Genomic DNA, 113,816 nt, shown 5'->3' with positions numbered 1-113,816 from the left:
GCCCGGAGTATCGCGCGGTGAGACGACCTCGACGGAACCTGGCTCGGTTCCATAGCCAGCCAGGTCGTTGCGCCGAAATTACAGCCGGTTACGCATCGGCAACAATGTATGGACACACTGAGCTGGGCCTGAGAGGGACCAGTCCAGCCTCGATGGTCGAGGCTGACTGTTTGAACCTGATGAGGGGAAGTATGAGCGAGAACCGCACCAACGGCCTGCGTCGCGGTGCCCGCGTCGCAGGCGTCGGCGCCGCCGCGGCAGTTGCCATGGGCCTGCTATCGACCGGTGCCGCCAATGCCGATACCTTCGTGCCGTTGCCGGACGGCCAGAAGGTGGGACCTGGCGTGACGATCACCAGGACGGGGGAGCGTGCTCTGGTCTCGCCATCCCTGGCGGCCAATGGCGCTGGCCGCGTTGTCTGGGTATCGGGCAACGCCATTGCCGACGTCTCCGTCACACCGGAGGGCTCCATCGGCCCGAACAATGGTGCAGCCGGAGGCCCCGGCACCAACAACTCCTCGACGCACGGCGCGTCTCAGTTGAGCACCGGCTACATCGTCGGCTGCCAGGTCAGCATCGCTGATGACGCGATCTCCGCCGGCGTGTCCGGTGGCGTCAACCTCAGCGGCGCCAGCGCCGGTGGGTCGATCGGGCTGAACCTCGGCCCGGGTGAAGTCAAGTTCGTTCAGATCGACTACAAGGACATCCTGAAGCCTGGTGTCTACTCCGTCGAGTACCAGGACGCCGAGATCCAGCTCCAGGGCTGTGCGGGCTACGCGCAGGCGCGTTCCTACACGGTCGTCGAGATCATCGGTGATGACTACTCGAAGACCACGCTCTACGGGATGCCGTTCAGCATCGGCTGACATCTGTCGAATCCAACGAACCACCTTCCCGCTGAAGCGGACTCACTCAACCCTCGAGGGGTAACAACCATGTTCAACCGTAAGAACTTGGCACGGATGGCCGGTGTCGGCGCCGCTGCCACCGTGGCCATGGGCCTGTTCTCGACCGGTGCGGCGAACGCCGACACCTTCGTTCCGCTGCCGGGCGGCGAGCTCACCAAGACGCTGTCCGACGGCACCGTGGTGACGATTCGTCTGGTCGGCGAGTCGGCCAACATCAATCCATCCATGGGCTCGACCCCGCTGCATCGCAACGCATGGGTGTCGGGCAGCGCTCAGGTCGAGCTGTCCGGCACCGCCGGCGGAAAGATCTTCCCCGGTTACACCGTCGGCTGCCAGGTCAACATCGCGGGCGGCGGCGCCACCGGTGGGGTCGACGGCAGCGTGGACTGGAGCGACGGCCAAAACGTCACCGGCGGCGTCGGCGCCAACTCCGGCGGCAATCTGACGCTGGGTCCTGGTCAGGCCAAGTCCTTCTATGTCCTCGACCAAGAGGCGGCCGACGACTTCGGTAACGAGGTGCACAAGACCCGTAACGCCTTCAAGGGCACCAGCGGCTCGGTGACCTGGTCCGACGAGACCATCGGTCTGTCCGGCTGTGGCGGTTACGCACAGGCGCGGGCGTTCGTCAGCGTCAGCGTCGAGACCGACAACGTCGTCACCTGGGTGACGCTGTGGGGTCAGCCTTTCAGTCTCGGCTGAGTGATCGCGGGTGAAAAGCCCGCCGGCACCAACGAAATGGGCTCGTCGCATCTGCGGCGGGCCCATTTCGTTGTGAAACCGATTACTGTGAAACATCACTCGCGATCCTAGCCGGATCGCATGCGGATCGCTGGCGGTTCGACGTGGCTTGCCTGAAATTCCTGAAAAGTCTGGTTGGTGCCGAATAATAGTGTACGGGCCGCGCTCGCTCGACCTGCGATGTCGGCGGACCGCCTGGTGGACAGCACATTCCATCGGGCACCGTCGGCCTCGAGCGACCTGCCCACCCCAACACCGCAGGGTGGACAGACGCAACCTGACAAGGAAAGTATGACCAAGTACCGCCGCACCAACAGACTGTCCCGAGCTGTCCGCATCGCTGGTGCCGCCACCGTGACAACCGTTGCCACTGGTTTGTTTTCGACCGGTGCCGCGAATGCCGATGTGTTCGTGCCGTTGCCGGACGGCCAGAAGTACGGCCCTGGCGTCACTCTCACCCATGTGGGTGAACGCGCCGTGATCTCCCCTTCCCTGGCTGCGAACGGTGCCGGCCGTGTCGTGTGGGTGACGGGGAATGCCATTGCCGACGTATCCGTCACGCCCGAAGGGACAATCGGGCCCACCAATGGCCCGGGAAACGCACCGGGCACCAATAATTCGTCGACCCATGGGGTTTCGCAGATCAGCACCGGCTATGTCGTCGGCTGCCAGGTCAGCATCGCTGATGACGCGATCTCCGCGGGCGTGTCCGGTGGCGTCAATGTCAGCGGCGCGAGTCTCGGCGGTTCGATCGGGTTGCAGTTGGGTCCCGGCGAGGTCCGGTTCGTCAGCCTTGATTACAAGGACATCCTGAAGCCCGGCGTGTACGCCGTCGAGTATCAGGATGCCGAGATTCAAGTCCAAGGCTGCGCCGGCTACGCCCAGGCGCGTTCCTACACGGTTGTCGAGATCATCGGCGATGACTACTCGAAGACCACCCTGTATGGGATGCCGTTCAGCATCGGCTGAGCCGACCGGATTCGTCAAAACTATTCTCGCCGAGGCGAACTCGATTCTGGAGGGGTAACAACATCATGATCGACCACAAGAAGTCGGTGCGCGTGGCCGGGCTGTGCGCATCTGCTGCCATAGCGTTAGGTCTGCTGTCGACCGGTGCGGCGAACGCCGACACCTTCGTTCCGCTGCCGGGCGGCGAGCTCACCAAGACGCTGTCGGACGGCACCGTGGTGACGATTCGTCTGGTCGGCGAGTCGGCGACCATCAATCCGTCCATGGGCTCGACCCCGCTGCATCGCAACGCGTGGGTGTCGGGCAGCGCTCAGGTCGAGCTGTCCGGCGCCGCGGGCGGCTTCCTCTTTCCCGGCTACACCGTCGGCTGCCAGGTCAACATCGCGGGCGGCGGCGCCACCGGCGGTGCCGACGCCGGTGTGAACTGGAGTGACGGACAGAACATGCGGCCCTCGGTCGGGGCGAACTCCGGCGGCAATCTGTCGCTGGGTCCTGGTCAGGCCAAGTCCTTCTATGTCCTCGACCTCGAGCAGGCCGACGACTTCGGCAACTCGGCACACCGGACGAATATCAGGTTCAAAGGCACGCACGGCTCGGTCACCTGGGCGGATGAAACCATTGGTCTGTCCGGCTGTGGCGGCTACGCGCAGGCGCGGGCGTTTGTCAGCGTCGAGGTCGAGACCGAGAACGTCAGCACCTGGGTGACGTTGTGGGGAGCGCCGTTCAGCCTCGGTTGAGCGTGGGTAACCATTCGAACAAACGCGAAGGGGCTCGTCGTGACGGGCCCTTCCCTCTGTGGCGCGGTCGATTTCAAAATTCGTGCCGTCCGCCTTCGCTGGCCCGAGCCTCGGCGAGAAGATCGCGGATCTGGATCAGTATGTCCGAATCGGTCAGGGCGGAGTCGTCGGGCCGGACCTGCTTCTTCATATGTGTCGCAGGCACCACGAGCACGAAGTACAGCACTATGGCGATGATGATGAAGTTGATTAGGGCTGTGATGATCGGGCCGACCTGAACGAACGTTGCTGGCTTGTCGGCAATCAGGCGGAAACCGAGACCGACCTCGTCGCTGCCGCCGAAGACGGCGAGAATCGGATTGACGACACCACTGCTGAACGCGGTGATGATCGCGACGAACGCCGTACCGATGATCACGGCAACCGCCAGGTCGACGACATTGCCGCGGAACAGAAACTCCTTGAAACCCTTGAGCATTGCCGATGTCTCCTCTTCGTGTGGAGCTGACCAGTCGTGCTCGGCGGTCCCCACCTGCCGGTATGCCAGATGGTAGTAGACGGCAATGGCAAATTACTGGCGAACTGGTTCGGCCGGTATGTCGGTCAATGGAAGACGACGGTGAGTGCAGTGCGCAGCGAGGCCACCGCCACAGCGGTGGCGCGTTCGGCGTCCATGGCGACCAGCACTATGCGTTCGGCGTCACCACGTCCGTCGCCGGGGCCGGCGACCAGGATGACGGCGGCGTCGGTGGCAAGGGTTCGGGCCGGTCGGGTGCCTGGTCCGGCTGTTTCCTCGGCGCCGACCACGTCGACGCGGTCGCCTGCGCGCAGAATCTCGGCGACCGCGGTGTCGGCCAACCGGATCGGAACGATCCTGGCGTCACGCGTGCCGGAGGCCGCGGCGGCGAGCCGTGGCCCGACGACGCGCAGGTCGGTGAAAACCTCGCCCTCGCGCATGGCGCCGGTCAGGGTCGCTCCCACCAGCGCGGCCGGGTCGGCGACCACTCCGGCGGGTAGGGTGCCCGCTTCGCGCGGCGCCGAACGTAAGTCGCCCGCCGCGAGCAGGTGTCCCGGCGCCAGATCTCGATCTGCGAGCACGATCGTCGTGCGCTCGGCGCCAGGGTCGCCGCGGAAGAAGAGAAAGGCTGCGAGCACTGCGAAGGCGGCGGCGAGTAGCCGTCGACCGAGCACGGCGTCGGCCCAGGGTGGGCGTTGCCACACCGAGTCCCAGCCGCCCCGGCCGAGAGTGGCGAGTGTGCGAGTCATGGCCGGATCCTATGGCCGCGGACGCACGGACCCGGTGGGGAGAACCGCGGACTGTGAATATCCCGAACGGGTTGTGGAAAACCGTCGAATCAGCTGGCTACAGCGGTGCTGGCCGCCGTAGCGGCACCGCTCGACGCGCCGGATTCGGTGGCCGGAGCCGAAGAACTGTTCGAACCGCTGTCGGACTTGGCGGGCTCGCTCGCGGTGGAAGCGCCACCACGGCTGTCGGTGCGGTAGAAACCGCTGCCCTTGAAAACGATGCCAACCGAGTTGAACAGCTTGCGCAGCTTCCCAGAGCACTCCGAGCAGACGCTCAGGGCCTCGTCGGAAAAGGACTGAACAATATCGAAGCGGTTGTCACACTCGGTGCACGCGTACGAATAAGTTGGCACAGGATCCTCCGCGGGTTCGTCAATCTGGCACTCTACAGCCGACAGTGCCAACACCGCCAATCGGTATTTCATTCCGCGATGCTATTGCCGCCCAGCTGTCGCAAGCCGCCGTGCGGCGTCAATGCCCAGCCCATGCGCAGATCATGAGGTTCCTCGGGGAGCCGGTCGACCAACTCGTCGTCCCGGACCACCGCGACCAGGCGAGCATCCGCGCGTGCGGCCGACAGCGTGCGGTCGTAGTAGCCTGCGCCACGTCCGAGCCGGACGCCGCGCCGGTCGACGGCTAGCGCCGGGACCAGGATCAACTCGGCCCGGCCGACGGTCGTAGGGGGCAGTACCGCGCCCGTAGGCTCCAGCAAGCCGAAGCGGGCTCGACGCAAACTATCCGTGCCGGTGTATTCGCCCCAACTGAGCGGACCCGGTGGTCCGGTGACCGGCAGAAGCACCCGCGCGCCACCCGCCAGCAATGCGTCCAGCATCGCCGTGGAGCCGGGCTCGGCGTCAACCGGTACATACGCGCAGACCCATGCACGTGCGCCGAGACAACCAGCCGCCGCGGCGAGTGCGATCGCCTCGTTCGCGCGATCGGCGGCGCTCACCACGGCCCGCCGGGCGAGTAATTCGGCGCGCCACGCATGTTTGGCACGCTCGCCGGGCATCTCCACGGTGATCACCATAGGCTCACCCCGGTACCGGTCGGCGCGACGCCGGTCCGGCGGCGTGATGGATGGATAGGGTATGCGTATGACAGCAAAGGCCGGACAGCCTGGTGACGCCGTGCCGGTGTCGTGCTTCCGCACAGCCGTGGTGCCCGCGGCCGGGCTCGGAACACGATTCCTCCCCGCGACCAAGACGGTGCCCAAGGAACTTCTTCCGGTGGTGGACACCCCCGGTATCGAACTTGTCGCCAGCGAAGCCGCCAGCTCCGGCGCCGAGCGGCTGGTGATCGTCACCTCGCCGGGCAAGGACGGTGTGGTCGCGCACTTCGTCGAGGACCTGGTGTTGGAGAGCACGCTCGCCGAGCGCGGCAAATTCCATCTGCTGGAGAAAGTGCGCAAGGCGCCCGGGCTGCTCGACGTCACCTCCGTGGTGCAGGAAGAGCCACTCGGGCTCGGCCACGCGGTCGCGCAGGCGGAAAAAGCCCTCGACGACGACGAGGACGCCATCGCGGTGTTGCTGCCGGACGACCTCGTGCTGCCGTGCGGTGTCCTCGACGTGATGAGCCGGGTGCGCCGTAAGCGCGGTGGAACGGTGCTGTGCGCCATCGACGTACCGAAGGACGAGGTCAGCGCCTACGGTGTCTTCGACGTGGCGCCGGTGCCGGACGCGGTGAACCCGAATGTGCTGCGGGTCAAAGGAATGGTGGAGAAGCCCGCCCTTGCCGACGCGCCGTCGACCTTCGCCGCCGCGGGCCGATACCTCTTGGATCGCGCCATCTTCGACGCGCTGCGCCGGATTGATCCGGGCGCCGGCGGCGAACTGCAACTCACCGACGCCGTCGCACTGCTCATCTCCGAAGGTCATCCGGTTCATGTGGTGGTGCACCGTGGGTCGCGCCACGATTTGGGCAACCCGGGCGGTTATCTTCGTGCTGCGGTCGATTTCGCGCTGGAGCGAGCCGAATACGGCCCCGCCTTGCGCGAGTGGCTGGAGCACCGACTCGGTCCGGACTGGGATCCGCAGCTGACGACCTACGACTGACGAGCCTGTTGGGTTTCGCCGAGAGTGGACCGTCGGGTACGAATGAGGGTTCACCGCGGTGTGCGCGAACGCGGGTGCGCCGCGTCGGGATCACGCGAACACGGTGCGGCGGAGTCGGATGGAGTGCGGAGAGGATCAGGAAGGGCTGGATGCGCTCGGTTGAGGATCAGCAGATCAAGGTGACCGCGGCGGCGGTCGCGCCGCGCCCGGTCCGGGTCGCGATCTCCGAGGCCCACGGCCTGCTGTGCGCCGAGGATGTGGTCACCGAGCGGCCGCTGCCCGGCTTCGATCAGGCCGCGATCGACGGTTACGCGGTGCGCAGTGTCGACGTCGCCTCCGCGGGCGCCGACATCCGCAACGAGGACGGTGATCTCGTCGACCTGACCCTCCCGGTAGTCGGCGAGGTGGAGGCCGGATCGCGGCAGCCGATTCGGTTGCAGCCGCGACAGACCGTCCGGGTGGACACCGGTGCTCCGATGCCGACGCTGGCCGACGCGGTGCTCCCGCTGGATTTCACCGACGGTGGGCGGGCCAGGATCAAGGTGTATGAGTCGGTGCGCTCCGGCGATTACGTGCGGCGCATCGGTGACGATGTGCAGCCGGGCGATGTCGCGGTACGCGCCGGCACCATCATCGGCGCGGCCCAGGTGGGACTGCTTGCCGCCGTCGGGCAAGACAAGGTGCTGGTGCATCCGCGCCCGCGGTTGTCGGTGCTTTCGGTGGGCGGTGAGTTGATCGATATCGATCGCACGCCCGGCCCCGGACAGGTGTACGACGTGAACTCCTACGCGCTGGCCGCGGCCGCGCGGGACGCGGGTGCGGATGTGAACCGTGTCGGCATCGTGAGTTCCGATCCGCGGCGCCTCCGCGATGTGGTCGAGGGGCAGTTGGTGCGGTCCGAAGTCGTCGTCATCGCGGGCGCGGTCGGCGGCTGGGCCTCCGAGCAGGTTCGCGAGGCGCTCGAAGGGCTCGGTGAACTCGAAATCGCCCGGGTGGCCATGCATCCTGGATCGGTGCAGGGCTTCGGCCGACTCGGCCGCGACGAGGTGCCGACCTTCCTGCTGCCGTCCAACCCGGTCGGTGCGCTGGTGGTGTTCGAGGTGATGGTGCGACCACTGATCCGAATCGCGTTGGGACGCAGGCAACCCATGCGTCGGATCGTGCGCGCCAGGACGATCACTCCGATAAGTTCCATGATCGGGCGCAAAGGGTATCTGCGCGCACAACTCTTACGCGATGAGGCGACCGGCGAATACCTCGTGCAGCCGCTCGGTGGTGCGAACTCGTCCTCACATCTGTTGGCGACGCTCGCCGAGGCGAACAGCCTGATCGTGATCGATCCGGACGATGCCGAGATCCGCACTGGTGACGAGGTTCAGGTCGCCTTTCTCGCGCAGCGTGGCTGAGGCGTGGAATCCATGAATGTGTTCCGAGCCACGCAGCATCCGGGATGGCCTGCGCGACTCGGTCCGGTCCGGGTCGACGCGGGGCGGGTGACGTTGCGTCCGGTGCGACTGCGTGACGCGGCGGCGTGGAGCCGGATCCGCTTGCGCGACCGGGCGCATCTCGAGCCGTGGGAGCCGACCGGACGCGGGGCGTGGGAGGCGCGCAATCACGCGTCCAACTGGCCCGCGCTGTGGTCGAGTCTGAAGGCGGAGGCGCGCCGCGGTGCGATGATCCCCTTGGTGATCGAGGTGGACGGCGCCTTCACTGGGCAACTGACCGTTGGCAACATCGTGCGGGGTGCGCTGCGCTCGGCCTGGATCGGCTACTGGGTGGCCAAGGACCTCAGCGGACAGGGTGTCGCTACCGCAGCGCTCGCGCTCGGCCTCGATCATTGTTTCGGGCCGGTCGGTCTGCATCGGGTCGAAGCGACCGTGCGGCCGGAGAATCTGGCCAGCCAGGCGGTGCTGCGCAATGTCGGGTTCCGGGAGGAAGGGCTGCTTCGACGCTACCTCGACGTCGACGGCGCGTGGCGGGATCACCTGCTGGTCGGCCTGACCGTCGAGGAACTCACGGGGACAGTTCTGGATCGGCTGGTTCGAGAGGGGCGCGCCACCCTGCTGTGAACCCGACGCGCCCGGTGCGACCGACGCGCGGTGGAATTGGTGGAAATGTGACGGGTGTGGCGGATGTGCACGGCGCGCCTGCCGGACCTGACCGCTACCCGGAATTAGCCTACGGACGTCGGTGGTGCGTCTTGCAACACCGGCAGGGAGCCTGCGAGGCGACCGGTGTCCACGCCGCAGTGTCGGACGGAGGCCGGCGGACGCGGGGCGTGTTACGCACCGCTCGCGGGCCGAGCCGGATGAATCCAGGCGGGGACGGAGGTGCTGACCGAGATGCCGAATTCGATCCTGTGGATCGGACTGGTCGTGCTCTGGGTCTTCGTCCTGTTCCCGATCCTCGCCGACCGCCATCCGAGAATACGCAGGACCACCGACGCCGCGCTGGCGACCAGAGTCCTGCACCGCGGCGGCGGAAAACGACGACTCAGAAAAGGCCCGGCTGCCGGGCATGAAACCGATCCGAACTGGCGGCCCCGCCGCGTACCGAGAAAGTATTCCCACAGCGATGATGCGGAGGACCGGATGACAACACCGGCCGACGAGTCCGTCACCGAGGCTGACGAGGAAGACGTGACCGTGGCCGCCGAGGCCGCGAGATCCGGCATCGCTGACGCCGAATCGGACAACGTAGAGCTGACCGAGGTCGACCTCGATACCGGTGAATCGGATGACGACGAGCTGGCCGACCGCGCCTTCCGCGCCGGTGAATCCGACGATCGGGACTTCCTCGGTGCTGAATCGGACGACGAGGGGGCCGACCTCGGCCGCGATATCCCCACACCGGACGACGGCGAGTCGGCGGACCATTACGGCGAGTCGGAGGACTACGAAGCTGCGGAAGTGGCTGCGTGGAACGACCCGGCGGCCGATGATGGCGGTGTGGGCGAAAGCCATTTCGAACCGGCCGCGGCCAGGATACCTCCCGTGTGGAGCGCCGCACCCGCCCGCCTAGACGATTTCGAGTACGACGAGTACGACGAACACGACGAAAATCTCTGGTACGAACCAGAGTTCGTGCCATCTCGGCGTGGTCGCGGCGGCTTCGACCCCGAGGCCGACGCGATCGCCCGCGCGGCCCGCTACGGTTTTCGGCAGCGGGCAGTGCTCGGCCTAGTGCTCGCCGCCCTGCTGGGCGGTGCGCTCGCGGTCGTGTTCAACGCACTGTTGTGGTGGGCATGTGGGCTGGCCACGGTCGTGCTGGTGGGCTATCTGGCCTATCTGCGCAAGCAGGTGCGAATGGAGGAGGAGATCCGTCGCAGGCGCGCCGCCCGTCTCACTCGCGGCCAACAGCACGGCGAAGCGGGCAACCGTCAGCGCCGGGCCGGCGTCCCGGAACCGCACAGCAGTATGGACCGCGATACCGCCCGCGCCCTCCGTCGCCGCTCAGTACTCGTGGAGCCCGATGACGAAGACCCCATGTTCGACCACCTCGATCCCTTCGATCCGGCCACCGCCCGCGCTCTGCGCACCCGCACCGGGCGCGACATCCGCCGTGCCGCAGGCGCCTGAGGGTTACTATCCGGGCAGGTCAGATTACCGATTCGGAGACGCGGCAGGTGGCCTGATACAGTGTCACAGCGCGGTTCCCCGGAGCCGCACGGGGCTATAGCGCAGTTGGTAGCGCGTCTCGTTCGCATCGAGAAGGTCAGGGGTTCGATTCCCCTTAGCTCCACCAGATGTCCCTCACTTGTACCCGAGTGCCTATGCGGTAGCGGGTAGAAGTGAGGGACATTTTCTGTTTCCGGAGTCCTGCTCGAGAGCCTGTGGCCCCTTAAGCTGAGGCCTCCAGTAGCGCGTAGGCACCGACTCCGAGGTGGGACCCGAGGAAGCCCTCGTTCGCCCGATCGCGCTCGATTGGATGCGCCGGTGTGGACGGCGTCCTTTGCTTCGCCTGCCCGTCAGACTTTCCCGGCCGTGCGCTCGAGCCGCTCTGTGACTGTCTGTAGAAGCTGATCGGAAAACTGCGGGTCTGCCACCGCTCGCGACATCAGCAACGCGCCGACCAGCGCGCTCAGTGTGAGCATGGCGTCGGCCCGCGCCTCATCGGGGGCCCTGTCGTCCGCTGTCTCGCTGAGGAGCGCCAGATAACTCTGTACCTGATCTTGATACGCCTCCTTGATCTCGGCTCCAGCGCGGCCTGCCGCGGCGCCGAGTGTGACCAAGGCGCATCCGGTTCCCGGAGCGTCCCGGTGGCGAGTGCTGAGGTACGAGTCGATCAGTCCCAGGTGGGGCTTCTCGGCGTTCCGCCGAGCAGCCTCCGTCATCTTGGTTTCCCCGTCGAGCAGAGCTAGCGTCACTGCCTGATTTATCAGGTCGTCGCGGGAATCGAAGTGCTTGTAGAACCCGCCGTGCGTCAGGCCTGCCTCTTTCATCAGGTCCGCGACACCCGGCCGGGCCATTCCTTCCTCGCGAATACGGCGGGCGGCGATCCGTAGGACCCGCTCACGCGACTCCGCCTTGGCTGCCTGGGAATGCCCCATGTCATGACCTCCCCGAATCCGAAAGGACGGACTGAACAAAATCTGGATTACGGTCATCATATATATCGGTACTCTCCCAGGCAATGGTCCGGGCGGTCATGCCCCGGCTCATGCTCGGGGGGCGGCCGGCAAGTGCATCGAGCCCCTTGCCTCGATCCGACCGAAGTCCGGACGTGCAGCAAGAATGGGCAGAGTGTCTTCTCGGGCTTTGCACGGACCGCCCGGCGCGGAGGAAGGATGGCAAGGCGCGGTCACTGGGCGCGTTCCCAGGTCAAAACGCCATTGCGGCGCGCACCCCAGATCATGGCGGGCTCGGGCAGGATCAGCCGGAGTCTTTCCCCGTCCCAGTTGGCAACCCGGGTCTGCGTGCCGCCCGCCCAGTTGGGAAAGAGGCTGAGTTTCACGTGGTGGACCACGCGGTCGGCTTCGAGGACCTCATAGCTTCCTCCGTAAGCCATGTAGCCGACGGCCGCCGCGGACAGCTCCTCGGGGAGTCCTTCCTCGAGCCTTCCCGCCCGAAAGTTGGGCCGTTCGGGATGCATGATCTGGGCCGACATATGGCCGTCGGCGGTGTACATGATGAGCCCCCGCGGTCGCGACCCGAAGGGTGTGACGACCTCCCCGCTCTCGATATCGGTGGCCTTGTACGAAACCAGGCGCCACGCGCCGACCAGGATATTGCGGAGTTCATCGCGGGTCATGTCTTCCTCATTGCTATCTGGCGCCGGTGCGGCGCCGGTTGGCGATTGCTCTGATGTGCGCTCCGGGGGTCGGGTCGGCTACGGCCAGCCGTCATCCGTAATCGGAGTGTCTGTCTACCGCGCCGGTGTGGGAATCGGCCGCCACGGGCGCCTCGTAGCGTGTCCTCACGTCGGCATCGGCAGGGCGGCCGTCACGCCACTCGAACTCGTGCCTCGCGGTTCCGCATGTCTGGCGTCCGAATATGTGGATGATGATCATCATATACAGCCATTGGCCGATTCTCCTTGACGGCTCAGGATGATGTATGTCATCTTGAATCTGGATTAGGTACATCATCTTGATCAGGTCAGAGTGAGGACTGTCATGACCGACACCTACGACCCCACCCGCACCGCGGTGCTGCTGGTCGACCCCTACAACGACTTCCTGTCCGAGGGAGGCAAGCTCTGGCCCCTGGTCGAGCCCGTGGCGACCGAGGTCTCCCTGCTGGACAACCTGCGCGCCGTGGTCGACGCCGGCCGGCTGGCGCACCTGCGGATCTTCTTCGTGCCCCACCGCCGCTGGCGGGAAGGCGACTACGACGACTGGGATCACCCCAACCCCACCCAGCTGCTCATCCAGCAGCGTCACACCTTCGCCATGGGCAGCGTGGGCGGGGAATTCCACCCCGACTTTCAGCCCGCCGACGGCGAAGTGATCGTCCAGGAGCACTGGGCCCAAAGCGGCTTCGCGAACACCGACTTGGACTTCCAGCTCAAGCAGCATGGCATCACCCACGTCATCGTGATCGGTCTGCTCGCCAACACCTGCATCGAGTCCACCGCCCGCTACGCCATGGAACTCGGCTACCGCGTCACCCTCGTCTGCGACGCCACCGCAGCCTTCCAGCCCGAGATGATGCACGCTGCCCATGAGCTCAACGGCCCCACCTACGCCCACACCATCGCCACGACCGCAGAACTGCTGCAGGCGCTGAAGAACGGAGAGAACTGAGATGGCACTGACCGGAGCCATGCCGATCGGCTCGTCCGCCGTGTCGGCATCCGATTCCACGATGAAAGCGCTCAACCCCGCGACGGGCCGCCAGATCGAGCCGGACTTCGCACTCGGCGGATCGGCCGAGGTCGACCGCGCCGCACGCCTGGCCGACGAGGCCTTCGACGCTTACAACGGCACAAGCCCCCAGGAGCGCGCTGCGTTCCTGGAGCTGATCGCGGACCGGCTGGACAGGATCAACCGGGAGCTGGCCGAGCGGGCGGCTTTGGAGACCGGCCTGCCTGTCGCGCAGCTCGAGGCCGAGGCAACCAAGGCCGCCGTCCAGTTCCGGCAGTTCGCCGAGGTGGTCCGCCAGGGCCGCTTCCGTCACGTGACTATCGATCCCGCGCAGCCGGAGCGGAAGCCGCGGCCGCGCATGGACCACCGCATGCAGAAGATCGCCATCGGCCCGGTCGTTATCTTCGGCGCCAGCAACTTTCCGATCTCCTACTCCGTCGCCGGCGGCGACACCGCCGCCGCGCTCGCGGCGGGCAGCCCGGTCATCGTCAAGGCCCACAACGCCCACCCGGGCGCGTCCGAGCTTCAGGGGCGCGCCATCCAGAGCGCGGTCGCCGACAGCGGGCTGCCTGAGGGCGTGTTCTCCCTGATCCGCGGAGCCGGCAACGAGATAGGCGAGGCCCTGGTCGACCACCCGCTGATCAAGGCGGTTACCTTCACCGGCTCCGAGGCCGGCGGCATGGCCCTGTACCGTCGGGCCCAGCTGCGCCCCGACCCGATTCCCGTCTTCGCCGAGATGACCAGCGTCAACCCGACCTTCGTCCTGCCCGCGGCGTTGGCGGCCCGTGGAGGCGAGATCGGCGACGGGTTTGCCGAACGCATGCTCGTCAACGTCGGCCAGGCTTGTCTGAAACCGGCCATCCTGCTCGCCGTCGACGGCCCCGGCTACACCCAGATGCGCGCCGCGGCCGTCGCACGGGTGCGCGCGATGGCCGCGCGCACGATGCTGACACCGGGCATCCACGACGCCTATGACCGCAATGCGCAGCGGCTGCGCAACTCCGGTGCTACCACCCTCGCGGCGGGGCCGGAGCCCCAGGGCGCTTGGGAGGGCCGCGCGCAGTTGCTCGAGGTCGAGGGGGACCGATTCCTCGCCGACTCCACGCTGGCCGAGGAGGTCTTCGGACCGTCCGCGCTCCTGGTCCGACTGACCGACTTGGACCAACTCCTCGCGGTGGCCCGGAGCTTCCGCGGTCAACTCTCGGCGGCCATGCATATCGACGACCCCGACTACGGCCACGCCGCCCGGCTGCTGCCCATCCTGGAGCGGCGCACCGGCCGCATCGTGGTGAACGCCTTCGCGCATCCGCAGGAAGTCGGCCACGCCACCATCCACGGCGGGCCGTTCCCCGCCACCACCGACAGCCGCTTCACCTCGGTCGGCATGACCGCGATCGACCGCTTCCTGCGCCCCGTCACCTACCAGAACTTCCCCGATGCGCTCCTTCCCGACGCGCTGGCGACGGCCAACCTCCCGCAACCGCCGCGGCAGGTCGACGAACACCGCACCCGCGGCTGACCACACGGCCGGGTATTACTCCACAGGAAGCCGCCACCACAGGTGATGGTGGTGGCGGCTTCACCTTTTGGGCCGGCGCCGCGGAACACGCACAGTCCGCTCAGCGCCCCGGATGGGCGCCGAAACTCGATAGCCGAACTGCCGCCCCGAAACGCGCACTGCGTGACACGGGGCGTCACGCTGGCAACTCAGCGGGTCTCGAACGGCCCGGCGTGCAGCAGTGCGGCCGCATCGGCCGCTCGCTTCGTGACGTCGGCGGCTGCGCGAGAGGCTCGTCCGGTCAGCCGCCAGGAGAGCATTCGCACGGCGGTGGCGGGGTCTGGGGGAAAGACGCCGAGTTGACCCAGCATGGTGATGTCGTCGCGTACCGCCTCGTGCCTGATCACCTTGCCGTCGCGGAGGTCGAGGACGTGGATCTGTTCGAAGTCGATCTCGCGTCCGGTGGGAGGTACGGCCTGGTCGAGGACGCCGTCGCGGAAGCGGACGAAGGGGCCGGTGTGGCGGCCCTGCATGCGCAGCCGCAGCCAGATCTGCTCCTCGTTGCGAGCGCTGCCGAGGACGGGAAAGCGCAGGTCACTGAAGGCGGACCGCATCCATGCGCCCGAGGCGAGGACTCCCGCGGGTCCGGGTATCGCGCAGGCAGGGGGCGAGACGACAGCATCGCGGTTGTGGAAGTCCGCGGCCACGACATCAGCGGCCAGCGCCGAATCTCCGGTCTCGAGGATCCGAAAGAGCCCGTGGGCCAGTTCTATGGTGTCCATCCCCATGAGGTCGATCCTTTCGCCAGTCCGCTATCCGGAACTGTGTGCTGGTGGGTCCACCGGGCAGGGTCGCGCCGAGCATCTCATCCTGTGCGGCGGAATTGACACTATATGGCGTCTAATGAATAGAGTTGATATGCGTTCATTTCGGATAGGGTTGCACCATGTCCGCGAAGCGCACATACGTCTCCCCGTTGCGCGAGCAAGCCGCGGCGCAGACGCGCTCACTGATCCTGCTGCGGGCGACCGAGTTGTTCGCCGACTGCGGTTACGGGCGAGTGACCGTCGCGGACATCGCCTCCGCGGCCGGCGTCGCGTCGCAGACCGTTTTCGCAAGTGTCGGGAGCAAGGGCGACATCCTGGATCGGATTGTCGAGCAGGGTGTGGTGGCCTCCGGCTACGAACAGGCCATGCAGCGTGTGCTCGCCTTGCGGACACCGGAGTCGGTCCTCGAGGCACTGGCCCACGGCACGCGCCTCGGCAACCAGAGCCAGTTCACGGTGTACGAGGCGATTCGCAAGGCGCTACCCGTTCACGAGAACGGTGCGGCGCTGTGGGAGCGCGCCACCGCGGCCTACCGTGACGCGCTGCATGCCACCGCCCGCCATCTACATGGATTGAATCCCCCGCCGCTTTATCCGGTGACGGAATCGGCGGATCTGCTGTGGTTCTGGTTCGGTCCGACGGGCTGGCGCACTTTGGTAGTGGAGAGCGGTTGGTCGTGGGATCGGGCCGAGACTGTCGTCTACCGTACGGCCGTCGCCGGTCTTTACTGAGTCGACGGCTCCTACCGGATACGGACTCGTGCGCCCTGCGCCGGGTAAGTTCAGCCGACCCACCAACCGGAACAGGAGTAGCAGTGCCGATCGAGCACGAAGCCAAGATCCTCGGTATCGACCCGGACACCATCGAACAGCACATCGTGGACAAAGGCGGCCGGAAACTCGGCGAGCGCTTCATGCGCCGCTACGTCTACGACATCACGCCGGGCGATGCATCGAAGTGGATCAGGCTGCGCGACAACGGAAACGGAACAACACTCGCCGTCAAGCAGATCACCAGCGACGCCATCGACGGCACCCATGAAGTCGAGGTGGGTGTCGACGACTTCGCCGCCACCAACGCTCTGCTCGAGATGATGGGCTTCACCGCGAAGTCCTACCAGGAAACCAAACGGATCAGTTGCGTACTCGACGGTGCCCAGCTCGAGATCGACACCTGGCCGCACATTCCGCCATACCTGGAGATCGAAGCCGCGACCAAGGATGAAGTCATCCGGATCGCCGAACTGCTCGGCTACACCGAGGCCGACCTCACCGGCGAGAACACGATCAAGATCTACGCCAGGCACGGAATCGACCTCGACACCGTCCGCGAACTGCGTTTCTGAGCGGGCTCTCCGACACTGTTGCCGCCGGAGCCGGCCGCGGGAAGGCGCGCCAGATCGCGCGGCCGGAAGCTTACTGGCGCGAGGAGCGAGACGGAGCAACGATCGATGGTGTAAGAGCATCGCTACCAGCGAATACGAAGGGAGAATCGCATGACCGGCATAGAGAGTGCGACCGGCTCTTCGATCGAGCAGCACGATGTCGTCTGGCACAAGCCTCCATACGGGCAGAAGGACTTCTGGCTCAGTGACAGCGTGATCGGCGCCGACGACTACACCTCCGCATTCAACGCCCAGCTGTGCAAGATCGGCCCAGGCGGCGGATCTCCCCCGCATAAGCACACCTACAACCACGCGTTCTACGTCGCCGCCGGCGTCGGCACGGTGCGGATCGAGCGGAATACGTTCGACATGAAACCGGGCACCGTGATCAAGGTTCCCGAGGGCACGCAGCACAGTGTCACCAACACCGGCACCGAGGACCTCGTCTTCATCACGATCTACGACCCGCCGAATGTCGACGGCACGCCATAGCGCTTCGGCCGAAATGGCCTGGACCGGGGATCGGACGTTTGCGGGTGCCGCGCGGTGATCTCAGGGAATGAGCAACGGCGGGGACGCAGGAAAGGTGACCGGTAGATCGGCCAGCGTCCGATGCAGCGGCCCCGGGCGCCAGGTGAGTTCCTCGGCGGGAATCGCGAGTCGCACTTCGGGCACCGCATCAAGCAGTTGATCAATGGCGTCCTGGACGATCAGGTACGCGGTCGACTTTGCCGGGCAGGCATGTGGTCCGGCGCCCCATGCCAGGTGCGCGCGGTTGCCGGCATGGTTGCCGGCGCCCATCTCGGGGTCGCTGTTGCAGCCGGCCAGGCTGATCACCACGGGTTGGTGGGCGGGCAACCAAATTCCGTCGATCAGGATGGGCTGTCGAGGATAGGTGACGCTGGCGTTGGGCAGCGGCGGATCTTCGAACAGGACCTCGTCCAAGGCATCCCGGGTCGACAGGGCGCCCCCGCGCACTTTGGCGCCGAACCGTTCGTCGGTCAGGATCAGCCGCAGGGTATTGATGATCAGGCTTTGCAGCGGTCCCATTCCGACTCCGTAGAGTGCTATGACCTGATGGATCATCTCGAGTTCGTCGAGCCCGGCGCGGTGGTTCAGCAGGCGGGTGGTCACATCGTCACCGGGTTCGGCGCGCTTGAACTGGACCAGTTCGAGCACCGCCGCACCGAATAGCCGGTTGCCTTCCTCGGCATCGACGCCGTCGAAGATCGCAGTGGTCGCCACCGCTGCCTTCTGGCTGATCTCCGGTGGACAGCCGAGCATGGCGTTGACGACCTCGAACGCGAGCGGAAACGCGTATTGGCCGACCAGATCGGCCGAACCGTCCGAGCAGAACGAGTTGATCAGCGGTATGGCGATCCGCTCCAGGGTGCTGTGCAGTGCGTGCAGGTCGACACGGTCGAGGGCGGCCGATACCGCGCATGTTCGAGGCCGGTCGTACGCGGTGCGTTCGGCCGCCATTGCAGGACCGGCAGCACCGGGCAGTCAGGGGAAATGTCCTTCTCCCAGAGCCGAGGATCGGCCGGAAAATGGTCTGGGTCGTTGAGGATGTTCAGAGCGGGGCGATACCCGACCACCAGCGTGGCGGGGACGCCTGGGGCCAGTTCCACCGGTGCCAGAGAGCCGTAGCGGTCGCGCATGTCGCGAAAGGCACGGTGTGGATCTGCGGCGAACTCCGGCGAGTACAGAGCCACGCGCTGTTCATCGACGTCTATGGGGGACGAGTGATGCTGGGACCGGATCCGGTGGCGTGGTCAATAATCTACCTCCATGCGCGGGTGCCGATTATCGGCGCGGGCGATCGAGAGGCCGGGCCGGCTGGTGCTCGGCCGGATACCGCTATGGTGCGGGCATCGAGATCATAAGACATCGGCCGCCCCGGTGTCCGGCTCCTGCCCGCCGCTGTCGGCACTCCGCACAACTTCCGTGCGCACTTGTGATAGACCATTGCGCCAACGCTTTTCGAGTTCGAGAGGACTGGTGGTGCATTCGCGGCCGATGTGTCTAGTTGCGTATCACCCACGTTTCCACTGGTGCACGGCAGCTGGTGTGTCGAGGCGCATAGTGTCCGATAATGTTTCGATGCAATGAGAAGGCTCGTGCCGAATTCGGCACGAGCCTTCTGTCGTTATCGTCGTCCGGATCTCGAACCGCGATATCAGTGGGGCGGCGGAGAACTCAGGGAATCCGGATTTCGACCGTCGGCACCGGCAAGTGCAGTCGGTCGGTGGTCACGCTGACCTGCACTCGCCCCGGGCCGGTCGGCAGGTCGGCGAACACCGTCGGGGGAGCCTGGTTCGACGATGAACTATCGGTGACCGGCACGGTGACTGTTCCGGTCGCGCCGGTGTCGAGGTTGCGCCAGTTGGCGAGAGCCTTGAAGGTGCAGGGCTGGCCGAATGTCGGGGTGTACTTGACGAAGCTGATTCCGAAACGCGTGGTGCCAGGGGCGCCGGTCGGTGCCGAGATCCCCGCCTGCCCTTGGCCGTAGCATGCGTCGCCAAGGGTGTGGACGACACCGATGCTCACGAATGCGGGCTGATCCGCCGCCGCTGGGGCCACGGACGCCGCGAACGCACCGGCGCACAGTGCCGCAACGAGCGCACCACGCTTTGCCACCTGTTGACCTGTCACTATCGATCACGCTCCTTCGGGTCGAATCGAATCGAGCAATCTCGATCGGTCATTCTGCTCCTCGCATAGCCGCTTCCGGTGCGGAATTCCGATCGAAATTACAGATCGTGCCCGCTTTTTCGGGCTTGTCCGCAATTCGTCGGTGGTCAACCGGCTCGACGCGCGCGAAAACCTGGCATTGCGCGCGTGGCGCGAGAGCGTTGCCGACGCGCTCCCGGTGGGTAACCGCGCGGGGCGACCATGGGTTCACGTCCGAAGACGTGCCGCGGGCGCGCACTGGCGGTGCTGCGGAGTCGGCTGTCGGCCTGTCGAACCCTGCTCCCCGGTAATGGATTTCGTCTATGCTGGAGAGGTTCTTCGCTGCACCTGTGCTGACGCCACTCAGCTTGTCGAGGCCGGAGGAATCACACTGTGGGGTAAGGTGATCGCCGAATTGGTCCAAAGACTCCGTCGGGTAACAAGGGGTATGGCCGAAGTTCACGAGCGTCCACTGCGGGAACTCGGTCATGGACTTTGCCGGGTTTCCGGGATAGGACAAACCGACGAAGAGATCGCGCAGCAGGTCCGGGGGATCGATTCGCGCGCCACTGACCGCAGTCTGACCAATGGTCTCGACTACCACCAGCTCAATTTCGCTATCGAGGGCCCGTTGCGCTACGAGCGTGGCGATCAGGCGTTGGCGCAGATACTCCGGCGCCAAGGGTTTGACGGCCCGCCTCGCCTCGTAGACGCCGAGGGCATGCGTGCGGCTATCGATCGGGGTTGGATAGAAATGTCCCGAGGCGTCAGAAGGCTGCAGGATGTGGCGGAATTCAAAACCGGCAACAATTTCTTTCCCGGGCGGGGTGGTGACGGCAGCGGTATGTATGTCCATGGCCGCGAACCTGGTTCGAGCAAGCCTGATTCAAATCGGCTTCGGGAGATGGCCGAGCATTGGGCAGGCGACTCAGGTAGCGCCGACCCGGGCGGTGTGCTCCGTATGGCGATGCACCCCGACGCGCTGCGGACCGATTTACGCTCCCTGACCGCACAACGAGACGAGGAACTGGAATCGATCCGCGCCGAGTGGGAACAACAGCCCGAAAACTCCGCGAAAAGAGCCGAACTGGAAGATCGTATGAATGTGCTGTCGGACGTGGGACGATATGCTGCCATCCGCGGCTACGATGCGTACCGGATCAACGATATGTATGTCTGGGTGGTTCTGAATCGCACCGCATTAATAGTCGAGCGGTGAAGAACGGCCTTCAGTGTGCGCAGTGCGACTACCCAACAGGCTCCAGTGTGGATTGACTTCTGTATCGCACCGCCCAGAACCACCGCATGACGATCAATGAACTTCACCATCACTCGATCTCGACGGCGTGATGGACGCAGGGCAGCATCGCGCCCGATCAGTCCTCCTCCCACCATGGCTGCGTGTCCGCCACGGCGACGAACTCGAAGAAGTCCATGTTGCTGATCTCCAGGTTGCACGCCATCGATCCGACCATGCGGCAGGGAAGGACGGCGGGCTGTCCCGGGGTGTCGTACAGGTCGACAACGGTCAGCGGGCGGTCGGGTTCGGCAAAGGTCCTGGCATCGGCGAGCACGACCATGGTGGTGAGCTCATCAATGTCTTCCTCGCGCGCCGAGACCAGCGCTGGGACCTGACCTGACCGGAGGCCGTCGAAGTCCCGGTCGTCGACGACCAACGCTGTCAGCGGATAGTGGTCCACGTCGATCTCGTCCGGGTCCAGGTCCGCGCCGACTCGGCCATCGTCGTCGGTCCCGCCCAACTCGTCGAGCAGGGCGCCCCAGCCCTCCTCGTCGTCGAAGAAGGTACGGACCAGCAGTACGCCGGCGCTGGAGGGCAGGGTCGGGAATTCCCGGCGCGGCGTCGCCGTCGGCGCGGGAAAGGCCGGCTGACCGCCGTCTCCTTGGTACATGCCGCACACGTCCATGTCGCTTACCAGGTGGTCGAATGTGAGTGCGCCGCTCAGCAGGTCGGCCAGGATCTCGCCGAGCCGGTCCGGCGCGACACGGACGCCGCGCCCGGGTACCGCCGCCAGGTCCACCAGCAACGGCCCGTCCCCGCCGTATCCCACCGAAACGTCGGCCAAGACGACGACCGACGGCGCCTGTCCGCCGTCCGCGACAAGCGCCGGGACGTTTCCGCCATACAGGGAGTCCCACCCGTCGTCCTCGATCGGTCGTAGCCGCACCCCGCTGTCCCCGATGACGAGTACATCGCCTTCCCGGCGGCCACCGATCTCGTCCTGTAGTCCGCCCCACAGTGCCGTGCCGTCCTCGTAGCAGGCACAGACCAACAGCACTTCACCGGGCTCCGGCTGGGGAAGCTTGGGAAACGACATGACTCTCCTTCGAAAGACTCTGCGGTGCCTGGTCGTCATGTGTCCTGGCCGTGGCGACGCCTCCGGCAGGACATCCCGAGCAGACGAATGGGGCAGCGGCTCATGGTGGCAGATCGGCGTCATCGAGCCGTAACCGGGCTCAGGTGTCGGATCATGGACGCGGCTGGTCGCGCCGGCGAGTTCCGTGGTCGATCAGAATCCGCTCTATCCGGGTCTCAGGCTCTTTCCTTCAGGACCCTGGAGATCAGCATCCGCTGCTCTTCGGTCAGCCGAGGATCCGCCGCGTAGAACGTCTCGCCGTCCACGGTGATCTCGTAGCTGAACCCGTCGGGAATCCCGGGGGGCAGTGTGCTGTGCCCGCTGGCCACGGCTCGCTCGGCCAGAGTGTGCCACTCGCTCGCGTCGGGCCGCGTTGAGGTATCCACCTCGCCGTGCCGCTCGATGCCCGCGAATCCGCCCATGCGACGCACTTGAATACGCATGCATCCGTGTCTAGTACGGAACTAGGACGTTCGCACCCCAACCTGTTCCCAGGCCTTCAGCACGGCCTTCAGCTCCTCGCCCTCGTTGAAGCGGGCCTTGGCCGCCGCGACCGTGAGCTTCGCGAAGTCCACGAACAAGGCATCCTTCTTCAGCTCGCCGCCGGTCAGGACGTCGTACCAGACTTGCCCCGCCTTCTCCCAGGCGTGGCCGCCGAGGGTCGTGGCGGCCAAATAGAAGGCATGATTGGGGATGCCGGAGTTGATGTGGACGCCGCCGTTGTCACGGCCGGTGTGCACGTAGTCATCCATGGTCGCCGGCTGCGGGTCCCTGCCGAGAACATCGTCGTCATAGGCTGTGCCCGGCGCCTTCATGGAGCGCAGCGCCTTCCCGGTGACGCGCGGGGAGAGCAGTCCCGCGCCGATCAGCCAGTCGGCGTCGGCAGCGGTCTGGCCCAGCGTGTACTGCTTGACGAGCGAGCCGAAGACGTCCGACAGCGACTCGTTGAGGGCGCCGGGCTGGCCGAAATAGCTGAGGTCGGCCGTGTGCTGCGTGACACCGTGGGTGAGTTCGTGGGCGATGACCTCGATCGGGACGGTGAAGTCGAGGAAGATCTCGCCGTCACCATCGCCGAACACCATCTGCTCGCCATTCCAGAAGGCGTTGTTGTAGTCCTGGTCGTAATGGACGGTCGCATCGAGCGGCCAGTTGTCGCCGTCGATGGAGGAGCGCGCGTGCACCTTCAGATAGAACTCGAAGGTGGCGCCGAGGCCTGCGTAGGCGCGGTTGACGGTGGCGTCCCCGCTCGGGTCGCCGCCCTCGGCACGGACCTTCTCGCCTGGCAGCTCCGTGCCGTGGCGGGCGTCGTAGATGGTGCGCTGGGGCTGGTCGGTCGGCGCTCCGGCAGGCGGGAGGGCGGATAGGGGACCGATGACCGTGGTCAGGCGGCGATGGGTGCGCTCGTAGGCGTCGCGCTCGAGGGTCCTGCGCGCGGCCGCGGCGAGTGCGGGGTCCTCTTGCTGCGTCAGCTTGTCGAGGATGTGCGGAGGCACGATGGTGCAGAAGACGGGCTCGAAACCCCCGTCGGACTTGGTCATACCCGCAACCATCGCACACCGATACGGCGTGCCGCATTCGAAAGAGTGTCGGCCAGTGAGCGTTTCGTGATCATGCTCGGTGTCGCGTCATGGTCGGGCGAATGAGATCGAGTTGGGCGGCGATGATTTCGTCTGCGGAAACCACCGCGAAGGCGACGTTCACATCACTTCGTGAACACCGCCCGGCAATTCCGACCCTGAACCCGGTTAGCCGAGATCGGGCACGACCGATTTCGGTTCAGGTCGAGCGGGTCGGAGGGTGCTCGCAGTCCGGTGTGATCGGCGGCGTGTGGACGACGTACCCGCACCGGATGCACGCGTGGAGGCGGTGAATGCCTCCGGCCTGCACGCACGCCAGCGAACCCGCCAGCATGCGCTTCGGACCGAACTGTCGTCCGCACTGCGGGCAAGCTCTGGGCCACGGCTCCGCCCATCGGCCGTCACGTAGGCGGTAGAGGTGGCCGGGTTCGACTATTCGGCCGTCGCTGAGCCGATAGACCAGACGCGAATCATCGAACACATATTCGATGATTCCATGCGTCAGCGTGTTCGCAACCGCGACACATTCGGGGTGTCCGTCGCGCTGGCCATCCTGATCCGAAGCCACGGCGCGACATCCACACCGTGCATCGGGTGCACAGTGGATGTATGTGTGATGGTTGTGGCAGTCCTGGCGAGGTCGCCGCGTCCCGCCCGCGCGCTGTGCAGGGCACGGCGGTAGACCCCATTTCCCTGGAGCCGGTCGATGAGGTCGTCATCACGACGCTGGTGGACAACAGCTACGACGCGCTGATGGACGACGTCGGCCCGGCCCGGCGCGCGCGCAACGCCACGATCCCCAAGGTGGACGCCCCGCAGTTCGTAGACGGCCAGACGCATACCGGTCTGCTCGCCGAGCACGGCTTCTCCGCGCTCGTCACCACCCGCCGCGGCGGCATCTCGCACACCGTGTTGTTCGACACCGGCGTGTCCCCGACCGGCATGGCCACCAACTTCCACCGGCTCGGGCTAGACGCGGGCGACATCGAGGTGGTGGTGCTCAGTCACGGCCACTTCGATCACGCGGGCGGGCTGACCGGGCTGGTCGAACTGCGGGGACGCAGCGGCCTGCCGCTCGCGGTGCATCCGTTGGTGTGGAGCAGGCGGCGCTTCGCCGTTCCCGACCAGCCGGCGTGGGAACTGCCGACGCTGAGCCGTTCGACGCTGGAGGCCGAGGGACTCGAGGTGATCGAGCGCAGGCAGCCCTCGCTGCTGCTCGACGGCTCGTTGCTCATCACCGGCGAGGTCGACCGCACCACCGACTTCGAGCGCGGGCTGCCCCACCACGAGGCTTGGCGCGCCGGGCAGTGGGAGCCCGACCCAACGATTCTCGACGAGCAGGCACTGGTGGTCCACGTCCGCGGCAAGGGGCTCGTCGTGCTCACCGGGTGCGGGCATGCCGGTGCGGTGAATATCGCCCGGTACGCGCTGCGGCTGACCGGGGTGGATCGACTCCATGGGCTGCTCGGCGGTTTCCATCTCACCGGAGCGGCTTTCGAGCCGATCATCGAACCCACCGTCGCCGCGTTCATCGACATGGCGCCCGACGTGTTGGTGCCCGCGCACTGCACGGGGTGGAAGGCTCAGCACCGGCTCGCGGCGGCACTGCCCGATGCGTTCGTCCCGAACGCGGTCGGCACGTCGTTCGTGATGGCCGGCGTCTGACCCGGGCTTTCATCGGCCTCGGCCTCGGCCTCGGGCTCGGGCGGGGTCGAAATGTGCTCCGTGGCATCGGCCGCCGCAGCAGGCTACGTAAGCTTCGGCCAACCGGTACGCGGACCAGGGGCGTCTCGGCTGTCGGAGTCATCTACTACCCCGGACATTTCGTATCCGAACAGGCCGAGCGGGTGGACACTGGCATTTTCCGCAGGATTCGCGCACGGCGACCATGCGTGCTGAAGCCCGCCCGCGTACCGTCGGAACCATGAGCGGTGGCACCGTGCCAATGGCAGCGGTGGCGGGCTCGGACCGGTGGGCGCGAGCGTTCGCACTGCTGTACGACCCGCTGCTGTGGGCGGGCGAGCGGGCGGGTATGGGAGCTCGTCGGCGGGATCTGCTCGGCCACGCGACGGGTCGGACTGTGGAACTCGGCAGCGGTACCGGTCTCAACCTGGGGTACTACCCCGACGACGTCGACGAGCTGATCTTGACCGAACCGGAGGCCGCGATGCGTACGCGGTTGGTGCGGAGGCTGCGTCGTAGTCGACGTTCGGCGCGTGTGCTCGACGCCTCGGCAGAACGCCTGCCGTTCGCGGATGACACCGTGGATACGGTCGTCTCAACGCTCGTATTGTGCACTGTCGACGACCCTGATCCGGTACTGCGGGAGATCGAGCGTGTGTTGCGTCCCGGTGGCCGGCTGCTGTTTCTCGAGCATGTGCGTTCCCGGTCACCGCGACTTGCCTATTGGCAAGACCGCCTCGCCGTCCCGTGGCGCCGGTTCGCGGAGGGCTGCCATTGCAACCGTGCCACCCTCGAGCTGATTCGAGCGTGCGGGCTGGAGCTCGACGACGTTCAGGAAGCGTCGTGGCGGGGACTGCCCCCGATCGTCCGACCGCTGATCATGGGTGCGGCCACCAAAAGTAGGGTCTGACCAGATCGGTGCCGCACTCGGCGGGTAGCGAAGAACCTGTTCGTCGCTGCGGTAGCCGTCACGACTCGGCACCGGCTCGCGAAGTCGACGCACGGGGGCGAGCTATCGCGGTCCGTCGATCAGTTGAACGTCGCCGTGGAGCGCGAAATGTGCTGTGTCTATTTCAATGCCCACACCTTGGTGTCGAATGCGTCCGCTCGCGATCTCGTCCCGCAGGGCCACGCAGCAAACCCTGGCGACGACAACGGTCGTGGTTCGCCGCCGGCCCAGTTGTTCGATCTCGCCTCCTCGGTCCTACTTTGAGCACAGCGATCCAGAGCGAGTTGCTCGAAGCGGGAGGTACGGAGCTTGGTGGCCAGACGATCTCTCGGCCGGCAGTTCGGCTGGCTGTGGACGTCCTATGCAGTCAGCGCCTACGGCTCCGGGCTGGGGTTCGGTGCGTTACCGCTGATCGCCGTGCTGGTGTTGCACGCCAGCGCTGTTCAGGTGTCCGCGCTGTCCGCGGTGGGGCCGGCAGTGGGCGCGCTGATCGCGTTGCCGCTCGGGCCTTGGGTGGAGTTTCGCCACAAGCGACCGGTGATGATCACGATGGACTTGGCGCGGTTCGCGGTCATGATGACGATCCCGATCGCCTACGCCCTCGGCCGGCTGAGTTTCGTCCAGTTGATGGTCGTCTCGGCCGTGACCGCCGCGGCCAAAATCGCCTTCACCGCAGCCGGCGGCGCGTACCTCAAAACCCTTGTCCAGCCGGAAGACCTGCTCGTGGCGAACGCTCGATTCGAGTCGACGACGTGGAGTTCGATCGCCGTCGGGCCACCCCTGGGCGGGGCGGCGATCGGCCTGTTCGGACCGGTCACGACCGTTGTGGCCGATGCGCTGAGTTATGTGTTCTCCGCGCTGGCGGTCGCGACGATTCGAGGCCGCGAACAACCTCCGCGGCGAACCGGCCGGCGCCGAGTCCGGGTCGGCGAGTTGCTCGACGGCTGGCGGCACCTGCTGGCTCATCCCGGCCTCCGGGCGCTCTACCTCAACCATCTGCTCGTCAGCGGACTGATCATGGCCACCGAGCCGCTGTTGGCCGTGCTTCTGCTGCGCCGGCTCGGATTCCCACCCTGGCAGTACGGCCTCGCCTTCGCCGCTCCCTGCGTCGGCGGACTCATCGGCTCACGCCTGGCCAGCCGTGTCGTGGCACGGTACGGGCAACACCGGGTCCTCCGCACCGTCGGCACGCTGCGCGCGGTCTGGCTGATCGGCCTCGCCTTCGTCCAGCCCGGTGTTGTCGGCCTCGCGACGGTGATCGCTGTCGAGTTCGCGATCATCATCAGCATGAGCTTGTACAACCCGGTACTCGCCACCTATCGACTCGAGCGAATACCCGACGACCGCGTCGTCCGCACGCTGTCGGCATGGTCGATCAGCAGCAACGCCGCCATCGCCATTCTCAGTGCGCTCGGCGGATTGCTCGCCGACGTCACCAGTCCCCGCACGGCTATCACGCTCGCGGGATTGCTGATATTCGCCAGCCCGCTGCTGCTTCCCCGCCGCCCGGATTCTCCACCCACACCCGATCTTGCGGTGGCGACAGGTCCACAGGCTGCGGGCGACGCACCGGAAGCCGAGCAGGGACACCGCCTGCTTGCCGAGGTAGGTCACGAGGCGACGGCAAGGCCCGGCCCCGAGCCATCCGTCGGTCCCGGAAGCGGTGGAAGACACGGCGATTGATCACCGCCGACGTGCCCTCGAGCTGGCGTTTGCGCGCGACAGCACCGTGTCAGGGGCCATGTCAGGACGATGACGGTCTGGTGTCAGGACGGCAGGCGATTGTTTCTTCCGTGATCAGGTTCCGCTCGGCGAGCACAGCGCACGCCGAGCAAGACACCACGAATTCGAAGGAGCACACCATCATGTCCAACACCATCGCCAGCACCGACCAGGAGAAGACCACCCTGCGCACCGCCGCCTACGGAACCGTCGCGCTGCTGGCCGCTGCCGGCGCACCGCACAAAGGCATCACTCACGGCTCCATCGCCCTGACCTCGGCCACCGGCCTGGTCGGACACGTTCTCGCCGCGAAGTCCAGGGACATCGAGTTGCCGGGCAAGACCGTCGCCGCACTCGCCGACCAGGTACTGCCCGCCCTGACCGCCGCGGTGCGCCTGCTCGAACAGCAGGACCCGGCCGAAGCCGACAACTTCCGCAGCACCATCGCCGTCGCCGTCGACGCCGCCACCCAACCCGGCAAGGGGCAGCCCAACCCCGTCGTGGCCGCGATGGCCCGAAAGATCACCACCGCCCTCGGCTGACGATGCGGCCGACCGGCTCAGCCGACGGACCGGCCACCGTGGTCTCCGCACCTCTCGAGGGCGGACTCTTCCGGTCGTGCCGCGCAGCGAACACGACCTCGGCCACGCCGAGTTCAACGAACTCGGCGTGGCTCGTCCACCGGTGCGTGGTGTCATACCGGCAGCCGGGGTGGCCGATAAGACTATGGCGAGCGTTGAGCAGTCGTATATCCGCGCGGCGCCTGCTGTCGAGGCGCCGCGGAACGGTCGGCCACCACGCCGACTCGGCACAGGCGATAGGGTCGAGGTTCGCAGCGCCGCGAAGGGATGACGGGTATGAGTCTTCTTGTGCCACAGACGATCGACGAGTTTTCCGACACTGTCCGCCAGGCGCGGGTCAGGATGGCCTGGCGTGCGCAGCGGGCGGGTGCGCGGCTGGCGGAGTATTACCCCGAGTCGGCACGGCCGCTGGCGGAGCCCCCGCCGGGCAGCGGGTTGAAACCGGTGCCGGGTGACTTCGGCTTTCCCGGAGTCGGATACACCCTGCATGCGTTGGCGGACCCGATTGCCTTCGCGCGCAAACGATTCGACCGATGGGGGCCGATCCAGTGGTTCGGCATGCTAGGTCGTCGCGTAGTCGGGATCAGCAGCCCGGAGGCGCTCGAGGCGGTCATGATCGACCGGAACAAGGCATTGTCGGCTCAGCGCGGCTGGGAATTCCTGATCGGCCCGTTCTTCCGCGGCGGGCTGCTGCTGCGCGATTTCGACGAGCATCTGTTCCATCGGCGGATCATGCAGCAGGCGTTCACCAGACCACGGCTGATCGGCTACCAGGAGATGACGACACCGCGGATCACTCGCGCGATCGCGGACTGGCGTCCGGGCAACGACTTCCGTGTCTACAGCGCGATCAAGAAGCTGCTGCTCCAGCAGGCCATCGAGGTTTTCGCAGGCGCCGAACTCGGCCGCGAGGCGGTTCGGTTGCAGCGTGCTTTCGAGGACGCGGTGCGCGGTGGAGCGGCGATGATTCGAACGAATATGCCGGGTGGGGTGTGGGCGCGCGGGTTGCGCGGGCGGCAGGTTCTCGAGGAGTATTTCCGTCGCGAGCTGCCGACCAAGCGCGCGGGCCACGGCGCCGACCTGTTCAGCGTGCTGTGCCGGGCGACCACCGAGGAAGGGCACGCCTTCACCGACGCGGAGGTGGTCGAGCACATGATCTTCGTGATGATGGCTGCCCACGACACCAGCACGATCGCATCGTCCATGCTGGTCTATGAACTGGCGAGAAACCCGGAATGGCAGCAGCGATTGCGCGCCGAATCCGTGGCGCTGGGTAAGCCGTCACTCGACTACGCCGATCTCGACCGTCTTCCCGCCCTGGATCTCGCGTTCAAAGAGGCGCTGCGGGTCTATTCGCCGGTGGCCCAGCAAGTTCGCGAAGCCAGCACAGACACCGACATTCTCGGCTATTACGTGCCGAAGGGAACGTTGGTGCTGTGCAGCACGTACGCCATCATGCGCACCGACGAGTACTGGCATGATGCCGACGTCTTCGACCCCGATCGATTCGCCGACGACCGCCGCGAGGACAAATCACACCGCTTCGCCTGGGCTCCCTTCGGCGGCGGCGCACACAAGTGCATCGGTCTGTACTTCGGCGCGATGACCGTGAAGGCCGTGGTGCACCAGATGCTCTTGCACTATCACTGGAGTGTTCCCGACGACTATGCGGTGCCCTTGGTCGCCGGAACCGGCCCGATGCCCGCCGATGGGCTGCCGATTCGGTTGGAACGGCTCGCCCGATGAAGATCGTCGCGGACCGCACTGTGTGCGAGGGGCACGGCATGTGTGAGGCTCTGGCGCCCGACATGTTCCGGATCGGTGACGACGGAATCGTCGCACCGCGACCCGCTACGGTAGCCGCGTCCGATCGCGAACTGCTCGAACTCGTTGTCGACAGCTGCCCGGTTCAGGCGTTGCGGCTGACCTGAGAACACACGGTGGGCTGCGACGGGTCGGCCTGGCTCGGCGTCGGCGGCGGCCACCGCCGACCAGCGGGAGTAGGCCGTTTCACCTCCGCTCGTGTGGGTAACGCGTGATGAGCTGTCCATCGAGCCGAGAGGAGAGGTGAGTCTGTATGGCCACCTGCGACACCTGCGGAAACGAGTACGACAAGACGTTCACCATTACCCGGAACGGGCAATCCGCCGTCTTCGACAGCTTCGAATGCGCGATCACCGCACTCGCCCCGGTGTGCACGCACTGCTCGTGTCGGATCGTCGGCCACGGCGTCGAGGCGCGCGGGGACTTCTTCTGCTGCGCGCACTGCGCCCACGAGGCAGGTTTCCCGGCCCTGGTCGACCACGTCTGAGCCGCCGAACCGAAACACCGGTCCGAAACGATCTCACCCGTGCGGCGGGGACGCGTCGATTCCGGCGGTCGCGGCCGCGTCGCTGAGTACCGCCTCGAGCATGGCCGGTGTGAGCCGTCCGGTGAAGGTGTTCTGTTGGCTCACGTGATAGCAACCGAACAGGTGCAGCGGTCGCCGGTCGATCTCGACCGGGGCCAGCTCCACCTGTGTTCCGTGGCCGAACTTCGGTCGTGGCCGCGGCACGATCCAGCCGGCGTCCGCCAACACCGGGAGCAATGCCTGCCAGCCGAACGCGCCGAGCACGACCACCGAGCGCAATGTCGGTCGCAGCAACGACAATTCGGTGTCCAACCAATGCCGGCAGCGGTCCCGCTCGCCGGAGGTCGGTTTGTTGTCCGGTGGTGCGCAGTGCACCGGCGCGGTGATCCGCACGCCGGTCAGCCGCATGCCGTCGTCGATGCTGGTGGCGGTCGGCTGATTGGCCAGACCGACGGCGTGCAGCGCAGCGAAGAGCACGTCCCCGCTGCGGTCTCCGGTGAACATGCGCCCGGTCCGGTTGCCGCCGTGCGCGGCAGGGGCCAGTCCGACGATGAGCATTCTTGCGTCCGCCGGGCCGAATCCGGGAACTGGTCGGCCCCAATAGGTTTGGTCGCGGAAGGCAGCGCGTTTCTCCCTGGCGACGAGCTCGCGCCAGGCCACGAGCCGCGGACAGGCGAAGCAGTCGGCGACCGCGGCGTCGAGTTCGGTGATCGAACGGCACATGTCAACTGCCGGCAACGACGAGATGGTCAAGGGCCGCGTCCAGGCGCGCGGTGGTGGCCGGCCTGTTGTCACCATGCTTCATCTGGACTCCGTTCGGTGGTAGCAGTTCTTCCTGTGCTCAGCGAGCCGGACGATGTGTGCTCACTATGCATTACCCGAGCGCACCCTGATCGGGCCGCAGGCCATCGCATCGTGCTCGTCCATACCCGGCAACCTCGGACATCTGTCCAGTTCAGCGGGGTGTCGCGGTCCGAAATGTGCCGGATAGGTGATCGGTACCGCTTGGTCCGGGTTGATAGCATGGCCTTCCTGACCGACCGGCTGTGGGTTACGCCCTCCGGATCACCTCGAAAGAGTCCTCGCATGCAGTTTGAAATCGTCGAGCGAGACGAGATGTGGGTTGCCGGATTGCCGGTGCGCAGCCCGAAGCGTGCGCTCGGAGAACTGCGTGACCATGATCTGGAGGCCGCCTGGGCGGCCGTCCTGCATCAGGAACTCGGCGGGCCGCTTGCCAGCGCCTATACCGACTACACCGGGGAACTCGGTACCTACAACACGCAGATTGTCGGCTATCAGTGCGCGGCGTTCGACGACGTCACTCGCGGTCACCTGGTCGCCCGGTTGCCGCGGGGCACCTATGCCCGGTTCTCCTCGGTCGGTAACTTCCCACAGGTGATGACCGACCTGTGGACCCAGATCGCCTATGCCGAGGAGCACAACCAGATAAAGCGGACCTATACCGGCGATTTCGAGTGTTATCCGCATGCCTACAAGATCGATCTCTACTTGGCGGTCGACGCGCGATGAGCTATGCGATCGTGGTGCGCGCCGAGGGGATCTACGGCGGGCTGGTTGTCCCGCGGGTGCGCCCGAGTTTCAAGGTCAGCAACAGCGACCTGATCGAGTTCTTGAAGGACCGTCTGCATGATCGGGCGGGTGCGGATCGTCCGATGTACACGGTGTACGTCCCGGATCCGGCCGGAAACTACAACGCGGTGGTCTGTTTCGAATATCCGGAGGCCGACGCCGTTCCGGTAGGCGATATCCTGGTGCGAGTGCCGAAAGGCATCTACGCGCGTTTCGTGCCCAATGGCGACTATCACGATCCGGTAGAGGATGTGTGGGCACAGGTAGACGACGCGACGGCATCTGCCGAGATCACCCGAGCGTACCGAGAAGAGATCGAGATCTGGCGGGGGCCGGAGTCTGTCGAACTCTTCATCGCCATCCTCGTCTAGTTTGCTGTCCGATAACTGACTTCGAACCAACCGGTCTCTACATTCCGCTCTGAATCGGACATAGCCCGTTTGACCTGCGGAAAGAACGCTAGAAACGATAAGTTTTCGGAATATTAGCCGGACGGCTGGTCAATTCCTGTCGGATGACGGATACTGCCCTGGGCAACTTCATCGCGGCTCATGGGCCGTGGGGGTGCTACATGAGGCTGGACTATCACGCATGGGCGCGTGGCGATGGAGTAGGAACACCATGACTGTGGAAGTGGTTGCAGTCGTGCCGGCGGACTTCCTCGGGCGGGGAGTGCTGCGGTATTACGACACGCAATCCGAGTGCGCGTTCTTTGTCTCCGAACCGGACTCGCAGCCGGTGCTCTGGCGCCGGTATCTTGATGGGGCGCTGGATGTTTACCGGTGTTTCGGGGTGGAGCACGCACTCGAATACGACGCGGTCGTCGATGGTCGATCGACTTCGCTGTTCTTCGCCGCGGTCGACTCCGGTGGCGACGTGGTCGCGGGCGTCCGGATGCAAGGTCCCTACACCGCGGCAGGGCAGGCGCACGCGCTGCTCGAGTGGGCGGGACATGCCGGCGAGAGCGATCTGCGCCGAATGATTGCCGATCGGATACCAGCGGGGGTGGTCGAGGCCAAGGGCGCGTGGGTCTCCCGCGCCGCACCCGCGCGCGCCGAATTGAGTGCCGCCATCTCGCGCGCCGTGCTGCACGGCGCGCGTTTGCTCGGTGCGCGTTACGGTTTCGCCACGGCGGCCTCGTTCACCACGGGCAGGCATCAGGAATGCGGCGCAGTGCTCGCCGAACGGATTCCCGCGGTGCCCTATCCGGATGACCGCTACCGGACCGTTCCGCTGTGGTGGGACAACCGGACCTATTCGGCGTTTGCCGAGGAATCGCAGCGGTCGTTGGTCGTCGCCGAGCAGGAGGTGCTGGCCGTGGCCGGCGCCGGTCTCCCGAAAGCGCGGCATCGGGTCGCAACGGGAGTCACGGGTGGGTGTGGGCATGGGCGGTGACCGCAGCAGGGGGACGCACCATCGGCCGCTGATCATCGACCAGTCCGATCCGGAAGACGCGCGGACATTGGCCGCACTGCGCGACGATCCGGGTATCGAATTCACCGACCTTCGCGAGTTGCTGCGTATCGAGTACGGAAAAATGGTTGCCGCGCCGGATATTTCGGAGGGGCCCGAATCCGACCGGTGGATCTACTATCCCTGGCGTGCCGCGGTGGTCGGGTTACCGGGGCCGCGAATATTCCGAGCGATTCGTCTGGACCGAAACAGAAACAAGCTCACCAGATCCGAGCAGGATCGCCTGGCGGGTCTCGCCATCGGAATCGTCGGGCAAAGTGCGGGGCACGCCATTGCCCACCTGCTGGCGCTCGAAGGCATTTGCGGCAGGTTGCGCTTGGCCGACCTGGACGAAATCGAATTGTCCAATCTCAATCGAGTTCCCGGCACGTTGTTCGATATCGGCGTCAATAAAGCGGTCGTGACCGCGCGCCGGATTGCCGAGCTGGATCCTTATCTGCCGGTGGAGATCTTCGGCGCCGGAGTCGACGAGAATTCGGTGGACGATTTTCTGGACGGTCTCGCGATCGTCGTCGAGGAATGTGATTCGCTCGATATGAAGCTTGTCATCCGCATGGCGGCGGCCAGGCACGGCATTCCTTTGCTGATGGAGACCAGTGACCGTGGTTTGCTGGATGTCGAACGCTTCGATCTCGAGCCGCAGCGGCCCGCGTTCCACGGTTTGCTGGGTGATATCAGCGCGGCCGATCTGCGCGGGCTGACCGCACGGGAGAAGGCGCCGTTCGTGGTGAAATTGCTCGGCGCGTCCGGGCTGTCCGCCCGGCTCGGCGCGAGCCTGGTCGAAGTAGGTGAGACCGTGACGAGCTGGCCGCAGCTGGCCGGCGACGTCGCACTCGGCGCCGCGAGTGCCGCAGCCGCCGTCCGGCGCATCGGGCTCGGGGTGAAGCTGGAATCCGGCCGGGTCCGGGTGGATCTGGAATCTCATCTGGACGAGGTGGCCGACCCGCCGCCGACCGGTGACCTGGTGTGGGCGGAGGCTGCGACGGCGTCCACCGCCGGACCGATCGACCATGTACTCGCGTGCGCGCAGCGGGCGCCATCCGGGGGCAATATGCAGCCCTGGTCGTTGCATCCCGGCCCGAGTGGCCTCCGCATCGAGTTGGCGACGGAGTACAGCGCGGCAATGGATATCGGCTATCGCGGCAGCGCCGTCGCGCTCGGCGCCGCCGTGTACAACGCGCGGGTCGCGGCGGCCGCACACGGCATGCTCGGTCCGTACGAGTTCATCGAGGGTGCCCCGGGGTCGGGCGAGCTGGTTGCGAGTATTCGGTGGGGCGACGGCCGGAACGCGGATCTCGCCGCGAACTATCCCGCGGTGCTGCACCGCGCGACAAACCGGCGGGTCGGTACCGGCGCGCGGCTGGCCGACGGTGTCCTCGGCTCGCTTGCCGCGCTCGCCGAATCAGCCGGTGCACGGCTGCGCACGGTGGTCGATCGGCCGGACATTGAAGAAGCTGCGCGTTTGCTGGGCGACTCCGATCGAATCAGGTATCTGACGCCGCGTTTGTACGAGGAAATGCTGGCCGAAGTCCGTTGGCCCGACGACGACCCAGATACCGGCATCGACGCCCGCAGCCTCGAACTCGCCGCTGACGAGTGGGCGGCGTTCGAGATCACTACACGCGCGGACGTCATGGCGCAGTTGCGATCCTGGTCCGCCGGTGCGGCCCTTGGGAAATACACCTATGACCGTGTGCTGTCCAGTTCTGCCATTGTGGCGGTGACTTTCGAGGGCACGAAACCGGGGTTGACCGAGTTTGCTGAGGCCGGTGCGGCGGTTGGCCAGGTATGGGTGCAGGCTGAACGGCTCGGATTGTGCGTGCAACCGATTTCGCCCGTATACCTGTATTCCCGACGCCCTGGCGAACTTACCGCGATTTCCCCCGACTTCGCGGATACACTAGCGTCACTTCAGGGCCGTTTCCTGAACCTGCTGGACGTGCCTGAGCATGAGACCATGGCGTTGGTGCTTCGCCTGAGTTACGCCCCCGCCGCCACGGTTCGCAGCAGACGGCGTCCGGGGCTCGGTGTGGACACCAGTAGCTAGCGCGATCGGAGACAATGTGCCACGGCGGACACTCGACTCATTGGTGACTCAGGTCGCCTCGGAGCTGATGGGTGTGGACGCCACGACGATGGTGGCCGCGACCGAACGCGTGCTCGCTCAGTTGGTCGAGTACTTCGACGTGGATTTCAGCTATGTGCGACACACCGACCGCGAACGTCGGGCAACCGTACTGATCGCGGAGTGGCCGCACCGGCAGCAGATACCCGACCCGGATCCGCTCGGTGTCATCTACTTCGACAACGCCGACCCGGTGTTCCGCGCGCTGGAACACTCGACCGAGCCTTTGGTCGCCCGCCCGACTCCGGAGTTCGCCGAGTATCAGGAAACGGTCCGCCGGGCCTCCGGTATCGCCGCGGTGACCTCGGCGGCCGTACCGCTGCTGTCCAGAGGTGAGCCGACCGGTGCGCTCGGATTCGTGAAGGCCGGCGATCGGGAATGGAGCACCCGCGAACTCAACGTGCTCAAGGCCATCGCTACGCTCTTCGCGCAGTTGCAGGCGCGGGTGGTCGCGGAGGAACGGCTCCGATATATCGCGCTGCACGACGATCTGACCGGTCTGGCCAATCGGCGCGCGCTGCTCGAACATATGGAAGATCGATTACGCACCGGCAGTCCCGGCCCAGTGGCGGCTTTCTTCCTCGACCTGGATCGCTTGAAAGCACTCAACGATTTCCTCGGTCACACCGCGGGGGATAATTTCATTCGCACGTTGTCGACGCGACTGCGGGAGAATCTCGACCCGAACGACATGATCGCTCGACTGGGTGGTGACGAATTCGTCATCGTTCCCGCGAAACCCATGGACGCGGTGGCGGCCGAGTACGAGGCCAACCGCATCCAGCAGTTGATCGCCAGGCGTGTCACCGTCGGCGGGGAGTCCGTCAGTCGTGGTGCGAGCGTGGGAGTGGCGCTGGGAATTCCGGGGCAGACCACGGTCGCCGATGTGCTCCGCCGCGCCGATCACGCGCTACTGTCGGCGAAGTCCGGCGGTGGCAACGGCGTCGCGGTATTCACCGACACGATGCGCGCCCAGTTCGAACTGCAAGACGACGTGGAACTCAACCTACGCGGCGCGGTCTCCGACGGCTCGCTGCTGCTGCACTATCAACCCGAGGTGGACTTGCGCACGGGGCGCATCGTGGCGCTGGAGGCGCTGGTCCGCTGGCTGCATCCGACCAGGGGACTGCTGCCCCCTGGTGCTTTCGTCACCGTCGCCGAGGCCACCAATCTAGCCGGTGAGCTGGGGCGCTGGGTAATTCGGTCCGCGTGTGCGCAGTTCGCCGAATGGCGTCGCCGCGGCATGGCGGGCAATGTGGTGATGCGAATCAACGTGTCGCCGGTGCAATTGGTCAGCCTCGATTTCGTCGAGCGCATCGAGGACATCCTGCGACTGTTCGGAATCGACGGAAGTTCGGTGTGCCTGGAGATCACCGAACACGTCGTGGTGCAGGATCTGGCCCGGACGCAGGTCACGCTGCGTGGCCTGAAACGGATGGGTGTCCAGATCGCCATCGACGACTTCGGTACCGGATACAGCTCGCTGTCGCACCTCAAGGCGCTGCCGGTGGACGCGGTGAAGATCGATCGGGGCTTCGTGCAACGCCTCGGTGCGAGCACCGACGATCTGGCTATCGTAAAATCCATTATCGGCCTTGCCGGCTCGTTCGGCCTCGGCGTGGTCGCCGAAGGCGTCGAGACGGCAGTCGCGGCGCGCACCCTGGTCGGTCTCGGCTGCTATCGGGCGCAAGGGTTTCTGATCGCGCGGCCGATGCCCGCCGAGCAGGTCGAATCTCATCTGGCCGCAGGCAAGATTCCGCTCGACCTCGATCTGCCGCGGGCCGGTCGCGGCCTGCCGACGCACTGAACCGCGGGTCGCCGGTCCCGGCGATCCGGGGCGGCGCCGCCTGATCCGCCGGTTCTTTCACGGTTGTTCACGCATCGTTGGGCGCAGTGGTCCCGGCGGCAACCCGATCCACTGCACGATCGGCGAGGCGCGCATCGTTCAGCTCGCGAACTTCTACGGTCCGCGCTCGGGTGGGTTGCGCACCGCGTTGAATCACCTCGGCGAGGGCTATGTCGCCGTGGGACACCAGTTTTGAGCAAAGGCAGTGTCCTCGAGGTGCTGCGAGAGGCGGGTGGCGATGCGTAACTAGGGCTGAGCGACGACCAGATTGATGAGGCGCAGCTGGCCTGATACCAATGCCGCTCAGTTGAGTGCGGTGACCTGGCCGTCAAGTTGCGTGGTGGCCGGTTTGTGACGCGAATCTGGAAACACGTTACCGCACAGAGCGAAACCCGCAGATCGATGAACTGCGGCTTCGCTGTACAGTGAGCCCAACGCGGACTAACACTCCACAACCCGAACCCTTTGACAGTCGAAGGGCAAGCGATTCGGATCATGCCGGTGGCTACCCGGCGGGTGTGAGCGGTCGTACGCCAAGCGGCACGCCCGCGCTCCGTCGCCGGGCTACCGCAACATGTCGCGAACGACCCCGACTGCCGTTGCGCCACACACGAAATGAGATGGGCCGGACAGCACTCCATCCTCGCTGTCCGGCCCATCTTCCCTCGGCTCGCCCACCGGTCCGGTCGCTGTTCCATCAGACGCAGGTACTCGCGGGTCAACTCGGCCAACTTGCGACCCAGCGCGTCGTAGAAGTGCACGGGCCGCGCCGCGCTGCTGGCCACGTCCTGGCCGTATTTGCCTGCGAGTGTGGCCAGACACTCCCCGCAGGCGGCATTGCAGGTCGCAGGTGTGGTGGACGCGCGAGGACGCGGATCGCGTCATCGATGTCGAGTTCACCGGGATCGCTGTCACAGGCGGCGTCCGCGACGGGTTTGTCTTCGACCAGCATCGGGATCGGGCGGTTGGTGATCCTGACCGGTGGCTTATCTATATCGCGCGGTATGTGTTCAGCACGTCTTTCACCGCATCGGTGACGGGCAGCTCCTCCGTGATGCCCGTCCACGTGTAAGCGTCGTGTTCGGTCAATTTCACTGGCTCCGGCACGCTCACCGCCACAGTGAAATTGAATTGACGGCTCCTCTTTCCGCTGCCACCCCTGTAATCGAAGCTGCCGAGGAATTCGCCGAGGTCAGTTACGTTCAGGCCGGTTTCCTCTGCGACTTCGCGAATAAGGGCTGCATCCAGGGTCTCGCCAGTTTCAACCTTTCCGCTGGGCAGCTCGAATATCCCACCCATGAAGTCATCCTTGGGCCGCTGGAGCAAAAGCACCGTGCCCTTGTGTTCCACTACAGCACCCACAACGAGTTGCTGTATTCCGTCTATTTCGGCTTCAGCGGTGAGACGGGCAATCAACGCGGAATCGACCATTGTTCTGATTCATCCTTCACAGGTCACGGTATCGGTCGGAGACTTTGCGGAACGCTTCGATGTAGCTGTCTACCAACGGCATATCCTCCTCACGGTGCCAGACGGGCAGTTTCAGCGTGGTGGCATGTACGGCCTCGGCTTGCGGGAACTCGCCGGGGCCGTAGGCCAGCGCATCTGTATAGGCCGGTAGCAGCGGTTCGGGTTGCTGGAACAGGGGCAGCAGGTTCAGCGGGCACATGGAGCCGGGCCGGTCTACTTCGCGGCACCCTTCGGCGTGCAGCGCATCGTAGAAGCGCTGTATGGGAAGCCCGCCCAGCTCGTCGGCCCGGTATCGCAGCGTCAGCCCGTACCAGGACGGGCGCACCCCGGCCGGTACGTAGGGCACGGTGATGCCCGCTAGGTCGCTGAGCTGATCACGCAGGTACCGCGCGACTCTGTCCCGGCCGTCTAGGTAGCCGTCGAGGTTCGCGAGCTGGTCACGGGCGAGACTCGCCGCCAAGGGGTGAATGCGGTGCTTGAGCCCGGTACCGGTGACGGCGTAGCGGTAGAGCGGATGCTCTCGCGGGATCTCGTTACGGCACCGCTTGTTGTACTGGCCATGCAGGAGCACCCGGTAATAGACCTCCGTGTCGTCGGTGAGGATAAAACCACCCTCCCCGGCCGATAGCGGTTTGGGACCGTTCATGCTGAAAGCGGCAGCGCGGCCAAAGGTTCCGGCGCGCTGGCCGTTTATGCTCGCGCCGTGGGCGTGGGAACCATCCTCCAACAGGATCAGGCCGTGATCATCCGCGACCGCTTGCAACCCCGGCATGTCGGCGGGCAGACCCCACATGTGGGTAACGATGAGCGCCTTGGTATTTGGAGAGATGCGCCGTATTACTTCGTCGGGGTCGAGGTTGCCGGTCGTGTCGCAGTCGGCCAGCACAGGCACCACTCCCAGGTGGAGCAGCGGCGTCACAGTGGCGAAGAACGTGTATGCCGGGGCTATCACCTCATCACCGGGGCCGATGCCGCACGCCGCGTACATCGAATAGAGAGCAGCCGTGCCGGAGCTGGTGAGCACGGCATGTGCCATACCGTGGTACTCGCGTAGTTCGTTCTCCAATTCTTCGACCACGCCAGAACGGTCATAAATCGATACTGCGCATTCGAGCTGGGCCAGCACAGCGCTTCTTGCGCTGTCTCCCAGTGGTGGCCAGGTGAAATGTGGGCCGTCATGCCGAACGGTTGGTGTTCCTCCGAGCAAGGCCAGAGGGTTGGTCACGGCGTCCCCTTCGGATTTACGTAGGTGTGTGTATTGGCCGACTCATAGCAAGCCGCGATGAAACTCATGTGCGCGAGGTTTTCTACTGGGCCGCTGAGGTTCGGGCGTAGTCCTTCGATGACCCGGCAGAAATAATCAATCTGGCAGGTTGCCGCCGAGGGCCATGACTGTTCACGCGATAGCGATTCGATGACTTCGCCGCCGTTGGTGAGGCGGCGTAGCCGTCCACGCTCTAAATGCACCACGCCTTTACTGCCGACAAGCCTGATTTGCTCACTTTTCGGACCGATGAACCGCGACAGCAGCAGCGACCCGTACAGGCCGGAGTTGTAGCCGAAATGAACGAGTGCGGTGTCTTCGGCGTCGTAGATGCGGTCTGGTCTGGCCCGTACCGACATGTCCGCCAACACGCGATCGGGTAGGCCGAAGTACCACAGGACCATGTCAATGAGGTGGTAGCCCATGTCGATGACGCAACCGCCTCCAGCCATCGCCGATTTACCGCGCCACCCCTCAGAGGGATCATCGACAAACAGCGTGTATTGCCCCTCCACTATGAACGGTGTTCCGATCTGGTCGGCCAACTGCATAAAGCTCGTATAAATCGGATTGAAACGACGCTGCAACGTGACCATGAGCTGAATATCGGCACTCCGGCACTGTTGCGCGAGGTCATGCGCTTCGGAAATAGTGGTGGCGAACGGCTTCTCTTTCAGCACATGAACACGATGCTCAGCCGCAGCGCTGATAACGGCACGCCCGATGTGGTGTGGCACGGTAACAATAACCAAATCGAGTTGCTCTTTGCGGAACATCTCATGAAAATCGGTATAGCCACCCACATTCAGTCGGTACTGATGCTCACGCACCAACTCCGGGTCGTCATCACACACCGCCGCTAATTCAGCACCCTCGGACTCTTTGAGCCCCGGTATGTGATCGTCGAGTGCCTGCCGACCGAGGCCGACCACGCCCGCCCGTAACTTTCCCTGACGCCGTCCACTGAGCCTGAGGGGGTGGATGTGGGCTCGAGGTTCGGCAACATCCGGATTGGCCGGTAGGTTGACCGTCGTCGTGTCCTGGCTAGAGATAGTCATGATGCACCTTTCTCGCGGTGTTGACTTGTTGCTGTAGCCCGTCAAGCGTTCGTTGCATCACGGGCACATCAGAAAAGGCAATGATCGGAGGATCGGGTTCGGGATAGGAATAGCGGCCAACAGTTCGGTGCGGCATACGGTCGGCGGAGTGGTGAAGTTTGGCCCAGATGACTTTCCCGCCGCCGGGTGCCCGATACCAGCCCCATTCATCGCTGAGCCTTTGCACAGCGGCCAAATTGTCATCCAGAAACTCACCGTCTGGCGGAAGCGGGGCACCACTTTTGCTGTCCCACACCTCGATAAGCAAACCGGGCCGGATGAGCCTCAGCCGGATACCGATCAGCGGCGGCGAGTCTTTCATCACCTCGATAAAGCGCGGCGGCAGGCTGGGGACCCCGGTAAGTTCCACCGCTCGAGTGACCAGGTGCGATGTAATGCTTTCAGCGGTATCGGCCATATGCGAGAACCCCCACGCGATGGCCGCGCGGCGCGCGAAAAGCACCGACAGATTCTCCGCCCTGCCCAGGGACTTGCCGCTGCTCCCCAGCGCCACGAGGGTTAGTTCTTCGGGTGCGGCGGCCGGATGGGCATCGGGCGGTCTCAGATAGCTGGGATACAAGCGGACGACACTCACGGCATCCCCCCAATTGTGTTGCGTCCGATGATGATCGAAGGCGCAAACCGGTCAAGGTGGCGCAGGGAGAAACCCAGCCAGGCGCGCACCGTGCACGTGATCCGCATCGGCCACGGCCACCACCAGCCGCGCACTTCACGCCACACCATGCACCGGCCGCGCTTGTCGAGCTGGTGACAGTCCAGAAGCGGCGGCAGCTCCCCGGCAATACCAAGCAACCACCGCTCCCACTCCAATCGCTCTGCCGTCTCGGATTCGGGGAAGCTCATCGCACGGCCCAAACCGTGATCAGCACGCCCCCCACAGGGCTCACTGTCCGAGGACTGACCGTGCTGCGCCGCGCTGTATCTTGACTGGTCATAGCTCGTTGCCTCCATTGCTACGCACTAGGTTTCGGCCGTACCCTGCAGCCAACCGTTGGCAGCGACCACGGACCAGAGCGCACACTGAGCACTAATGAGGCGCGAAAGAGGCAATGCCCCGCTGAGCGCGGGTGTAGGGGTGGAAGGTGAAGGGCATGGCGACTGTTGGGCGCGGGGTGCGTCGCGGTTTCGCGCAGCGCCGTAAGGCTCTGGGGTTTACTCAGGAGTCGTTGGCCGCGCGTGTAAACGTGGAGCGGTCAACCGTGGTGCGCTGGGAGGCCGGTAAGAGTGAGCCTCTGGCGTGGCTGTGGCCCAAACTCGCTGTCGCGTTGAAAGTCACCCCTGAACAACTCACCGACCTCCTTGCTCCTGACGCAATGCTGTCCGACGCTCCCGCCGCGGTGCCCCTGCGACCTGCCGACAAAGCAATCCCGGATGACTCGAGCAGCGGCTCGAATGACGGCAATATGTTTCATCTGCGGCGAGTGCTTATGGGATGCATTCCAGATACGTCGCCAGGAGCACAGCTGGAACTGACCGCTGCGGTAACTCGCGCATGGGATTTGTTCTTTTCGGCTCGATTCGGCGAAATGGAACGGGCGCTCCCTGCCGCTTTAGCAAGCGCCTATAGCGCAGCTGAGGCGGAGACAGGTGAGCCACGGCGTCAAATCAATATTTCGGTCGCTCAACTACTGCACGCCTCATCAAATCTTCTGGGCTACGTGGCGCAGGAAGACTTAGCTGCCCTAGCGCTCGTCCGCGCAGATGCACTGGCAGCGGAGAGCGGAGACGAACTGACACGCGCTGCTATTAAAGGGTCGCAGTCATGGTTGTTGGCGAAAAACGGCATGTACGACGATGCAGCCGCGTACGCCGACCAAGCAGCTACCGATATTGAACCGCGTTTGTCCACAGCCACCCCGCGCCATATCGCAATCTGGGGAGAACTTCTATGCTATGCAGCATTCGCAGCCTCTCGAACCGGGGACTACCGTGAGGCACGAAGATATCTACGCTTATGCGAATCGGCCGGGACGCAGCTAGAAGACGAGTATGCCAGTAGACCCGAGGCGTCCAATGTGTTCGGTCACACCTCGGCCGCTAGTTTCGGTGTTATCAACGAGACTGGGGCGAATCGGCCGCGTGAAGCTTTAAAACTTGCTGCTGTTGTCGGTGGGGGTGGTGCCGGAATTCCGCCCACGCTGCGCAGCCGCAGGCTCATCAACGTTGCACAAGCCCAGATCCACAATCGAGATGATGTGGGAGCCGTGGATACGCTTCGTCATGCGTGCTCGATGGCACCGGAATTCGTTGGTCACATACCCCTGGCCCACACGCTGACCAACGAGCTACTGACCCGTCGAGGTAGGCAACGGCTGGATGGGCTTGTCAGCGTTGCCGAACGCCTCGGCGTATCCGTCCAACCCGTAGGAATCCGACCTTGATCGTCAACCCTGCCGCGTTTACCATCTTGTGCTTCGGTGACTCCAACACCTTCGGCCAACCATCCGAAGGGCGCGGCCGATGGCCGGCCGACGTGCGCTGGACCGGGCAGCTACAGCAACTTCTGGGTACCGGATACGCCATTATCGAGGAAGGTCTCGGCGGTCGTACCACCGACTTGGACGACCCCGATCGTGATGACCGCAATGGCCGTACCTACTTTCAACCATGCCTGCGCAGCCACTCGCCCTTGGACATGGTGGTCATCATGCTGGGGAACAACGATCTCAAAACCAAGTTCGGTCGAGAAACAGACGCCGTCGCAACCGCGCTCGAGGGCTATATCGACAACATCGAGCATACTGCTTGGACCCGAACCGGTGGAGTGCCTGCGGTATTGCTGGTCAGTCCGATCCATCTCGATGCCGACCAGCCTGCGTTTGCCGAGCAAAGTTCCGAGTACGACGCCGACTCCGTGCGCAAATCACGCGAACTCGGCGCGGCGATACGCCGCGTCGCTGACAAGCGCAAGGTTTTGTTCGTGGACGCGGCTACCGTCGCGTGTCCGGGAATTGACGGCACACACCTGAGCCGTGACTCACACGAACCTCTTTCAAAGATGATCGCCAAAAAAATCGGGTCGAACAAAGAGCCTGGTGCGGAACCAGCCCGTCTCTGAGAATCGTTCCTGGCAATCTCCACGATCTGGTGATAAACCTAATTTCCGGGTGGTGCTGATCTGATCGTGCCGGGTCCACAGCGCGCCGAGGAGATGCCCCCCACCGGGGTTGTGCGGATAACGCTGCCCGCCTTGGTGATTCCCCGCACCGGCGGCTACCGAGCAGCCGACCCGCGGCAGGTGGCCGATGTGCTGGCCGGGCCGCGGCCCGACGTACTGGAGGTGTCCGATCGGCTGACGCTGCGCGGGTTCGGCCGCTGCACGGCGGCGCGACGTGGCCGGCGTCATGATCTCGCATGAACGACTCGACCGGCTGCTCGGCCAGGTCCTGACTGGTCCGGTGGCGCGCCACTGTGCCGACGCGGCCAACCGGCGCACGGCCGCCGACTACGACGTCGTCGTCTGTACCACCGAGTTCGCCCGTCAGGAGTTCTCGCGTATCGGCGCGCCGAATGTCAGTTGGTGCCGCTCGGCGTGGACCTGGACCTGTTCAGCCCACGTCGATGGGACCGCGGGCTGCGCGCGGAGTTCGGGGTGCCCGGGCGCCCGCTGCTGGTGCACTGCGGCAGGTTGTCGGCGGAGAAACGGGTGGACCGCAGCATCGAGGCAGTGGGCGCGCTGCGTAAAGCGGGTGTCGAGGCCCGGCTGGTGGTTCGGGGGACGGGCCGCGGCGTGCAACGCTCCACCGGCTGGCGTCGGCGCTGCCCGGCGGGTTGCCTGCTGTGCATTTCACCGGGTTCATCGCCGAACGCGCGATGGTGGCGAATCTGCTTGCGACCGCGGATGTCTCGCTGGCGCCCGGTCCACACGAGACATTCGGGCTCGCCGCGTTGGAGGCGCTCGCGGCGGGTACACCGGTCGTGGCGAGCCGATCTTCTGCACTGGCCGACATCGTGACCTCGGACTGCGGCGCGGTTGCCGCCGATCATCCCTCGGCGTTCGCGCAGGCCGTCACCGGCGTGCTGGCCATGCCGCACGCCGGGCGGCGCACGGCGGCGCGCAGCCGCGCCGAACAATTCATCTGGCCCAGGGCGGTGGCCGGCATGCTCGCGGTACTCGGCCGCTAACGGTTGTGGTGGCCGAGTAGGCCGCTCGAGTACCCTGCGGGGAACCGATTCGGTGATTCGAGATGGGATGCGCAGTGCTTGGTATTGGTCGCAGGCGAGCAGGCCGTAGGACGGTACGCGGCGCGAAAGTTCTGGTGACGGGCGCGGCCAGCGGGATCGGCAGGGCCACGGCGCGGGCCGCCGCGGCGGCGGGCGCCGAACTGGTGCTCACCGACATCGACGCCACTGGCTTGGACGAGACGGTGGCCGGCATCCGCGCGGCCGGCGGCGTCGTCATCGCGGCAGACGCGCTGGATATCACCGATTACGACGCGGTCACGGCCTTCGCCGAGCGAGTACACGCCGAACACGGAAGCCTCGATGTGATCATGAACGTCGCGGGCATCTCGGCCTGGGGGACGGTGGAGAATCTGGAGCATCGGCACTGGCGGCAGATGGTCGAGGTCAACCTGATGGGCCCGATCCACGTGATCGAGAACTTCGTGCCGTCGATGGTGCGCGCGGGCAAGGGCGGTGCGTTGGTGAACGTGTCGTCAGCGGCAGGGTTGCTCGCGTTGCCCTGGCACGCGGCCTACAGCGCGAGCAAATACGGCATTCGCGGTGTGTCGGAGGTGTTGCGCTTCGATCTGGCGCAGCATGGCATCACGGTGCATCTGGTGGTACCCGGTGCGGTGAACACGCCGCTGGTGCACAGTGTCGAACTGGCCGGGGTGAACAAGGACAACCCGAAGATCGAGCGGCTCACCGCGGCCTTCGCTTCCCACGCGGTGCCGCCGGAACGAGTGGCGACGGCGATCCTGCGTGGCATCGAGCACAACCGCTTTCTGGTCTACACCTCGTTCGATATCCGGTTCGGGTACTGGTGGGCGCGCAAATTCGCGTTCCCCTACGAGTTCGCCATGCGCCGCACCAGCGCTCGGTTCAGCAGGTTGCTGGCTTCGTCGGGCAGTTGAGGTGGACGTCGAGCACGCGGGCGCCCGGCCCCTGCGCGCCGAGCCGGTCGTGCTCGTTGACCAGGCGGCAGCTTCCTAGCGACAGACAACCGCAGCCGATGCAACCGGTGAGGTTGTCGCGTAGGCGGATCAGCTGGTTGATCCGGTCGTCGAGGTCCGCCCGCCAGGTGGTGGACAGCGTCTCCCAGTCCCGCCGCGTGGGGTTGCGGCCCTCCGGCAGCTGATCGAGGGCGGCGCGGATCTCGCTGAGCGGTATGCCGACTCGCTGGGAAATGCGGATGAAGGCCACGCGGCGCAGGGTCTCACGGGTGTATCTACGCTGGTTCCCGCTGGTGCGTCTGCTCGTGATGAGCCCTTCGCGTTCGTAGAAGTGCAACGCGGAAACCGCGACTCCACTACGCTCGGAGAGCTGCCCGGGGGTCAGCTCCTTCGCGCGCCAATCCGCTGTCGACATGCATTCTCCTCCATTCACCTCAACCATACTTCAGGTTTTGATGGGTGGGGCGCAAATCGGACAGCGCGGGCCGATCGGCATGTGAAGACGGGATTGCCGTGCTCTTCGGCGCGCGGCGAACTACGGTCTGATCATGGAGCAGATGCTGTGCCCGCGCGGCATGGAGAGGATCCGGACGTGATGGCGCCCGACCCCGAGCGGAACGGCCGACGTTTGGCGGTGACCTCCGAAGTCGGCACGCTGCGTACGGTGCTGCTGCACCGGCCTGGCGACGAACTGCGCAGGCTGACCCCGCGCAACAACGACCAGCTGTTGTTCGACGGCATCCCGTGGGTGGAGCGCGCACAGCAGGAACACGACATGTTCGCGAGCGTCCTGCGTGAGCGCGGTACCGAGGTGCTGTTGCTGTCCGACCTGCTCGCCGAGACGCTCGCGGTCAGCGGCGCCGCCCGCGTTCAGGGCATCTCGGCCGCGGTCGACGCGCGCAGGCTCGGACATGCTCTCGCCGGCGAACTGGCCGCCTTCCTGCGCGGCGTGCCGGCCAGGGAGCTTGCCGACATTCTGATGGCGGGGATGACCTTCGATGAGTTGCCGTTCGGTCCCGACGCGACCTCGCTGGTCCGCCGCATGCACCACGGCGCGGACTTCGTCATCGATCCGTTGCCCAATCTGCTGTTCACCCGGGACTCCTCGTTCTGGGTCGGCCCGCGCGTCGCGATCACTTCGCTCGCGTTGCCCGCCCGCAGCCGAGAGACCTCGCTCACCGATCTCATCTACGCTTTCCACCCCCGTTTTCTCGGGGTGCGCCGCGCCTACGAATCGCACACCGCACCGATCGAAGGCGGCGACGTGTTGCTGCTTTCCGAGGGGGTCGTCGCGGTGGGTGTCGGCGAACGCACCTCGCCCGCGGGCGCGGAAGCATTGGCGCGCAGCCTGTTCGACGACGATATAGCGCACACGGTGCTCGTGGTTCCGATCGCCCAGAACCGCGCGACCATGCATCTGGACACCGTGTGCACCATGGTCGACGCCGATGCCGTGGTGATGTATCCGGCGGTTCGAGACTCATTGTGCGCGTTCACGATTCGCAAAGACGACGAATACACCGGTCGCAGTGGCAACGGCCGGGTCGGCATCCGCGGTCCCGAGCCGTTCCTGCCGGCGGCGGCCGAGGCGATGGGCATCGGCAAGCTGCGGGTGATCGACACCGGCCTGGACGGTGTCACCGCCGAACGCGAGCAATGGGACGACGGCAACAACACCCTCGCGCTCGCGCCCGGTGTCGTGGTCGCCTACGAGCGTAATGAGATGACCAACGCCAGACTGGAGGACGCGGGCATCGAGGTGCTGCGCATCCCCGGCTCCGAACTGGGTTCCGGCCGCGGCGGACCCCGCTGCCTGTCGTGCCCACTGTCCCGAAATGACGCGTGAGTGGGCCATGTTCAGCATCAGCGTTTTGCATGATTCGTCCGTACCACCGTATGAGCAGTTGCGCGTGGGCGTGATCGCCCAGGTGCGCGCCGGCACGTTGACGGCCGGGACCAAGATCCCGACCGTTCGCGCGCTCGCGGCCCAGCTGGGGCTGGCCCCGAACACGGTGGCGCGCGCCTATCGCGAATTGGAGGCCGACGGGGTGCTGGAGACCAGAGGCAGGCAGGGCTCTTTCATAGCGTCATCGGGCGACCCGACTCTGGATGTCGCGGGACGGGCCGCCAGCGCCTATGTCGCCACCGTCCGGCGGCTCGGTCTGGACGACGAGGCCGCGCTGCGCTACATCAGGGCAGCGTTGGAGGGCTGACACACCGGTCGGGTCGGCCCGACCAGCGTGGGCACTCAGCGCCAGCTGGGCAGCCAGAGGTGGTCATGCCAATTGCCCGGGGTGATCGGTAGGGCGGTGAGAATCGGCCAGAGCCAGACGAAGTTGGCGATCACCAGGCCGAGGTAGAGACAGACCGCGAGAAGGCCGAGGCTGCGCCGTTCGCTCGGCGGCGCGGACAGATAGGTTCCGGCGGGGCTGCGCGGTATCGGGCTCGGGCGCGCCGGGCCGAGGACATCGCCCAGCACCAGCGCCACGCCCATCATCAGGAATGGGGCCATCGGGACGGCGTAGAAGAAGTACATCTGTCGATCCAGGGTGGCAAACCAGGGCAGCAGCGCGGCGCCGTAGCCGACCAGCACCGCGCCGTAGCGCCAGTCCCGCCGGACCACGCCGCGCCACAGCATCCAGGCAAGGGCCGGCAACGCGATCCACCAGATGGCGGGCGTACCGATCAGCATCACGGCCTTCACACATTGGGTCTGACCACAGCCGGTGACGCCGCTGTCGGCGTAGTAGTACAGCATCGGTCGCAGGCCCATCGGCCAGGTCCACGGTTTGGACTCCCAGGGATGGTGGTTGCCCGCCGAGTTGGTCAACTCGGTGTGGAATTCCAGCGATCTGGCGTTGAAGTACCAGAGCGAACGCAGGGCGTCCGGAAAGATGTGCGACCAGAACCCGCCGGTGCCGATCGGATCCGTCGAACTGGCGGGATTGCCTGCCATATACCGGTACACGCTCGTCTCGCCGGCGAACCAGGCCCAGTAGCTGGCCAGGTAGAGCCCGAGCGGCACGAGCACCAGCGAGTACAGCGCGGGCCCGACATCGCGAACGGCGACGCCGAGCCAGGGACGGCGCACCTTGTACGCTCGCCGCGCCGAGAGGTCGTAGTAGACACTCAGCAGACCGAAGGCCGCGATGAAATAGATGCCAGACCACTTGGTTCCGCAAGCCAGGCCGAGCAGCGCGCCCGCGCCGAAGCGCCACCAGCGCACGCCGAGGCGCGGCCCCCAATCGGTCAGGTCGATCCGGCCTTCTGTGCTCACTCGCGCGATTCGGGTGCGGACCTCGTCACGGTCGACGATGAGGCAGCCGAAGGCCGCGGTCACGAACAACGCCATGAAGATGTCGAGCATCCCGATGCGCGATGAGACGAAGGTGAGTCCGTCCGCGATCAGCAGAATGCCCGCGATGGCGCCGATCAAAGTGGATCGAGCCATGCGGCGGGTGATTCGGATCACCAGCAGCACCAGCACTGTGCCCGCGAGCGCGGCGGTGAACCGCCAGCCCCAGCCGTTGTAGCCGAAAAGCCATTCGCCGATGGCGATCAGCTGTTTGCCGACCGGGGGATGCACGACCAAGCCGTAGCCGGGATTGTCCTCGACCCCACCGCCGGTGAGCATCTGCCAACCCTGCGGGGCGTAATGCTTCTCGTCGAACACCGGGGTGCCCGCATCGGTCGGATAGTCGAGCATCGTGAACCGGGTGACCGCCGCGATCGCGGTGAGGAACGCGGTGACCAACCAGCCTCGGAGCCGATCGACGGGTCCGAAGTCGGGCGACGGCCGCAGCGGCCCCGGGCTCGACCAGGAGGGCACGGCCCCCAACGATGCGGTCGCGCGCTGGTCGGTCACCTGGGTCACGCCCCGATCGTATGCTGTGCCCGCTTCCCGGTCGCGCATCGGTGAGCCGAATAGCGCCCGAATCCTTTACCATGCGGGACCCAGCCGGCCAGTCACAATCTCGCATCGAAGATTTCGCCGCGGCGGACCGGCCGAGGAGTGGGACATCGGCCGCCACGTGCTCAGCAGGGTCTTCGTGGTGTGCCACCGGCCGGGCGGGCCCGATGCAGGTGGATAGGGTGGTCCTGGTCGGAGTAGGGCGTGGACGGGAGTGTGGTGGCGGACGAGGCGACGGCGGGCAGGCTAATGCTGGCGGCGACACCGATGGGCGATGTCGGTGATGCGTCGCAACGATTGCGCGAGGCGCTGTCGTGTGTCGATATCGTCGCCGCCGAAGATACTCGGCGCACGAAATCGCTGGCCAAGGCGCTCGGTGTGGAGATCACCGGGCGGGTGGTGAGTTTCTACGACCATGTCGAGACCGCACGGATCCCGATGTTGCTCGGCGAGATCGAGGACGGGCGCACCGTGCTGTTGGTGACCGACGCGGGCATGCCGTCGGTCAGCGATCCCGGTTTTCGCATGGTCGCGGCGTGCGTCGCCCGTGATCTGCCCGTGACCTGTCTGCCCGGTCCTTCGGCCGTGACCACGGCCCTGGCGCTGTCGGCCTTGCCGGTGGAACGGTTCTGCTTCGACGGGTTCGCGCCGCGCAAAGCCGGTCAGCGTCGGGAATGGTTGCGTACTCTGGCCACCGAGCCGCGTGCCTGCGTCTTCTTCGAGGCGCCGCACCGTCTCGCCGAGTGCTTGGCCGACGCGGTCGAGGTCCTCGGTCCCGACCGCCGTGCGGCGGTCTGTCGTGAGCTCACCAAGACCTACGAGCAGGTTGTTCGGGGCACTCTCGCCGAACTCGCCGACTGGGCGGTCGAGGGTGCGCGTGGTGAGATCACCGTGGTCCTGGCGGGCGCCCACCCGACCACCGCAGACCCCGCTGATCTGGTCGACGAGGTCGAATCCCGCATCGCCGACGGAGTCCGACTCAAAGACGCGTGCGCTGAGGTCGCCTCCGTGCACGCCGTTTCGCGCCGCGAACTCTATGACGCGGTCCTGGTGGCTCGTCGTCACCAGGAGGCCTGACTCGCGGCACGTGAATCGGGGTTCGTCGTGCGCTGCACCGATACCTCGGACGCCGAGCATCCCTGTGTGCGGCGCTGGACGTCGCGGGGAGGGGTGCGGAGTGTCGGGTGCCGGAGTCGTATCGGCATGATCGTCGGTATGAGTTCTCTGGAGAGCAAGGCGAAAGCGTTTCTCGGGTTGCATCGCCCGGGCGATCCCGGCGTCTTTCCGACGGTGTGGGATGCGTGGTCCGCGAAAGTCGCTGTGGCGGACGGATTTTCGGCATTGACGGTGGGCAGTTATCCGGTCGCCGATTCGATCGGGCGTGCGGACGGAGAAGGAATGACCTTCGCCGAGTTGTCGACTCGGGTGCGGCAGATCACCGCGGCGGTGGATGTCCCGGTGTCCGTCGACATCGAGTCGGGGTACGGGCTCGAGCCCGCGCAACTGATCGAGGGTCTGCTCGAGGCCGGTGCGATCGGGCTGAACATCGAGGACACCGTGCACAGTGAGGGCGGACGGCTGCGGACGGCACAGGAGCATGCCGACCTCGTACACGGGCTGCGCCGGTTCGCCGATGCCGCGGGGGTGCACGTCGTGGTCAATGCCCGTACCGACCTGTTTCTGCGCAACGACGGAGACGAGGCCGACCGCGTCGATCGCGCGATCGCGCGTCTGCGGCTGGCCGCCGAGGCGGGCGCCGACGTGTTGTTCCCGGTCGGTCGGCACGCCGAGGCGGACATGCGCCGTCTGACCGGTGAGCTGCCGCTGCCGATCAGCGCCACCGTCCTTCCGGACCAGGCCGACAAGGCGGCCCTCGCGGCCCAAGGCGTCGCCCGCGTCAGCTTCGGACCATTCCTGCAGGCCGCGCTGACCGCCGAGATCGACCGACTGCTCGAGCGCTGGAAGTAGACGCGTCGGGGCACACCGTTCGGTGTCGGCCCGAACTTGGCAGGGTGTGACCTGCCACGGATCGCACGCGACTGTCAGGATCGAGTCGGCAGGCCGAGTACGGTCACGACCAACTGGACGAACAACGGCGCCAGCTCTGGCACCCGCGCGGGCCCGTCGGACACGATGACCCGACGTGTGCGCTCGCCGATCGCGTCCGGAATCAGTGCGATCAACTCGTCCGAGATCTCCGGCAGAGTCGGATCGGCCGCGCGCGCCTGGTCGTAGAAGATCCGATACAACTGGGCGAATCGGTCGGCGGCCAAATCGCGGTAGTCGACGGCGGTCTGGTTCACCGTCAACGAATCCACCAGCACCAGCCGCGAGAAATCCGGCTCGGTGGCGACGGTCTGGCAAAACGTGACGACAATGGATTCGATCTTGGCGTACGCGTCGGCATCCGGTGGAAGCTGCCCGAGTTCGTCGGCGATTCTGGTCGCCACGATGTCGACCCCGGTATGCACCGCCTCGACGAAGCATTCCTCTTTGTTGGCGAAGTGGTCGTAGAAGGTGGTCCGTGAAACCCTCGCTTTGGCAACGAGGTCGGTCAGCGTCGTGGCGGGATAACCTTTGCGGTCGACGCATTCGACCATCGCTTCGACCAGCCTGCCGCGCTGCGAGGTGAGCACGGCTTCGCGCGCCGCGCGGTGCCGCTCGGCGAAGCTGGTCCGCTGGACGGATGCCGCGGCATTCTCCTCGCGCATGTGTGCCTCTCTGTGCCGGAACCGATACCGAACGGGACGTCGTCGTACCGATCGCATGCGGTCTGGGGCGCCGTCCGGCCCCCACACCGTTCTTTCATTATCCGACAACGCATTCCACGGTCTACGGAGTGGTCGAATCGGTCCGCGCGCGGCGCGGGGAGAGTACCGTCGGACCTGCTCGAGTACTGACCGGTACAGCCGACGTCGAGGGAGAGTGCAGTGAAGAAACTGCTGCGGCACGCCGCGAAAGCGTTGGGCGCGTTGTTGGTCGGCGCGTTCGGCTTCGATAGCGGTCAGCGCCCGGCCCTGGACGTCATGGTGACCTTCCCGGCACCGCTCACCGCACGACCGTTGTCGCGCACCACCATGATCCGGCAGTGCGTGCCCGCGCGGCACACGATGGTCCGGCGCAGGCACAGCACCGGACCATCGTGAGTCAGTCTTTCGGCTCGAGGTACTTGGGGTACACCGGTTCAGGCGCGGGCAGGGCAACGCCGGGCACGATCGGCGTCGCGATGTCGGCGAAGTTCAGGTTCTGCTGACCCAACTGATCGAGAATCCGGCTCGCCGAACCCGGCATCACCGGCTGCACCAGGATCGCGACGATCCGCAGCACCTCCAGGGTCACATACAGCACGGTGGCCTCGCGGGCGAGATCCTCCGGCGTACCGGACTTCGCCAGCGCCCACGGCGCCTGTGCGGAGAAGTACTTGTTCGTCTCGCCGAGCGTCAGCCAGATCGCTTCGAGGGCGAGGTGCATCTGCTGGGCGTCGAAGTCGGCGCGGCACCGCTCCAGCAGGCCGTTGGCGAGATCGAGTAGGGTGCGGTCCTCGTCGGTGAACTCGCCGGGCGTGGGTACTACGGCGCCACAGTCGCGCGCGACCAGTTTGGTGCTGCGCTGCACCAGATTGCCGAATTCATTGGCCAGATCGCTGTTGATCCGGCCGACGATGGCGTCGTGGCTGTAGCTGCCGTCCTGGCCGTAGGAGATCTCGCGCAGCAGGAAGAACCGCACCGCGTCCAGGCCATAGTTCTCGACCAACTCCAGTGGATCGACGACATTGCCGACCGACTTGGACATCTTCTCGCCCTTGTTGTACAGGAACCCGTGCACGAAAACGCGTTTGGGCAGTTCGATGCCGGCCGACATCAGGAACGCTGGCCAGTACACGGTGTGGAACCGGGTGATGTCCTTGCCGATGATGTGCACATCGGCGGGCCAGAACTTCCGGAACGCCGCGGATTCGGCGTTCGGGTAGCCGACGCCGGTGATGTAGTTGGTCAGCGCGTCCACCCACACATACATGACGTGGTCGGGATGGCCGGGTACCGGCACGCCCCAGTCGAAGGTGGTGCGCGAGATGGACAGATCTTTCAGGCCGGCCTTGACGTAACTGACGATCTCGTTGCGCCGCGTTGCCGGTGCGATGAATTCGGGATGCTCGTCGTAGAGCGCGAGTAGCTTGTCCTGGTAGGCCGAGAGTCGGAAGAAGTAATTCGACTCCTCGGTCCAGGTGACCGGCGTCTTGGAGTCGGTGGAGATGCGGGTGCCGTCCGCGAGCACCGTGGTTTCCTCGTCGGTGTAGAACGCTTCGTCGCGCACCGAGTACCAGCCGGAGTAGTTGCCGAGGTAGATGTCGCCGTTGGCGAGCATCCGCTCCCAAATCGCGACGCTGGCCGCCCGGTGGTCCTCGTCGGTGGTGCGGATGAACCGGTCGAAGGAGATGTCGAGCGTCTTGTCCAGCGCTTCGAACACGTCGGAGTTGCGCGCCGCGAGTTCTTCCACCGGGATGCCTTCGGCGACCGCGGCCTGCTGCATTTTCTGGCCGTGCTCGTCGGTGCCGGTGAGGAAGAAGACGTCGTAGCCGTCGAGTCGCTTGAACCGGGCGATGGCGTCGGCCGAGATGTACTCGTACGCGTGTCCGATGTGCGGCGCACCGTTCGGGTATGCGATGGCGGTGGTGACGTAGAAGGCGGGGCGGTCGGCTGGGCTCATGGTGTGTCTACTGTAATGCGCGTGGTTTTCTTCGCTCGCGTGAATATCCCCGGTATCGATCCGCGGGTCCCCGCGCCCGGACCCGGATTTGGGTCCGTGGTTCTCGGCGGCGGTCACCGATGAGCGCGCGCCGCCCCGCGCCGGAGTTGCCCGCGCCGCTCGCGCCGATCGTGGACGCGCACACCCACCTGGACGCCTGTGGCGCCACCGACGCGGCCTCCACCGCCGCGATCGTGGACCGGGCCGCCTCCGTCGGCGTCGGTCAGGTGGTGACGGTTGCCGACGATCTGGCCGCCGCGCAGTGGGCGGTGCGAGCCGCGCACTGGGACGATCGCGTGTTCGCGGCCGTCGCGCTCCATCCGACCAGGGCGAACGCGCTCGACGGCGCCGCGAAGGCCGAGCTGGAACGGCTGGCCGCCGACCCGCGCGTGGTCGCGATCGGCGAGACCGGTCTCGACTACTACTGGCCGGGCAAGCTGGACGGCTGCGCCGATGTCGAAACTCAGATCGAAGGCTTCCGCTGGCATATCGACCTGGCCAAGCGCAGTCGCAAACCGCTGATGATCCACAACCGCGATGCCGACCACGACCTGCTGACGGTGCTGCTGGACGAGGGTCCGCCGGACACCGTGATCTTTCACTGCTTTTCCTCGGATTCGAATATGGCGCTGTCCTGCGTCGCCGAAGGCTACATTCTCAGTTTTTCGGGGACGGTCAGTTTCAAGAACGCGCACGAACTGCGCGAAGCGGCCCGACTTGTGCCGGACGATCAGATCCTGGTCGAGACGGACGCGCCATATCTGACGCCACATCCGTTTCGCGGCGCGCCGAACGAGCCGTACTGCCTGCCTTATACGGTGCGCGCGTTGGCGGAATTGCGGGAACAGGATCCCGGCGAATTGGCGGAGATAACCACCGCCAACGCACGCCGGGTCTACCGCATCTGACGCGGTTCGGTTCCGGTCCGGCTCGTTCACGCGCGGTGCGGAGATAGGCCGCAGGGGCCGAATTGGATGGTGTGTTGTATATCACATTTCAGCGACGATTTGTGATTTACCTGCAGTGTCTATATCTCACCGTGATATTGAAAAGGTGCTGCTCCACAGCTTGTGGTTGTCGGTATGCGGGCGCTTCGTTATCGTGCTGTGACCATGTCTCCATTCGCCCGTATCAACCAGTCGCGGTCCCCGCTGCTGTATTTGGCAGTCGGCGCGCTGCTGCTGACGTTGATCATCGGCGCCGGACTCGCGATCGTGAATCGCAAGACGGTCACCGTTGTCGTGGACGGCGAGAAGGTTCTGCGGAGCACGATGTCGCGCGATGTGCGCGGCGCTTTGAAAACCGCGGGCCTGGTGGTGACCGACCGGGACAAGGTGGCGCCCGCGCTGGCCGCGCGGATCGGCGATGGCGCGACCATCACGCTCAACCGCGCTCGCCAGGTCGATCTGTCGGTCGACGGAATGACCCAGAAGGTGTGGACCACCGGTCTGACCGCGGGCGAAGCGCTCGACCAGCTGAAGATCCCCGGCGAGGTGTATGTCTCGCCCGCGCGCAATGAACGGCTGCCATTGGCAGGCGCGGCATTGCGTATCGCGACCCCACGCTCGGTGTCGCTGCTCGACGGCATCGGCAGCTTGGTGGATGTACGCCTGGCCGCCCCCACCGTGGGTGAATTCCTGAGTGTCGCGGGCGTCCCGTTGCTCGAGCAGGATTCCGTCGAGCCCGCAGCATCCACCCCGTTGACCGACGGACTGCGAATCACGGTGACGCGCAAACGGACCGAAAATCGCACCGAGACCATGCCGCTGGATCCGCCGGAGAACGTCATCGAGGATCCGACCATGAACATGAGCCGCTCGGTGGTGGAAACCCCCGGCGCGCCCGGCGTCCAGGACGTCACGTTCGCGGTCCTCATGGTCAATGGCAGGGAAGTGGAGCGCAAGCCGGTCGGTTCGACAGTGAAGGTGACCGCGCAGCCGAAAACCGTGCGCAAGGGCGCCAAGCCGGGCACCGAGGTGCCGGAGGTGCACGATGGCGCGATCTGGGACGCGTTGGCCCGCTGCGAGTCGACCGGTAACTGGTCGATCAACAATGGCAACGGCTACTTCGGCGGCGTGCAATTCGACCAGAGCACCTGGGAGCGGCAGGGCGGCTTGAAATACGCACCGCGCGCCGACCTGGCCACCAGAGAAGAGCAGATCGCGATCGCCGAGGTCACCCGCACCAGGCAGGGCTGGGGCGCGTGGCCCGCGTGCACGAGCCGGCTCGGCATGAGTTGAGCGGGCGGTTGGTAGATTCTCGAGGTGTCCGAACCTGAAATCGCCGCTCGTGGCAGCGCCGCATTGCTCGGTCCCGCCGAGGTCCGGATGTTGGCCGAGCGGCTCGGGGTGCGGCCGACCAAGCAACTCGGGCAGAACTTCGTGCACGATGCGAACACGGTGCGACGGATCGTCGCGGCCGCGGGGGTTGGGCGCGCGGACGTGGTTCTGGAGGTCGGGCCGGGGCTCGGCTCGCTGACTCTCGCGCTGCTGGACGTGGTGGATTCGGTGGTCGCGGTCGAAATCGATCCCGTGCTCGCCCGGCATCTGCCGGTGACCGTCGCGGATCGGGCGCCGCAGCTGGCCGCGGGGTTGTCGGTCGTCGAAGCCGATGCGCTGCGGGTCGCCGCCGGGGACCTGCCCGCGGCGCCGACCGCCCTCGTGGCCAATCTGCCTTACAACGTGGCGGTGCCGGTGCTGCTGCACCTGCTCGCCGAATTGCCGAGCATCGCGGTGGCGTTGGTGATGGTGCAGGCCGAGGTGGCCGATCGGCTCGCCGCTGAACCAGGCAACCGCACCTACGGCGTGCCGAGCGTCAAGGCGGGTTTCTTCGGCACAGTCCGGCGCGCGGGCGCGGTCGGCACCCAAGTGTTCTGGCCGGTCCCACGGGTCGACTCGGGTCTGGTCCGGATCGACCGATACGTCGAGCCGCCCTGGCCGATGGGCGCCGACCATCGCCGAAAAGTCTTCGCGGTCGTCGACGCCGCCTTCGCGCAACGCCGCAAGACCCTGCGCGCGGCACTCGCCGCATGGGCGGGCTCGCCCGCCGAGGCCGAACGCCGCCTGCTGGCGGCCGGCATTTCGCCCACCGCCCGCGGTGAGACTCTCGACACTGCGGCCTTCGTCCGCCTCGCCGCCCAGGCGTAGCGCGCGCCTGGGTTCGATGTCGCGCACGCAGGTGTGGCGCGTGGGGTGTGCGGAGCTACGCGTGGGTGCGAAACCTGGAGATCAGTCGGCGAGTTGGTAGCCGGCTTCGTCCACCGCGGCGCTGATGGTGGTGGTGGGAATCGGGGTGCTGCTGTCGACTCGGACCGCGCCGCTGGCGAGGTCGACGTCGACGCTGGTGACGCCCTCGATCTTGCTGATTTCAGCGGTGACGGAGTTGACGCAGTGCCCACAGGTCATTCCTGTGACGGTGTAGGTGGTGGTGGGCATGCCCGACTCCTTCGCTCGACGACAATCATACGATCGGGGGGTATACCCGACACGGCGAACATACCCCCCGAGGGTATTTGGGCGCAAGCGGTGATCTTCGATGCGTCGTCGTGCGGTCGGGATGGCGATCTGCCTCGGCGCCGCATCGTCTGCTCGGAAACTCCGTCGGGCGAGACGGCGGCCTTGCTTCGTGTGGGCTTCGGGCAGACTTCGTCCGGTCGCGCCATTAGGCTTGTGCATCGTGCTGTCAGTAGTGCCGAGCCCCGTTGCCGTGCGCGCGCCGTCGAAGGTGAACCTCCATCTCGGAGTCGGCGACTTGCGTGCCGATGGCTATCACGACCTGACCACGGTGTTCCAGGCCCTGTCCCTCAGTGACGATCTGCGGATCGCCCCGGCCGCCGCGCTGGCTGTACGGGTTACCGGTGAAGGCGCGGCTGATGTGCCGACCGACCGGACGAACCTGGTGTGGAAGGCCGCGGTCCGGCTCGCGCATATCGGCGGCCGGGCGCCGCTGGTGGAAATCGCCATTGCCAAAGGCATTCCGGTGGCGGGTGGCATGGCAGGCGGCAGCGCGGATGCCGCCGCCGCGCTGATCGGCCTGAACGAACTGTGGGACCTCGGTCTGTCCAGGGACGAACTCGTCACGGTGGCGGCCGAACTCGGCAGCGACGTGCCGTTCGCACTGCACGGCGGCACCGCGCTGGGCACCGGGCGCGGCGAACGACTTCTTCCCGTCCTGTCGCGCAGTACATTCCATTGGGTGCTCGCCTTCGCCAAGGGCGGGTTGTCGACGCCTGCGGTGTTCGCCGAGCTCGATCGCCTGCGTGAACTCGGCGAACCGCCCCGAATCGGCGAACCGCAGCAGTTGATGCAGGCACTCGCCTCGGGCGATCCGACCCAACTCGCCCCACTGCTCGGCAACGATCTGCAGGCGGCGGCGCTGTCACTGAAACCGGAACTGCGTCGCACCTTGCGCGCGGGCCTGGCGGCGGGCGCGTTGGCCGGGCTGGTCTCCGGCTCCGGGCCCACCTGCGCGTTCCTCTGTGCGAGCGAGGAATCCGCGGTGTCGGTGGCGGCCGAACTCGCGGGCGCCGGCGTGTGCCGCAGCGTCCGGACGGCCAGCGGCCCGGTGCCCGGGGCGCGCATTCTCGGCGACGGACCGCCGGTGAAACACTGACCGTTCGACTCCGGCCGCGGATGCGGATCCGGCGAGGGGTGGTGTCGGGCTACGCCGCGCGAACGGACTCCTGGTATCCCGGCAGGGGTAACTCAGGCGATGACGTCGGCCAGTCGATCGACCTGGTCTGATTCGCGTCCGTAGCAGTAGAACATCACCTCGTCGGCACCGAGATCCTCGAATTCCGCGACAGTTGTGCGGATTTCCGCGGGTGTGGTGAGCAGCCCGGCGAGGATGCCCTCGGTGTAGTCGCTGAAGCCGTAGTAGGCGCGCATGGCGGCGCGGGCGTCGGTGATCACGTCCGGTGGGCCGAGCGCGACGTTGACCTGGGCGACGATGCGTGGCGCACCCGGCCTGCCGTGGTCGGTCCAGGAGCGGCGCACGGTATCGAACAGCGCACTCGCCCAGGACGGCGGCGCAGCGCTGAGAAACCCGCCGCCCCAGCGGCCGACACGGTCGAGTGCGATGGGCTGGAACCCGCCGAACAAGATCTCCGGCCCTTCGGGGCGCAGCGGCGGGGGACCGATCGGCCCGCACTCGGCGCTGTAGGGCTCGCCGGCCCACAGGCGATACATGAGTGCGAGCTGATCGTCGAGGCGGCGACCGCGGGTATGCAGGTCGATGCCCGCGGCGACATGGTCGTCCACGCGTCCACCGATGCCTAGCCCGAGCACCAGGCGTCCGCCCGACATGCGGTCTAGCGTCGCCACTTGTTTCGCGAGCAACACCGGATCGCGCAGTGGTGCGAGAAGTACCTCGGTCTGCACGGTGACGCGCTTGGTCGCGCCGGCGATCATGGCCAGCGCGACCAGCGGTTCCGGGTTGTCGTAGGCCAACCGGTCGAGCAGGCCGAGTGTGCGGAATGGACTCGAGTCGGCGCGCTCGGCCCAGTCGAGCAGCGCTGCGGGATCGGAAATGGGCAGGCCGAGGCCGGTATGCATGGAACCTCCAGGAGAGCGCGACGAGCGGGGACGGTGCCGCCCACCGACACCTCGGCGCGACGAGGTGGGCCTCCCGCGTTGCGGCGTAATTCTGGGGAGTGCCGGATCGGATTGCTTGGAACGAACGGTGTTCGTCGAATTCAACGTAAACGAACACTGTTCGTCATGCAACCGCGCTGGCGTGTTCGCACTGCTCGCCGGTCGAGTGGCCGTTCGGGGACGGTGGGTACGCTGACCCGGGGGCAGCATCGGCCTGCCGCGGCAAGACACGGAAGGATCCATGTCCAACCTGATCAATCTCGAACAGGTCCATAAGAGCTTCGGGATCACACCCCTACTGGACAACGTGTCGCTCGGCATACACGCCGGTGAACGGATCGGCGTCGTCGGCCTCAACGGTGGCGGCAAGACCACCCTGCTCGAGGTGTTGACCGGTATCGAGCAGCCCGACCTCGGCCGGGTCAGCAGGGTCGGCGGCCTGCGCATGGCGGTGGTGACCCAGCGCGGCGTGCTCCCAGCGGGTGCGACGGTCGGCTCCGTCGTGCTCGCCGGTCTGGCGGACGACGCGCTGACCGACGCGCTCGCCGAGCACGAATGGGCAGCGGACGCTCGCATCCGCTCGGTCATGGCGGGCATCGGCATCGCCGATCTCGGCATGGATACCTTGGTCGACAATCTCTCCGGTGGGGAGCGCCGCCGGGTCGCGCTCGCCGCCGCCCTGGTCCGGGAACTCGACCTGCTCGTATTGGACGAGCCGACCAACCACCTCGACGTGGAAGGCGTGCAGTGGCTGGCCGCGCATCTGCTCAACCGCCGCAGCGCGCTCGTCGTGGTGACCCACGACCGCTGGTTCCTCGACACCGTCGCCACCAATACCTGGGAAGTGGTCGGCGGCAAGGTCGAAAGCTATGAGGGCGGATACGGCGATTGGATCTTCGCGCGCGCCGAACGCGCCCGCCAATCGGACGCCACCGAGGCGCGGCGGCGCAACTTGGCCCGCAAGGAGCTGGCCTGGTTACGGCGGGGCCCGCAGGCGCGCACGTCCAAGCCGCGCTACCGGGTCGAGGCCGCCGAAGCGCTGATCGCCGACGTCCCGCCGCCGCGCGACAGCGTCTCGCTGGCCGCTTTCGCTCGAAAGCGGCTCGGCCGCGTGGTGGTCGAACTGGAGGACGCGACCCTCGCCACGCCGGACGGCCGAGAGCTGGTGCGCGACCTGACCTGGCGACTTGCGCCGGGAGAGCGAGTCGGCCTGGTCGGCGTCAACGGGTCCGGCAAGACCACACTGCTGCGCGCGCTGGCCGGTGACGAGAGCGGGAACGGCCCTGTGCTCGCCGCAGGGAAGCGGATCCAGGGCCAGACCGTGCAGATCGGTTGGCTGCGTCAGGAGCTCGACGACCTGCCGACGAATCTGCGGGTGCTGGAGGCGGTGCAGCAGGTGGCGGAGCGAATCATGCTCGGCGACAAGGAGATTTCCGCTGGCCAGCTGGCCGAGCGACTCGGCTTCACCCCAGCCCGCCAGCGGACTCCCGTCGGCGATCTGTCCGGCGGTGAACGCAGACGCTTGCAGCTGACTCGAATCCTGATGTCGGAGCCGAACGTGCTTCTGCTCGACGAGCCGACCAACGACTTGGACATCGATACCCTCCAGCAGTTGGAGGATCTGCTCGACAATTGGGCAGGCACCCTGGTCGTGATCAGCCATGACCGCTACCTCGTCGAGCGCATCTGCGACTCGACCTGGGCGTTGTTCGGCGACGGTAAACTCACCAACCTGCCCGGTGGCATCGAGGAATATCTGAACAAGCGCGCGTCGATCAGCGCGGGCCGGGTCCGCGCGACCGCGACAGAGGAGAAGCCAGCCGCTGCGGCGGCCACCGATTCCGCCGCCTACCGCGCGGCGCGCAAGGAACTGACCCGGCTCGAACGCGCCATCGACAAACTGTCCGATCGTGAACAGCGACTGCATGCCGCGCTCGCCGACGCCGTCACCGACCCGGACAAGTTGGTGACGCTGGGCGCGGAACTGAAGCAGGTACGCGCGGAGAAGGACACGGCCGAGGAGCGTTGGCTGGAGCTGGCCGACGGCGTGTAGTTGGTTCGCCGCCTAGTGCCCGGAGGCGCGTCCGTCCTGCACGATCGCTGGCAGACAGGTCCGCACGAAATCCCGGCCGAAGTCGGTGAGCAACACGCTGCGATAGATCACCTTCGTGCCGAACCCGGAGCGCTTCAGCGTTTCCCGCACCGACGACTGGGCCTCCAGCAGTTGGTAGCGGTTCGGGTTGCCGATCGGCTCGCGCGCGTGCTCGACCAGGCCGAGCCTGCGCAGATTGATCAGATACTGCTGGATTCGGTTGGGGAAGCGCAGGCCCGCGTGCTCGCCGATCATCGTGAGCATCGAGCCGATGCGTTCGGCGCTGAGCGCGCGCGGGCGACCGATGCGGATGTCGATGGACGGTTGCGGTCCGTCCAAATGTAGGAAGCGCAGCAGGCGTGCTTCGTCCGGGGTCAGCTCGGCGAGTATGCCCGCGAAGGCCGGGTGATTGTCGTCCTCGTCGTGCGCGTTCGCCGACAAGCGCAGCAGCGCGGCGCCCTGCTCACGCAGCGTCGGCACGTCATTTCCGGCGGGCGTGTCCGCGGTGGTGGGGAGCCCGAGCGCCTTGCGCATCGCGTCGCGCACCTCGGACTCGGCCTCTGCCAGAACTTCTCGCGGCGGCGCGCCCTCGATGCTGCGTCGTACGACGGTCGATGTGACGCCGACCGCGGTACCGACACTCCACGCGGTCACCCCGGTGACTGCCGTCCAGGCGACGCGTGCGACACCGGTCGCCGCACGCACCGTGGCCATGGGAACCGGTATCCGAGTGGGTGATTCGTCGATGCGGACGACATCCGAGGCGGACCGACGCGCGATCTCCTTGGCGGGTCGGCTACTGTCCTTCGGCGTGTCGGAGTACTCGACGGCCTCGATGTCGTTGTCGTCCGAACCCGTTACAGCCATGTCGTCGCCACTCCTGTTCCGAAGATCAGGATATGAGCGTATCCGGCGAACAGCCCCAACACGCCGCCATGCACGAAAAGCAACCACTCGTCCTGCTTGATGGCCGCGCGCAGCATGTCGACGAAGTCCGGCGGCGACAACGCCGCCATCTGTTTGGCGATGTACTGGTTGATCTGCCGGCCCTGACGGACATTGAATTCCGGATCGGCGAAGGCGATCGGCGCGATCGTCATGGCTTCGGTGGTGAGTGTCGATTGCAGCGAGTCGTACTCACGGCTGCCGAGCATGAACTTGACCGCGGGCCGCGCGGGCCCGAGTGCTCGGTCGGCCGCGGGGCGCAGGGTGTCCTCGAGCATCTGCATGGTGCGATCCGAGCGCGGGCCGTTGAGCAACTCGTCGCCGATATTCGCCACGGTGATCACCTGGCTGGACACCAATTCGGCATAACCGTCGGTGATTTCGGACTTCCGTTTGATCAGCAGGCCCTGCCGCCACGGGCACCACCACTTCGGATACGCGGGTGCGAAGATCATGTTGATCCCGATCCAGTTGACCATCCAGCCGATGATCACGCCGCCGATCGGCAGCACGACAAGGGTGGACCATCCGGTCAGGTGCAGAAGCGCGACCAACACCGCGCCCATCGGCGCGCCGAAGTAGAAACCGAAGTTCTGCATGAATCGCAGTTCCTTGGCGCCGAGTACTTGGAACAGGGTGTTGAGCAGGTGTGGCCGGGCCTGGAAGTAGCGGATCACCATCTGCTTCACATCGAGCAGCTGATCGATATTCGCGCCCAATTCCTCGGTGAGCTCGCGCAGGATCTCCGGCAGTTGCTGGCGGACCCTGGCGTGCACCATGTCGCGCACCTGGGCCGGAAGGTTGTACCAGAGCTGAGGATGCTCACGCCGGAGGATTTCCTCGACGATGTCTTTGATCTGCGCGTCGGCGATGCCGGCCAGATGTTCGGCGAGTTTGTCCGGCTCCAGCTCGCGGTAGAAGTCGGCGACGCTACCGAGTTTGGCCAGACCCTTGTCGACCGCGATACTGGCCATCTTGTCGGCGCGCGACGGAACGATGCCCTGCCATCCGAATCTGCCGTCGTGTCGCAGCAGCGGCAGAACTTGAATTCGCTTGGGGAGGAATGGATACAGCGCGCGCAGACCGGGGACGTGAATGCCGTAGAACGCGACCGGCTTGAACAGCATGAGCACGCCGGTCCAGTTGGTGATGTAGCCGATGATCCCCGTGAAAAGCGGAATCGTCACAAGCTCGAGGAGGATTGTGGGGTGGATTCCGAAAACGCTCTCTAACACGACACCCTCCTGCCGATACACCGGTGACCGCCGCCTCACCGGCAACCAAAACTAGCACCCGGTCCGCAAAGGATCGCCATTGTTCGTCGACCCCCTGCTTACACCGCGAGTACACAGGCCGGTGGTGGGGGTTCGAGATGTCGATCACGGTGATTGTCGAACTGTCCGAGTCGGACGGCGGCAATGACCATCGCCGCAGCGGGAAGTAATCTGTGGGTCGGATTCGTTCACCCGGCGATATCGGAGAAAACGTGGCAGACGACAGGACCGGACAGGACGTGGCCCGACCCGGTTTCCACGCCGTTGAGCACCGTTCGGATGCCGAACAACGGCAGATCAGCAATGAGGCACGGCTGATTCGCGGCGTGTTCCGTGCGGCAGGACTCGCCGCGGGCACGGTCGTTCGCGGTGGGCAGTGGGCTGTCGGCACCACCGTCGATGTCACCAAGGAGATCACCCAGGCGGCGCTGGACGGCGAGTCCTCGGCCGAAATCGCCGAACGAACCGGAAACGCGTTGCGCTCGATGGCCCGCAGCGCGCTCGGCGTCACCGAGGGGTCGGTGCGTGAGATCGTCAGCTACGTCCCGACGTCCAATGGCTCCGCTTCGCAGGAGGCGCTGACTGTCGGCTCCTATTTCCGCTCGGCCAGTATCGAGGAACTGCGCCGTCGCGGTGACGCACTTTTGGCCAGGTCGGCCGACGTCTACTTCACCGAGGAGGTGCACCCGGCCTATGACCGCATTCTCGACGAGCTCGCCCCCGACGAGGCACGCATGCTGCGCTTCATGGCGCTCAACGGTCCGCAACCGTCGGTCGACGTGCGCACCAACCGTCCGCTCGGTATCGGCTCGGAGCTGGTGCAAGGTGATCTGAGCTCCGTGCCTGAGCAGGCGGGGGTGCGCTACCCGGATCGCGCGCGCGCCTATCTGGTCAATCTCAACCGCCTCGGATTGACGCTGACCTCCGACGATCCGGTGGTATTGAGTCGGTACATGGTGCTCGAGGTGCAGCCGGTGGTCGAAGCAGCACTGAAAAAGGCAGGTCGGGCGCCGAAAATCGTGCGCAAGAGTCTCCGGCTCACGGAGTTCGGCGAGGATTTCTGCCGGACCTGTTTCACTATCGGAAGTTGATCTTCGGCAGCAGACCGGTCGAACAGTGATAGCAATCTGATACAAATCTCCCAATTCCTGAAGTGGCGTGGCTTCGGATGGGATTGTGGAGGTATGGATCAGGCAACTGGCGGGCAGGAGCGCGGCGACCCGGCAGCAGGGATCGACCGGCAAGTGGGTAGAGACCGGGGCGTAACCACCGGTGAGCAGGAGCGCGGAGACCGAGATGTTCGTGTCGGTCCGCCGCAACGTGGCGAGCAGGAAGTTCGCATCGGTCCGCCGCAGCGCGGTGACCAGGGCCTTCGCCCTGGACCGCAACAGCGTGGTGATCAGGGGGTTCGTCCCGGATCGCAACAGCGTGGTGATCAGGGGGTTCGTCCCGGATCGCAACAGCGTGGTGATCAGGGGGTTCGCCCTGGACCGCAACAGCGTGGTGACCAGGGAGTTCGTCCGGCTCCGCAACAGCGCGGCGAGCGTGCTGGTGCACGGCTGCGTTTCGACGCCGGGCCGATCGACTACGGGCAGGTGCGCGATGATCCGAGGCCGACGCGTGATCGCGGACGCGACGAACGGGGTATGGACGACCTGGCGGCGATCAGTCGACTGAAGTTCCGCTACCTGCGTAGTCTCGACACCAAATCATGGGATGAGTTTGCGGACACCATGATCCCGGAGGCTACCGCCACCTACAGCGAATATCTGCAGTTCGAATCGCGCGACGCGTTTCTCGCCTTCATGCGCAACACCCTCGGTCCACATGTGATCACCGAACACCGCTGCGACCATCCCGAGATAGATATCGAGGGCGACTCGGCCACCGGCACCTGGTACCTCGCCGACACCGTCCTGATTCCCGCCCACAACATGCTGCTGCGCGGCGCGGCCTTCTACTCCGACCGCTACATCCGCTGCGACGACGGCCACTGGCGGATTTCGCATACCGGATACGAGCGCACCTACGAGGTGGTGCTCTCGCTCAGCGACCTGCCCAGTCTGCGGCTCACCTCCAGCCGATGGGGACTGATCGCCAAGGAGGACGGCATCGCTTCGGTCGAACGCAACCCGGGCGCCGCCCCGCCCCGAGAGAACTCGGGCACGAGCCCGAATAACCCCGAGGCCGAATAACTCAGTCGGCCGTAGCGACCAGCGGTTCCAACGTCAACGTCGGATGTTCCTTCTCGATGTACTGCAACCGCCATTTGTCGCTGAACAACGCCAGCAGCACGCCGTCGCTTCGGGTGAATACTTCGACCCCGCGCTGCCGACCGAGATCAGCTGCCGAGGTGGCGTCGGTACGGCGGGCCAGCGAGTAGCCGAGGTGCTCCATCGAGGTCTCGACGTTGAACTCCGTCAGCATGCGCGCGGTGACCACCTCGAACTGCATCGGGCCGACGGCCGCGAGTACCGGGGAGGCGTCGCCGCGGACGTCGTTGCGCAGCACTTGCACGACACCTTCGGAGTCGAGTTGATCGATGGCCTTGCGGAACTGCTTGTACTTGCCCGCGCTCTGCGCGCGCAACACCGCGAAATGCTCGGGGGCGAACGACGGGATCGGCGGGAACTCCACCTTCTTGTCCACGAACAACGTGTGCCCCGGGGCCAGTGCTGTCGCGTTGACCAGGCCGACCACATCGCCGGGGTAGGCGGTGTCCACGGTGGCGCGCTCCCGGCCGAACACGGTCAGCGCGTACTTGGTGGCGAACGGCCGTCCGGTCTGGGCATGGGTGACCACCATGCCACGCTCGAACTCGCCGGACACGATCCGCATGAAGGCGAGCCGGTCCCGGTGCGCGGCGTCCATGCCCGCCTGCACCTTGAATACGACCGCGCTGAACGGGTCGGTGGTATCGCGTGGGTTGCCGCCGGTATCGCGGCGCGGACCGGGCGCGGGCGCCAGCGCGACCAGAGTCTCCAGCAGTTGCCGCACGCCGAAGTTCAGCATCGCGGAGGCATAGATGACCGGTGAGGTCTGCCCGGCGAGGAACAACTCCTGGTCGTGGTCCTGCCCGGTGGCCGAGAGCAGTTCACTCTCCTCGGCGGCGGTGAGCCACGCCTCGCCCTCGCGCGCCTCGGCGGACGCCGGGGTCAGCGACTCCTCCGGTGCGATGGTCGCGCCGCCCGCGGTCCGGGTGAAGTGGATGTATTCCAGGGGTGCGCCGTCGGGACCGCGGCGCAGTAGGCCGCGGAAATCACCCGCGATCCCGACCGGAAGGAACAGTGGCGTCGGCGTGAGGCCGATCCGCTCGTTGATCTCGTCGAGTAGTTCCAGTGGCGCCTGCCCGGGACGATCCCACTTGTTGATGACGGTGATCACTGGGATGCCGCGGTGGCGGCACACCTGGAACAGCTTCAGCGTCTGCGGCTCCAAACCCTTGGCCGCGTCGATCAGCATCACCGCGGCGTCGACGGCGGTGAGCACCCGGTAGGTGTCCTCGGAGAAATCGGAGTGACCGGGGGTGTCCACCAAGTTGATCACGCTGTCGACGTCGGACCCCATGGCACGGTAGTTGAACTGCAGCGCGGTCGAGCTGACCGAGATGCCGCGCGCCTTCTCCATCTCCATCCAGTCCGAGACCGTGGACTTGCGGCCCGCCTTGCCGTGGATGGCGCCGGCCTCGGAGATCATCCTCGCGTGCAGCGCGAGTGCCTCGGTGAGCGTCGACTTGCCCGCGTCGGGATGGGAGATGACCGCGAACGTGCGTCGCCGGGCGACCTCGGCGGGTAACCCGCGGGGTGCGGGCGCGACGACACCCTCAGGGGAGGCGCTCAACGGAACAACCTTTCAGACGACCGATCGGCAACCACGCCAGCGTACGCGACGGGCCCCCGCGGCGAAGCGAGCGAGCTTCGCCGCCGCCTGGGCCGGCCCGATCGCGGCACGACGCGGTGGTTGCTACCCGATTCAATCGGAGCACGTGTGCTGCGGTATGGTGTTCGGGTTGTCTCGGCGAGGGTGACCGCAGACCTGATTTGCGCACCGTGATCGACGCGGCTCGGCTTCCGGCCGTCCTCGTTCGGTCTTCGCCCGACGAGTAGACCAACCCAGTCAGGTGTGAGCAGCCCCTGACATCAACCGTTGACAGCCCGGAAGAGCCGTAGGAGTAGATCCAGTCATGTCCGACGCCAACCTTCTCGAAGCCGCCGTACGTACCGAGTTCGGCAAGGGTGCCGCCCGCCGTACTCGCCGCGCGGGCAATGTCCCCGCCGTGCTCTACGGCCACCAGGCCGACCCGAAGCACCTGTCGGTCAACGCCCAGGCCTTCGCCGCGATTCTGCGCGAGCACGGCACCAATGCGGTGCTGAACCTGGTCATCGACGGCAAGCAGCAGCTCGCGCTCACCAAATCCGTTGTGGTGCACCCGATTCGCCGTTACATCGAGCACGCCGACCTGCTGATCATCAAGCGTGGCGAGAAGGTCACCGCCGACGTGAATATCGCCGTCGTCGGCGACGCCGCCCCGGGCACCCTGGTCACCCAGGAGGCCACCACCGTCTCCATCGAGGCCGACGCGTTGAAGTTGCCCGAGGCGATCGAGGTCTCTGTCGAGGGTGTCGAGGCGGGCACCCAGATCACCGCGGGCTCGCTGGAACTGCCTGCCGGTGTCACCCTGGCCGTCGATCCGGAGACCCTGATCGTGAATGTCATCGCCGCTCCGGCCGCCGAGGCCGAAGCCGAGGCCGCCGCGGCCGAGGCCGAGAGCGCTGAGTAGCACCGAATCGTCGACCGGGCCCGCGCTCGTGGTCGGACTGGGTAATCCAGGCCCCGAATACGAACGCACCCGGCACAATGTCGGTTTTCTGGTCGCCGACGTGCTCGCGGAGCGCGTCGGCGGCCGTTTCGGTGTGCACAAGAAATCCGGCGCCGACCTGTTGCAGGCCCGGTTGGACGGCCGCCAGGTGTTGATCGCGAAGCCGCGCTCGTTCATGAACCTGTCCGGACGGTCGGTGGCCGCGCTGGCCAAGTTCTTCTCGGTGTCGCCCACCGATGTGATCGTCGTGCACGACGAGCTCGACCTCCCGTTCGGCGCGATCCGGCTCAAGCGCGGTGGCGGTGAGGGCGGGCACAATGGCCTTCGCTCCGTCTCCAGTGCGCTGACCACCAAAGACTATCTGCGCACACGTATCGGCATCGGCCGTCCGCCGGGGCGCCAAGACCCGGCCGACTATGTCCTGAAGCCGTTCTCGACGCCGGAGCGAAAAGAGGTCCCGGTGATCGTCGAGCAGGCCGCCGATGCGGTGGAGTTGCTGCTTCGGGTGGGGCTGGAGACCGCACAGAACCAATTGCACTGAGCGGACACCGCTCGCGCTGCTGGGCGCTCCGGCTCGGATTCAGTGGTGGTCGGATCGGTCATGCGAGCAACGGATGTCGGGCTGGCGCGGCAGCAGCCGGTGGTGCGGGTCGTCGTGCCGAATGCCGGAGCCTGGGTCGGTTCGACCGTACAGGCCGGTCTTCGGCACCGGTGCTTTCCGGCCGGGTGTGGAGGTCCGATGGAAACCGACTCCACACCTGACCGGAACTCAGCAGTGGATCATCCGCGCGGGAGATGGACCGCGGTCGCGGCCCTGCGCAACTTGCCGGACGAGGTTTTCGGCAGCGCCCCGGGACCGAGCACCGTGACGGTCCGTGGCCGGGCGCCCACCTCGGAGAACACCTCGTGCACGATCTCGTGCTCGATTCGCTTGACCTCATCGGGGTTCTGGTGGCTGTTGCTCTCCACCACCACGGCGAAGCTCTCCCGCTTCTCGCCCGCGTCCAGGCGTACCGCGACCGCGTTGCCGGGACGGACGCCGGTCACCCGGCAAGCCGCGCGTTCGATATCGGTGGGATAGATATTGCGGCCGCCCATGATGATCACATCCTTGATCCGGCCGCACACCACGATCAGCCCCTCCTCGGTGAAGTAGCCGATATCGCCGGTGTCCAACCAGCCGTCGGCGTCCTGACCGGAGCGGAAACCGTCCATCGTCACATAGCCGGAAGTGACGGCGGGGCCGCGCAATTCGATCACGCCCACCGAACGGGTCGGCAGCGGCTGGCGCTCGCTGTCGACGATCCGGCCTTCCAGCTGGTCGACCAGGTAGCCCAGGGTGGGCAACCTGCGGATATTGTGCCCGTGCTCATGGCCGGGATCGTCCGGCACCGGCACCGCTTTGCCGAGCGCCTCGAGCAGATCGGCGTCGATGACGTCCAGGACCTGGCCGTGGCCGGGGTCGGGAATGGAGACGGCGAGCGTTGTCTCGGCCATGCCGTATACCGGGGTGAGCGCCATCGGGTTGAGCCCGAAACGTTGTCCGGCGTCGGCCAGCGCATCCATGGTGTCCGGGTCGACCGGTTCCGCGCCGTTCCACATGTAGCGCACGCTGCTGAGGTCGAGCGTGCCGTCATCGGCCTGTCCCAGCCGTCGTGCCAGCAGCGAGTAGGCGAAATTCGGTGCCGCGGTGACGGTGCCGCGGTATTTGTCGATCAGTTCGGCCCACAGCAAAGGCCGGGTCAGAAAATCGATCGGCGTCACACAAACCACTTCGGCACCGAATTGCATCGGCACGCTGAGGAATCCGACCATGCCCATGTCGTGGAACAGGGGCAGCCAGCTGATCATGACGTCGTGGTCGAGCTGGAACTTCACCCGGTCGAACATCGCGTAGGCGTTGACATAGAAGTTCCGGTGCGTGATCCGCACCGCTTTCGGTGAACCGGTCGAACCGGAGGTCAACTGCTGCAAGGCGATATCGTCCTCGGCGGTGGGCACCGGGTCGATCTCGGGGCCGTCCGGCAGTTGGTCGACCCGCACCACGGTGATGCCGCGCTCACGCAGCAGTGATTCGGCCGCCTCGAACGGTGCGCCGAGTACCACCGCGCGGGCCTCGATCATGGTCAGCACGGACTCGGTGTCGCGGGCCCAGAGGACGAGATCGGTGCGCGGGGTCGGTTGGTGCAGCATGGTGATCGATGCACCGCGCATCCAGATGGCCTGGCAGGCCGGGGCGATATCCGCGGGCATCCCGGCCAGCACGCCGACCGCGTCACCGTGCCCGATTCCGGCCGCGGCCAAGCCGCCTGCCATGCGCCGGGCGATCTGGTGGATCGCTCCCCAGCCGCGACGTAGCGGCGCTCCTGGCTCACCAGTCACCAGCCCACGTTCGGAGGTCTGCGCCGTCGCGTACATCTCGTCGGTGAACCTACTCAACATCCACTCCTCATCACCAGCTGTCGGCCTCGAACCCGGCCTCCATCAACTATCCCGCCATTCTCCCGGTGCGTTAACCCCCCTTCTGGGAACCCCAGGTCAGGACCTCGAAGCAGGTGTGCGGAAGGCGGCCGCGTAGCGGTCGACATAGCACCGGCCCGAGCGCGCCGCCAATTCCAGCATCAGCTCGTCGGTGGCGGTGCGGACCGCATGGTGCTTGGCGGCGGGCAGGTAGTGGCGTGGCGGGCCGAAGTCGACGCGCACCTTGCCGAACCGCGGCAGGCGGCTGCCGCGGGGGTTCACCCGATCGGTGCCCGACAGGACCACCGGAACGACCGGCGCCCCGGTTGCCATCGCGACCCGCAGCGCGCCGGTGCGGCCACGATAGATTCGTCCGTCGGGCGAGCGGGTTCCTTCGGGATGGATGGCCCAAATACCGCCACCGTCCAGGATGCGGGCGGCGGCGTCCAGGGCATCCGCCGCCGCGCTGCCCCCGGTCCGATCGACCGGCACCTGTCCGGCCGCCGAGTAGAACCATCGGGTCGACCGGCCTCGCGCACCGCGCCCGGTGAAGTACTCCTGTTTGGCCAAGAACGTCACTCGCCGTGGCACAACCAGCGCGAGGTAGAGCGAGTCGATCACCGCGAGGTGATTGGCCGCGATGATCACCGGTCCGGTGCGCGGAACGTTGTCGAGCCCTACGACTTCGGGTCGGCCGAGCACACGCAGCAGTGGGCCGAGTAACACGTACTTGAACAGCAGATACCACACGTGGACCTCCGGGAGACAGGAATGTAGACACTGTCTACACGATGGCCGTAGACAATGTCTACGCGCGGCGGTATGGCAATGCGGTGGCGCGCGTAGACAATGTCTGCATGGTCGAGGACGAACCGTTGCGCGAACGCCTGGTCAGCGTGGGCGTCGACCTGCTCGAGCAGGTCGGCGCGGCGCACTTGGGGCTGCGCGTCATCACCCGGGCCGCAGGGGTCTCGCACGGCGCGCCGCGCAGATATTTCCGCACCCACAACGCGCTGCTCGCCGCTATCGCGGCACGTGGATTCGCCGAACTCGCGGGCCGGTTCGCAGCGGTGGATGCCGGATCGGCGCGTGAGCGCCTCGCGCGCACGAGCGCCGAATACATCGAGTTCGCCGCGCAGCGGCCGGAAATGTTCACCCTGATGTTCCGCCACGATCTGCTCGAGGGCTCCGGCGAGAACCTGAGGTCGGTCACGTTACCGCTGTTCGCGCGTTTCGCCGACCTGGTGGGTGCCGCCGCCACGCCGGGGACGATGGACCCGCGCGATCGCGCGATCGCCCTGTGGACAAACCTGCACGGCATCGCCGCCGCGCAGGCCAACCGCAGCCTTGGCCTGATCGAGCCGGGTGTCGACATACCAACGCTGGTGGCAAGGGCGCTGGAGGCGCATCTTGCCTGAAAAGGGGCTACCAGGGGGCGGTGCATCCTTGCCAGGCCACACTCTGCGCGCCCGATGAATTCGGGTTCCCAGCGCCGTCTACAGTACCGGCGACGCCGTGCGGGAGTCCCAATGGTGTAAGGAGCACTGGCATGAGCAAGGTCGTGTGTGATATCTCGATCTCGGCGGACGGCTACTCGGCCGGCAACAATCAGACCGAGCAGCGACCTTTCGGCGACGCCGATGGGTCGATCTTGCACGCCTGGATGTTCGATAGGTCGCAGGAGAACCGAGCCGAACTCGACGCGATCACGGAGGCCAAGGCTTTCATCATGGGCCGCAATATGTTCGGCCCGATCCGTGGCGAGTGGAGCGGTGACTGGACGGGCTGGTGGGGGCCACAGCCTCCCTACCACGCCCCCGTGTTCGTGCTCACCCACTATCAGCGTGATCCCCTGGTCATGGGCGGTGGCACCACGTTCCACTTCGTCACCGACGGGATCGAAGCCGCATTGAAGCAGGCACACGCGGTGCCCGGCGACGGCAACGTCGCCATCGCCGGCGGCGCCACGACCGTCAACCAGTACATGGCCGCCGGACTTCTCGACGAGCTGCGTCTACACATCATCCCGTTCACACTCGGCGGCGGAATCCGCCTCTTCGACGGCGTTCCGCCTTTACAGCTCGAGCAGATCTCGTCACGCGCAGCCACGCAGATCACCCATGTGACCTACCGTCTCGTCCGCTGACCCAACACGGATGGACACCCTCGGCGGGCAAGGCCGCGCGTCCTCGGACAACGTCGGGTAGGCGATCCGATTGCGGGAACCTCGCGTTCGGGATCGTCGGCTTCGGCGCGCCGCCCGCGGCGCGCGATGTCACGCGCCGCTGTCACGATCACCGACCGCTTCGGCCTTCTGGTGCGGTGCCACTGCTGGACAGGTCTGTGACGAATGTGGTTCGTAGCGGTCCCGGTTCAGTCGACAAGGGCACCACAGGTGAGGTTGAGGACCGCCCCGGTCATGGCGCCTGCTCCGTCAGACGCGGCATACACCGCCGCCTCGGCGACCTCGGCCAGGCGGGGGAGTCGCCCGAGGCGGGTGTCGCGGATCAATGACTGAAGGTGCCGGTCATCCTCGGGCAGGCTGGGGGCAGTCTCCGGGGTGAAATTGGGGCGGATACACACGACCCGTACCCCGTCGCGGCCGAGTTCGCCCGCGAGACTGCGGTTGAGGGCTTCGATTCCAGCACAGGCTACGTTGAACCCACCCATACGGTGGCGGGACTCCCCGGCGGCCGAGGTCGACAGCAACACGATGACGCCGGAGCGCTGTGCAGTCATCCGGCGGGCGGCCGCGGTCGCGGTGATGAATTGCGAACGTGCCGCATCCGTGATCGGGGTCATGAAGTCCTCCAACTTCATATCGATGAGCGGCACATCCTGCAACGCGCTCATGCCCACCGCGTTGAAGGAGATGTCCAGCCTGCCTGCCTGCTCGACGACGCGATCGGCATGGGCCTCGATCGCTGCTCGATCGAACACGTCGACCCGAGTGGCCGTAGCGCGGCCGCCTAGGTCCGTGATCTCCATGGCCACCTCGTCGAGTGTTTTCTGGGTCCGTCCGACCAGATACACATGCGCGCCCTCTCGGGCGAACGCGCGCGCTACCGCGCCGCCCATATTGCCGGCCGCCCCGTACACCACCGCACTCTTACCGTTCAATCGCATGTAAGGGTTGACGGCCCGACCCCGAGAAAATGATCGTTTTCACGCTGCTGCGCAGCCCGAGCAGTCGGACCGGTGTCGAACATCGGCGTCGCGTGCGAAGTCGGTAGTGTTGGCGTTGACGATCGAACAGTGTCGCGATTGGCGATCAGGACCATTTCGGCTATCCGACAGCGCAGTCAGCTGGCGCCGATACGCGGGGTGCTGCCGGGGATGCCGGTAGGTCGGCGAGCGGGCCAGTGCTGCCGAGGGGTATCCCGCTCCAGTTGGACGCGGACGTCTATCGCAGACGGGTTCCCGTTCCCAACAGCACCGGCGCGATGTGCACGAATGGACGAACGCTCTGCACCTACCGCTCGGGTCAGCCGTGCAGTGCCCCGACTGCCGCGACGAACCGGTCCAGCTCCTCGAAGCTGACGAAGCAGTGCGGCGAGGCGCGGACCACCGAGGTCAAACCGCGGCCGGTCATGTCCAGCAGGGTCGAGCTGGCGTGGCTGACCGAGACCGTGATGTCCTGTGCCAGCAATCGGTCGCGGACCTGCGTGGATTCGATGCCGTCGACGGTGAACGACACGATGCCGCTGTGCCGGATACCGATATCGCGCACGGTCACGTTCGGGATCTCCGGCAGGGTCTTGCGCAGATGCTCGGCGCGGGCCGCGATCGCGGCGTACACCGTGTCGGGACCGAGATCCAGCAGATACCGCACCGCGGCGCCCAGCCCGAGCCGCCCGGCGACGTCGCACTCCCAGAACTCGAAACGGCTGGCATCCGGCGCGAGGCGGTAGTCGTCCGGCCCGGTCCACTCGGCGCCGTGCAGATCGAGCCGTTGGGGCTCCATGGACCGTGCCAATTCCGGCCGCACATACAGGAATCCGGTGCCGCGCGGACCGCGCAGCCACTTGCGGCCGGTGGCGGCCAGCGCGTCGACGCCGAGTTCGGCCACATCGATCGGCAGTTGCCCGGCGGATTGGCAGGCATCCAGCAGCACGAGCGCGCCGACCGAATGCGCGATCCTCGTCGCCTCGGCGACCGGGTTCACCAGGCCGCCATTGGTCGGCGCGTGTACTACCGAGACCAATTTGACCCGTTCGTCGACCAGTACGGCCAACGCGTCGAGATCCATCTGCCCGCTGCTGTCGCTCGGGATCTTCTGCACTGTCGCACCGGCGGAGCGAGCGCGTTGCAGGGCGGCGATGGCATTGCTCGCGTAGTCGGCCTCGGCGACCAGGATCCGATCACCGGGCGCGAGCGGGACCGAGTAGAAGAAATCCGCCCAGGAGCGGGTGGCGCTGTCGCTGAGCGCGATGCTCGTCGGCGCGGCGTTGATCAGCGCGCCGATCGTGGTCTTCACCGCGTCGAGATCGTCCGACCGCTCGTTCGCGGCCCGGTAGCCACCGATCTCCGTCTCGCGGAGCAGGTGGCCGATCACGGTGTCGGTGACGACCCGCGGCGACAGCGATGACCCCGCGCTGTCGAGAAATACCGGGCCGAGTTCGGACTCGGACGCGCATCCGGGGGTGTCGGCTCGTACCCGATCGTCATCCAGCATGCAGCCGACCCTAGCGGGTGCGATGTTCGGCTTCTCGTAAGTTTTGTGTCGCTCTCCCTGGCTACGCTGAATGAACCCGCGGTGCTGGGAGTCCGACCGAACCCGGCCGACGTCAGCATCGGACTGGAATAGGACCGCGCGATGTGGCGATAACAGAAGAACAGCGGACTTCGAGACCACGACGACTCGGAACCCACAGTGGAGGTTGGCATGGCGGTTACGGTCGATAAACCTGAGTCGGCCCAGTGTGTCCCCGAACAGGGAGAACTGTCGTCGCGTGCCGCCGCGGAAGCGTACGTGGGCGGCGTCTGCTTCAAGCTCGGGCCACCTGACCTTGTAGGTGCCGAACTGGAGTGGCTCACGGTGCAAGGTGAGTGTTCGGCGTCGGGCCCCTCGGCCGCACCGCGTCCGCAATTGTCCGATCTAGCGGATGCCCTCGGACCGTACGCACCGCGGTCCATCGCCCCCGATTCGCCGGCGCTCGCACTGCCGGGGGGCAGCCGGGTCACCCTGGAACCCGGTGGTCAAATAGAACTCTCCAGCGCTCCCTACGCTGATGCCGCGCAGCTGTGCGACCGACTGCGTGACGATGCCCGCCTATTGCGGAAACTCCTCGAATCCCGGTCCATCCGGACCGTCTCGCTCGCCGCCGATGCGGACCGCCGCCCGAAACGTCTGCTCCAGTTGCCGCGCTACCGCGCTATGGAGCAAGTATTCGGCGGCATCGGGCCGTTCGGCAAGGTAATGATGTGCAACACCGCCGCCACCCAGGTCAGCGTCGACGCGGGCGCCGATCGTGCCGAGGTGACCGCGCGGTGGAACGCGCTGTATGCGGTCGGACCTGCGCTGCTGGCCGCCTTCGCCTGTTCGCCCGCGCTGCGCGGCGCTCCGGCAGGCGCCTGGGCGTCCCAGCGGATGCGGGCTTGGCTGCGCCTGGACAACGCCCGTACCCGCCCGCCCGTGATGGACTGGACCGACCCGATTGCCGCGTACAGCAAGTGGGCGCTGGACGTTCCGTTGCTGTGTGTACGGGTGCCCGACAGCGTCGTGTCCCCGGGTCCGAACGGCACCGACACCGGATGGTCGGCACCGCCGGGCGCGACCTTCGCCGATTGGCTCTCCGGTGCGTTGGACGACGAGGTGGGCCGCCGGCCGGACGTCAGCGACCTCGACTACCACCTGACCACGATGTTCCCGCCGGTACGTGCCTCGGGTCATCTGGAGGTCCGCTATCTCGACGCCCAGCCCGGCGATACCTGGAGCACCCCGGTCCACGTGCTGGAGGCGCTTCTGTCGAGTCCGTGCGTGATCGCCGAGGCGACCTCGGTTGCCGCGCTCCTGGCCGGCCACTGGCTCGCCGCCGCCCGCTACGGTCTGGCCGACCCGGAGATCCGGTCCGCTGCGGTCGACCTGCTGCGGCTGGCCGCCGCCCACGCGGTCACCGCGGCCGGCGCCAGCGAGATCGAATCCGCCGCCGAACGATGTCGCAGTGGCCGCACCCCGACCGAGAACTACACCGGCGCCGGACCACACCGACCGGGGGCCGCGGCGTGACGGCGGATCCGCCGCGCACTGTCGACCGGGTGTCGGTCGATCTGGTAAGTAAGGGCCGAATCCGCTCGCATTGCGTACGCACTCGCGACTGCGCCGCCGTCGATCAGAACGAACCTCGGAGATGTTTCTCGTGACCATTCCGCACTCACCCCCGACCGACAACTCCGGCACCGCACAGTTACGGGACCGGATCGCCGACGCGCTCGCCCGGGCGCGTCGGCGCACCCTCGCCTTGACGGACTGCCTCGACGAGGCCGAATTGGTAGCTCAGCATTCGCGGTTGATGAGCCCGCTGGTCTGGGATCTCGCGCACATCGGCAATCAGGAAGAACAGTGGCTGGTCCGCAACGTCGGTGGCCACGAACCGGTGCGCGCCGACATCGATGAACTCTACGACGCCTTCAAACACGGCCGCGCGAATCGTCCCGGGCTGCCCCTGCTCGCACCGAACCAGGCCCGCGGCTATGTCGGCACCGTGCGCGACCGGGTGTGGGATGTGCTGGAACGCAGCGAGTTGCGCGGCAAGCCGCTGGTGGACGACGGCTTCGCGTTCGGAATGATCGCACAGCACGAGCAGCAGCACGACGAGACCATGCTCGCCACGCACCAGCTGCGTACCGGCGCCGCCGTGCTATCCGCCGTGCCCGCGCCGCCGAGTTCGGCACCGGTCGACGGTGAGATCGTGATCCCCGCGGGGGAGTTCACCATGGGCAGTTCTACCGACCCCTGGGCACTGGACAACGAGCGCCCCGCCCACCGAGTGTCGGTGCCCGGCTTCGCGATCGACGCTGCGCCGGTGACCAACGAGCGATACCTCGCCTTCGTCGATGACGGCGGCTACGACCGGCCGGAGCTCTGGTCCGACCGCGGCTGGGCACACCGCACGGAGGCGGGCCTGGTCGCGCCGCAGTTCTGGGAGTGCGACCCGACCGGACGCTGGTGGCGCCGGGTGTTCGGGGTGATGACTCCGCTGCGCCCACACCAGCCGGTGGTGCATGTCTGCTGGTTCGAGGCCGAGGCCTACGCGAGCTGGGCCGGCAAGCGGCTGCCCACCGAAGCCGAATGGGAGAAGGCGGCCAGGTTCGACCCGTCGACCGGCACGTCGCGCCGATTCCCCTGGGGCGACGCCGATCCTGACCCGGACACCGCGAATTTGGGGCAGCGCCATCTGGAACCCGCCGAGGTCGGCGCCTATCCGACCGGCGCGTCGCCGGCGGGGGTGCACCAGTTGATCGGCGACGTCTGGGAATGGACGGCGTCGGGATTCGAGCCTTACCCGGGCTTTCGCGCCTTCCCGTACAAGGAGTACTCCGAGGTCTTCTTCGGTGGTGACTATCGTGTGCTGCGCGGCGGTTCTTTCGGCACCGATCCGGTCGCCTGCCGCGGTACCTTCCGCAACTGGGATCATCCGATCCGTCGCCAGATTTTCGCCGGGTTCCGCTTGGCGCGGGATCTGCGACCGGGGGAGGGCGAGTGAGCGACCCCTGCGCCGTCGGGATGAGGAGTTGGCCGCCGCGCGATGCGGGTAACCCGGTGCCGATGATGTCGGCGGGCGCCGATGTGTAGACATCTGGGCTATCTCGGCCCGCCGGTTCGAGTCGGCGACATGCTGACACTCGGTTCGCACTCCCTGGTCACCCAAGCCTGGGATCCCCAGGACATGCGCCGCGGCGGCGCCATCAATGCCGACGGCTTCGGCGTCGCCTGGTGGCACGAGACCGCGGACGACTCGATCGCCGTCAGCCGCTACCGCAACGCCGCGCCGATCTGGACCGATCCAGCAGTGCACGAGGTGCTCCCACACCTCGAATCCTGGGCGGTGCTCGGTGCGGTGCGTTCGGCCACCATCGGGATGCCGGTGGAGCGGTCCGCGTGCGCGCCGTTCACCCGCGGGCGCTGGGCCTTCAGCCACAACGGTGTGGTTCCGGACTGGCGTGGCACGCTCAGCGACGTGGCAGCGGAGTTCGCGCGTACCGCGGCAGAACTCGGCGCCGAGGAATTGTTCGCGCCGGTCCGGCTGCTGGAGGCGGAATCGGCCACCGACACCGCCGCGCTCTGGGTGATTCTGTGCGATCTCCTGGCGACCGGATCGCCGGACGGTACGTGGTCGGCGGCTCCGGCGGCCCTGCGTCTGCTCATTGCCGCGATCCTCGATCGAACACCGGACGCCCGCCTGAATTTCCTGCTGTCGGACGGTGCCCAGTTGTGGGGGAGCACCTGCCACCACTCGCTGTCCGCGCTGGTCACCGACACCTTCGCGATTCTGTCCTCCGAGCCGTTCGATGACGACCCTCGATGGCGGTCCATCCCGGACCGAAGCCTGGTCAGCGCCAGGCCCGGGGAGCTGTCCGTCGACCCGCTTCTCTGACCCGGAAAGGCCTGTGCCATGACCACACCGACGCTGGAGATCCACCTATCCGACGACGACCTGACCGCCGCGTTGCGCTCGGACGCCCGATTGGGTCTGACCGCGCAGCAGAAGTGGCTGCCCCCCAAATGGTTCTACGATGCCACGGGCAGTGCGCTGTTCGAGCGGATCACCGAGTTGCCCGAGTACTACCCGACGCGCACCGAGCGCGCGTTGCTCGAGCGAGTGGTCGGCGCGATCGCACGCGCCACCCAGGCCGAGGTGTTGATCGAACTCGGCGCCGGTTCCGCGGCCAAGACCCGGCTGCTGCTCACCGCGCTGACCACCCGGGCGCCGCTGAAGTCCTATGTCCCCCAAGATGTCTCGTCGGCCGCGCTGTGCGCCGCGGCGGCTGATATCGCGGCCGAGTTCCCCGGGCTGGCTGTGCGCGGTGTGGTCAGCGATTTCACCGACACCCTGCACATCCTGCCCCGCGGTGGCCGCAGGATGATCGCGTTCCTCGGCGGCACCATCGGCAACCTGGTCCCCGAAGAACGGGCCGAATTCCTGGCCAGCGTGCACACTGTGCTGGAGCCGGGCGAGCAGTTGCTGCTCGGCGCGGGTCTGGTCGTCGACCCCGCGGTGCTCGTCCCCGCCTACGACGACGCGGCGGGCGTCACCGCCGAATTCAACCGCAATGTATTGCGTGTGCTGAACTCCCGGCTCGGCGCCGACTTCGCACCGGAGAAGTTTCGGCACATCGCGATCTGGGATTCGGCGCGGGAGTGGATCGAAATGCGCTTGGAGGCGACCGAGGACATGACGGTCACCGTCGGCGAACTCGATCTCACCGTGCACTTCGCCCGCGGCGAGCAGTTGCGCACCGAGATCTCGGCGAAATTCCGGATCGCGGGCTTGACTGCCGAACTCGCGGCGGCCGGCTTCGACACCGAGCAGGTGTGGACCGATCCTGACGAACGTTTCGCCCTGGTACTCGCCGAACGGCGTTGACGTCTCCCCGTCATCGCGACGGACGGACATGCCGCGACGGACGGACACTACGACGAGGGCGCGCCGCGAACCACCGCCGCCAGCCATTCGATCAGCGGCCGCATCGTCTCCCACACGGCGCGGACCTCATCGGCTGTGCGTGACGTATCCAGCCAATCCGGTGCGCCGAATTCCCTGCCGCTGGTGAGAGACTTGTGTCGTAGCAGATCGATGCGCGGATGGTCGGCGCCGTAGCCGCGCGGCGTGGTCTTCAGCTTCTCTCCGCCGATGGTCAGGCCCGCCTCGATGAGCTTCCCGAGTATCGCCGCGAGTTCCGGGCCGCGTACGTCGTCATCGATGGTGGCACGCAGCAGCGCGATCTGAGCGGAGGACCCCTGGTAGAAACCGCCGCCGACGTACAGCCCGGCGGCGCCGATCTGGACGTACCAACCGACACCCGGGGCGGCGGCGACCACTGCGCCCTGAGCGGTTTTGTACGGCGACTTGTCCTTGGCGAAGCGCACGTCCCGGTAGGGACGGAAGATCTTCGCGGTACCGAAGTCCGGCTCCAGCTCGGCGGTCAGCGCGACCATCGGCGCGCGCACCGCTTCCTCGTACACACTCTTGTGCGCGGTCCAGAACGCTTTCGAGTTGTCCGACTCCAAGTCTTCATAGAAATCGAGTCCCGATAGCGGGAATCCACCGAATCGACGCATACCGCAAAATCTACGTTCCGAAGTCTCCGGAGAACACGACGAACCCGATGATGAAGCCGACTACCATCCCGACACCCGCCGCGATCGCCGCCCATTTGCCGAGCGATTCGCCCTTGTTGTGCCCGACGATGCCGAGGGCGATCCCGGCAGGCCCGAACAGAATCGGGCAGAACAGCAACGCGGCGGCCGCGCAGACGAACCCGATGATCGAATACAGCTGACTGCGCGACTGTGGCTGCGCGGCGCCGTATGGCTGGTACTGCTGCGGGTAGGACGGATAACTCCCGTATGGCGGGTTCTGCGGCCCGGCGGTCGGCGAGTTGTCGAAGACGCCCCCCGGTGGATAGTGCGGTGGTCCGCTCGGCGGGTACGGCTGCTGGGCTCCCGACGGGTACGGTTGCCCGGCCGGCGGATTGCCCGTCCCGAACTGCGTGTGGTCGCCCGGTGAAAACTGCCGGGTCGGGTCGTCCTGCGGTGCCGAGTCGCCCACCGCCCCGGTCACCGACGGCTGGCCGGGTGCGGGCGGTTCCCCGCTCCACGACTGCGCACTGCCCTGACTGTCGGCGCCCCATGGGCGAGGTTCGGTGGGCTGCCCGCTCTGCTGCGCCCCCCACTGCCCAGCCACCGGTGTGTCGGGTGGCGTGTGGGTGGGCTCCCACCATTCACCAACGGGCGGTGTCGCGGCGGGCCCGGGCTCGTCCTCGGTGGTCGGCGGCGTGCCGCCCTGCGCCGCCTCCTCGTTGGTCGGCGGCGCGGGCTTGTCGTCAGGCGCGGAGGAGGATTCCTCGGCATGTTTCGACAGCGACTGGGCCGCCCGATCGGACGCGTCATCCGAGGCATCCGGATCCTTCGGCGTGCTCATCGCACCCTCCTCGTGTCGTCCCCCTGGTCACACCAGCTATGCGTACCACGACGCCGTCGCTGCCATGGCCGACTACGACGGTGTGGCGCGTCGGGAGTCAAAGATCCTTGTCGTCGACGATCTCGATGGCGGCCACCTCGGCGGGCCGCTGGTCTTCCTCGGCCTCTTCGGCACGCTGACCGCTGCGCGTCCACTCTTGGTCGAGTTCGTCCGCGATGCCGAGCCGACCGTCGTCTTCGTTCTCGCGATAGGGAATGCGCAGGTCGTCGGGCGGATCTTCGACGTTGCGCTCATAGGCGCGGATCTCGTCCGCTTGATCATCGTCCCCCATGTCGGTATCCAACGGGTCACGGTCCATGCTTCGAGTATCCCAGCGATCGCCCCGACGAAGGTACCCTAGCTGCGAAAACGGCGGCCCGGCCTGGAGTCCGTGCCGCCGTTCGCGGGATTGTCGCCTACGTGTTGCCGTCGAACCTAGGCGTTGCCGTTGAAAAGGCCGGTCACCGATCCGTTCTCGAAGACCTCGCGGATCGTGCGGGCCAGCAGGGGCGCGATGGAGAGCACGGTCAGCTGCGGGAACTTCTTTTCCTCGCTGATCGGCAGGGTGTTGGTCACGACGACCTCCTTGGCGCCGCAGGAGGCGAGACGTTCGGCGGCCGGCGGGCTGAGCACGCCGTGCGTCGCGGCGATCACCACGTCACCGGCCCCGGCCTCCTTCAGGACGTTGACCGCGCCGGCGATGGTGCCACCGGTGTCGATCATGTCGTCGATCAGGATGCAGGTGCGGCCCTCGACGTCACCGACCACGCGGTTGGACTTCACCTGGTTCGGCACCAGCGGGTCGCGGGTCTTGTGGATGAACGCCAGCGGCGAGCCGCCGAGCGAGTCGGCCCACTTCTCGGCCACCCGGACCCGGCCCGAATCGGGGGACACGACCGTGATGTGTTCGAGGCTGTAGTTGTTGCGAATGTATTCCGCCAGCTGCACCTGCGCGTGCATATGGTCGACCGGGCCGTCGAAGAAGCCCTGGATCTGGTCGGTGTGCAGGTCGACGGTGATGATCCGGTCCGCGCCCGCGGTCTTCAGCAGGTCGGCGACCAGGCGGGCCGAGATCGGCTCGCGACCGCGGTGCTTCTTGTCCTGCCGGGCGTACGGGTAGAAGGGCAGGACCGCGGTGATCCGCTTGGCCGAGCCGCGCTTGAGCGCGTCGATCATGATGAGCTGCTCCATCAGCCACTGGTTCAGCGGCGCGGGGAAGCTTTGCAGCACGAAGGCGTCGGATCCGCGCACCGACTCCTCGAACCGGACGAAGATCTCGCCGTTGGCGAAATCGCGCGCGGTCTGCGGAGTGACGGCGACGTCGAGTTCTTTGGCGACCTGCTCGGCCAGCTCAGAATGGGCGCGTCCCGAGAAGAGCATCAGGTTCTTCTGGTTATCGATCCATGACGCGGTCACTGCTGTTTGCCATCCTTTTGCTCGATTGCCTGACCCGACATCTCTTTGGCCGCGATGGCTTCCGCCGCCGCACGTGCCGCGCCCGTCCCGGGACGGTGTCGCTGCACCCAGCCTTCGATGTTCTTCTGCGGTCCACCGGACACCGCGAGAGCCCCGGGCGGAACGCTTCTGCGCAGTACGGTACCCGCCGCCGTGTACGCGCCGTCACCCACGGTCACCGGCGCGACGAACATGGTGTCACTGCCGGTGCGCACATGCGAGCCCACCGTGGTGTGGTGCTTGGCCACTCCGTCGTAATTGACGAAGACGCTGGAAGCGCCGATGTTGCTGTGCTCCCCGATGGTGGCATCGCCGACGTAGGTCAGATGCGGCACCTTGGAATGCGCGCCGATCGAGGCATTCTTGGTTTCCACGAACGCGCCCAACTTGCCGGAATCACCGACCACCGTGCCGGGACGCAAGTAGCTGAACGGACCGATGGCCGCCTGCGGGCCGATGGTGGCCCCCTCGCCATGGGTACGGACCACCGTGGCGCCGTCGCCGACAACAACATCGGTCAGCGTACTGTCCGGGCCCACTTCGGCGTCCTCGCCGATCACGGTGCTGCCGAGCAACTGGACGCCGGGCCGCAACACGGCGTCCCTGCCGATGCGCACACTGGCGTCCACCCAGGTGGAGGCCGGATCCATGATCGTGACCCCGGCCCGCATGTGCCGTTCGAGAATGTAGCGGTTGAGTGTGTGTGCCGCCGAGGCCAGCTGCACTCGGTCGTTGACGCCGGTGACCTTGGCCGCGTCGATCAAGCGCGCGCCGTGCACCGGGTGGCCCGCCTCGCGAGCCAGCCGCAGCACGTCGGTCAGATACAGTTCATGCTGGGCATTGGCGGTGGAAAGCCGGCTGATCATGGTGCGCAGCACCGCGGCGTCGAATGCGTACACGCCAGAGTTGACCTCGACGATCGCGGTCTGCTCCGGGGTGGCGTCGGCATGCTCGACGATCTCGACCACCCGGCCGTTCGCGTCACGGACGATGCGGCCGTACCCGTTCGGGTCGTCGGGCACGAACGTCAGCACGGTGACCGCGGACCGTTCGGTATAGCTGCGATGCTCGTCGAGCAGTGCCGAGAGGGTGTGCCCGTCCAGCAGTGGCACGTCGGCGGAGGTGACCAGGACGTCACCGGTGAAACCCACCGGCAGCGCGGCCAGCGCGCACTGCACCGCATGTCCGGTGCCGAGCTGCTCTTCCTGGATGGCCAGCGTGATGTCCCGGCCGAGGACGGCGCCGACCGCGGACACCGCCGCGCCGACCTGTTCCCGGTCGTGCCCGACCACGGTGATGAGGTAGGCGGGGTCGATCTCGTTCGCCGCATGCAGCGCGTGCGCGAGCATGCTCCGACCGGCCAGCGAATGCAGTACCTTGGGGGTCTTCGACCGCATTCGCGTTCCGGCACCGGCTGCGAGAACGACGACGGCGGTCTGCTGTGGCATGGATCTCCCTCGGCTGCCTGTCCTCGTGCGGGGCTGTCGTCGTACTTGGTACTTGGTCAGCGATGTGCGGGCCAACGCTAGGTCATCGTGCTGTCGAGCTCCGCCGCCAGGACTCGAACCTGAACTATCTGAACCAAAATCAGAGGTGCTGCCATTACACCACGGCGGATTGCCACATCGGCGGTTCGGGAATCTCCGCCGCTGTGCCCACGGCACGGGAAAGATCCTCGCACGCCGACGTCCCATCCGTCGAACTGATCCGTTGATCTACCTTCCCGCGTCTCCGGTCGGATGCGAGGAGGCGTGCGCTCGGTCCGGCGTCGCGGGCGTGATGATTTCGAGCGTACCCGGCGAGTTGCCCATGTTCGTGCGAGATCAGCTGGTTTGTTGGAGGAGGGCCCCTGGTTCGTCGCGCACCCGATCGGCCGGGGGAGCATAGGGCCGATCGGGTGTGCCGCCGACAAGTCTGGAAAGGTTGACGCCGGTGATGGTGACGTCCTGGGCGAGGAGGCGGAGCGGTGTCTTCAGGTGAGCATCGGGTTTCCCGGCCACGGATGACGGGTACCCAACGGCGCCAACAATTGATCGAGATCGGTCGCGCGCTGTTCGCTGAACGCGGATACGATGCGACCTCGATCGAGGAGATCGCGCAACGTGCCCAGGTCTCGAAACCTGTGGTGTACGAACACTTCGGCGGCAAAGAGGGGCTGTACGCGGTCGTCGTCGATCGCGAGATGTCGATGCTGCTCGACATGATCACGTCGTCGCTCACCCAGAATCGGTCCCGGATTCGGCTGGAGCAGGTCGCGCTCGCCTTGTTGACCTACATCGAAGAACGGACCGACGGGTTTCGAATTCTGGTACGCGATCAGCCCGCCGCCGCCGCCGAAGGGCGATATTCCAGCCTGCTCAACGAGGCGACCAACCAGGTAGCGCACATCCTGGCAGGCGATTTCGAACGCCGCGGTTTCGACACCAGCCTGTCCACCCTGTACGCGCAGGCATTGGTCGGCCAGGTCGCCACCGCCGCAACCTGGTGGCTCGACGAGCGCACACCGTCGAAAGAAGTTGTCGCGGCGCATCTGGTGAACCTCTGCTGGAACGGCCTGAGTCATCTGGAGGCGCACCCACGGCTCAGTTCGGAATGGCGCGCGGGCGCCGGAGCGTGACACCCGAATGTTAGCCAGAAAATTGCGCGACTGGCTTGATCGAATCCTCGAATTCGCTGCCAAGCGCGCGCCTGGTGGTACGGTTCACCCATCCTCTGGATGCTGTTCGGGCGGTAAGTCGGTCTACTTCGGGATGTCGGTCTACTTCAGGATGGCTGGTTTTGGGATGACAGGCGGATCTGATGGCTAGGCAAGCGCGCGCGGAGATCACCCGCGATTCCGTCCTTGCGGGCGCTGCCGATGTCTTTCTGCGCTTGGGATATGCGAACGCGAGCCTGAGCGAGATCATCGCGCAGTCCAACGTGACCAAGGGCGCCTTGTACTTTCACTTCGGCTCGAAGGAAGAGCTGGCACGCGCCGTAGTCGACCAGGGCAACGAACGACTGGTCAGCTCGTGTCAAGGATTCTTCGATCCCCGAGTGCCCGCGCTGGAAGCGTGCATCGGCATCACCTACGTGGTCGCCGACCTATCGATGAACGACCCGATGGTCGGCGCCATGCTCAAGCTGACCCACCAAATCGGCGACTACCGCGGCGGGCAAGGCGACAACATCACCAAGACCTGGGGCGACACCTACCGTCTACTGTCCGAACGGGCCATCGCCCAGGGCGACCTGGAACCCGACCTCGACGCCGAAGTCATCGGCCTGTTGCTGCAAGAAGTGACCGCGGGCGTGCACATCACCGCAGTCGGCACCGAGACGATCGACCAGATGGCGACCAGGATGGAACGCGCCTGGTACTTCCTGCTGCCCTCGCTCGTCCCTGCCGAGAAGCTGTCGTATTTCCGGGAGTTCGCGGCACGACGGCTGCGCAGGTACGTGCCGTAATATGTGGCTCTGTTCGATTGGCAGCGCCTGCGGCGCTGCGTGTTCGCGGCCCGCTTGTGAGCCGGCCGCGAACGGTGCTCGTAAGACAGAGATTATGGGTGGAGCCCCGCGGTAGTCGTCCTGGCTCTTCGTAAGACTGACCTTGGTGTCTTGTGCGAGATCTGTCGGTCGGCCTGCCGCGGGGCTCTCGTGCACGTACCGGACGCGGTGGGTTGGTAGTGCGGCGAGCGGACATTTGGGTTCGGTGGGGTTGGGGCGAGTTCGGGCCGCGAACGTGCGTGTAGGACTTGCACTGGGCGCACGAGGCGGCGATCCGCGACGTGCCGGCGGGTCGCTTCATCGACAGGGACAAGCTGAAATACATCGACTTCGCCGCAGTCGACTTCGCGGTGACGAGGACAGCCGATCATTCCGCGCTCGCCGCGGGGACAGTCGATCGTCGCGGCGAGCGCTGACAGCGCGGCCGACACCGCGCGCGGTGCGCCGGGTCGATCTGATTCGCATCCGCGCGGACCTCGACGGGTTAGGAGTGTGGGGAGCGGGTGTTGGGGGCGAGTTCGGTGTTCGGGCTCGGCGGGGTAGGGGGCGAGTTGGGCGCCGCGCGATACTTGTCAGGCAGCGATTGCGGGTGGGAGTCCTCTGGTAGTCGTCGTGGCTCTGCGTAGGACCGACCTCGGTGGCTTATGCGAGTCGGACGGTCGGCTGCGGGGCTCGCAGCCAGCGGGTCGGGTGCGGTGTTTCGGGTCGGGTGGGTGCTTCACGTTCGGTGGTTGTCAGGTGTGTGGTCGGCGGGGAGGGGTGCGGTGATGTGTCGTTCGGACGTGGGGTCGGCCTGTGGGGGTGTTTCGGTGCTTGTGTGCGATGCAGTCGGGTAGGTGCTGCACCGGGGCGTTTTGTGCCCTCTTCGTAGGGGTTGTTCGGCGTGTCGGAGGCTCTGACTAGACTCGGTTGGCCGCTCGAAACGCCCGCCTGCGCTCAGGAGTTGTCGATGTCCACCCACCGCCCGCCGTTGGCGGGACTGGCCGCCGCGGCCGGTGCCGATATCTCGCTACGGACCGTCGCGGAGCTGATCGGCACGTCGTCGGTCGAGTTGGTCGCGCCGTCCGCGGTGCGGCCGTTCGTGGCGGCGGCCGTCGCGGCCGCGCGGCCGCTGGTGGTGGTGACCGCGACCGGGCGGGAGGCCGATGACCTGACCGTCGAGTTGGAGGAGATGCTCGGGTCGGCCGTCGCGCAGTTCCCGTCCTGGGAGACGCTGCCGCATGAGCGGCTCTCGCCCGGCGCCGACACGGTGGGCCGCAGGCTCGAGGTGCTGCGCCGGATCGCGCACCCCGAGGATCCGAACTTTCCCGAGCCGCTGCGCGTGGTGGTGACCACCGTGCGGTCGCTCATGCAGCCGATGGCGGGCGGGCTCGGCGACATCGAACCGATCGTGCTGCGCGTCGGCATCGAACTGGACTTCGACGAATTGCTCCTGCGCCTGGTCGAATTCGCCTACACCCGGGTCGACATGGTCGGCAAGCGTGGCGAGTTCGCGGTGCGCGGCGGCATCCTGGACGTCTTCCCGCCCACTGCCGATCACCCGGTGCGCGTGGAATTCTGGGGCGACGAGATCACCGAGCTGCGTCCGTTCGCCGTCGCCGACCAGCGCTCGTTGCCGGACGTCGTAGTGGCGGGGGTCGTCGCGTCGCCGTGTCGGGAACTGCTGCTCACCGCCGCCGTGCGCGAGCGCGCCGCCGAGGTCGCCGTCGACAACGCGGCCGACGCGGCGTTGGTCGAAATGCTGGAAAAGCTCGCACAGGGCATTCCGGTCGACGGTATGGAGGCGTTGCTGCCGGTCCTGCGGCCAGGGCAGCTGCGGCTGCTCACCGAGGTGCTGCCCGAGGGAACCCATGTGCTGCTGTGCGATCCGGAGAAGATCCGCACCCGTGCGGCCGATCTGGTGCGCACCGGCGAGGAGTTCCTCGAGGCATCCTGGACGGCGGCCTCGTTCGGCGGCGCCGCGCCGCTCGGCGGGCACGGGCTCGACCTGGCCGCCTCGGCCTACCGTCCACTGCCCGAGGTCCACGCCAGCGCCGATCGGCAGGGCCTGCCCTGGTGGACGTTGAGCCCGCTGACCTCCGGCGATCCGGCCGAGGTGGTGCTCCCGGTGCTGGCCGGCCCCGCTGCGCGCGGTTCCGACGAGCTGGTGGCGACCCTGTTCGCGTCACTGCGCGCGCATGTCACCACCGGCGGTAGAGCTGTCGTGGTCGTCGCAGGGCACGGTACGGCGCAACGCATTCTGGAACGCTTGGCCGATGCCGAGGTGCCCGCGACGACGCTGGCGTCGGGCGCCGAGCCGAGCACGGGCGTCGTCGGTGTGCTGTGCGGCTCGTTGCACGACGGTCTGATATTCGACGACGCGGGTCTGGTCGTTGTCGCCGAATCCGACCTCACCGGCAACCGGGTCACCGCGCCCACCGAGGGCAAGCGGATGCCGGCCAAACGCCGCAACCAAGTGGACCCCTTGGCGCTCAACGCGGGCGACATGGTGGTGCACGATCAGCACGGCATCGGCAGATTCGTCGAGATGATCGAGCGCACCGTCGGTGGTGCGCGCCGCGAATACCTGGTGATCGAATACGCGCCGGGCAAGCGCGGCCAGCCGGGCGACCGGCTGTTCGTGCCGATGGAGTCGCTCGACCAGCTCTCCCGCTATGTCGGCGGTGAGATGCCGAGCCTGTCCAAACTCGGTGGCTCGGACTGGGCCAATACCAAACGCAAGGCGCGCAAGGCCGTGCGGGAGATCGCCGGCGAACTGGTGCAACTGTATGCCGCCCGCCAGGCCGCGCCGGGCCACGCGTTCGGGCCGGACACGCCGTGGCAGCAGGAAATGGAGGACGCGTTCGCGTTCACCGAGACCGTCGATCAGATGACCGCCATCGCCGAGGTGAAGGCGGACATGGAGAAACCGGTCCCGATGGACCGCGTGGTCTGCGGCGATGTCGGCTACGGCAAGACCGAGATCGCCGTGCGCGCCGCGTTCAAGGCGGTGCAGGACGGCAAACAGGTTGTCGTGCTCGTGCCGACAACCTTGCTCGCGCAACAGCATCTGCAGACCTTCGCCGAGCGCGTCTCGGGCTTCCCGATCACCGTGAAGGGGTTGTCGCGCTTCACCGATCCCGCCGAGTCCCGCGCCGTGCTGGAAGGTATGTCCGATGGTGGCGTCGACATCGTGGTCGGTACGCACCGGCTGCTGCAGACCGGCGTGCGCTGGAAGGATCTCGGCCTCGTGGTGGTCGACGAGGAGCAGAGGTTCGGCGTCGAACACAAGGAACACATCAAGGCGCTGCGCACCCACGTCGATGTACTCACCATGTCGGCGACGCCGATTCCGCGCACCCTGGAGATGAGCCTGGCAGGGATCCGCGAGATGTCGACCATCCTCACCCCGCCGGAGGAGCGCCATCCGGTGTTGACCTATGTCGGCTCCTACAACGACAAGCAGGTCACCGCCGCCATCCGCCGCGAGCTGCTGCGGGACGGTCAGGTGTTCTACGTGCACAACCGGGTGTCGTCGATCGACAAAGCGGCCAAGCGGATTCGCGATCTCGTGCCGGAGGCACGGGTCGCCGTCGCGCACGGCCAGATGAACGAGGACGCGCTGGAGTCCACCGTGCAGGGCTTCTGGCAGCGCGAGTTCGACGTCCTGGTCTGCACCACGATCATCGAGACCGGACTCGACATCTCCAACGCGAATACGCTGCTCGTGGAACGCGCCGACGCGCTGGGCCTATCGCAACTGCACCAGCTGCGCGGCCGGGTCGGGCGCAGCCGGGAGCGCGGCTACGCCTACTTCTTGTACCCGCCGGAAAAACCGCTCACCGAGACCGCCTACGACCGGCTGGCCACCATTTCCCAGAATTCCGACTTGGGCGCCGGTATGGCGGTCGCCATGAAGGACTTGGAGATCCGTGGTGCGGGCAACGTGCTCGGCGCCGAACAGTCGGGCCACGTCGCGGGCGTCGGCTTCGATCTCTATGTCCGTCTGGTGGGTGAGGCGGTCGAGGCATATCGCGCGGCCGCTGACGGTAAGCCGATCACCACCGAGGAGATCAAAGAGGTGCGCATCGACCTGCCCGTCGACGCGCACATCCCGCCCGACTACATCGCCAGCGACCGTCTCCGCCTGGAGGCCTACCGGAAACTGGCTGCTGCCCAAGATGATTCGGCGCTCGCGCTGGTCGTAGAAGAGCTGGTCGACCGGTACGGTCCGTTGCCGGTCGAGGTCGGCCGCTTGGTCTCGGTAGCCAAGTTGCGGCTTGTCGCCCGCGGATACGAGGTCACCGAAATCGCGCTCACCGGAACGACATTGAAGATTTCGCCGCTGCACCTGCCCGATTCCAAGCAGATGCGTCTCAAGCGGCTCCACCCGAGTGCGGGATACCGCGCCGCGTCCGGTGTCGTGCAGCTTCCACTGCCGCGCGTGCAGGACAGTGTCGGCGCCGACCGGGTCCGCGACGTGGTGCTGCTCCAGTTCGTCGCCGATCTGCTGCTCGCCCTGGACGGAAAGGCCCAGGGCGCGGTCGATCTCACCGTGGCCACCGAGATGTCGGTCCGATGAGTGGGACCGATCGCGAGAAATCGGTTCTGCGGGCCGAGCGAAACCTCATGGCGGGGCGGGCATCGTCCCACCGAGCTGGTCATCTCGAGCCGGCTGACCACTCGGCTGCGCAGTCCGACGCAGCGGCGGTGGCGGCAGGACTCTCCGGTGCCGTCGAGGTCATGGACCGCCTATGGAATTTCGGCGGTTGGGAGGTAACCCAAACACATGACTCCCTGCGCCCGTATCTGCTCGAGGAAACTTACGAACTGCTCGACGCCATCCATGACGAGGACGCCGAGAGCATCAAAGAGGAGCTCGGGGACCTGCTGTTGCAGGTCCTCTTCCATTCCCGAATCGCCGAGGCCGCAGGCAAGTTCACCGTCGATGAGGTAGCCGCCGCACTAGTCGCCAAACTGGTCAATCGCAGCCCGCACTTACGTGCCGCCGGCGTCGCCTCCGACGCCACGGCCGAAGAAAAGATCGCTGCCCAGGAGCGCGCCTGGGAGGAAAGCAAAACCGCCGAGAAGTCCCGCCGCTCCTGCCTGGACGGCATTGCCATGGCCCAACCCGCCCTGGCCCTAGCCGAAAAGATCATCGCCCGAAGCATCAAAGCCGGTCTCCCACCTGACCTGATCCCAGAAGCGTTGCGCGTCGTCCACCTCGGAGGTCCCGACAGTGCCGAGGAACGACTCCGCAAAGCCACCCTGACTTTCGCCACCGTGATCCGCGCGGCTGAGGATGCCGCCGAATACGTTCGCGGCGAACGACTTCCGCTGGACGCCGAGGACTGGCGACGTCACTGGCCGGTCTGATCGAACGGTGATGTCCCGTTGCGATGAGCAGTGCAATCGGACCCTCCGTTATCGGTGACAGTTCAGGCTGTCCGCGATCCGACGCTAGCTGCGCGAATGCGAGTCCACTCGGACACATGATGCAACACGGCTCCTGCCTGTCGTCCGGTAACCGGGCAGCGACGGTGAATCGGCGGGTCCGCCATGTTCGCTGGACTGCTGTCGATCTTGCTGCCGAACCACAGCGAGGTGAATTCGCCTCCGCCTCAGCGTAGGTGGATTCCGGTCGGGCAATGGAGGGTGGGGCTGCCCCGATCGGATGTGGGTCGCCGACCTCGAAATCCGAATCGGCGGAATCCTTGCCCTACGGAAGTCGTTGCATCTACGAACAATAGGCGCCGACTCATACGAAAGATGCATGGACACAGATTCATTCGGATGTGGATGTGACTTGCGGTTCGCGGGCAGGTCGCGTGGGAATGACAGATTTCTTTTGATAGGAAAGGGTATTTCTTTTGATAGGAAAAGTTTATCGACGTCGAGCAAGCGGACATGCGTAAGTATTCGGATGAGATACCGATAATCGGCGGGATGCCGTCATAGGCAACAGGCATCGCAAACGAATTCGAAATGGACACGCGGTGTCCCGTCGCCCCGCTGGAACGGTCATCGGCGCCCGTAGCCTTCGGTGTGTAACTTAGTCGTGCTAACGTCTGTCGCCGTAGGTCGTGGTGGTGAGTTGTCTGTGAGGAACGCGTAATAATGTTTGACCAGTGCATCGAATCGGATAGTTTTGGCGTGGTGTCCGATGCCGCCATTGCCTGTGGCGCTCTCTTCGGGACCAGGCAGTGGCACGAATTTATGATCCGCACGACCGCAGACGATATTCTCGACCATTGCTTATTCAGCTTCGAGAACACCGTCGGAGAAACGTCCTTCGTTCCGCTATATCTCCTGTCCGGATCAGTTTATTGGCGTATGGGCGAAGTTGCGGCAAATATGACGGAAAATGTTTTACGCTATCCGGTGGCGGTACTGTCGAGCCTCTATTCATTTTCCAATCCGTTGAATAGTTGCAGTAGCTCCGAGGGTGTTCTCCAAGTACTCGATCGGGCTCTCGACGCTGCCGAAGGTTGGTCCGCTGAGGCTTTGCTGGTCACGAATCTGGAGTTCGGCCCGGCGTTATCCGTGCTGCGGGACAAGCGGCCTCCCGACTCTGAGATCCGACTCGATGCGACCTGCCGGGCGCGTTTGCCGAAATCGCTCGACGATTACATCGGTACCTTGAGTAAATCGGGGCGGTCCGATATGCGGCGGCGTCATCGCAGGGCAAGCGAAGCGGGAGTAAAATTTGTCCAGCGATGGGGTTCCGACGCTATCGATTACCTTCCGCAATTCTTGGCGCTCACCGAACAGGTCGCTTCGAACCACGACAACCCACCGGTCTACGACCTCGCAACGTTGGAGGCCGCCACTACGGTGCCGGGCATGGTCTTGCTCACGGCCGAAGCGGACGGTCGGATTCTGGCCGGATCGATAACCTTCATTCATCAGGACAGCTGCGTGGTGTGGAGCGCGGGAGTTCACTATCCCGCTTTGAACACTCATCACCCGTATGTGTTTCTCTTCGCAGAGACCGTCGAACTGGCCATTGCGCTCGGATGTCGGTGGGTCGATTACGGCAGAAGAACCTACGAATTCAAAAGACGGCACGGATTGTATTTCACCGACCTACATACTTTCGTCTACCATACGTCGAAAACCGATGCCGGCTTGGGCTCCCGAATGCGACAGATGGACGAAAGTATGTCCGCCTACATGGGGTTCTGATGTCAAGTGGCAGTGGCCGTCTCGCCGGATTGCTTGTGGTCGCTTGTCTGCAGAACGCCGCATATACCGCCCTCGTCCCATTCGTGCCCTTCTTGTCCGACGAATTCCGAATGGGTCCTGTTGCTATCGGGCTCGTGTTCGGATGCTTCATCTTCGCGAAGGCGATGGTGCAACCCTTGGGTGGGTGGTTGTCGGATCGGTATACCGCCAGGCATGTCGCCATCATCGGATTGTTGGTCACTGCGCTCGGCTCGCTCGGCGTTGGCCTGGCGGACTCGGGATGGGTGCTGATCGGTTTCCGCATCCTGTGGGGAATAGGCGAAGGATTGTCGATGCCGGCGCTGTACCGGCTGGTCGGTCTGCTTGGAAAGGATCGGCCCGGGGGAGAACCCCGCGCTATGGGTTTGTTCGGATTCGCGGCGATGTCGGGCACGGCTTTCGGACCGGTCGCGATTGCGCTGTTTCCGAAATTCATGACCTTCCATCGCGTCCTCTTTCTGGGCAGTCTGATTATTGTGGCAAGCGCTGGCGCACTCGCGGTCTCCGTCCGAGCGGCAGGTACCCGCAAGGCGGTCGAACGCGACCAGCAGAAGACACGGCGAGGTAATCGGGGTCGAGCTTCGATTGCGGGCGGCGTCACCGGCGTGGTGCTGGGGTTGGGCGTACTGGACATGCTCGGCAACATCGTTTTTTCGGGTCTGGAGCCAATGTTTCCACTCTACGTGCACGATGTTTTGAAAGCTGATACCCGTCACTTGTCCGCGATATTGTCGATCGCCCTGGTTTGTTTCGCGGTTGTCGCTGCGGTTACCGGGCGCATAACGCGTCGTGACCAACCTTTGGCAATGTTCGGGGGTGTGCTGGTGATCCGGTCGGCAGTTCTGATCTCGATTCCTTTCATCTCTTCGCTCTGGTTGTTTTCGGGTGCCTTTATTTGTACGATGATCACCCTGGCGATGGCGTACGTAATGATTCGCACAATGCTTTCGACTGTTGAAACAGATAATCCTGGGATGGCATTCGGCTGGTTCGGCTTCATCTCGGATATCGGTCTCGGCGTTGGACCACTCGTATCGCCGTTGTTGGTGCGCCCTTTCGGCGGCTGGGGCTTCGCGGTTCTGGCCCTAACTACAGTGCCGGCACTGATCATCGTCAAATCCATCACGCGGCACGCGTCGAAGACCATGCCTGGACTCGAAGAAGATCGCCACTGCCCTGATACGCGATCCCCTTGTGGGGTGGAATGAGGAGCCGGAAAGGTTTACAGCAGTCCGGTGCGTTCTCGTCGGCTGTCGTATTCCGGTCGCGCTATTCGAACGAGATCGAAGTTCTCGGTGTGTGCTGCGGAGCCTTCGACGACGAATAACACCGCCGCGCGGACAGCGCATGAGGTGGCCGATCTTGCGTGCTACGTCGGCGCGGGTGCTGTCGTGTTCGGCTGTCCTGTCGAATTTCTCTGGGGGACGCCGGTTGCCGCCAGAGGTGTCTCGAATACGGTGAGTACGCGGACCAGGCGCACCTGACCGGCGGCTTGCGTCGGCGCTGCGGCAACGTATGCCGCAAGCCGGGATGACCAAGGAGCGCCTGATCGGCCTCCGGCGGACGGGCCCACGGATTGTCCTCGATCCGCTCGACCGCCTCGTCGAACCAATGCGGAGTCTGCTCAGCCGCGCGTCCGTGCCCGCACCGACCGGTTAGCAGTGCGAATCCCTCGGCTCCGCATCGGATATTGCCGGCGATCCCGCCGTCCGGCCCGAAGCCCTACGCGTCGTCCATCTCGGCGGCCCCGACAGCGCCGAGGAACGAGTCCGCAAAGCGAGCCTCGCTTTCGCTGCCGCCATCCGTGCGGCTGAGGATGCCGCCGAATCCGTCCGCGGCGAAGGCCTTCCACTTGACACCGGCGACTGGCGAAGTCACTGGCCGACCTGACTCAACGGTACTGCCGGGTCACTGATAAGTGCTGGTGACGACGCTTCGGCGAACTGTTGAGCCGAGTGGTGAAAGCTTGCGCCCAACCGCAACTCTTCTGCGTTCACAGACAAATGGCGCCCGCATGGCGCTCCTATCATCACTGGTGCCAGCAGCGAAGCGAAGGACAGCACGACGCCGAGTCGCGCAGTCTGCTCGACTTCGGCTGCCGACGACGATGAGGAGTATTGATGCGAAGGATGGTGCTACGCCACAACGAGTCCAGGAAGGCTCAGGTCTGGTCCGGCGGGAACATCGTCCCCGCGCGCTATCGCCCTGTTGTCGCGGCGAGTGCCGCGGATGTGGGAATGGGATGCGAATCAAACTCTGCTGGTGACAGCCGAACACGTATCGTGACCCAGCCACTGTCCGATGTGCGTGATGCCCTGCGGGGCCGTAGCGCAAGACGACGGGTGTTCGCCTCGTCACGAGGTGAGGGTTTTCCGGAAGGCGACGGCAAGCGAGTTCGCCAGCGGGTCGTCGATCGCCGACTCGGGTACGCGGGCGGGCGTGGGCAGTACACACGTAACACGTTGTACAGCAATGTGGTCAACGTTGGTATGCACGAAATATATACGTACGCAGTCGCATTCGTGGGTGCATGAGGCGGCGCTACACATCGGTGTCACGAGGGATAGGTTTCTTCCGAGGAGGAAACAGTATTTGACGTAGAACGCGGCGATGAGCTGGCCGAAAACGAGATCGACGACCGGTGGCGATCATCGACGCGATTCGAGCCGCAAACATAGCCAAGGGGTATCACAAACAAATTCGAAACGAACACGAGGTTTCCGCTCGGCGGCGGGAAACCCCTGGAACTACAAGCGGTCCGGACGTTTCGCCGTGCGGTACTTAGCCGCAATTCTATTGCGGGAGGGTTTACCAACAGATAATCCTGGAGTAGCGTTCGGGTGGTTCGGCCTCATTTCGGACATCGGTCTGGGCGTAGGTCCGCTCATATCGCCGGTATTAGTTCACGCTTTCGGCGGCTGGGGATTCGCTGTCCTGCCGATGACTACGGTGCCTGCACTAATTGTCTTCCGGTACATCACGCGGAAGGAATGGACGAACAGGCCCAAATCCGACGACGATCGCCGCGGACTGGAACCGCAAATTCGCTGTGAAGTGAGGTGACGAGTCGCTCAATAACTCGTGCGATGAGTCTGCCCAGCTGCGGTGATATCGTGCCGGACCGCTCGACGACCCGGCGTCGATACCACCGCGGCGGTGCGCATGATGGGGCAGAAGGACTCGGCGAGATCGCGCAGGCTGGGCGGTGCGTCGATCCGCAAAGCGGGTCGGGAGCGGGTACGCCCGATGGTCGAACTGGAACCCCTAGGGCCGCAATAGACATGCGTGAAGTGCCGCGAGATCGAGATCGACTCGAACAGGAGTGTGGTCCGCGCCGCGCGGGCGGTGGACCGGAGTCGAGCACCGCCAGGGTATGTCGCGGGTATCACGCCGACCGCAGATTGTGCATGATACATACGATGTGTACCGTGCATACGTGACTGTTGCTGTGGACATGCCTTCGGCTGTTTCTGATTCCGGTGATCGGCGTCGTCCTGTGCCGGGTTTGTTGATCGCGACGCTGGGCATGGTCGGCGTGGTGGTCTCGTTGATGCAGACACTGGTTATTCCGATCATTCCGTCGTTGCCGGCTTTGTTGAGTACCTCGGCGTCGAATGCTTCGTGGGTGGTGACCGCGACGTTGTTGGCTGGTGCGGTAGCGACGCCGATCAGTGGTCGTTTGGGTGACACGCTGGGTAAGCGTCGGGTCTTGTTTGCGAATCTAATTTTGTTGATTGCTGGTTCGGTGGTGTGTGCGTCGTTTTCGGCGCTGGTGCCGGAGATCGTGGGTCGTTCGTTGCAGGGTGCTGCGGTGGGTGCGATTCCGTTGGGGATCAGCATCATGCGCGATGAGTTGCCTGCCGAGCGTGTGGGGTCGGCGATGGCGATTATGAGTGCGACGTTGGGTGTGGGTGGTGCGATCGGTCTTCCGGTGGCGGCGGCGATCGCGCAGAACGCGGATTGGCATGTGTTGTTCTGGACTTCTGCCGGGTTGGGTGTTCTCTGCGCCGTGGCGGTTTTCCTGTTGGTGCCCGAATCGCCGGTGCGCACACCGGCGCGGTTCGATTTCGGCGGTGCGGCCGGTCTTTCGATCGCGTTGCTCGCGCTGCTGATCGCAATCAGTAAGGGTGCGGACTGGGGCTGGGCGAGCGCGTCGATCCTGACGCTGTTCGCGGTCGCGGTGGTGGTCTTCCTCGGCTGGGGCTTTTTCGAGCTGCGACAGCGTTCGCCATTGGTCGATCTGCGGGTGTCGGCGCGGCCCCGGGTGTTGTTCACCAATGTCGCGTCCGTCGCGGTCGGGTTCTCGTTGTACGGCATGTCGCTGACGTTTCCGCAGTTGCTGATGGCGCCGGAGCGGACCGGATACGGTTTCGGTTTGTCGATGGTCGAGGCCGGGTTGGCGCTCGCGCCAACCGGTTTGGTGATGATGCTGTTGTCTCCGGTGTCGGCGCGGTTGTCGGCGGCGCGTGGGCCGAAGGTCACCCTGATGCTTGGTTCGGCCGTGATCGCGGTGGGTTATCTGTGCGCGGTGGTGCTGATGAACAGCGTGTGGGAGATCATGCTCGCGGCGGTGATCGTGGCAGGTGGTGTCGGTTTGGCGTATGCGGCGATGCCCGCGTTGATCATGGGTGCGGTGCCGATCACCGAAACCGCCGCGGCCAATGGCTTGAACTCGTTGATGCGCTCGATCGGCACCTCGACCTCGGCGGCGGTGATGAGCGTGGTTCTGGCACACATGACGATCTCGTTCGGTTCGCACCTGTTACCGTCCCGGGACGGCTTCCACACGACCTTTTTCATCGCGATGGCGGCGGCTGTGGTAGCAAGCGTGCTGACAACCTGTATCCCGATGGGTAAGGCGGCCCCGCGCGTGGTACCCGAATCCGATCCGGTGCTCGTCGGCGCGTTCGGACAGCGCGCCTCGGTCGAGCCCGCCGATCACCATGTCGCTGCTGCCGTGCAGGTGTCCACGCCACCGGCCGACTCCGCCGGAGCCGGCCACCGCGGTGGGCCCCTGAGCGGCCGTATCCACCGCGAAGACGGCTGCCCGGTGCCGGCTGCCGCATTGACTTTGATCGATCAACGAGGACACCAAGTCGCGCGTGCCACCGTGACGTCCAACGGCGGCTACGCCATCGACACACCTCGACCCGGCAACTATGTGTTGATCGTGTCCGCACCCGGACACCAACCCACCGCGATCAACGTCGCCGTCGGTGCGCAACCGCAACAGTTGGACGTCGCCCTGCCCGGTTCCGGTGAACTCTCGGGCACGGTCCGCACGACCGGCCGCCACGAACCACTGGCGGGCGCGACCATCACATTGACCGACTCACACGGCGAGGTCGTTGCCGCAACCACCACAACCGCCGACGGCAGCTATCTCTGCCACGGTGTGGTCTCGGGTACCTACACCCTCGTCGCTGTCGCCGAACGCACCCATCCCTCTGCCACCACCCTGGTGGTCCCGCACAGCGGGTTGCTGCGCCACGACATCGGATTGACGCCCGTGGCCGTACTCACCGGGTCGGCGTCGGCCGATGGTGGCCGAACGTTGTCGGATATCCAGATCACTGTGTTCGACGCGACCGGTGACTTGACTGCCACGGCGCGCACCGACGAACACGGCCGCTATGTCGTGCCCGATCTGTTCGAAGGTGAGTACACGGTGGTAGCCCGCGGCTACCCACCGGTGACCAGCCAAGTCATGGTGACCGGTGGAGAGATCAGCCACGATCTGCAGCTCGGCTATGGGTCCGAGGACCGCTCATGACCGGGCTGACCGCCCGCATTCGCACCACCGAGGGGTGGCCGGTGCCGAACGCGGTGTTGATCGTGACAGATATGAGCGGGCGCCAGATCGCCCGTGCGGTCTCCGACGAGACCGGTGCGGTGGATACCGAGCCGTTGCCTCCCGGCGTGCACACCGCGGTTCTCACCGCGGTCGGGTGTCAGCCGGTAGCCCGGACCGTCCAGATCTCCTCGGCGGGAACGGGTCTTCTCGGCGAGAACGCGTTGGCGCCGGAGGCGGGTGCGGTCGCACTGCCGCCGGCGGGACCGTGGACGATCGATCCGATGCACTCGACGGTGATCGCCACCGCCCGCCATCTGGGTATCGCGAGCATCAAGGCCCGCTTCTCCGAGTTGAGTGGGCGGCTCGATATCGCCGAGCCGTTCGATCTGACGTCTGGGTACGCCGAAATCGAAGCGGCCAGTATCGATACCGGTATCCCGATGCGCGACAACCACCTGCGCTCGTCCGATTTCCTGGAAGTCGACAGTTATCCGACCATCACCTTCACCAGCAGCGGACTGCGTCGGACCGGTGGTGGTACCTGGGTGATGCCCGGTGAACTGACCCTGCACGGGCAGTGTCGCCCGGTGGAACTCGATGTGACCTACGGTGGCTTCGGAGCGGACCCGTGGGGCGGCGTGCGGGCCGCTTTCCATGCCGAAACAGTGTTGCACCGCAATGATTTCGCGATCGACTACCACGCGGTGGTCCGCGCGGGAGTGGCCGCTGTCGGCACCACGATCAAGCTCGAATTGGACATCGAACTGGTTCAAGGGGAACAACTTCCAGCGATGTAGGTGTGCGGAGCCGAGTCGGCGTCGCGCGGTCGACAGCGGGGAAGCGGCGACGATTTCGAGTGCGGGCAGCTCTGGCGATGTTGGCTGCGTCAGGCATGGGTGCGCGAGAAGCGACCACGGCCATGCTGGGCGGGTCTTCCGAACTCGATGTCCGCAGTCCGTCGAGCGGAAGACCCGTCCTGCAATCGCTGAATCCGAAGGCGGTCAGACGTTCACGCCATAGTCGCGGGCTATGCCCCCGAGACCTGACGCATACCCCTGGCCGATGGCGCGGAACTTCCATTCGTTGTTGTGGCGGTACAGTTCCCCGAAGATCATCGCCGTTTCGCTGGAGGCGTCTTCGGTGAGGTCGTAGCGGGCTAGTTCGATGCCGGTATTGGCATCGACGACGCGGATGAACGCGTTGCGGATCTGGCCGAACGACTGACTGCGGGCGTCCGCGTCGTGGATGGACACCGGGAAGAAGATGTTGGTGATCGTCGGCGGCGTTGCCGCGAGGTCGACGTTGATCACCTCGTCGTCGCCTTCGCCCGCTCCGGTGAGGTTGTCGCCGGTGTGCTCGATCGAGCCCTCGGGTGAGCGCAGGTTGTTGTAGAAGATGAAGTGCTGGTCGGAAAGCACCTTCAGATTCGACCCGCAGGCGAGCGCGCTCGCATCGAGGTCGTAATCGGCGCCGGTGGTGGTGCGCACATCCCACCCGAGACCCACCGAGACCTTGGTGAGATTCGCTGCCTGTTTCGACAGCGAAACATTGCCGCCTTTGGCCAAAGTGACGCTCATGATCCCCTTCCGCGCGGCACGGCCGGTGCCGCCTCTCTGGTGTTGATACCGGGAACAGTTGTGCCGGTTCAGTTCTGGTTGTTAACCCAGGATTGCAGCGTGCTCACACGCTCTTTCAGCGCGCGCAGTTCGCTCTCGTCGTCGAGGACGGTGCGCTGGATGCCTTGGTCGACGGCGAAGGCCGACTGGCGGTGGTCGTCGATCACGTCGACGTCGATGCGGACCGCCACGTAATCGGGGGCGTCCGGCATCTCGTCGGCGACGACGTGCGCGGTGCCGCGTGCGCACATCGCCACGTTCCCGCCACCGAGGATCAGCAGTGCGACATCGGGCCGCTCGCGCAGCCGGACCAGTGAACCGCGGTCGAACTTCAGACTCAGCAGGATCTGTCGATCGCCCGCACGCACCGGCCAGGACACCGGGATCGCGTGTGGTGCGGGATCAGTCGTGACCAGCACTCCGATCGTCTCCAAAGGCCATTCTGGAAGCACGTCCAGTTCGGGATGATCGGTCGAGTGGTCTTGACGTTGCGCGGGGCTCGCTCCGGCTGCCATCTTCGTCACCTCATAGATCGCCGCGCGCGGCGGGCTGTGCCGCGCTTGCTAGCAGTCTAAGGCGCTGCGTCTCTTGTCTGCTGGCGCTGCGCCCTTTGTCCGGACTGCTCGTGCGGCGGCCTCCGCTGTTCCCATCTCGGTTCCGAACACAATGACGATGCGCAGCGGCTCTGCCTTCGAGTGACTATGGTGAGGCTATCCTAATTGGATGCCAAGAAGCTGTGCTAGGCTCGGTCGACTGATGGGCGTGGCCTCGGCGAGCGCGGCTGTTCCGATTGACGGAATGCCACCTGCGTTGCATCATTCGTAATGGTGCTCGGTGTTATCCGGGACATCGCTCTTTGTCGGCCGATGACTGTCCGGCTTCGCGTATTGCTGCTCTCGTCTTCTTCGGTGTTACCGCGTACAGGTGCAGCGTTTCGATCTACGACGCTTCGGCGTCCAGCCGTGAGTGAGGTGAAAACGAAATGGTTAACCAGTCGTGTGGATATCGGGTGATCAATTCGTCGCTGCACTTCGGCACCCTTCCCCACTTCTGAATGTCACCGCGCCCGGGCGCGTGGCTGCCGGTCGATGTCATGGCATCGGCGCGGTGGCGGCTCGACCTCGGCGCGGACCCGGAGATGGACGGAATCGGCGCGGGGACAGAAGTGGAGGCAGCCATGCTGGGCAGGGCGGCAGTGGATTCGGGCGCGATAGAAATGGTGGCGCGGCAGACGGTGGGCAATCTCGCCGTTTCGACCGCGATGATCGAGGATCTCGGTTACCTGCGTGCGGAGTTGGCCGCGGCGGAGGTGCCGTTCCTACTGGTGCGAGACAGTGCGGACCGGCTCGTGCTCGCCGCTGATGCGGCGCACCACCCGATGGTTCGGCGGGTGGTGGCGGCGGCGGTATCCGCCGGATTCTTCGAGCGGGAGCCGCAGCACAATGTCTTCCGGCTCGGGCGCGATCGCGACCGAGCCCATCACGTCGATCTGGAACTGTGGGAATACCACGGTGACACCGTGACCTGTCCGCGCCCGAACGCGTTGACCCGCACCGTCTTCGATGCCGCCGACGTGCGGCGCACGCAGGTGCGATTGTTCGACCGCGCTTGGCCGACTCTGGTGGATATGTTCGCGCCGCAACCCACCGACGTGGGCTTCCACATCGATCTCGTCTATTCCTGGGTAGACGGCTCCGACCCCGAATTCCGCGCCCGCCGTGCCGGAATGCTCGCCCAGGTCGTGGTAGGTGAGGGCGACGCAGCGGACGCCAGGATCCGGCAGATCGACGAACTCAGATACGCGCTGCGTTCGGTGCAGAAGAACGCGCCGTGGATCCGCAGAATATTCATCGCGACGGATTCGCCGACCCCGGACTGGCTGACCACGAATCCGAACGTGACGGTGGTGCGGGCGGTAGACCATTTCCGAGACCCTGCGGCGTTGCCGACCTTCAATTCCCATGCGGTGGAATGCCAATTGCAGCATATCGAAGGACTCGGCGAACATTTCCTGTACTCCAACGACGACATGTTCTTCGCGCGACCGGTGCGTCCGTCCATGTTCTTCACACCGGCGGGAGTGAGCCGGTTCATCGAAGCGGACACCAGGATCGGTGCGGGCCGCAACAACGAACGGCGCAGCGGCTTCGAAAACGCCGCACGGGTGAACCGGGCGCTGCTCGCCGAACGTTTCGGTCATATCATCACCCGGCATCTGGAGCATGCGCCGGTTCCGCTGCGCCGCAGCGTCCTGCTGGAGCTGGAAGCGGAATTCGCGGACGATTTCGCGCGCACCAGCGCGAGCCGGTTCCGTTCGGCTACCGACATCTCCGTCACCAATTCGCTGTATCACTACTACGCGCTGTTGACGGGCCGCGCCGTGCCGCAGGAGGGGGCGAAGTTCCGCTACGTCGACACGACGGTGCGCAAGGGTCTTGCCTTGCTGGACGGGTTGGCGCGCACACGCGACGTCGACTTCTTCTGCCTGAACGACGGCAGCTTTCCTGAAATATCGGAAGTTGAACGCGCACAAGTGGTTTCGGAGTTCCTTGCCGAATATTACCCGGATCCGGCACCGTGGGAGCGAGTCAGCGAACCGCCTCGTCATCCGCTTCCGGAGTCGGCGACCGGCGCCGCATGACGTGTGGGATGCGTGCCGCGGGTGGTATCACGATGCCCTCGTCCGCCAGCTTTTGCCGGGCGTGTTCCGGGGTGGCGGGCGTGCCTACCGTCCGGCCCCGGTCGATGGGGACCACGGAGTGCACCACGGTGTCCGGATAGATGTGCACGTAGTTGAAGGCCTGGGCGCCGTCCCGACCGCGCAGGCCGCCTGCGGTGATGCCGAGGTCTTGGCTGTAGCAGGTCGCTGACGCCACCGAGACCGGGATGCCCGCGAAGGTGGCGCTGGTGGAGAAGTGTAGATGGCCCGCGAGGATGGCGCGCACGTCGCTGCCGGCGAGCACATCGGCCAGGCTGCGCTGGTTACGTAACTCCACCACGACGGCGAGATCGAGCACGCACGGGACCGGCGGATGGTGCATGGCCAGAATGCTGCCGAACGGGGCTGGCTCGGCAAGCACCGAGCGCAGCCAGTCCAACTGATCGCCGGTGATCTCACCGTAGTGATGTCCGGGAACGGTGGTGTCCAGGGCGATGATGCGCAAGCCGTCGATCAGGTGCACCCGGTCCAGTGGCGCGGTCGAGGCAGGCTCGCCGAGCAGCCGGGTGCGGAGCGCGCCGCGATCATCGTGGTTACCGGTGACCCACACGATGGGCGCTGCCAAACTATCGGCGAATGGCTCGACGATCGCCGCGAGTTTGTCGTACGCGAGAGGTTCCCCCTGGTCGGTGAGATCGCCGGTGAACACGATCGCGGTCGGCTGGATTCGGCTGGCCGTGGCCTGCTCCAGCAGCTGCCGTAACCGCAGTTCCGCGTCGACGTCGCCGTACAGCGCATCGTCGCCGGCGAGGAGATGGGTGTCGCTGAAATGGAACAACACATGATCCGGACGGGGGTGCTCCGCGACTCTGATGATGGGCACCGGACCGAACGTCCCTCCCGGCGGGGTCCGCCATTGACTTGGATTCCTACGCCAGGATAGCGACGGACCGAAAACAGGATCCCTGACATTCGGTGAAGAAATGCTTGCGGGCAGATGAGGGTTCGGTGTCGGACCATGCGTCATCAGCTGCCGAGCCAGCCAGGTGCCGAAGAGCGTTGTACCTCGCCCCCGGATGCGCCTGATCAGCTCGGGGCGGTGAGAGTTTCCGGGAGCAAGTGGGGCCGCTCGCGCTCCGCGGTGTCGAGCAGCGCGAAATATCGACGCAGCATGAGGATCGCGGTAGTGGCGAGTCCCGCCGTGAGTCCCCACCAGACCCCTGCGGCATCGAGACCGGCCGGAAAGGCGAGCAGGAGGGCGACGGGCAGACCGACACCCCAGTAGCCGATCAGCGAGAGCCGGAAGCCGGCGTTGGTCGCCCTGAGCCCGCGCAGCAGCCCGGCGCCGATGTTCTGGGCAGCGTCGAAGAACTGCAACACGATCCCCACCAACAGCAGGGTGTGTGCCACTCGGATGGTGTCGGCGTCGGACGAATTCAGGAAGGGCCGCAGCACCAGATCCGGGGTGATCACATAGACCGCGCCGGTCACCGCGGCGACCACCGCAACGTGTCGTAGCGCGAGCCACGCCAGCCCGCGGCCATGGGCGTACTCGTCGCGTGCGACGGCGTGGCTGACCAGGATCGACGCACCGTGCGACAGGCCGATCGCCACCTGGAAGACGATGTAGATGATTTGGTAGACCACGTTGTGCGCGGCCAGCGCTGCGGGGCCGATGCTGCCCATCACGAGGGCCAACACGGAGAACATGCCCGCCTCGGAGCCGTAGGTGAGCGCGATCGGAGCGCCCAGCTTCAACTCGGCGCGGATGGTGGCCGGTCGTACCGGCAGCGGTCGCATCGGCAGACAGCGGCTCAACTGGGCGTCGCGCCGCACCATCGCCCAGAACACGCCGAAAGTGATCAGGAAGACCAGCGAGGTCGCGACGCCGATGCCGGTGAGTCCGAGTGCGGGCAGCCCCGCTCTGCCGTGGATGAAGCCGAGCGCGAGCAGCAGATTCAGCACCACCGACCCGAGCGTCACCAAGAGCAACGCCTGTGGGCGCTGCATCCCGACGGTGTATTGGCGCAGCGCCTGGAACCACAGGCAGGGCAGCAGTCCTGGTGCGAGTGCCACCATCAGAGGCCGTGCGTCGGCGAGGACGCCGGCATCCTGCCCGAGCCACCGCAGCGCCCAACCGAGTCCGATGAGCAGTGCACCACCCGCCAGGCCCGCTACCGTGGCGATCAGGAAACTCGCCCGCAGCAGGTCTCGGATCTCCCGATTCGGCGACTCGCCGCGCTTGCCCGCTGTACTCACCGCGGTGGCGATCTGGTTGCCGCTCGCGGTGATCAACCCGACGCACATGGTGCGGATTTGATTGAACAGTACGAGCGCCAAGCCGCCCGCGGCCACCTGCCGCACACCGAGGGTGCCCATGAGCGCGATGTTGGTGGTGGACACGGCGATCTGCGCGAGTTGGGTGAGCGCGATAGGCGTCGCGAGCGCGGTCAGGCGTCGTCCGTCGGCGTGAAAGCTCGACAGGTTCACCGGTCCTCCCTCACGGGCGACGGGCTCGTCATCGACGGGGCGAGCCCGGCCCACATCGCCGGGATGGTCGACTCGTACGCCGCCGTGCGGGTTGCCCGGGCGACGCGAGGGCGACTCATCGCGCCGTCACCAATCCGCTGCGGCGGGCGGCGGGCGTGTAGCGCTCCAGCATGTCCAGCACCTCGCGTTCGTCGTCGGCGTCGAGCAGGTCGCGGTCGGTCATCCACTCGTCGTCGAAGACCGTGTCGAGATACTTCTCACCGCCGTCGCAGACGATCGTGACCACGGTGGAGCCGGGTGGGAATTCCTCGAGTCGGGTGAGCGCGACGTACACCGAGCCGCCCGCGGACCCGCCGATCATCAGGCCCAACTTGGCGGCCACGGCGCGCGCGGTAGCGAAGGCCGCCGCGTCGGAGACCTTCACGCCTTCGTCGAGCAACGAGTAGTCCACGGCGGTTCCGATAGTGGCGCCCGGTGGGGTGCCGGTGCCGGATTGCCAATACGGTCCGCCCGGCCCGCCGAAGGCGATCGACCCGACCGGCTCGACGCCGATCACATAGGGCGGGCACCCGAGCTGGCGTAACCGGGTCGCGGTGCCGAACAACGAACCACCGGTGCCCACCGCCGACACCAGGATGTCGACCCGGTCGGCGTCCGCGAGCAATTCCTCGGCCACCGCGTAGTAGCCGACCGCGTTGGCATCGTTGTTGTGTTGCTCGGTGAAATACGCGTCGTCCCGCTCCGCCGCCATCGCCTCGGCCAGATCCTCCCGTGCCGAGGTGGCCAGGTTGTCGTCGCCCTCGTCGGCGACGAACACCAGTTCCGCACCCGTTGCTCGCATCGCGCGTAACTTGTCCTTACATGCGTGGTGGTCGACTATCGCGGTGAAGCGATACCCACGTTCGGCAGCCACTACCGCCAAGCCGAGCCCGGTGTTTCCGGATGTCGATTCGATGATGTGTCCGCCACTGGCCAGCAGTCCGCGGCGCTCGGCGTCGAGCACCATTTCGCGCGCCATCCTGATCTTTGCCGCACCGGTCGGGTTGAATTGCTCGAGTTTGAGCAGCAGGCGGGTGCCGGTCGAGGTGGCGGCGAGCTCGAACAGTGGCGTGCGGCCGATCAGATCCGTCACACGCGTGACGAGCGGCATGGGATGTCTCCTCGGTCGGGTCGGTCGGGGCTAGTTGCCGTCGCAGGTCCAGCGGAAGCGATCGCCCGGCGCGTCGTGCAGGACTACCTTCGGCGGGATCGGCAACTCGTGGAAGGCGGACTCGTTGGAATCCATTTGGTAACCGGCGGTATTCGGGTAGATCAGTAGGTCGCCGATCTCGGCGGCGCGCGGCAGCGGCACGCGACGCCAGCTGAGCATGTCGGAGTCCAGACAGGTGGCGGCGCCGACACTGGTAGGCGTCGGTACCCCGGGGCCCGCGGGCCACAGCAGCGGGTCGGGCAGGTATTCGCTCTCGAACCACTGCTCCGAGAGGCTCAGGCTGCTGCCGTCGACTGTGAGCAACCGGTACGGGTGCCCGTGCGCGTGCCTGGTCTTGCTGCCTTGAACACGGAAGACGGTGAATCCGGCATGGGCGAGCAACGCGCGCCCCGGCTCGATCGCGAGCCGGACGATGTTGTCGCGCAGTCGCCGGACGAGTTCGTCGTGCGCGAGGATCTGGGTCAGCATGGCCGGTCCGGGCTCGGGGAAGTGGTAGGGGTAGTACGACTCGAACGACTTGCCCGAATGGAACCACTGCCGGCCGACCCGTTCGGTGAACTCCGCCGCCGCGTCGGCCGGAACGTAGTCGACGCCGAAGCCGCCGCCGATCGACACGGTGGTGGCCGGGTGCCCGAGCGCTCGGGCGGCCAGACAGCGGGTGATGAGTTCGCCCGCCAGTTCGGCCCGCGCCACCGCGTCATACCCCGACAGGTGAAAGCTGAATCCCTCCAGACGGATGGATTCGCGCTCGCCGAGCAGCGCCAGCGCCCTGTCGATCTCGTCGGCGGTCATGCCGAACCGGCTCGCCGAGGCCGCGGGCAGCACGCGCAACAGCACACGCGCGCGCCCGGCGCGGGAGCCCAGTCCGGCGAGTCGGTCGAGTTCACCGAGATCGTCCACGGCGACCAGCGCGCCGTGCCGGGCGGCCAACCAGAGCAATTCGTCGGTTTTGGCGGGACCGGTCACCATCAGGTCGTCGCCACGAACGCCCTGGGCGAGCGCGGCGACCAACTCGCCGACACTGGCGACGTCCACGCCGGCACCGTGTTGCGCGCAGGCCCGCGCGACACACGCGGCCTTGTTCGCCTTCTTGCCGTAGTAAATGGCGCCGTGCACTCCGGCCTGCTCGAAGGCGGATCGGAACTCACGGATGTTGTGCGCTACCCGCGCCGGGTACATGACGTGGAACGGCCCGCCGATCGCGAAGGCGATGTCACCGAGCAGGTTCGGGTCGTGGATTAGCCGGCGCTCCCACGGATCGAGACGCGCGGGCATCGGCGCCGCGCTGATCGTGTCGTGCCCGGCGCTGCCGAGGGCGACGGGTGCGCCGCGCGTCGTCAGCTTCGTAGCGTCGGCATCGAAGATGACCCGGTCGGCTGCGGTGGACGTCTCGTCGCCGAGGCCCGCCTCTAGTCCCACAGCGGCACCTCCGTGCCACGACCCTCCGCGATGGCTCGCTCCGCCAGCGCATGAGCGACGGCGATGTCGGTGAGCACCAGTCCGCTGTTGTAGACGAAGATGCGCTCGTCGTCGGAGCGCCGCGCGACCGCGCGCCTGCTCAGGATCCGCGGCAGTTCCGCGTCCACCGAGCGCAGCGTCCCGTCCGGTCCCACCATGTCGGTGCCGGTCAGTGCCATCTGCTCGGCACTCGTCGCGATCACCCGGTCGGCGTCGACCAGCGTTGAGGGCGCGAGTCCGTACCCGACCAGCACCGCTACCGAACCCGGTGCCAGATCTGCGGATTCGAGCGCGACCTCGGTGCCGGGGCCCGCGGTAGCCAGTACGACGTCTGCGGTGGCCGCCGCGGCCCGCGGATCCTGCACCGTCTCCAGCAGCGCGTGCGGGTAGTGCTGGGTGAACTGTCGGCGTACGGCTTCCAGTCCCTCCGGGTGCGTGCCGTACATCATCAGTTTGCGCAGCTGTGGATTTGCGGCGAGCAGGTGCGGAAGGGCGTTGCGGCCCTGGGTTCCGGTGCCGATCAGCAGCACGCTCTCCGCGCCGCGGCGGGCGGTCTCCCGTACCAGCAGCGCCGACACCGCCGGGGTGCGCAGCGCGCCGACCCTGGCGCAGTCCATCATCGCGATCGGTGCGCCGGTGGTGTCGTCGTAGAGTGTGATGGTGGTGTAGTAACGCTTGGTGCTGCGGTCGTGACCCGGGTCGAACTTGTAGGACGTCTTCATCGCCACGACCCGCCTGCGTCCATCTCGACCGAGCATGGCGTAGGCCACCGACCAACCGTCCGGGTTCGCTACGCTGAGCTTGCGTGGGTTGTCCGAATCGCCCGCGGCGAAGGCCAGATACGCTTCCTCGACGGCACGGACGACGTCGCCGGGCGTGATGGGCACGTCGGCCAGGTCGCCGCGGCTCAGCACCCGCAAAGGTGTGCTTCGGTCACGAGTGCTCAAGGGTTCCTCGATCATTCGGTACATCCCACTTCTGCGTGCCGCGCTCGACCGGCAGGGCGCCTGCCGCTCGGAACGGGGCAACGATCCGCTGCCCGTACCCATTCTCGTCGGCTTCCCCGGCCCGCCGCGGTCGTTCTGGGAGGCGGATGTTCACCCGCTTGAGCCACCGATCGGCGCCGTCGTAGCGCGCGGTGAACGGCACTCGTCCGTGTACCGCGACGTCATTGTCCACCAGCAGCACCTCACCGGGGGCGAGCGCTGCGGTCACGCACACGCGCTCCAGTTCCGCGGTGAGTTGGGTGTAGGCGGTCCGGAATTCGGGATCGGCATCGTCGAGCGGGGTGTAAGCCGGGTCGTAGCGCAAGGTCTGCTCGTCCGGACCGGCTGGACTCCACAGCGTGGGAATCGGTGCGGTCGAAAGCCTTTCGTGTCCGCCGCCGTAGGAGACGTCGGGCAGGATCGGCAAAGTAGGCGTGCTCAGCAACTCGCGCTGCGCGGCGGAGAGTTCGACTCGGCGCACCGAGGCCACCGTGGTGCCGACCAACTCCGGGTTGCGCAGGCAGCCGAGCATCAGCAGGTGCGCTCGCTCCGGATGGAACGCGTCCTCGGTGTGCGGGGCGAGCAGGGTCTTGCTGCTGGCGCCGGACTGTTCGTGCTCGTGCCCCGCCGCGGGGACGATGTTGTTGACCAGCCGCCCGTCCTGTTGGCCGTACCAGCCGAAAGGTTCACCCGCGCTGCGAGCCAAGAGAAGCATGACGAGGTCGAACTGGAACGAGTGCGCTCGGAACGCCGGGACGCCGCTCCACCGTGCGGCGTCGCGCCAGTTCGGCGGGGTGGGGCCGAATTCCTTGTCGGTCAACGGAAGACAGCCGACGATGGTCGCGCCCGCGGCCGTGGCGGGCGGTCGCATGGCGTGGCGCACCTCGGCGGGCAGTTCCCCGACTCGAGCATCGATCTGCTCGATCAGGACAGGATGGGTGAGCGTGCGTGCGGCGGCGGCTGGATCGTCCAGTGTCGCATCGAGTGTGGTGGCTATCTCGCTGGCGAGCTCGCGCACCGCACGGCCTGCGGCCGCGGGGAGCTCACGTCGTTCGATACTGTGCGGGTGAAGCGTCTTACGTTCGGAGAGAACGCCTTTCACCGGGGAATCCCTTCTTCGCATCGGTTCGACAAGCTTAGGGTGACGATTCGATCTGCGAAGTTAGCCTTTCTCGCAGAGTGAAGCAAGGCTTACCTAACGCATAGCAAAGAAATAGCCGAACTATCCAACTGCGATGCGACCGAGGCTAAGCCGTTGTGGGACTCGATGATGCTGTTTTCCGCCGTGCGGAGGTCTGCCGTGCCGCTGTCCTTCGCGCCGATAGCGGCGAGTCTGCTACTGGATTAGGCTAGCCTGTCCTGAGCCGTACTGGACAATTATGCGGTGGGATGTGGGGTTCGTCCAGGAAGATGGGCAGTGCAATGAATGTTGATCGGCGGCAGCTGTTGCGGTCCGGTCTCGGGGTGGGGGCGGCGCTGCTGGTCGCCGGGTGTACCGAGGCAGCGCACTCGTCCGGGCCGGCGCGTCGTGGTGGCACGTTGCGGGTCGGTGCGTTGGGCACCTCGGCGCGCATCGAACGTGATCCACACGCCAACCTCAGTAACGACCGCGACTTCCTGATCGCCTCGCTGGTCTACGACCCGCTGACCGTGCCGGGCGCCGACCCGAATGTCGGACCGCGCCTGGCCACCCGATGGGAGCCGGACGCGGATCTCCGTCGCTGGAGTTTCACCCTGGCCGATGGCGCGACCTTCCACGACGGGACTCCGGTCACGTCGGAGGACGTCGTGTGGTCGCTACG

The 113,816-nt window shown here is 66.0% G+C and carries 106 protein-coding genes, 2 tRNA genes and 3 pseudogenes (1 of these 111 running past the window's edge); 64 read left to right on the top strand and 47 right to left on the bottom strand.

The features are described 5' to 3' along the window. Positions 1-191: 191 nt before the first annotated feature. The 4 genes from AB0C34_RS16285 (at position 192) to AB0C34_RS16270 (ending at position 3,352) form a co-directional block, all read left to right on the top strand. Entirely contained in the window at positions 192-866 is a 675-nt protein-coding gene (locus AB0C34_RS16285) for an MspA family porin (protein WP_357073039.1), read from the top strand. A 69-nt stretch (positions 867-935) separates the two neighbouring features. After that, positions 936-1,607: an MspA family porin gene (locus AB0C34_RS16280; protein ID WP_357072666.1), complete on the top strand. Its 672-nt coding sequence runs from the start codon at positions 936-938 to the stop codon at positions 1,605-1,607. A 330-nt stretch (positions 1,608-1,937) separates the two neighbouring features. Then, positions 1,938-2,615 carry an MspA family porin gene (locus tag AB0C34_RS16275; RefSeq protein ID WP_357072663.1) on the top strand — a complete coding sequence of 226 codons (678 nt, stop codon included), beginning with the start codon at positions 1,938-1,940 and terminating at the stop codon, positions 2,613-2,615. A gap of 65 nt (positions 2,616-2,680) precedes the next feature. After that, entirely contained in the window at positions 2,681-3,352 is a 672-nt protein-coding gene (locus AB0C34_RS16270) for an MspA family porin (protein ID WP_357072660.1), read from the top strand. 73 nt (positions 3,353-3,425) lie between these two features. Here AB0C34_RS16270 and mscL read toward each other — a convergent pair whose 3' ends face one another. From mscL to AB0C34_RS16250, 4 genes are all read right to left on the bottom strand, one after another. Beyond that, positions 3,426-3,830, bottom strand: coding sequence for a large conductance mechanosensitive channel protein MscL (gene mscL, locus AB0C34_RS16265; protein WP_357072657.1), 405 nt, complete (start codon positions 3,828-3,830; stop codon positions 3,426-3,428). Between the two features lie 125 nt (positions 3,831-3,955). Further along, positions 3,956-4,618, bottom strand: coding sequence for an SAF domain-containing protein (locus AB0C34_RS16260; RefSeq protein WP_357072654.1), 663 nt, complete (start codon positions 4,616-4,618; stop codon positions 3,956-3,958). Positions 4,619-4,707: 89 nt separating this feature from the next. Beyond that, positions 4,708-5,010: an FmdB family zinc ribbon protein gene (locus AB0C34_RS16255; RefSeq protein ID WP_357073036.1), complete on the bottom strand. Its 303-nt coding sequence runs from the start codon at positions 5,008-5,010 to the stop codon at positions 4,708-4,710. Positions 5,011-5,078: 68 nt separating this feature from the next. Beyond that, the gene (locus tag AB0C34_RS16250) at positions 5,079-5,687 is read right to left on the bottom strand and encodes a 5-formyltetrahydrofolate cyclo-ligase (RefSeq protein ID WP_357072651.1); all 609 of its coding nucleotides are present in this window, start codon (positions 5,685-5,687) and stop codon (positions 5,079-5,081) included. A gap of 67 nt (positions 5,688-5,754) precedes the next feature. Here AB0C34_RS16250 and AB0C34_RS16245 point away from each other — a divergent pair, with 67 nt between their 5' ends. The 5 genes from AB0C34_RS16245 to AB0C34_RS16225 all read left to right on the top strand — a co-directional run bounded on the left by AB0C34_RS16245 (position 5,755) and on the right by AB0C34_RS16225 (position 10,455). Continuing rightward, positions 5,755-6,711 carry a UTP--glucose-1-phosphate uridylyltransferase gene (locus AB0C34_RS16245; protein WP_357072648.1) on the top strand — a complete coding sequence of 319 codons (957 nt, stop codon included), beginning with the start codon at positions 5,755-5,757 and terminating at the stop codon, positions 6,709-6,711. A 149-nt stretch (positions 6,712-6,860) separates the two neighbouring features. Further along, positions 6,861-8,117, top strand: a complete 1,257-nt coding sequence (gene glp, locus AB0C34_RS16240) for a gephyrin-like molybdotransferase Glp (protein WP_357072645.1) — start codon at positions 6,861-6,863, stop codon at positions 8,115-8,117. A 12-nt stretch (positions 8,118-8,129) separates the two neighbouring features. Beyond that, positions 8,130-8,780, top strand: coding sequence for a GNAT family protein (locus AB0C34_RS16235; protein ID WP_357072642.1), 651 nt, complete (start codon positions 8,130-8,132; stop codon positions 8,778-8,780). 273 nt (positions 8,781-9,053) lie between these two features. After that, positions 9,054-10,289, top strand: coding sequence for a gephyrin-like molybdotransferase receptor GlpR (gene glpR, locus AB0C34_RS16230; RefSeq protein ID WP_357072639.1), 1,236 nt, complete (start codon positions 9,054-9,056; stop codon positions 10,287-10,289). A 90-nt stretch (positions 10,290-10,379) separates the two neighbouring features. Further along, positions 10,380-10,455: transfer RNA gene (locus AB0C34_RS16225), tRNA-Ala, on the top strand. A 223-nt stretch (positions 10,456-10,678) separates the two neighbouring features. Here the strand turns inward: AB0C34_RS16225 and AB0C34_RS16220 are convergent. Both AB0C34_RS16220 and AB0C34_RS16215 read right to left on the bottom strand, forming a co-directional pair. Further along, positions 10,679-11,260 (bottom strand): TetR/AcrR family transcriptional regulator, encoded by a 582-nt coding sequence (locus tag AB0C34_RS16220; RefSeq protein WP_357072636.1) that lies wholly within the window; start codon positions 11,258-11,260, stop codon positions 10,679-10,681. 251 nt (positions 11,261-11,511) lie between these two features. Next, positions 11,512-11,961 carry a lipocalin-like domain-containing protein gene (locus AB0C34_RS16215; RefSeq protein WP_357072633.1) on the bottom strand — a complete coding sequence of 150 codons (450 nt, stop codon included), beginning with the start codon at positions 11,959-11,961 and terminating at the stop codon, positions 11,512-11,514. Positions 11,962-12,325: 364 nt separating this feature from the next. On the opposite strand from AB0C34_RS16215, the gene AB0C34_RS16210 reads away from it, so the two are divergent. Together AB0C34_RS16210 and AB0C34_RS16205 are read left to right on the top strand one after the other, a co-directional pair. After that, positions 12,326-12,955 carry an isochorismatase family cysteine hydrolase gene (locus AB0C34_RS16210; RefSeq protein ID WP_357072630.1) on the top strand — a complete coding sequence of 210 codons (630 nt, stop codon included), beginning with the start codon at positions 12,326-12,328 and terminating at the stop codon, positions 12,953-12,955. A 1-nt stretch (position 12,956) separates the two neighbouring features. Beyond that, positions 12,957-14,534: an aldehyde dehydrogenase (NADP(+)) gene (locus AB0C34_RS16205; RefSeq protein ID WP_357072627.1), complete on the top strand. Its 1,578-nt coding sequence runs from the start codon at positions 12,957-12,959 to the stop codon at positions 14,532-14,534. A 188-nt stretch (positions 14,535-14,722) separates the two neighbouring features. Here AB0C34_RS16205 and AB0C34_RS16200 read toward each other — a convergent pair whose 3' ends face one another. Further along, complete coding sequence (locus tag AB0C34_RS16200) at positions 14,723-15,301, bottom strand: ester cyclase (protein WP_357072624.1); 579 nt, start codon at positions 15,299-15,301, stop codon at positions 14,723-14,725. A gap of 158 nt (positions 15,302-15,459) precedes the next feature. On the opposite strand from AB0C34_RS16200, the gene AB0C34_RS16195 reads away from it, so the two are divergent. From AB0C34_RS16195 to AB0C34_RS16185, 3 genes are all read left to right on the top strand, one after another. After that, on the top strand, positions 15,460-16,071 hold the full coding sequence (locus AB0C34_RS16195) for a TetR/AcrR family transcriptional regulator (protein ID WP_357072621.1): 612 nt from the start codon (positions 15,460-15,462) through the stop codon (positions 16,069-16,071). A gap of 83 nt (positions 16,072-16,154) precedes the next feature. Next, entirely contained in the window at positions 16,155-16,685 is a 531-nt protein-coding gene (locus tag AB0C34_RS16190) for a hypothetical protein (protein ID WP_357072618.1), read from the top strand. Positions 16,686-16,835: 150 nt separating this feature from the next. Continuing rightward, positions 16,836-17,216 carry a cupin domain-containing protein gene (locus tag AB0C34_RS16185; RefSeq protein WP_357072615.1) on the top strand — a complete coding sequence of 127 codons (381 nt, stop codon included), beginning with the start codon at positions 16,836-16,838 and terminating at the stop codon, positions 17,214-17,216. Between the two features lie 60 nt (positions 17,217-17,276). Here the strand turns inward: AB0C34_RS16185 and AB0C34_RS16180 are convergent, their stop codons facing one another. From AB0C34_RS16180 to AB0C34_RS16170, 3 genes are all read right to left on the bottom strand, one after another. Continuing rightward, the gene (locus AB0C34_RS16180; RefSeq protein ID WP_357072613.1) at positions 17,277-18,206 is read right to left on the bottom strand and encodes a cytochrome P450; all 930 of its coding nucleotides are present in this window, start codon (positions 18,204-18,206) and stop codon (positions 17,277-17,279) included. Between the two features lie 717 nt (positions 18,207-18,923). After that, positions 18,924-19,379: a hypothetical protein gene (locus tag AB0C34_RS16175; RefSeq protein ID WP_357072610.1), complete on the bottom strand. Its 456-nt coding sequence runs from the start codon at positions 19,377-19,379 to the stop codon at positions 18,924-18,926. Between the two features lie 49 nt (positions 19,380-19,428). After that, positions 19,429-20,253, bottom strand: a complete 825-nt coding sequence (locus AB0C34_RS16170) for a hypothetical protein (RefSeq protein WP_357072607.1) — start codon at positions 20,251-20,253, stop codon at positions 19,429-19,431. Positions 20,254-20,301: 48 nt separating this feature from the next. Between AB0C34_RS16170 and AB0C34_RS16165 the strand changes: the two genes are divergently transcribed. Beyond that, on the top strand, positions 20,302-20,616 hold the full coding sequence (locus AB0C34_RS16165) for a hypothetical protein (protein ID WP_357072604.1): 315 nt from the start codon (positions 20,302-20,304) through the stop codon (positions 20,614-20,616). Between the two features lie 157 nt (positions 20,617-20,773). Here the strand turns inward: AB0C34_RS16165 and AB0C34_RS16160 are convergent, their stop codons facing one another. The 3 genes from AB0C34_RS16160 to AB0C34_RS16150 all read right to left on the bottom strand — a co-directional run bounded on the left by AB0C34_RS16160 (position 20,774) and on the right by AB0C34_RS16150 (position 23,310). After that, positions 20,774-21,733, bottom strand: coding sequence for a hypothetical protein (locus AB0C34_RS16160; RefSeq protein ID WP_357072601.1), 960 nt, complete (start codon positions 21,731-21,733; stop codon positions 20,774-20,776). A 215-nt stretch (positions 21,734-21,948) separates the two neighbouring features. Further along, positions 21,949-22,215: a protealysin inhibitor emfourin gene (locus AB0C34_RS16155; protein ID WP_357072598.1), complete on the bottom strand. Its 267-nt coding sequence runs from the start codon at positions 22,213-22,215 to the stop codon at positions 21,949-21,951. A 21-nt stretch (positions 22,216-22,236) separates the two neighbouring features. Beyond that, positions 22,237-23,310, bottom strand: a complete 1,074-nt coding sequence (locus AB0C34_RS16150; protein ID WP_357072595.1) for a M4 family metallopeptidase — start codon at positions 23,308-23,310, stop codon at positions 22,237-22,239. Positions 23,311-23,958: 648 nt separating this feature from the next. Between AB0C34_RS16150 and AB0C34_RS16145 the strand changes: the two genes are divergently transcribed. The 7 genes from AB0C34_RS16145 (at position 23,959) to AB0C34_RS16115 (ending at position 30,595) form a co-directional block, all read left to right on the top strand. After that, complete coding sequence (locus tag AB0C34_RS16145) at positions 23,959-25,014, top strand: MBL fold metallo-hydrolase (RefSeq protein ID WP_357072592.1); 1,056 nt, start codon at positions 23,959-23,961, stop codon at positions 25,012-25,014. Positions 25,015-25,273: 259 nt separating this feature from the next. Further along, positions 25,274-25,942, top strand: a complete 669-nt coding sequence (locus tag AB0C34_RS16140; protein WP_357072589.1) for a class I SAM-dependent methyltransferase — start codon at positions 25,274-25,276, stop codon at positions 25,940-25,942. A gap of 351 nt (positions 25,943-26,293) precedes the next feature. Next, positions 26,294-27,664, top strand: coding sequence for an MFS transporter (locus AB0C34_RS16135; protein WP_357072586.1), 1,371 nt, complete (start codon positions 26,294-26,296; stop codon positions 27,662-27,664). A 182-nt stretch (positions 27,665-27,846) separates the two neighbouring features. Further along, entirely contained in the window at positions 27,847-28,245 is a 399-nt protein-coding gene (locus AB0C34_RS16130; protein ID WP_357066643.1) for a hypothetical protein, read from the top strand. A gap of 381 nt (positions 28,246-28,626) precedes the next feature. Then, positions 28,627-30,030, top strand: coding sequence for a cytochrome P450 (locus AB0C34_RS16125; RefSeq protein ID WP_357073033.1), 1,404 nt, complete (start codon positions 28,627-28,629; stop codon positions 30,028-30,030). Beyond that, entirely contained in the window at positions 30,027-30,215 is a 189-nt protein-coding gene (locus tag AB0C34_RS16120) for a ferredoxin (protein WP_357072583.1), read from the top strand. The genes AB0C34_RS16125 and AB0C34_RS16120 overlap by 4 nt, the downstream gene beginning before the upstream one ends. Before the next feature lie 146 nt (positions 30,216-30,361). Then, complete coding sequence (locus tag AB0C34_RS16115) at positions 30,362-30,595, top strand: hypothetical protein (protein WP_357072580.1); 234 nt, start codon at positions 30,362-30,364, stop codon at positions 30,593-30,595. A 33-nt stretch (positions 30,596-30,628) separates the two neighbouring features. Here the strand turns inward: AB0C34_RS16115 and AB0C34_RS16110 are convergent, their stop codons facing one another. Next, the gene (locus AB0C34_RS16110; protein WP_357073030.1) at positions 30,629-31,357 is read right to left on the bottom strand and encodes a uracil-DNA glycosylase; all 729 of its coding nucleotides are present in this window, start codon (positions 31,355-31,357) and stop codon (positions 30,629-30,631) included. A gap of 363 nt (positions 31,358-31,720) precedes the next feature. Between AB0C34_RS16110 and AB0C34_RS16105 the strand changes: the two genes are divergently transcribed. The 6 genes and pseudogenes from AB0C34_RS16105 to AB0C34_RS16080 form a co-directional block, all read left to right on the top strand. Then, the gene (locus tag AB0C34_RS16105; RefSeq protein WP_357072577.1) at positions 31,721-32,164 is read left to right on the top strand and encodes a GyrI-like domain-containing protein; all 444 of its coding nucleotides are present in this window, start codon (positions 31,721-31,723) and stop codon (positions 32,162-32,164) included. Beyond that, entirely contained in the window at positions 32,161-32,595 is a 435-nt protein-coding gene (locus AB0C34_RS16100) for an effector binding domain-containing protein (protein ID WP_357072574.1), read from the top strand. Before AB0C34_RS16105 ends, AB0C34_RS16100 begins: the two co-directional genes overlap by 4 nt. A gap of 250 nt (positions 32,596-32,845) precedes the next feature. After that, positions 32,846-33,619, top strand: coding sequence for a hypothetical protein (locus tag AB0C34_RS16095; RefSeq protein ID WP_357072571.1), 774 nt, complete (start codon positions 32,846-32,848; stop codon positions 33,617-33,619). Next, entirely contained in the window at positions 33,609-35,744 is a 2,136-nt protein-coding gene (locus tag AB0C34_RS16090) for an Rv1355c family protein (RefSeq protein WP_357073027.1), read from the top strand. The genes AB0C34_RS16095 and AB0C34_RS16090 overlap by 11 nt, the downstream gene beginning before the upstream one ends. Before the next feature lie 43 nt (positions 35,745-35,787). After that, entirely contained in the window at positions 35,788-37,629 is a 1,842-nt protein-coding gene (locus AB0C34_RS16085) for a bifunctional diguanylate cyclase/phosphodiesterase (protein ID WP_357073024.1), read from the top strand. A gap of 106 nt (positions 37,630-37,735) precedes the next feature. Next, positions 37,736-37,858 (top strand): annotated as a pseudogene (locus AB0C34_RS16080) (alpha-(1-2)-phosphatidylinositol mannosyltransferase); the annotation flags it as partial. A gap of 800 nt (positions 37,859-38,658) precedes the next feature. On the opposite strand, the gene AB0C34_RS16075 reads toward AB0C34_RS16080, so the two are convergent. Genes AB0C34_RS16075 through AB0C34_RS16055 form a run of 5 tightly spaced genes read right to left on the bottom strand, consistent with a single transcriptional unit; the run spans position 38,659 to position 42,363 of the window. Continuing rightward, positions 38,659-39,099, bottom strand: coding sequence for an NUDIX domain-containing protein (locus AB0C34_RS16075; protein WP_357072568.1), 441 nt, complete (start codon positions 39,097-39,099; stop codon positions 38,659-38,661). Positions 39,100-39,115: 16 nt separating this feature from the next. Further along, positions 39,116-40,363 carry a DegT/DnrJ/EryC1/StrS family aminotransferase gene (locus AB0C34_RS16070; protein WP_357072565.1) on the bottom strand — a complete coding sequence of 416 codons (1,248 nt, stop codon included), beginning with the start codon at positions 40,361-40,363 and terminating at the stop codon, positions 39,116-39,118. Further along, entirely contained in the window at positions 40,360-41,460 is a 1,101-nt protein-coding gene (locus AB0C34_RS16065; RefSeq protein ID WP_357072562.1) for a Gfo/Idh/MocA family oxidoreductase, read from the bottom strand. The genes AB0C34_RS16070 and AB0C34_RS16065 overlap by 4 nt, the downstream gene beginning before the upstream one ends. Beyond that, positions 41,447-42,094, bottom strand: a complete 648-nt coding sequence (locus tag AB0C34_RS16060) for an ATP-binding protein (RefSeq protein ID WP_357072559.1) — start codon at positions 42,092-42,094, stop codon at positions 41,447-41,449. The genes AB0C34_RS16065 and AB0C34_RS16060 overlap by 14 nt, the downstream gene beginning before the upstream one ends. Continuing rightward, positions 42,091-42,363: a hypothetical protein gene (locus AB0C34_RS16055; RefSeq protein ID WP_357072556.1), complete on the bottom strand. Its 273-nt coding sequence runs from the start codon at positions 42,361-42,363 to the stop codon at positions 42,091-42,093. The genes AB0C34_RS16060 and AB0C34_RS16055 overlap by 4 nt, the downstream gene beginning before the upstream one ends. A gap of 248 nt (positions 42,364-42,611) precedes the next feature. Between AB0C34_RS16055 and AB0C34_RS16050 the strand changes: the two genes are divergently transcribed. From AB0C34_RS16050 to AB0C34_RS16035, 4 genes and pseudogenes are all read left to right on the top strand, one after another. Beyond that, positions 42,612-43,901, top strand: coding sequence for a helix-turn-helix transcriptional regulator (locus tag AB0C34_RS16050; RefSeq protein WP_357072553.1), 1,290 nt, complete (start codon positions 42,612-42,614; stop codon positions 43,899-43,901). Then, the gene (locus AB0C34_RS16045; protein ID WP_357072550.1) at positions 43,898-44,578 is read left to right on the top strand and encodes a GDSL-type esterase/lipase family protein; all 681 of its coding nucleotides are present in this window, start codon (positions 43,898-43,900) and stop codon (positions 44,576-44,578) included. The genes AB0C34_RS16050 and AB0C34_RS16045 overlap by 4 nt, the downstream gene beginning before the upstream one ends. A 60-nt stretch (positions 44,579-44,638) precedes the next feature. Next, positions 44,639-45,645, top strand: a pseudogene (locus AB0C34_RS16040) (glycosyltransferase). A 74-nt stretch (positions 45,646-45,719) separates the two neighbouring features. Beyond that, positions 45,720-46,598 carry an SDR family oxidoreductase gene (locus AB0C34_RS16035; protein WP_357072547.1) on the top strand — a complete coding sequence of 293 codons (879 nt, stop codon included), beginning with the start codon at positions 45,720-45,722 and terminating at the stop codon, positions 46,596-46,598. On the opposite strand, the gene soxR is transcribed toward AB0C34_RS16035, so the two are convergent. Next, complete coding sequence (gene soxR / locus AB0C34_RS16030) at positions 46,567-47,052, bottom strand: redox-sensitive transcriptional activator SoxR (RefSeq protein WP_357072544.1); 486 nt, start codon at positions 47,050-47,052, stop codon at positions 46,567-46,569. The two genes, AB0C34_RS16035 and soxR, sit on opposite strands and share 32 nt — an antisense overlap. Before the next feature lie 180 nt (positions 47,053-47,232). On the opposite strand from soxR, the gene arcA reads away from it, so the two are divergent. Continuing rightward, positions 47,233-48,483: an arginine deiminase gene (arcA, locus tag AB0C34_RS16025; protein WP_357073021.1), complete on the top strand. Its 1,251-nt coding sequence runs from the start codon at positions 47,233-47,235 to the stop codon at positions 48,481-48,483. A gap of 7 nt (positions 48,484-48,490) precedes the next feature. Beyond that, on the top strand, positions 48,491-48,850 hold the full coding sequence (locus tag AB0C34_RS16020) for a GntR family transcriptional regulator (RefSeq protein WP_357073018.1): 360 nt from the start codon (positions 48,491-48,493) through the stop codon (positions 48,848-48,850). Positions 48,851-48,885: 35 nt separating this feature from the next. On the opposite strand, the gene AB0C34_RS16015 is transcribed toward AB0C34_RS16020, so the two are convergent. After that, a complete protein-coding gene (locus tag AB0C34_RS16015; protein ID WP_357072542.1) occupies positions 48,886-50,511 on the bottom strand; it encodes a phospholipid carrier-dependent glycosyltransferase in 1,626 nt (541 codons plus the stop codon). A gap of 285 nt (positions 50,512-50,796) precedes the next feature. Here AB0C34_RS16015 and rsmI point away from each other — a divergent pair, with 285 nt between their 5' ends. Continuing rightward, the gene (rsmI, locus tag AB0C34_RS16010; RefSeq protein ID WP_357073015.1) at positions 50,797-51,624 is read left to right on the top strand and encodes a 16S rRNA (cytidine(1402)-2'-O)-methyltransferase; all 828 of its coding nucleotides are present in this window, start codon (positions 50,797-50,799) and stop codon (positions 51,622-51,624) included. A gap of 138 nt (positions 51,625-51,762) precedes the next feature. Next, positions 51,763-52,515, top strand: a complete 753-nt coding sequence (locus AB0C34_RS16005) for an isocitrate lyase/phosphoenolpyruvate mutase family protein (protein WP_357072539.1) — start codon at positions 51,763-51,765, stop codon at positions 52,513-52,515. Between the two features lie 74 nt (positions 52,516-52,589). Here AB0C34_RS16005 and AB0C34_RS16000 read toward each other — a convergent pair whose 3' ends face one another. Then, a complete protein-coding gene (locus AB0C34_RS16000; RefSeq protein WP_357072536.1) occupies positions 52,590-53,258 on the bottom strand; it encodes a TetR/AcrR family transcriptional regulator in 669 nt (222 codons plus the stop codon). 219 nt (positions 53,259-53,477) lie between these two features. Between AB0C34_RS16000 and AB0C34_RS15995 the strand changes: the two genes are divergently transcribed. After that, a complete protein-coding gene (locus AB0C34_RS15995) occupies positions 53,478-53,693 on the top strand; it encodes a hypothetical protein (protein WP_357072533.1) in 216 nt (71 codons plus the stop codon). Position 53,694: 1 nt separating this feature from the next. Here the strand turns inward: AB0C34_RS15995 and metG are convergent, their stop codons facing one another. Further along, positions 53,695-55,299 (bottom strand): methionine--tRNA ligase, encoded by a 1,605-nt coding sequence (gene metG / locus AB0C34_RS15990; RefSeq protein ID WP_357073012.1) that lies wholly within the window; start codon positions 55,297-55,299, stop codon positions 53,695-53,697. Positions 55,300-55,373: 74 nt separating this feature from the next. Here metG and AB0C34_RS15985 point away from each other — a divergent pair, with 74 nt between their 5' ends. The 3 genes from AB0C34_RS15985 (at position 55,374) to rsmA (ending at position 58,439) form a co-directional block, all read left to right on the top strand. After that, positions 55,374-56,201, top strand: a complete 828-nt coding sequence (locus AB0C34_RS15985; protein ID WP_357072530.1) for a TatD family hydrolase — start codon at positions 55,374-55,376, stop codon at positions 56,199-56,201. Positions 56,202-56,405: 204 nt separating this feature from the next. After that, a complete protein-coding gene (locus AB0C34_RS15980; RefSeq protein WP_357073009.1) occupies positions 56,406-57,533 on the top strand; it encodes a transglycosylase family protein in 1,128 nt (375 codons plus the stop codon). 24 nt (positions 57,534-57,557) lie between these two features. Then, positions 57,558-58,439 carry a 16S rRNA (adenine(1518)-N(6)/adenine(1519)-N(6))-dimethyltransferase RsmA gene (rsmA, locus tag AB0C34_RS15975; RefSeq protein WP_357072527.1) on the top strand — a complete coding sequence of 294 codons (882 nt, stop codon included), beginning with the start codon at positions 57,558-57,560 and terminating at the stop codon, positions 58,437-58,439. Positions 58,440-58,520: 81 nt separating this feature from the next. Here the strand turns inward: rsmA and AB0C34_RS15970 are convergent, their stop codons facing one another. Further along, positions 58,521-58,727, bottom strand: coding sequence for a cation transporter (locus AB0C34_RS15970; protein ID WP_357072525.1), 207 nt, complete (start codon positions 58,725-58,727; stop codon positions 58,521-58,523). Positions 58,728-58,968: 241 nt separating this feature from the next. Here AB0C34_RS15970 and AB0C34_RS15965 point away from each other — a divergent pair, with 241 nt between their 5' ends. Continuing rightward, entirely contained in the window at positions 58,969-59,904 is a 936-nt protein-coding gene (locus AB0C34_RS15965) for a 4-(cytidine 5'-diphospho)-2-C-methyl-D-erythritol kinase (RefSeq protein ID WP_357072522.1), read from the top strand. Between the two features lie 92 nt (positions 59,905-59,996). Here AB0C34_RS15965 and AB0C34_RS15960 read toward each other — a convergent pair whose 3' ends face one another. Beyond that, positions 59,997-60,845 (bottom strand): LLM class flavin-dependent oxidoreductase, encoded by an 849-nt coding sequence (locus AB0C34_RS15960; RefSeq protein ID WP_357072519.1) that lies wholly within the window; start codon positions 60,843-60,845, stop codon positions 59,997-59,999. Between the two features lie 280 nt (positions 60,846-61,125). On the opposite strand from AB0C34_RS15960, the gene AB0C34_RS15955 reads away from it, so the two are divergent. After that, positions 61,126-62,937 (top strand): ABC-F family ATP-binding cassette domain-containing protein, encoded by a 1,812-nt coding sequence (locus tag AB0C34_RS15955; protein ID WP_357072516.1) that lies wholly within the window; start codon positions 61,126-61,128, stop codon positions 62,935-62,937. Between the two features lie 12 nt (positions 62,938-62,949). Here AB0C34_RS15955 and AB0C34_RS15950 read toward each other — a convergent pair whose 3' ends face one another. Together AB0C34_RS15950 and AB0C34_RS15945 are read right to left on the bottom strand one after the other, a co-directional pair. Then, on the bottom strand, positions 62,950-63,843 hold the full coding sequence (locus tag AB0C34_RS15950) for an Abi-alpha family protein (RefSeq protein ID WP_357072513.1): 894 nt from the start codon (positions 63,841-63,843) through the stop codon (positions 62,950-62,952). After that, positions 63,834-65,156 carry a hypothetical protein gene (locus tag AB0C34_RS15945; RefSeq protein ID WP_357072510.1) on the bottom strand — a complete coding sequence of 441 codons (1,323 nt, stop codon included), beginning with the start codon at positions 65,154-65,156 and terminating at the stop codon, positions 63,834-63,836. Before AB0C34_RS15945 ends, AB0C34_RS15950 begins: the two co-directional genes overlap by 10 nt. Before the next feature lie 251 nt (positions 65,157-65,407). Here AB0C34_RS15945 and AB0C34_RS15940 point away from each other — a divergent pair, with 251 nt between their 5' ends. From AB0C34_RS15940 to AB0C34_RS15930, 3 genes are all read left to right on the top strand, one after another. Then, positions 65,408-66,286 carry an Abi-alpha family protein gene (locus AB0C34_RS15940; protein ID WP_357072507.1) on the top strand — a complete coding sequence of 293 codons (879 nt, stop codon included), beginning with the start codon at positions 65,408-65,410 and terminating at the stop codon, positions 66,284-66,286. Between the two features lie 205 nt (positions 66,287-66,491). Continuing rightward, entirely contained in the window at positions 66,492-66,872 is a 381-nt protein-coding gene (locus AB0C34_RS15935) for a hypothetical protein (protein WP_357072504.1), read from the top strand. Then, on the top strand, positions 66,842-67,390 hold the full coding sequence (locus AB0C34_RS15930) for a nuclear transport factor 2 family protein (protein WP_357072501.1): 549 nt from the start codon (positions 66,842-66,844) through the stop codon (positions 67,388-67,390). The genes AB0C34_RS15935 and AB0C34_RS15930 overlap by 31 nt, the downstream gene beginning before the upstream one ends. Before the next feature lies 1 nt (position 67,391). Here the strand turns inward: AB0C34_RS15930 and AB0C34_RS15925 are convergent, their stop codons facing one another. Further along, positions 67,392-69,035: a peptide chain release factor 3 gene (locus tag AB0C34_RS15925; protein ID WP_357072498.1), complete on the bottom strand. Its 1,644-nt coding sequence runs from the start codon at positions 69,033-69,035 to the stop codon at positions 67,392-67,394. A 343-nt stretch (positions 69,036-69,378) separates the two neighbouring features. Between AB0C34_RS15925 and AB0C34_RS15920 the strand changes: the two genes are divergently transcribed. Continuing rightward, positions 69,379-69,975, top strand: coding sequence for a 50S ribosomal protein L25/general stress protein Ctc (locus tag AB0C34_RS15920; RefSeq protein ID WP_357072495.1), 597 nt, complete (start codon positions 69,379-69,381; stop codon positions 69,973-69,975). Continuing rightward, on the top strand, positions 69,968-70,555 hold the full coding sequence (gene pth, locus AB0C34_RS15915) for an aminoacyl-tRNA hydrolase (RefSeq protein WP_357073006.1): 588 nt from the start codon (positions 69,968-69,970) through the stop codon (positions 70,553-70,555). The genes AB0C34_RS15920 and pth overlap by 8 nt, the downstream gene beginning before the upstream one ends. Before the next feature lie 239 nt (positions 70,556-70,794). Here pth and AB0C34_RS15910 read toward each other — a convergent pair whose 3' ends face one another. After that, complete coding sequence (locus AB0C34_RS15910; RefSeq protein WP_357072492.1) at positions 70,795-72,453, bottom strand: fatty acyl-AMP ligase; 1,659 nt, start codon at positions 72,451-72,453, stop codon at positions 70,795-70,797. Between the two features lie 99 nt (positions 72,454-72,552). After that, positions 72,553-73,224, bottom strand: coding sequence for a lysophospholipid acyltransferase family protein (locus tag AB0C34_RS15905; protein ID WP_357072489.1), 672 nt, complete (start codon positions 73,222-73,224; stop codon positions 72,553-72,555). Between the two features lie 41 nt (positions 73,225-73,265). On the opposite strand from AB0C34_RS15905, the gene AB0C34_RS15900 reads away from it, so the two are divergent. Beyond that, positions 73,266-73,892, top strand: coding sequence for a TetR/AcrR family transcriptional regulator (locus AB0C34_RS15900; protein WP_357072486.1), 627 nt, complete (start codon positions 73,266-73,268; stop codon positions 73,890-73,892). A 131-nt stretch (positions 73,893-74,023) separates the two neighbouring features. Then, entirely contained in the window at positions 74,024-74,620 is a 597-nt protein-coding gene (locus tag AB0C34_RS15895) for a dihydrofolate reductase family protein (protein WP_357072483.1), read from the top strand. Between the two features lie 227 nt (positions 74,621-74,847). Here the strand turns inward: AB0C34_RS15895 and AB0C34_RS15890 are convergent, their stop codons facing one another. Further along, positions 74,848-75,600: an SDR family oxidoreductase gene (locus AB0C34_RS15890; RefSeq protein ID WP_357072480.1), complete on the bottom strand. Its 753-nt coding sequence runs from the start codon at positions 75,598-75,600 to the stop codon at positions 74,848-74,850. A 358-nt stretch (positions 75,601-75,958) separates the two neighbouring features. Then, positions 75,959-77,149 (bottom strand): aminotransferase class V-fold PLP-dependent enzyme, encoded by a 1,191-nt coding sequence (locus AB0C34_RS15885; RefSeq protein ID WP_357072477.1) that lies wholly within the window; start codon positions 77,147-77,149, stop codon positions 75,959-75,961. A 210-nt stretch (positions 77,150-77,359) separates the two neighbouring features. Here AB0C34_RS15885 and egtA point away from each other — a divergent pair, with 210 nt between their 5' ends. The 4 genes from egtA (at position 77,360) to egtD (ending at position 82,061) form a co-directional block, all read left to right on the top strand. Next, positions 77,360-78,703 carry an ergothioneine biosynthesis glutamate--cysteine ligase EgtA gene (gene egtA / locus AB0C34_RS15880; RefSeq protein WP_357072474.1) on the top strand — a complete coding sequence of 448 codons (1,344 nt, stop codon included), beginning with the start codon at positions 77,360-77,362 and terminating at the stop codon, positions 78,701-78,703. A gap of 121 nt (positions 78,704-78,824) precedes the next feature. After that, positions 78,825-80,180, top strand: coding sequence for an ergothioneine biosynthesis protein EgtB (egtB, locus tag AB0C34_RS15875; RefSeq protein WP_357072471.1), 1,356 nt, complete (start codon positions 78,825-78,827; stop codon positions 80,178-80,180). An 81-nt stretch (positions 80,181-80,261) separates the two neighbouring features. Beyond that, positions 80,262-81,071 (top strand): ergothioneine biosynthesis protein EgtC, encoded by an 810-nt coding sequence (gene egtC, locus AB0C34_RS15870; protein ID WP_357072467.1) that lies wholly within the window; start codon positions 80,262-80,264, stop codon positions 81,069-81,071. An 18-nt stretch (positions 81,072-81,089) separates the two neighbouring features. Then, positions 81,090-82,061 carry an L-histidine N(alpha)-methyltransferase gene (egtD, locus tag AB0C34_RS15865; RefSeq protein ID WP_357072464.1) on the top strand — a complete coding sequence of 324 codons (972 nt, stop codon included), beginning with the start codon at positions 81,090-81,092 and terminating at the stop codon, positions 82,059-82,061. 47 nt (positions 82,062-82,108) lie between these two features. Here egtD and AB0C34_RS15860 read toward each other — a convergent pair whose 3' ends face one another. From AB0C34_RS15860 to AB0C34_RS15835, 6 genes are all read right to left on the bottom strand, one after another. Then, positions 82,109-82,756, bottom strand: a complete 648-nt coding sequence (locus tag AB0C34_RS15860) for a DUF2461 domain-containing protein (RefSeq protein ID WP_357072461.1) — start codon at positions 82,754-82,756, stop codon at positions 82,109-82,111. Positions 82,757-82,766: 10 nt separating this feature from the next. Then, positions 82,767-83,618, bottom strand: a complete 852-nt coding sequence (locus AB0C34_RS15855; RefSeq protein ID WP_357072458.1) for a hypothetical protein — start codon at positions 83,616-83,618, stop codon at positions 82,767-82,769. Positions 83,619-83,715: 97 nt separating this feature from the next. After that, positions 83,716-83,976: a hypothetical protein gene (locus tag AB0C34_RS15850; RefSeq protein ID WP_357072455.1), complete on the bottom strand. Its 261-nt coding sequence runs from the start codon at positions 83,974-83,976 to the stop codon at positions 83,716-83,718. Positions 83,977-84,092: 116 nt separating this feature from the next. Beyond that, positions 84,093-85,073, bottom strand: coding sequence for a ribose-phosphate diphosphokinase (locus AB0C34_RS15845; protein ID WP_357072453.1), 981 nt, complete (start codon positions 85,071-85,073; stop codon positions 84,093-84,095). Beyond that, a complete protein-coding gene (gene glmU, locus AB0C34_RS15840) occupies positions 85,070-86,560 on the bottom strand; it encodes a bifunctional UDP-N-acetylglucosamine diphosphorylase/glucosamine-1-phosphate N-acetyltransferase GlmU (RefSeq protein ID WP_357072450.1) in 1,491 nt (496 codons plus the stop codon). Before glmU ends, AB0C34_RS15845 begins: the two co-directional genes overlap by 4 nt. Before the next feature lie 98 nt (positions 86,561-86,658). Further along, positions 86,659-86,729 (bottom strand) — tRNA-Gln (locus AB0C34_RS15835). A 385-nt stretch (positions 86,730-87,114) separates the two neighbouring features. Here AB0C34_RS15835 and AB0C34_RS15830 point away from each other — a divergent pair. The 7 genes and pseudogenes from AB0C34_RS15830 to AB0C34_RS15800 all read left to right on the top strand — a co-directional run bounded on the left by AB0C34_RS15830 (position 87,115) and on the right by AB0C34_RS15800 (position 97,009). Beyond that, positions 87,115-87,729 carry a TetR/AcrR family transcriptional regulator gene (locus tag AB0C34_RS15830; RefSeq protein WP_357073003.1) on the top strand — a complete coding sequence of 205 codons (615 nt, stop codon included), beginning with the start codon at positions 87,115-87,117 and terminating at the stop codon, positions 87,727-87,729. Between the two features lie 182 nt (positions 87,730-87,911). Next, a complete protein-coding gene (locus tag AB0C34_RS15825; RefSeq protein ID WP_357072446.1) occupies positions 87,912-88,559 on the top strand; it encodes a TetR/AcrR family transcriptional regulator in 648 nt (215 codons plus the stop codon). Between the two features lie 302 nt (positions 88,560-88,861). Then, positions 88,862-89,000 (top strand): annotated as a pseudogene (locus tag AB0C34_RS15820) (LLM class flavin-dependent oxidoreductase); the annotation flags it as partial. A gap of 547 nt (positions 89,001-89,547) precedes the next feature. Then, a complete protein-coding gene (gene mfd / locus AB0C34_RS15815; RefSeq protein ID WP_357072443.1) occupies positions 89,548-93,159 on the top strand; it encodes a transcription-repair coupling factor in 3,612 nt (1,203 codons plus the stop codon). A gap of 161 nt (positions 93,160-93,320) precedes the next feature. Next, positions 93,321-93,953: a MazG family protein gene (locus AB0C34_RS15810; protein WP_357073000.1), complete on the top strand. Its 633-nt coding sequence runs from the start codon at positions 93,321-93,323 to the stop codon at positions 93,951-93,953. A gap of 741 nt (positions 93,954-94,694) precedes the next feature. Further along, the gene (locus tag AB0C34_RS15805) at positions 94,695-95,762 is read left to right on the top strand and encodes a GNAT family N-acetyltransferase (RefSeq protein WP_357072440.1); all 1,068 of its coding nucleotides are present in this window, start codon (positions 94,695-94,697) and stop codon (positions 95,760-95,762) included. Beyond that, positions 95,762-97,009, top strand: a complete 1,248-nt coding sequence (locus AB0C34_RS15800) for an MFS transporter (protein WP_357072437.1) — start codon at positions 95,762-95,764, stop codon at positions 97,007-97,009. Before AB0C34_RS15805 ends, AB0C34_RS15800 begins: the two co-directional genes overlap by 1 nt. A gap of 514 nt (positions 97,010-97,523) precedes the next feature. Here AB0C34_RS15800 and AB0C34_RS15795 read toward each other — a convergent pair. Next, entirely contained in the window at positions 97,524-97,679 is a 156-nt protein-coding gene (locus AB0C34_RS15795) for a hypothetical protein (protein WP_357072434.1), read from the bottom strand. Between the two features lie 1,558 nt (positions 97,680-99,237). Here AB0C34_RS15795 and AB0C34_RS15790 point away from each other — a divergent pair. Further along, positions 99,238-101,574 carry an MFS transporter gene (locus AB0C34_RS15790; protein WP_357072431.1) on the top strand — a complete coding sequence of 779 codons (2,337 nt, stop codon included), beginning with the start codon at positions 99,238-99,240 and terminating at the stop codon, positions 101,572-101,574. After that, positions 101,571-102,392, top strand: a complete 822-nt coding sequence (locus tag AB0C34_RS15785) for a YceI family protein (RefSeq protein ID WP_357072428.1) — start codon at positions 101,571-101,573, stop codon at positions 102,390-102,392. The genes AB0C34_RS15790 and AB0C34_RS15785 overlap by 4 nt, the downstream gene beginning before the upstream one ends. Before the next feature lie 204 nt (positions 102,393-102,596). Here the strand turns inward: AB0C34_RS15785 and AB0C34_RS15780 are convergent, their stop codons facing one another. Both AB0C34_RS15780 and AB0C34_RS15775 read right to left on the bottom strand, forming a co-directional pair. After that, on the bottom strand, positions 102,597-103,172 hold the full coding sequence (locus tag AB0C34_RS15780) for a TerD family protein (protein WP_357072425.1): 576 nt from the start codon (positions 103,170-103,172) through the stop codon (positions 102,597-102,599). A 68-nt stretch (positions 103,173-103,240) separates the two neighbouring features. Then, positions 103,241-103,726, bottom strand: coding sequence for a hypothetical protein (locus tag AB0C34_RS15775; RefSeq protein ID WP_357072422.1), 486 nt, complete (start codon positions 103,724-103,726; stop codon positions 103,241-103,243). 701 nt (positions 103,727-104,427) lie between these two features. On the opposite strand from AB0C34_RS15775, the gene AB0C34_RS15770 reads away from it, so the two are divergent. Further along, the gene (locus AB0C34_RS15770) at positions 104,428-105,852 is read left to right on the top strand and encodes a stealth family protein (protein ID WP_357072997.1); all 1,425 of its coding nucleotides are present in this window, start codon (positions 104,428-104,430) and stop codon (positions 105,850-105,852) included. On the opposite strand, the gene AB0C34_RS15765 is transcribed toward AB0C34_RS15770, so the two are convergent. From AB0C34_RS15765 to AB0C34_RS15740, 6 genes are all read right to left on the bottom strand, one after another. After that, positions 105,800-106,753: a phosphodiesterase gene (locus AB0C34_RS15765; protein WP_357072419.1), complete on the bottom strand. Its 954-nt coding sequence runs from the start codon at positions 106,751-106,753 to the stop codon at positions 105,800-105,802. The two genes, AB0C34_RS15770 and AB0C34_RS15765, sit on opposite strands and share 53 nt — an antisense overlap. A gap of 203 nt (positions 106,754-106,956) precedes the next feature. Further along, on the bottom strand, positions 106,957-108,360 hold the full coding sequence (locus AB0C34_RS15760) for an MATE family efflux transporter (RefSeq protein WP_357072416.1): 1,404 nt from the start codon (positions 108,358-108,360) through the stop codon (positions 106,957-106,959). Positions 108,361-108,475: 115 nt separating this feature from the next. Further along, positions 108,476-109,510, bottom strand: a complete 1,035-nt coding sequence (locus AB0C34_RS15755; RefSeq protein ID WP_357072413.1) for a cysteine synthase family protein — start codon at positions 109,508-109,510, stop codon at positions 108,476-108,478. Positions 109,511-109,540: 30 nt separating this feature from the next. Beyond that, complete coding sequence (locus AB0C34_RS15750) at positions 109,541-110,989, bottom strand: alanine racemase (RefSeq protein ID WP_357072410.1); 1,449 nt, start codon at positions 110,987-110,989, stop codon at positions 109,541-109,543. Further along, complete coding sequence (locus AB0C34_RS15745; protein ID WP_357072407.1) at positions 110,980-111,990, bottom strand: ornithine cyclodeaminase family protein; 1,011 nt, start codon at positions 111,988-111,990, stop codon at positions 110,980-110,982. The genes AB0C34_RS15750 and AB0C34_RS15745 overlap by 10 nt, the downstream gene beginning before the upstream one ends. Further along, positions 111,962-113,116, bottom strand: a complete 1,155-nt coding sequence (locus tag AB0C34_RS15740; RefSeq protein ID WP_357072404.1) for a TauD/TfdA family dioxygenase — start codon at positions 113,114-113,116, stop codon at positions 111,962-111,964. The genes AB0C34_RS15745 and AB0C34_RS15740 overlap by 29 nt, the downstream gene beginning before the upstream one ends. 320 nt (positions 113,117-113,436) lie before the next feature. On the opposite strand from AB0C34_RS15740, the gene AB0C34_RS15735 reads away from it, so the two are divergent. Then, on the top strand, positions 113,437-113,816 hold the beginning of the coding sequence (locus AB0C34_RS15735) for an ABC transporter substrate-binding protein (protein ID WP_357072401.1). 1,138 nt of this gene lie beyond the right edge of the window; only the first 380 of its 1,518 coding nucleotides appear in the window; it begins with the start codon at positions 113,437-113,439; the stop codon falls past the right edge of the window.

The organism is Nocardia sp. NPDC049220, from assembly GCF_040647855.1.
Taxonomy (GTDB): domain Bacteria; phylum Actinomycetota; class Actinomycetes; order Mycobacteriales; family Mycobacteriaceae; genus Nocardia.
The sequence above is the reverse complement of the archived record's forward strand: the minus strand, read 5'-3'. Positions and strand labels throughout refer to the sequence as shown.

Bases quoted from the DNA above. Each gene is read 5' to 3' on its own strand.
- AB0C34_RS16000 (WP_357072536.1), bottom strand. From the start codon at position 53,258: ATGCGCGAGGAGAATGCCGCGGCATCCGTCCAGCGGACCAGCTTCGCC.
- AB0C34_RS16275 (WP_357072663.1), top strand. From the start codon at position 1,938: ATGACCAAGTACCGCCGCACCAACAGACTGTCCCGAGCTGTCCGCATC.
- AB0C34_RS16090 (WP_357073027.1), top strand. From the start codon at position 33,609: ATGGGCGGTGACCGCAGCAGGGGGACGCACCATCGGCCGCTGATCATC.
- AB0C34_RS16235 (WP_357072642.1), top strand. From the start codon at position 8,130: ATGAATGTGTTCCGAGCCACGCAGCATCCGGGATGGCCTGCGCGACTC.
- AB0C34_RS15830 (WP_357073003.1), top strand. From the start codon at position 87,115: ATGACGGGTACCCAACGGCGCCAACAATTGATCGAGATCGGTCGCGCG.
- AB0C34_RS15825 (WP_357072446.1), top strand. From the start codon at position 87,912: ATGGCTAGGCAAGCGCGCGCGGAGATCACCCGCGATTCCGTCCTTGCG.
- mscL (WP_357072657.1), bottom strand. From the start codon at position 3,830: ATGCTCAAGGGTTTCAAGGAGTTTCTGTTCCGCGGCAATGTCGTCGAC.
- AB0C34_RS16050 (WP_357072553.1), top strand. From the start codon at position 42,612: ATGGCGACTGTTGGGCGCGGGGTGCGTCGCGGTTTCGCGCAGCGCCGT.
- AB0C34_RS15770 (WP_357072997.1), top strand. From the start codon at position 104,428: ATGGTGGCGCGGCAGACGGTGGGCAATCTCGCCGTTTCGACCGCGATG.
- AB0C34_RS15920 (WP_357072495.1), top strand. From the start codon at position 69,379: ATGTCCGACGCCAACCTTCTCGAAGCCGCCGTACGTACCGAGTTCGGC.
- rsmI (WP_357073015.1), top strand. From the start codon at position 50,797: ATGCTGGCGGCGACACCGATGGGCGATGTCGGTGATGCGTCGCAACGA.
- AB0C34_RS15950 (WP_357072513.1), bottom strand. From the start codon at position 63,843: ATGGCTGTAACGGGTTCGGACGACAACGACATCGAGGCCGTCGAGTAC.
- AB0C34_RS15800 (WP_357072437.1), top strand. From the start codon at position 95,762: ATGTCAAGTGGCAGTGGCCGTCTCGCCGGATTGCTTGTGGTCGCTTGT.
- egtC (WP_357072467.1), top strand. From the start codon at position 80,262: ATGTGTAGACATCTGGGCTATCTCGGCCCGCCGGTTCGAGTCGGCGAC.
- AB0C34_RS16195 (WP_357072621.1), top strand. From the start codon at position 15,460: ATGTCCGCGAAGCGCACATACGTCTCCCCGTTGCGCGAGCAAGCCGCG.
- glpR (WP_357072639.1), top strand. From the start codon at position 9,054: ATGCCGAATTCGATCCTGTGGATCGGACTGGTCGTGCTCTGGGTCTTC.
- AB0C34_RS15785 (WP_357072428.1), top strand. From the start codon at position 101,571: ATGACCGGGCTGACCGCCCGCATTCGCACCACCGAGGGGTGGCCGGTG.
- AB0C34_RS16140 (WP_357072589.1), top strand. From the start codon at position 25,274: ATGAGCGGTGGCACCGTGCCAATGGCAGCGGTGGCGGGCTCGGACCGG.
- AB0C34_RS16180 (WP_357072613.1), bottom strand. From the start codon at position 18,206: ATGGCGGCCGAACGCACCGCGTACGACCGGCCTCGAACATGCGCGGTA.
- AB0C34_RS16100 (WP_357072574.1), top strand. From the start codon at position 32,161: ATGAGCTATGCGATCGTGGTGCGCGCCGAGGGGATCTACGGCGGGCTG.
- AB0C34_RS16245 (WP_357072648.1), top strand. From the start codon at position 5,755: ATGACAGCAAAGGCCGGACAGCCTGGTGACGCCGTGCCGGTGTCGTGC.
- AB0C34_RS15780 (WP_357072425.1), bottom strand. From the start codon at position 103,172: ATGAGCGTCACTTTGGCCAAAGGCGGCAATGTTTCGCTGTCGAAACAG.
- AB0C34_RS16005 (WP_357072539.1), top strand. From the start codon at position 51,763: ATGAGTTCTCTGGAGAGCAAGGCGAAAGCGTTTCTCGGGTTGCATCGC.
- glmU (WP_357072450.1), bottom strand. From the start codon at position 86,560: ATGCCACAGCAGACCGCCGTCGTCGTTCTCGCAGCCGGTGCCGGAACG.
- AB0C34_RS15755 (WP_357072413.1), bottom strand. From the start codon at position 109,510: ATGCCGCTCGTCACGCGTGTGACGGATCTGATCGGCCGCACGCCACTG.
- AB0C34_RS16145 (WP_357072592.1), top strand. From the start codon at position 23,959: ATGTGTGATGGTTGTGGCAGTCCTGGCGAGGTCGCCGCGTCCCGCCCG.
- AB0C34_RS16120 (WP_357072583.1), top strand. From the start codon at position 30,027: ATGAAGATCGTCGCGGACCGCACTGTGTGCGAGGGGCACGGCATGTGT.
- AB0C34_RS16020 (WP_357073018.1), top strand. From the start codon at position 48,491: ATGTTCAGCATCAGCGTTTTGCATGATTCGTCCGTACCACCGTATGAG.
- AB0C34_RS15955 (WP_357072516.1), top strand. From the start codon at position 61,126: ATGTCCAACCTGATCAATCTCGAACAGGTCCATAAGAGCTTCGGGATC.
- AB0C34_RS16150 (WP_357072595.1), bottom strand. From the start codon at position 23,310: ATGACCAAGTCCGACGGGGGTTTCGAGCCCGTCTTCTGCACCATCGTG.
- AB0C34_RS16280 (WP_357072666.1), top strand. From the start codon at position 936: ATGTTCAACCGTAAGAACTTGGCACGGATGGCCGGTGTCGGCGCCGCT.
- AB0C34_RS16130 (WP_357066643.1), top strand. From the start codon at position 27,847: ATGTCCAACACCATCGCCAGCACCGACCAGGAGAAGACCACCCTGCGC.
- AB0C34_RS16215 (WP_357072633.1), bottom strand. From the start codon at position 11,961: ATGACCCGCGATGAACTCCGCAATATCCTGGTCGGCGCGTGGCGCCTG.
- AB0C34_RS16160 (WP_357072601.1), bottom strand. From the start codon at position 21,733: ATGTCGTTTCCCAAGCTTCCCCAGCCGGAGCCCGGTGAAGTGCTGTTG.
- AB0C34_RS16155 (WP_357072598.1), bottom strand. From the start codon at position 22,215: ATGCGTATTCAAGTGCGTCGCATGGGCGGATTCGCGGGCATCGAGCGG.
- AB0C34_RS15985 (WP_357072530.1), top strand. From the start codon at position 55,374: ATGAGCGCGCGCCGCCCCGCGCCGGAGTTGCCCGCGCCGCTCGCGCCG.
- AB0C34_RS15970 (WP_357072525.1), bottom strand. From the start codon at position 58,727: ATGCCCACCACCACCTACACCGTCACAGGAATGACCTGTGGGCACTGC.
- AB0C34_RS15935 (WP_357072504.1), top strand. From the start codon at position 66,492: ATGTTCGTGTCGGTCCGCCGCAACGTGGCGAGCAGGAAGTTCGCATCG.
- AB0C34_RS16075 (WP_357072568.1), bottom strand. From the start codon at position 39,099: ATGGTCGATTCCGCGTTGATTGCCCGTCTCACCGCTGAAGCCGAAATA.
- AB0C34_RS16110 (WP_357073030.1), bottom strand. From the start codon at position 31,357: ATGTGCCGTTCGATCACCGAACTCGACGCCGCGGTCGCCGACTGCTTC.
- AB0C34_RS16200 (WP_357072624.1), bottom strand. From the start codon at position 15,301: ATGGGGATGGACACCATAGAACTGGCCCACGGGCTCTTTCGGATCCTC.
- AB0C34_RS15810 (WP_357073000.1), top strand. From the start codon at position 93,321: ATGGACCGCCTATGGAATTTCGGCGGTTGGGAGGTAACCCAAACACAT.
- egtD (WP_357072464.1), top strand. From the start codon at position 81,090: ATGACCACACCGACGCTGGAGATCCACCTATCCGACGACGACCTGACC.
- AB0C34_RS15960 (WP_357072519.1), bottom strand. From the start codon at position 60,845: ATGCATACCGGCCTCGGCCTGCCCATTTCCGATCCCGCAGCGCTGCTC.
- AB0C34_RS16270 (WP_357072660.1), top strand. From the start codon at position 2,681: ATGATCGACCACAAGAAGTCGGTGCGCGTGGCCGGGCTGTGCGCATCT.
- AB0C34_RS15745 (WP_357072407.1), bottom strand. From the start codon at position 111,990: ATGATCGAGGAACCCTTGAGCACTCGTGACCGAAGCACACCTTTGCGG.
- egtA (WP_357072474.1), top strand. From the start codon at position 77,360: ATGGCGGTTACGGTCGATAAACCTGAGTCGGCCCAGTGTGTCCCCGAA.
- AB0C34_RS16055 (WP_357072556.1), bottom strand. From the start codon at position 42,363: ATGAGCTTCCCCGAATCCGAGACGGCAGAGCGATTGGAGTGGGAGCGG.
- mfd (WP_357072443.1), top strand. From the start codon at position 89,548: ATGTCCACCCACCGCCCGCCGTTGGCGGGACTGGCCGCCGCGGCCGGT.
- AB0C34_RS15855 (WP_357072458.1), bottom strand. From the start codon at position 83,618: ATGAGCACGCCGAAGGATCCGGATGCCTCGGATGACGCGTCCGATCGG.
- arcA (WP_357073021.1), top strand. From the start codon at position 47,233: ATGGCGCCCGACCCCGAGCGGAACGGCCGACGTTTGGCGGTGACCTCC.
- AB0C34_RS15775 (WP_357072422.1), bottom strand. From the start codon at position 103,726: ATGGCAGCCGGAGCGAGCCCCGCGCAACGTCAAGACCACTCGACCGAT.
- AB0C34_RS15895 (WP_357072483.1), top strand. From the start codon at position 74,024: ATGAGCAAGGTCGTGTGTGATATCTCGATCTCGGCGGACGGCTACTCG.
- AB0C34_RS15850 (WP_357072455.1), bottom strand. From the start codon at position 83,976: ATGGACCGTGACCCGTTGGATACCGACATGGGGGACGATGATCAAGCG.
- AB0C34_RS16285 (WP_357073039.1), top strand. From the start codon at position 192: ATGAGCGAGAACCGCACCAACGGCCTGCGTCGCGGTGCCCGCGTCGCA.
- AB0C34_RS16205 (WP_357072627.1), top strand. From the start codon at position 12,957: ATGGCACTGACCGGAGCCATGCCGATCGGCTCGTCCGCCGTGTCGGCA.
- glp (WP_357072645.1), top strand. From the start codon at position 6,861: ATGCGCTCGGTTGAGGATCAGCAGATCAAGGTGACCGCGGCGGCGGTC.
- AB0C34_RS15980 (WP_357073009.1), top strand. From the start codon at position 56,406: ATGTCTCCATTCGCCCGTATCAACCAGTCGCGGTCCCCGCTGCTGTAT.
- AB0C34_RS16105 (WP_357072577.1), top strand. From the start codon at position 31,721: ATGCAGTTTGAAATCGTCGAGCGAGACGAGATGTGGGTTGCCGGATTG.
- AB0C34_RS15900 (WP_357072486.1), top strand. From the start codon at position 73,266: ATGGCCGTAGACAATGTCTACGCGCGGCGGTATGGCAATGCGGTGGCG.
- AB0C34_RS16170 (WP_357072607.1), bottom strand. From the start codon at position 20,253: ATGGACATACATACCGCTGCCGTCACCACCCCGCCCGGGAAAGAAATT.
- AB0C34_RS15860 (WP_357072461.1), bottom strand. From the start codon at position 82,756: ATGCGTCGATTCGGTGGATTCCCGCTATCGGGACTCGATTTCTATGAA.
- AB0C34_RS16185 (WP_357072615.1), top strand. From the start codon at position 16,836: ATGACCGGCATAGAGAGTGCGACCGGCTCTTCGATCGAGCAGCACGAT.
- AB0C34_RS16095 (WP_357072571.1), top strand. From the start codon at position 32,846: ATGACTGTGGAAGTGGTTGCAGTCGTGCCGGCGGACTTCCTCGGGCGG.
- AB0C34_RS15930 (WP_357072501.1), top strand. From the start codon at position 66,842: ATGGACGACCTGGCGGCGATCAGTCGACTGAAGTTCCGCTACCTGCGT.
- AB0C34_RS16220 (WP_357072636.1), bottom strand. From the start codon at position 11,260: ATGGGGCATTCCCAGGCAGCCAAGGCGGAGTCGCGTGAGCGGGTCCTA.
- AB0C34_RS16115 (WP_357072580.1), top strand. From the start codon at position 30,362: ATGGCCACCTGCGACACCTGCGGAAACGAGTACGACAAGACGTTCACC.
- AB0C34_RS16065 (WP_357072562.1), bottom strand. From the start codon at position 41,460: ATGACTATCTCTAGCCAGGACACGACGACGGTCAACCTACCGGCCAAT.
- AB0C34_RS16210 (WP_357072630.1), top strand. From the start codon at position 12,326: ATGACCGACACCTACGACCCCACCCGCACCGCGGTGCTGCTGGTCGAC.
- soxR (WP_357072544.1), bottom strand. From the start codon at position 47,052: ATGTCGACAGCGGATTGGCGCGCGAAGGAGCTGACCCCCGGGCAGCTC.
- AB0C34_RS16165 (WP_357072604.1), top strand. From the start codon at position 20,302: ATGGCCGAGCATTGGGCAGGCGACTCAGGTAGCGCCGACCCGGGCGGT.
- egtB (WP_357072471.1), top strand. From the start codon at position 78,825: ATGTTTCTCGTGACCATTCCGCACTCACCCCCGACCGACAACTCCGGC.
- AB0C34_RS16250 (WP_357072651.1), bottom strand. From the start codon at position 5,687: ATGGTGATCACCGTGGAGATGCCCGGCGAGCGTGCCAAACATGCGTGG.
- AB0C34_RS15890 (WP_357072480.1), bottom strand. From the start codon at position 75,600: ATGCGATTGAACGGTAAGAGTGCGGTGGTGTACGGGGCGGCCGGCAAT.
- AB0C34_RS16125 (WP_357073033.1), top strand. From the start codon at position 28,627: ATGGCCTGGCGTGCGCAGCGGGCGGGTGCGCGGCTGGCGGAGTATTAC.
- AB0C34_RS16260 (WP_357072654.1), bottom strand. From the start codon at position 4,618: ATGACTCGCACACTCGCCACTCTCGGCCGGGGCGGCTGGGACTCGGTG.
- AB0C34_RS15885 (WP_357072477.1), bottom strand. From the start codon at position 77,149: ATGCTGGATGACGATCGGGTACGAGCCGACACCCCCGGATGCGCGTCC.
- AB0C34_RS15805 (WP_357072440.1), top strand. From the start codon at position 94,695: ATGTTTGACCAGTGCATCGAATCGGATAGTTTTGGCGTGGTGTCCGAT.